We start from the raw sequence: 113,957 nt of genomic DNA, 5'->3' as shown, positions 1-113,957 counted from the left end.
TCGCGACGCACCGGGACACCGGGCACACTCCCGCGCTGGACGCGGCCCTGCCGGATCTCCTCCGCCGTCCTGGCGCGCGGAGCATCACGCTGCCGCCCTTGGCCGAGTCCGACGCGCGGGCGCTGCTCACCGGACTGACCGAAGAGGACGTACGCGAGGCCTATCGCCGCTCCGGCGGGAATCCGCTCTATCTCGGCGCGATCGCGCGTTCGGCCGGTGGAGCGGAACTCGGCCACCTCGTGCGGACCGCGGTGGCCTCCCTCGAGCCGGAAGTACGGCGGCTGCTCGCCATCGCGGCGGTGCTCGGCGAGGACGTCGACGCCGCCTTGCTCGCGGAGGTGTCCGGCCTGTCGGCCGGCGAGGTCGCCGATGGGCTCGATCAGGCCGAAAAGGCCGGGGTGCTGGGTTCCGGCCGGTTCGCGCACGCCGTCGTCCGCGACGGGATCTACGCGGATCTCGGCCAAGCCGAACGGGAAACGTCGCACGGTCGCGCCGCGGCCGCGCTCGAAGGACACGCCCGGCATGAACCCTCGCTCGCCGGGACGGTCGCCGGGCATTGGCTGCGTTCGGCGACCGCGCCGGCGAAGACGGCGGAGTGGGCGGCGCTCGCGGCCGCGGAAGCGAACCGGGCACTGGCCTTCGACGAAGCGGCGCGTTTCCTCGCGATGGCGCTCGACGCCCGCGCGAAGGCCGGACTGTCCGAAGTGGACCGTGCCGGGCTGCTGCTCGACCTCGCCGTCGCCGAATACCGGACGGGCAGGTTCGCGCGAAGTCTCGACCATGCCCGGCTCGCCGCCGACGCCGGGCTGATCGCCCGCGCGGCGCTGGTGGTCCGCGACGTCGCGGCGCCGGATCTTCTGCCCGGTATTCGCGACCTCGCCGTCCGCGCGCTCGCGGCCGAAGGGGTCGACCGGACGACGCGGGCACGCCTGCTGGCGCACAGCGCCTCGGTGGAAGCCGATTACGGCCGGTTCGCCGATGCGGAAAAGCTCGCCGACGAAGCCTTCGCGCTCGCCGACGAAGCGGGCGATCCGGAGGCGCTGGTCGACGCCGTCCGAGCCCGGATGAAGGTCGCTCCGGACAAGCTGCCGCTGTCCGAACGGCTGCGGCTCGGCGCGCTGGCGGCCGACCTGGGCTCGCGTACCCGGCAGCCTCTGGTTTCCTTGTGGGGCCACAAATGGCGGATCGACGCGGCCTTGGCGGACGGGCGGATGGCGCTCGTCGACGACGAACTCGTCGCGGTGACCACGCTGGCGCGGCTGACGAGGCTGCCGCTGGTGCGCTGGCACGACCTGCGGCTGCGCAGTTCGGTGCTGGCGTTGCGCGGAGACCTGGCCGAGGCGCGCGAGCTCGATCTCGCGGCGGAGGAACTGGCGGACACCGAACTCGCGGACGACTTCTCCGCGAAAGGGATGTCCTACGCGTTCCGCACCCAGCTCGTGCTGCTCACAGGTGATCCCGGTGACCTGCGAAAGGGCTACGCGGGTCTGCTGGACCGGGCGCCGCATCTGCCGGTCACCTTGGTCTCACGCCCGTTGCTGAGCCTGCTCGCGGGCGACCTCGACGAGGCGAGGGTCCGGTACGAACAGCTGGTCCCGCTGGTGCGGAGTCCGGAGTTCGCGCTGCACGCCACCGGCGCGCTGCCCAATCTCGTGCCGCTGGTCGAGGCCTTTCGAGACGTCGAGATGGCGGAATACCTGTTGGGGCGCCTCGAAGAGGTGCGGCCGACCGTGTCCGGTGGCGCGGGTGTGTTCTGTACCGGATCGAGCCTGGAGCACCCCGCCCGGCTCAACGCCTTACTGGGCCGCCACGACGAGGCGGCGAGGCTGTTCGAGCAGGTCATCGCGATCAACGAAGGCATCGGCGCGCGGCCCGGTGTTGCTCAGGCACGGTTGCTGCTCGCCGAAGTCCTCGTCGCCAGGGGCGATTTCGTTCGTGCGCAAGGGATCGCGCGCGACGCCCTCGACGAGTTCCGGCGGCTGGCCATGCCGGGACCGCTCACGCGGGCCGCGGCATTGCTCGAGCGGGTCCGCGCCGAACGCCGCGCCGCGGACCCGCTCACCGGGCGGGAACGCGAGATCGTCGCCCTGCTCGCCGACGCGCTGAGCAACCGCCGGATCGCCGAGAAACTGGTGCTTTCCGAACGTACGGTGGAAAGCCACGTCCGGAGCATCCTGGCGAAACTGGGTCTGGCGAACCGGACCGAGGTCGTCGCGTGGGCGAGCAGGGAAGGTCTCAGGGACTGACGGTCAGCTTGCCGAGAATGCGCGCGGCGACGGCGTCCAGGTTGTCGTCGAGGAAGAAATGCCCGCCCGGGAACACTTCCAGCTCGAAGGAGCCGCTGGTGTGTTCGGCCCAGTTCTCGGTGTCCGGCACTTCCAGGACCGGGTCGGCGTCGCCCGCGAGCGCCACGATCGGGCAGCTCACGTCGGGGCCGGGCCGGTACCGATAGGTCTCGACGGCCTTGTAGTCGCCGCGCAGCGCGGGCAACGCGAGCGCGCGGATGTCCGGGTCGTCGAAGATCGTGGGGTCCGTGCCACCGAGACGGCTGACCTCGTTGAGGAAGGTGTCGTCGTCGGCGAGGTGGTGCGCGTTCTCCTTCTGGATGTCCGGGCCGCGGCGGGCCGAGACGAACAACGCCGCCGGCACGATGCCGCGCGCTTCGAGCCGCCGCGCGACCTCGAACGCGGCGATGGCGCCCATGCTGTGGCCGAAGAGGGCGAAGGGTTTCGGGAACGCGGCGACGACGTCCACCAGTTGCTCGGCGAGGACATGCAGGTCGTCGACGACCGGCTCGCCCATCCGGTCCTGCCGTCCGGGGTACTGGGCGGTGTGCACCTCGACGGTGGGTGACAGAGCGGCCGAAAACGAGCGGTACGCGCTGGCGGACCCACCGGCGTGCGGGAAGGCGATGAGCCGCATCCCGGCCGTCGGCGCCGGATGGAAGCAGCGCGTCCAACTGCTCAGAACCTGTCCTGCCATTCGAAAATCCCCCAATCCGCGCGGGAACGACCCGCACGACACTGGAATGTACGGGGGAATCGCGGAATGAGTCCATGCTTGTGCGGGGTTGTTCACGCTGGGAACACTGGACACCGGGGCTCGGCGGATGGGAGCGGATGTGGCGGAGGACCTGAAGATCAGGGTCGGTGCGGGGCTGGGGACCGGGACGGCGCCCGAGGAGTTCGGCGCCGCGGTCGATCTGCTGGAGCGGGCGGGTGTCGACTCGCTCTGGCTGCCCGAGGCGGTGTACTCGCCCAGGATCGATCCGGTCGTCGGGTTGACGCACGCGCTCGCCCGCACCACGAAACTGAAGGTCGGCACCGGGGTGATGGTGCTGCCCGGCCGCGATCCGGTGCTGGTCGCCAAACAACTCGCCTCCCTCGCCGCGCTCGCGCCGAAAAGGGTGCTTCCGGTCTTCGGCCTCAAGCCCGCGCGCGACGCGGAACTGCCCTTGTTCCCGGTGCCGCAAGGCCGCCGCGCCGCGGTGTTCGACGAGTCGTTGCGGCTGATCAGGGCCTTGCTGGAACAGGAGGAAGTGACCTTCGATGGCGAGTTCTTCCGCGTCGAGGGGAAGGGGCTCGGCCTCACCCCGCTCAAACGGCTCGACCTCTGGCTCGGCGGGAAGGCGCCCGGCGCGCTGCGGCGGGTCGGCAGGCTCGCCGACGGCTGGCTGGCCAGTTTTCTCACTCCGGAAGAGGCCCGGGCAGGCCGCGAGGCGATCCAGGAGGCCGCCGCCGAGGCGGACCGGGAAGTCGAGGCCGACCACTTCGGGATCAGTCTCCTCGTCGCCGAGGACGGGATCCCGGACGCGCTCGCCGCTTTGGTCGCGGCACGGTCCGGCGCGGATCCGGCGCGGCTGATCGCGGACGGCTGGAGCGCCGCCCGCGACCTGATCGCCGAGCACATCGATGCCGGGCTGAGCAAGTTCGTGCTGTACCCGGCCGGGCCGGAGCCGATCGAGCGGTTCGTGGAGAACTTCGTCGAGCACGCGGTCCCGCTGCAGAACTGAGTGGGTCACCGTGGTCGTGACCCCGGTCCGTGAAGGCCTCCTTGAGGGACTCGGTTTGCTTGCCCAGCTTCTCCGCGCTTGGAGTCGTTGATGAAGGATTTGGGACAGTGAACGTCCCAAATCCTTCATAGACAACGCTCGACCGGTCTGGAACGGAGCGAATCCCGCTCACGCACAGGTCAGACGTAGCTCGATTAATACCGGTCCGTGAAGGCCTCCTTGGGGGACCCAGAGTCCCTCAAGGAGGCCTTCACGGACTGCTGCAAGAGCGGGGTGGCGTGGCACGACCCATCGGACCGACGCCCTAGTCGAACTTCAGTTCTTCGGTCCGCCGCGGCATCAGCAGCAGCGCGCCGACGCTGAGCACGGCGACCACCAGCATCGCCAGGAAGACGTGATGCGTGGCGTCCGCGAGGGCGCCCCGCACGAACGTCGTCGTCGCGGTTTCCGGACCGTTGCCCTCCAGGACGACACTGGTCGCGTCGACGCCGGACGGCAGGCCGGTGACCCCGGCCGGCGGGTTGGCGAAGCGGTTCGCGAGGGTCGCGTTCGCGATCGCGCCGAAGATCGCCACCCCGACCGCGCTGCCCAGCGAACGGCTGAACATGTTGGTCGCGGTGACGACGCCGCGGCGTTCCCAGCCGATGGTGGACTGCACGGCGATCAGCGTCGGGCTCGACGCCAGCCCCAATCCCAGCCCGAGGACGAACGCGGCCGCGGCCGCCAGCCAGATCGACGAACCCGCCGCGAGGAACACCGTGAGCGCCGCACCCGCGATGACCGCGCCACTGCCGATCAGCGCGGTGTCCCGGAACCCGATCCGCATGTAGATCCGGCCCGCCAGCGACGCCGAGATCGGCCACCCGACGGTCAGCGCGGCCAGCGCGAATCCGGCGACGAGCGCGCCGGTGCCGAGGACGCCCTGCGAGAAGGTCGGCAGATACGACGTCAGACCCATCAGCAGCATGCCGACGACGACGGCGACCAGGTTGCCGCCGATCAGGGTCCGTTTGGTGAAGATCCACAGTGGCAGCACGGGCTCTTCGGCCTTGCGCTCCACGAACACGAACGCCACCAGCAGCACCGCCGCGGCGGCGAAGATCCCCAGGCTCGGCGCGGACGCCCAGCCCCAGGCGACCCCGCCCTCCAGCAGGCCGAGGATCAGCAGCGAGCAGCCGAGGGTGAGCAGCGTGGCGCCGAGGTAGTCGATGCGGTGCGAGCGGCGTTCGACGCGCTCGCGGAAGTTCCGGAACAGCATCCACGCCGCCAGCGCGCCGAGCGGCAGGTTGATGAAGAAGATCCAGCGCCAGTCGAGGTATTCGGCGAACACGCCGCCCAGCGTCGGCCCGACCACCGACGAGATGGCCCACACGCTGGCGAGATAGCCCTGCACCCTGGCGCGTTCCTCGACGGTGTACATGTCGCCGACCATGGTCAGCGCGATCGGCTGGATGGCGCCCGCGCCGATGCCCTGCACCGCGCGGGCGGCGATCAGCACCGGCATGCTCCAGGCCGCGCCGCAGAGGACCGAGCCCAGCAGGAACGCCGCGATCCCGAAGAACATCACCGGACGCCTGCCGAGCACGTCGGCGAACTTGCCGTACAGCGGAACGGTGACCGCCTGGGTCAGCAGATAGATCGAGAACAGCCACGGGAACTGCGAGAACCCGCCCAGATCGGCGACCACCGAGGGGACCGCCGTGGCGATGATGGTCGAGTCCAGCGCGATCAGGCCGGAACACAGCATCACGGCGATCAGGACGGGACCGCGTTCGGACCGGAAACCGACCCCTTCCTTCGCGGTGACCGGGGCCGGGGTGGTCATCTGTGACGGTCTCCTCAGGCTCATGAACGACGTCAACTACTTCGCATGGGTAAGCATTCCACGGAGACACCCGGTCATGGGACCGATTTTTTCCGTGAGCTATCCCGCAAAATGGATCGGATGAGCACCTGGATCCGCCCGATCGACCGTGGCTGGGTAGTCCGCGACACCGTCCCGGGGCCCGACGTCGACGAGTTCGCCGACCCGGACCGGGTGGCCGCCGCGCTCGCCGGGGCCCGCGGCGACAGCCTGCTGGCGGTCCAGCATCCGGCGAGAACACCGGCCGCGCTGGCGGGCGGGCTTGCGATCGAGGCGGCGTTGCCGCAGGCCAGGGCGACGTTCGAGCGGATCCGGGAGCGGCACTATCGCCCGGTCTCCGCCGTGGTGGCGCCGTATCGCATCGACGGGCCGGACGGCGTCGCGCTCGGCGTGCTCTGCCTCGTCGATCCCGCCGCGGTCCGCGACGACGGCGTGACCCGGGTCCGGCACACTGAGGACGTCTATCCGGACGTCGTCGAGGAACGGGCCGCGATGCTCGCCGGGCTCGGTGTCGCGACGAGCGCCGCGATGCTGGTCCCCGCGACCGGCGGCCGCGAGCTGACCGCGCTGATCGAACGGATCTGCCGCGGCCGGGTCCCCAGCCTGTCCACAGTGGACGGCGCGGGCCGCAAGCACGAACTGTGGCTCACCGGCCCCGGCGAAGACCAGGACGAACTGCTGGCGACCCTGGACGGTCTGGATCTCCTGGTCGCGGACGGAAACCACCGCGTCGCGGCAGCGGCGGCCTCCGGGCGCGGCGCGTTGCTGGCGCTGGTCACCGGCGGGCCGGGGCTGCGGATCGGGCCCATCCACCGGGTGCTCGCCGGCACCGGTCTCGACGTGGACACCCTGGTCCGGCGCTGGACGGAGGCGGGGTACGACGTCCGCCCCGGCCCGGCGGATCCGCCGTCCGAGGCGGGCGAGGTGACCGTCGTGGCGGGGACGGCAGCCTTCCGGGTGTCGCTCGGCAAGGCGGGCGGCGACCACGCGGTGGTCGAACTGGAGCTGCTCCGCGGGGCGCTCGGCGTCGATCCGGAAGGTCCGAACGTGCGCCCGTTGCTGCCCGGCGTGCCGGTGCCCGAGGACGCGGACGCGGTGCTGCTGCTGGCCCCGGTCCCGTACGCGGAGGTGCTCGCCGTGCACGCGGCCGGGGCGCGGATGCCGAGGAAGGCCACCTATTTCACGCCGAAACCACGCAGCGGGCTCCTCCTGGCCGAGCTCTGACGTCGCGCTTTTGTCGGTGGCGCGGCTTAGGATCGCCTCGTGGAACTGCCCGTGATGCCGCCCGTCAAGCCGATGCTGGCCAAGGCCGTGCACCAACTGCCGCGCACGCCTGGGCTGCTGTACGAGCCGAAGTGGGACGGCTTCCGCTGCGTGGTCTTCCGCGACGGTGACGAGGTCGTGCTGGGCTCCCGTAACGACAGGCCGCTGACGAGGTACTTCCCCGAGCTGGTCGAGCTGCTCAAGGAAGCGCTGCCCGAGCGCTGCGTCGTCGACGGCGAGATCGTGCTGGTCACCGAGGGCGGGCTCGATTTCGAGGCGCTCCAGCTGCGCCTGCATCCGGCGGCGTCCCGGGTGAAGATGCTGGCCGAGGAGACGCCGTCCAGTTTCGTCGTGTTCGACCTGCTCGCCCTGGACGAGCGGGATCTCACACCGGAACCGTTCGGGCAGCGGCGGAAGCTGCTCGAAAGCGTGGTCGACACGCAGTTCGCCCGGGTGCACCTCACCCCGCTGTCCGAGGATCCCGACGTCGCGCAGGACTGGTTCACCCGCTTCGAGGGCGCGGGCTTCGACGGCGTGATGGCCAAGCCCGCCGACGCGCCGTACGAGCAGGACAAGCGGGTGATGTGGAAGGTCAAGCACCAGCGCACCGCGGACTGCGTCGTCGCCGGATTCCGGTGGCACAAGGACGGGGTGGGGATCGGGTCGCTGCTGCTCGGGCTCTACGACGACGACGGCGTCCTGAACCATGTGGGCGTGGCCAGCAGTTTCACCGCCGCGAGGCGCCGCGAGCTGGTGGACGAGCTCGCGCCGCTGCGGGAAAACGCGCTGGAGGACCATCCGTGGCGCGAGTGGGCCGCGGCTCATGAGGAAGCGGGCGGCCGGATGCCGGGGGCGGGCAGCCGGTGGGCGCCGAACAAGGACCTGAGCTGGGAGCCGGTCCGCATAGAATGGGTCGCCGAGGTCCGCTACGAACACGTCGAGGGCACCCGGTTCCGTCATGGCGGGAGGCTCGTGCGCTTCCGTCCCGACCGCGAGCCCGCTTCGTGCACGTACGCGCAGCTCGAAGAGGTCCCGCCCGCGGAGCTGGCCACCTTGTTCACGGAGTTGGGGGAAACATGAAAGCGGAGCCGGTCACGCTGGATCTCGACGGCGTCGAGTTCACGGTGTCCAATCCGGGCAAGGTCTACTTCCCGGAGCGCGGCGAGACCAAATTGGACCTCGTCGAGTACTACCGCGCGGTCTCGGTCCCGCTGCTGGCGCAGCTCGGCGGCAGGCCCCTGTTGCTGGAGCGCTATCCCGACGGGGCCGGCGGGAAATCGTGGTACCAGAAGCGCGTCCCGAAGAACGCTCCCGGCTGGCTGACCACGACGGTGGTGTCCACTCCGAACGGGACCACCGCGGACGCGCTCGTGGCGAAGGACCTCGCGCACCTCATCTGGGCGGTCAACCAAGGTTGCCTCGGTTTCCACGTCTGGCCGAACCGGGCCGACACGCCGGACATCAGCGACCAGTTGCGCATCGACCTCGACCCGTCGCCGGGGATCGGGTTCCCCGAGTTACGGCACGGTGCCGTCCTCACGAAGGCGTTGCTCGAAGAGCTGGGCATCACGGCGCAGCTGAAGACCTCGGGTTCGCGCGGTCTCCATCTCTACGTGCCGCTGGAACCGAAATGGGACGGCTACGAGGTCCGCGCGGCCGCCGTCGCGCTCGCCCGCGAACTCGAACGCCGCCACCCGGACGAGATGACGGCGCAGTGGTGGAAGGAAGAACGCGGTTCCCGCGTGTTCGTCGACTTCAACCAGAACGCGCCGCACAAGACGGTGTTCGGCGCCTGGTGTGTGCGGCCGCGGGTCGGCGGGCAGGTCTCGACGCCGATCGGCTGGGACGAACTGGAGACCATCGAGCCGGACAAGCTCACTCTGTCCACTGTGCCCGCCCGTCTCGCCGAACGCGGAGACCCTTGGGCGGCAACGGAACCGCAGTCGATCGAGCCGCTGCTGGAAATGTCCAGGAAGGACATGGCGAACGGGCTCATGGACGCGCCTTGGCCACCCGTCTACCCGAAGATGCCGAACGAGCCGCCCCGGGTCGCGCCGAGCAGGGCGAAGAAAGAAGGCATTTAGTCCTCTGAATGCGATCCTTGCGCGCGCAACCATCGCATTCAGAGGACGAAACGCGGGTCAGAGTGGCAGGTCGAAAGCGAGTTGCGTGTTCACGGCGGGTTCGGCCTTCCGGCCGGACCGGTGACCGGGCAGGGTCGCGGCGCAGCGCGGGCACGGGGCAACGTCGGTGGTGGTGAGATCCACCGGCGTCCACAGGCGGGATTCCTTGTCCCCGCAGGCGGAACGCCGGTACCGGAGGTCTTCGGAGCGGGTCATCAGATGCGCGGCGGGGGAGTCCTCCGGCAGCGCGCCGACCAGGTACCAGCGTCCGGCGGTGTTCGTCATGGAACTGTCCTCCCGATACAGGTGGTCCAGCTCGAGATTCCTTCCGCAAAACAGTGTCAAGGAGACGCGCCGCGATTCCCGGTATTTCGGCCTTCGGCGTGTCTCGACCCGATTCAGTCCTGAATGAACCGCAGCACGCGCAGCATGCCGCGTTCGTCGACGACCTCGGGATCGTCCGCGACACAGGCTTCGAGGCGCGCGGTGACGGCCTCGGTGTCGATCCCCGATCCGATGAGCACCAGTTCGCTCCGACGCGGGAGGCCGGATGGCCACGCCGACCGGTCCAGCTGGATGAACGAGCCCACCGTGTGCAGGCCGAAGCGGGACCGCGCGCCGTTCGGGCCGAAGTCGAGGAAACCCTTGATCCGGTAGAGCCCGCCAGGACGCTGTTCGAGGAAATCCATCAGCCGTCGCGGGTCCAGCGGGCGTTCGGTGGTGAAGGCGACGCTGTCGTAGGCGGTGTGGAAGTGGTGCTCGTGGTCGTGCTCCTCCTCGCGGAGGTCGTCGAACGACATCTGGCCTGCCCGTTCGCGCGGCCGGGCGTCGAAGAACAGGGTGGGGTCGATCCGGCCGTGGGAGGTCGCGATCACCGGCGTGCCGGGCGCGATCTCGTCGATCGTGCCGCGCAGTTTGGCCAGGGTCTCCTCGTCGGCCCGGTCGGTCTTGTTGAGGACGACCAGGTCGGCGAACCCGAGGTGCTCGTCCAGTTCCGGGTGCCGCTTCCTGGTCGACTCGAACTCGGCGGCGTCGACGAGCTCGACCAGTCCGCCGTAGGCGATGACGGGGTTCTCGCTGGCGATCATCAGGCGGATGAGGTCACGCGGTTCGGCGAGCCCGCTGGCCTCGATCACGATGACGTCGATCCCCGCCTCGGCCTCGGAAAGCTTCGCGAGCATGGCGTCGAGGCCGCTCGCGTCGACGGCGCAGCACAGGCAGCCGTTGCCGAACGACATCATGGTGTCGACCTGGCCGGAGACGGCCATCGCGTCGACCGCGATGCTGCCGAAGTCGTTGACCACTACCCCGATCCGCGCACCCTGCCGGTTGGCCAGCAGGTGGTTGAGCAGGGTGGTCTTGCCGGAGCCGAGGAAGCCCGCGACCAGGATGACCGGAATCCGCCTGTCGACCACGATTTTCCTTTCTCCTCGGAGCTCCCCGCACTCTAGCGACGGTGGAGGCGGGTCAATACACCGGCAGGGGGAAAGAGTAGAAGAGTCAGGGAGCGAATACGCTCGAAAGAGTGATAAATGACGATCATAAAGTGATCTTGGATGCATGTGATCGTTTCGTTCGAGGAAATTTGGTGAATATCCCGCGAAGTCTTACTCAATTCCAAATATTGTCGTCGGCAAGCTTTCTACCTGCCGAAATGTCATCGTGGTCGAAGCTTCTGCCATTTGGTGGATCGTGGCCGTCTTTCTGTGGGGTATCGTCTTTCGTCTGGTCCGGACCCGGCCAGCTCGCCGATCAGGCATGAGCCTCCGGGCATTTCCGAGTGCAGGAGGAATGGTGATCGTTCCCGCCGCCGGTGCCGGCGTCGAATTCGGAGAGTGGGAGGCCGAGGTGGCGACGGCGTCCATGCGGGTGACGGATATCCCTCGCTTGCCTCCGGAGGTGCGGCCGCGGGAACGGAGCGTGGACGTGGCGGAGGCCGAAGAGTTCCTCCGGCTCTTCCATGCCGAAACGGACGGCGGGCAGGCGCGGCTTCACGCCCGGCTCGACCGGGTCCGTGCCGAGATCGACGCGACCGGCACCTACCGGCACACGACGGCCGAGCTCGAATTCGGCGCCCGGGTGGCCTGGCGGAACTCCGCCCGGTGCATCGGCAGGCTGTACTGGCAGGGGCTGAAGGTGCGAGACCGCCGCGACGTCGAGGGCGCCGCCGCCATCGCCGACGAGTGTGCCACCCATTTGCGAGAGGCTACCCGGGGCGGCCGGATCCGCTCGACCATCACCGTGTTCGCGCCGGACGGCCCGGCGGGGCCCGGTCCGAAGATCCACAACGATCAGCTCGTCCGGTACGCGGGCTACCGCCTCGGCGACGGCTCGGTGCTGGGCGACCCGCGCCACGCCGACTTCACCGAGACCGTCCGGGAGCACGGCTGGCGGCCGCCCGAACGGAAGGGTTCCTTCGACGTCCTCCCGCTCCTGATCGAGACCGAGCAGGGGGAGCGGAGCCTGTTCCGGCTGCCGCCGGACTCGGTACTTGAGGTCCCGTTGTCGCATCCCGACCACCGGTGGTTCGCCGGGCTCGGCCTGCGCTGGCACGCGGTACCGGCGATCAGCAACATGCGGCTGGTCATCGGCGGGCTCACCTACCCTGCGGCGCCGTTCAACGGCTGGTACCTCGCCACCGAGGTCGGCGCGCGCAACCTCGCCGACGCCGACCGCTACGACCTGCTGCCGGTGATCGCCGATCTGATGGGCCTGTCGACGAAGTCGGAACGCACCCTGTGGCGTGACCGCGCGCTGGTGGAACTGACGCTGGCCGTGCAGCACTCCTTCGACGCGGCGGGCGTGACCGTCGCCGACCACCACACCGAATCGCGGCGGTTCCTCACGCATATCGCCAAGGAGGAACGCGCGGGACGCCGTTGCCAGGCCGAGTGGAGCTGGATCGTCCCTCCGCTGTCCGGCGGCCAGACCGCCGTGTTCCACCGCTACTACGACGAACCCGATCCGGCCGCGAGGCCGGCGTTCCTGCCTCCCGGGTAGGGCCCCGACGGGTGAAGAGGTGAGCCGAATGCGGCGTGTCGATGGGCTGAACGGTGGCACGGGTTGCGGCCGCGCGGACAATGGGGACATGACCGCAGTGCTCGTCGTCCACGCCGGCCGATCCGGCGGGACCAGGGAGATCGCCGAGGTGATCGCCGCCGAGCTGCGGGAAGGCGGGCTGACGGCCGATCTGCTGGACGCGGCCGAAGTCGAGGACGTCGAGCCGTACGGCGCGGTGATCGTGGGAAGCGCGCTGTATCACCGGCGCTGGCGCCCGGAGGCGGTCCGCCTGCTCACCGAGCACGAGGAGGCGCTGCGGAACCGCCCCGTCTGGTTGTTCCACAGCGGGCCGTGCGGGCCGCTCGCCGCGGGCAAACGGGTGAGCCTGCCCGCCGGGGTCGCCCTGCTGGCCGCGAGGATCGACGCCGAACGCACGGCCACCTTCGGCGGAAGGCTCACCCCGGACACCGCGAGCGGGCTGTGCTGGAAGATCATGGCGGCGGGCCCGTGGGCGGGCGATTTCCGCGACTGGCCGTCGATCCGGGCCTGGGCCCGCGACGTCGGCCGCCGCGTGCGCATCCGGGTCACCCTCTGAATGTCTGTTTTCGTCGGTGCCCTGTCGTAGGGTTGATCCATGGAGGAAACACAGTTCACCGCGAAGCTGCTCAAGAGCCCGGAGAAGGGCGGCTGGACGTACGTGACCATGCCCGGCTCCGCCGAGTTCTTCGGCACCAGGGGACTGGTCAAGGTACGCGGGACGATCGACGGGCATCCGTTCCGGAGTTCGTTCATGGCGCTGGGGGACGGCACCCACAAGCTGCCGGTGAAGGCCGACCTGCGCAAGGCGATCGGCAAGGAAGAGGGCGACACGGTCGACGTCGTCCTGCTCGAAAGGCTCGAGGACTGAATTGGCCACCGCATGGAAGCCGTCCCCGGTCATCAAGATCTACGAGGCGCTCGGCGCGGTGGCCGACGGGCGGGTCGAGATCGACGGTGACACGGCACGCGTCGCGTCGTCGGACAAGGCCAAGACCTACGACGTCCGCCACGATCCGGCCGCGGGATCGATCACGGCCAACGACAACGGGTCCTACTGGCAGGGATATCTCGGCTACCCGGGCATCGCGTACCTGATGGAGCGCGGCGTGCTCGCCTACGACGGCGGCCTCACCGCCGGGCTGGCCGGTGTGCCGTGGAAGGAACTCGCCACCCGGTACCGCAACGATTGGGCGAAGGTGGAGAAACACGTTCGCGAAGACCTGTCCGAGAAGGGGGTGGATCTGGACCGGTTCGACGCCGGGCTCGCGGAGATCTCGAGCCGGCTGGAGGAATTGGCGCTCACCAAGCTTTCCCCGCGGCTGCGTCCGCCGAAGTGATCGAGGTGCTCTTCGCTTGACCTTGACTTAAGTCGAGGTCTTAGCGTGAGCCGGGTCAAGATCCCCGGGCACGTGAGGAGAACATCCCGATGGCTGTTTCGCTGGAACGGCGGGCGGACACCGCCCCGCCGCAGGACAAGGTTCCGGCCGAGGCCTGGCGGATGGCCTGGGTGATCGTGCTCGGCGCGTTCATGACCATGCTGGACACCACGGTCCTCGCGGTCGGGGCCGAGACACTCACCCGTGAGCTGGGCGCCGGAATCGCTTCCGTGCAATGGGTTTTCACCGCGTACCTGGTCGCGCTGGCGGTCGCGTTGCCGTTGTGCGGCTGGCTCAGCCGCCGCTTCGGCGCGGGCCGGGTCTGGCTGGTGTCGCTGGCGGCGTTCACCGTGGCTTCGGTGCTGTGCGCGCTCGCCGGGAACGTCGGCTGGTTGATCGGGCTGCGGGTCCTGCAGGGCCTCGCCGCCGGTCTGCTCCTGCCCGCCGGGCAGACGGTGCTCGGCCAGGCGGTCGGTCCCGCCCGGCTCGGGCGTGTCATGGGGACGCTGGGCATCGTGATGAGCGTCGGCCCGACGTTCGGCCCGGTTCTCGGCGGGGTCCTGCTGCGCGGTCTCTCCTGGCAATGGCTGTTCCTGATCAACATCCCGGTCGGCGTGATCGCGCTGGTACTCGGGCTGCGTTTGGTGCCTCGCGGTACGAAGGGCGCGGCGACCCGGCCCGACTGGCTCGGCTTCGTCCTGGTGAGCGCGGGAATCCCGGCGCTGCTGTACGGGCTCACCACCTGGGGTGAAGGTGGTGAGGAGTTCGGCGCGGGAGTGCTGGTGCCGCTCGTCGCCGGGGTCGTGCTGCTGGCGTTGTTCGTCCGGCGGTCGTGGGGCCGGGAGAACCCGGTGATGGACCTGACGTTGTTCCGGGGCCGCGTCTACACCGCGGCGGTCGCGTTGTCCTTCTTCGCCGCGCCCGCGTTGTTCGGCGCGCTTTTCCTGCTGCCGCTGTACTTCCAGGTGCTGGGCGGGAACGGGGTCGTCGAGACGGGGCTGCTGCTGATGGGGCTCGGGCTCGGTTCGGCGATCGCGTTGCCGATCTCCGGCAAGCTCACCGACCGCTACGGCGCGGGCCTGGTCGCCGCCTGGGGGAGTGTCGCGACGCTCGCCACCACCGTGCCCTTCGCCATCGGCGGTTTCCCGCCGGACGGTGTCGTCGTGCAGATCCTGTTGCTGGCCAGGGGAATCGCCGTGGCCTTCCTGCTGATGCCCGCGACGACGGCCGGATACGCGGCCGTCACCAAGGACCAGTTGCCCGACGCCGCCGCACAGATCAACATCGTCAGCCGGGTCGGCGGTGCCGCCGGGACGGCCTTGTTCGCCGTCGTACTGGCGAATCTGTTGCCCGCGGGCGCGGACGCGGCCTTCCGCGCGACGTTCTGGTGGCTCACCGCCGCGGCCGCGGTCGCCGCGCTGCTGGGCGCGAGGCTCTGGTGGGTGACGCGCCGCGCGTGACCTCGGTCCGTGAAGGCCTCCTTGAGGGACCCAGAGTCCCTCAAGGAGGCCTTCACGGACGCCCTGCTCAGCCGCAGTGTTCGGACGGGCTGTCGTACTTGATCCCGCCCGCGGAACCGCCCCATTTCACGCATTTGCCCGCCGCGGCCGCCCGTACCGGACCGGCGAACCACGAGAACGAGCCCGAGTCGGTGATCCGGGCCGACCCCGACACCTCGAGATAGGCCGACGTCGCGGTCGCGGTGCCCGCCGCTTCACCCTTCATCGTGCTGACACAGTTCTGTCCGTTGGAAGCGTTGTAGGACAGGTAAACCGTGCCGGCCGTCCCGAGCGGCGCCGAGTCGATCACGCCGTATCCGCCGCCGCAGACCGGGGCGCCGAGGGTCGTCTCGGTGACGGTCGAGAAGCGGATGGTCTCGTTGGCGTTGCCCGCCGGGCCCGCCTCGTACAGCACGCCGACCGAGCCCGACGAAAGCTGGACCATGTCGGAGTACGCGGCGTCACCGCTCCACACCAGGGTTCCGGCGGAGTTGCCCTGCCAGTTCGCGCCCTCGTCGAACGACGACCGCACGACGAGTTCCTTGCGGCGGTCGCAGACCGACGGCGCGGCGAACAGGATCCGGTTGTACTTGCCCGCCTTGTCGGTCGCGGTCATCCGCACGGTCGAGGCCTGCACCACCGGCGTGATCAAGTCCTCCTCGAAGGTGAACTTGGTGGAGAAGCTCGCCCCGCCGTCGGAACTGATGGCGTAGGCACGGTTCTTCGCGCCGCCACTCAGGCATTTGTTGTCGTTGTTGGCCTGGTTGCGCGCCGCGGCGTAGACGCGCCCGTCGAGCAGTTCGGTGACGCTGATCTCCTGCGGGTTGAGCCCGGCCGTCGTCGCCGGGGTGTCCGTGGCGCCGCGCTTCCACGTGACACCCTGGTCGTCGCTGTAGACGAGCGCGCCGCTGTTCTTGCCGTCGATGGTGTAACTCATCCCGGCGACGATCCGGCCGGCGTGCGCGCCGCGCGTCAGCACGATGCCGTGCGACGGGCCGGTCGCGAGCCAGCCCGGCGCGGTGTCGAACCCGAGTTGTGTGGTGAGCACCTTCGGCGCGGTCCACGTCTTGCCGTGGTCGTCGCTGATCGAGACGCGCGGAATCCGGTTGCAGTCCGGGTTCTTGACGCATTCCATCACCGACAGCAGCACGATCCGCCCGGTGGACGGGATCACGATCGGGGTCGGGTTTCCTTTGGTGTCACCGAAACCTTCGATGACGATCTTCGGGGCGCTCCAGGTCTTGCCGTTGTCGGCGGAGCGTTTCACGACGAGATCGATGTCGCCACTGTCGTTGCAGAAGCTGGCGCCGCCGTTGCGTCCTTCGGCGAACGCGAGCAGCTCGCCGTTGTTCGCCTTGACGATCGCGGGGATTCTGAAGCAGTCGTAACCTTCTGTTTTCTGTTTGTACACCAACGTGTTCCCGACGGCGGCGGCCGAAATCCGGTCGCCGGTGGCCGGTGTGGCGAGGGAGGTGGCCGGGGTTGCGCCGACCGCCGCGGTGGCGACGAGGGCCGCGAACAGACCCTGTGCGACGCGGGAGATCTTCACGGGAGTGACTCCGTCCTGGATTCGGTTCCGGGTGACGGGTCGTCAGAGTCCTTCCGGCTCGTACAGCCGTCGTACAAGAGACGTACAACCGGTTTCGCCGTTTGTGTCAGGTGACGCAGAACGGCGGCGTCGTTCCTGCCAAACTCGTTCTCGTCGGACACGGCGCGAGATCGGCGGGGGAGGCCGATGAAGGTGATCGATCCGGAGAGGGTGAGGGACGGTCGATCGCCGGTTCGCGTCGTGGCGCCGGTGGGTCCGGTGTTCGGGACCCGCCGGCGGTCCCCGGCTCAGTGGTCGTCGGGGGCCAGTTGCCTGAGGTCGTTCAGGCTCCGGACGACCAGCCGCTGGCGGCCGGTGCTGAGCAGGCCGTCGGTGCGCAAGGTCCGCAGGGTCCGCGCGACGGCTTCCCGTGACGCGGATGCGAGTCCAGCCAGGTCGCGTTGGTTGATCTTCAGCGCGATCAGGGTGCCTTCGGCGACGGGCACGCCGTAGCGCTCGGCGAGGTCGACGAGGATGGCGGCGATGCGCTCGGCGGCGGTGCTGTCCCCGAATTCGGTCCGGCGCGAGTTGGCGTAGCGCAGACGTGAGGTGATGATCCGGAGCAGGACCACGGAGATGCCGGGATGTTCGCGGAGCACGGAGTTGAACGCCCGCGCGGACAGCCACAGTCCGGTGACCGGTTCGACGGCGATCGCCGTGGCCGAGCGCAGGCTGCCGTCCATCGACGCCATCTCGCCGATGATGTCGCCCGGATCCCGCACGGCGAGCACGGCGTCGTAACCGCCGGTGGACACCGACGTGATCTTGACCCGTCCGGTCATCAGGATCAGCACCCAGTCCGAGCGGTCGCCCTCGCGGATGATCACCGTTCCCGCCGGGTACCGGCGCAGTTCGGCCTCGGCCCGCAGCGCCTTGCGCTGGCCGTCGTCGAGCAGCTCCCAGAGCCTGCCGGGTGCATCGTGCGGCTCCGCCGCCGGCTGAGTCATGCCTTCTCGTCGCCTCCGTGGCCGATCGTACGAGACGTCAACCGGGGAGCTCCTGGTACGCCTGGGAAAGGCGTTGGATCCCGTCGCGCAGCTGCGCGCCCGTCGCGGCGCTGACGTAGCTCAGGCGCAGATAGGGCCCCGGCGCCTCGGCCGCGAAGTACATCCTGCCCGGGGTGACCGCTACTCCCGCGCGGAAAGCGGCACTCGTCAGCGCTACTTCGTCGACGAAGCCGGGGAGCGGCTGCCACAGGTGGTAACCCCCGGTCGGGACCGGGACGGCCTGCCAGGACGGCAGGAACTCCCGCAACGCCGAGACGGCCACGTCGCGGCGTTCCCGCAACGACGCCGCGAGAGTCCGCAGGTGCCGGGACCAAGCCGGGGAGCTCACCAGTTCGAGCGCGGTTTCCTGCAGCGGCCGCGGCACGAAGAAGCTCTCGACGGCGTGGAGACCGCGCAGCCGTTCCAATGCGGGGCCGCGGGCGGCGAGCGCGCTGATCCGCAGGCTCGGCGACGCAGGTTTCGTGAGCGAGCGGATGTGCACCACGACCCCGTCGGGATCGTCGGCCACGAGCGGCGGCGGGGGAGCCGGGCTGCCGGGATGCGCCATCAGCCGGGCGAAATCGTCCTCGATCACGAAAGCACCCGCGGCACGGGCGATCCGCAGCACCTCGGCGCGGCGTTCGGCGCACAGCACCGCGCCGGTCGGGTTCTGGAACGCGGGCTGGCAGACGAACAACCGGGCGCCGGTCTCGCGGAAGGCGTCCGCGAGCAGTCCGGGCCGGACGCCGTCGCGGTCGATCGGCACCGGGACCGGCCGCAGCCCGGACGCCCGCGCGATCGCCAGCATCCCCGGGTACGTCGGGGATTCCACCAGCACCGGCGCGCCGGGAGCGCCGAGCGCGCGCAACGCCGTGGTCAGCGCGCTCTGCCCGCCCGAGGTGACCAGCACGTTCTCGACGTTCACCGGGCTGCCGATGTCGCGGGCGAACCAGGCCCGCAGTTCGGGCAGGCCGCAGATCGGCGGCCGCGTCCACGCGCCGGGACGGCGGCCGGCGCGGGCCGACGCCGCCGCGAGTTCGCGTTCCGGCTGGAGACTCGGATGCGTGTACCCGCCGTTGAGGTCGATGACGCCCGAAGGCGGGTCGCTCAGCGCGGTGAGCACGCCGCTCGCGTCGATCGCGCGGGTGCCGGACTGCGAGCTCAGCGCCACCTCCTGCCACGACACGTCGCCGGACACCGCCGCTTCACGAGGCGGCGGCGCGCGGAACACGCCGGCGCCGGGGCGGGTGATCACCAGTCCTTCGGCGGCCAGCGCCGCGATGGCGCGCGACACCGTCACCGGGCTCACCTTCAGCTCCCGGACCAGCTCCCGGCTGGACGGCAGCTTTCCATCGATCGGATAGCGATCCAAAGTGGACCGCAGCTGTATGACCAGGCTGGTGACGCTGCTACCATCGGACATGAGACTGGATGATAGCGCTATCGCGGACCGGGCAGTAGCGGTCCGCTCCGGGACCGCGCTGGCGGCGCTGGGTGTCCTCGCCTTCTCGTTCACGTTCCCCGCCACCGTGTGGGCGCTCAAGGGCTTCGACCCGTGGACCGCCACCGGGCTGCGCAGTGTCCTGGCCGCACTGGTCGCCGGTACCTGTCTCCGGGTCTTCCGGGTGCCGCTGCCGAGGCGCGACCAGTGGCGGGGCCTGGCCGTGGTCTCCCTCGGCTGTGTCCTCGCCTTCCCGATCCTGACCACGCTCGCGCTCAAGACGTCGTCGACGGCGCATTCCGCGGTGGTGATCGGCCTGCTGCCGCTGGCCACCGCCGTCATCTCCTCGAAGCTGACCGGGAACCGGCCGTCCCGCCGGTTCTGGCTCGCCGCCGCCGTCGGCGCGAGCGCGGTCGTGGTGTTCACCGTCGCGCAGAGCGGCGGCGGACTGTCCACAGCGGACCTGTTCCTGTTCGGCGCGCTCGTGCTGTGCGCGTTCGGGTACGCCGAGGGCGGCAGGCTGGCCAGGGAAATGCCCGGCTGGCAGGTGATCGCGTGGGGGCTGGTCCTCGCGCTCCCGGTCACCGTTTCGTTCGCCGTCTTCGGGCTCGCGACCGAGCCGCTGCACGTCACCGGCGAGGGGATCGCCGGTCTGCTCTACATCGCGCTCGTCTCGCAGTTCGGCGGATTCCTGGCCTGGTACCGGGGAATGGCCGAGATCGGCGTCGCGCGGGCGAGCCAGTTGCAGCTCGCGCAGCCGCTGCTGACGCTGGTCTGGGCGGTCCTGCTGCTCGGTGAGCATCTCCCGGCCGCCGCTCCGGTCACCGCGCTGATCGTCGTCGCCTGCATCGTCGTGACCCAGCGGTCCCGTACCTAGATCAACGTCGCGAATCCGCCAGACCGCGGTGCCCGCGCGGTGATGGGCTGGAGCACATGACCGCTTCGACCCTCGACACCTCCGCGCGGACCCCGCTGAAGGGATGGCTCGCCGTCCTCGCGGTGACACTCGGGATCTTCTCCCTTGTCACCACGGAGATCCTGCCGATCGGCCTCCTGACCCCGATCGGCGAGGACTTCCGGATCACGCCGGGGACGGCGGGCCTGACCATGACCCTGCCGGGGTTCCTCGCCGCGCTCGCGGCCCCGGCCGTCACCGTCGCCGCCGGACGGCTCGACCGCCGGATCCTGCTGTGCGCGCTGATGGTGGTGCTGGCGCTGTCCGACGTCCTCGCGGCGACGGCGCACGCGTACTGGGCCGTGCTGGTCTCGCGAGTTCTCGTCGGGCTGGTGATCGGCGCCTTCTGGGCGATCGGGTCCGGGCTCGCCGCCCGGCTCGTCGGCCCGGAACGCGCGGGCACGGCGACCGCGGTGATCTTCTCCGCCGTCCCGCTCGGCTCGGTGCTGGGCGTGCCCGCGGGCACCTTCCTCGGCGAACTTTTCGGCTGGCGGGCCGCTTTCGCCGTGATGGCCGTGTTCACGGCCGGTGTCCTCGCGGCGCTGGCGTTGGCCTTGCCCCCACTGCCGTCGGCGGGTGCGACCCGGCTCGGCGTCCTGCGCGAGATGACCCGTCAGCGGGCGACCCGGCTCGGGCTGCTCGTCACGGTGCTGGTCGTGCTCGCCCATTTCGGGACCTACACCTACGTCACGCCGCTCCTGCGCCAGGTGACGCAGGTGAGCCCGGAGCTGATCACCGTCTTCCTGTTCATCTACGGCACCGCCGGGATCGCCGGCAACTTCGCCGCCGGGGCGGCGATCGCGCGCGACCTCCGGCTGACCTTCCTCGCCGCGGCGGGCCTGATCGGCATGGTGACCTGCGCGTTGCCGTTCCTCGGCGACACGGAACCTGGCGCGCTCGCGCTGCTGGTGGTCTGGGGTTTCGCCTACGGTGCCGTCCCGGTCTGTTCGGGAACGTGGTTCGCGAGGGCGGCTCCGCAGGCGCCCGAGGCGGCGTCGGTGCTGTTCACCTCGTCGTTCCAAGCGACCCTCTCGGCGGGCGCGTTGCTCGGCGGACTGGTCGTCGACGCGGTGTCCGTCCCGGCCGTGATGGTCACCGGCGGCGTGGTCGCGCTGCTCGCGGTGGCGGTCCTCAGCCGAGCACGGTCAGCGTGACCAGCGCGGTGGTCCCGACCAGCAGGGTGGAGAGCAGCCCGAGCACCAGGGCACGGCCGCCGGTGCGGACGAGCGTGCCGATCCGGACCGCGCAGCCCAGCCCGAACAGCGCTCCGGCCAACAGCAGCGTGCAGGCGATCTTGGCGACGTCGAGCGCGAGACCCGGCACGATCCCGGTGCTGCGCAGCGCGGCCATCGCCAGGAAGCCGATAACGAACAGCGGGACGAGCGGCGGCCGCTTGCCGTCGACGGGACGGTTCCGTTCGTGCACGCCGACCGCGGCGACCATGGGGGCGAGCAGGACCACCCGGCTGAGCTTGATCACGATGGCGACCGCGATGGCGGCACTGCCCGCGGGGGTGGCCGCGGCGACGACCTGCGCGACCTCGTGCACGCTGAGCCCGGCCCATTCACCGATGCGGGCCGCGTCGAGCCGCAGCCAGCCGCCGATCAACGGGACCGCGGCGATGGCGAGCCCGCCGTAGAAGGTGACCAGCGCGACGGCGGTCGCGACGTCCGAGTCCTCGCGTTTCACCACGCCTTCCATGGCGGCGATGGCGGACGCGCCGCAGATCGAGAATCCGGTCGCGACCAGCATCGCCAGGCCGCGTGGCACGCCGAGGAGCCTGCCGAGGCCGATGGTGCCGAGGAAGGTGATGCCGACCGTGAGCACGACGGCGAGCAGGGTGCCGGGGCCGAGCGCGAGGACGGCCGGGAGCGAGAGCTGGAGACCGAGCAGTACGACGCCGGCGCGAAGCAGCTTCTTGGTGATCCCGGCGATGGCCTTCCGGGTCTCCTCCGACACCGACGACAGCGAACCGGTGAGGATGCCGAGCACGACGGCGATGGTGAGCGCGCTGACGACCGGGAAAGCGGTGCCGACCAGGTACGCGGCGGCCACTCCGGCGCCGGTGACGGCCAAGGCCGTGAGGTAGGGCTTCGTCGGTCTCGCGTGCGTGGTGCTCATGGTTCGAGCTTCGCCCGGCCGGCGTGGCCTCGGTAGCCGGGAATACCGGGGGTAGGTCATACACTTGGGCTATGACCACACCCGATCTGGACTCCCTGCGCCTGCTCGTGCTCGTGGACGAGCTCGGCAGTATCGGACAGGCCGCGGCCAGCCTCGGGATCGCGCAGCCGTCCGCGAGCAAACGACTGTCCACAGTCGAGCGACGGCTGGGGCTGGTGCTGGTCGACCGTACGCGGCGCGGCTCCGCGCTCACCCCCGACGGCCGGGTCATCGCGGGCTGGGCGCATCGCGTGCTGTCCGAAATCGACGGTCTGCTCGACGGCGCCGAGGCGCTGCGCACCCAGCACGAGGCGCATCTGCGGGTCGCCGCGAGCATGACGCTGGCCGAGTACCTGGTGCCGGGCTGGATCGGCGAGCTCAAACGCGGTGACCCCGGGCTGTACCTCGGGCTGGAGGTCACCAACTCCGACCAGGCCGCCGAAATGGCGCGCGAGGGCAAGGTCGATCTCGGCTTCGTCGAATCGCCCGGTTCGCTGCCCGGCCTCTCGTCGCGGCGGGTGGCGACCGACCGTCTCGTCCTCGTCGTGCCCGCGAGCCATCCGTGGGCGCGCAAACGCCGCCCGGTGACCGCGGCCGAGCTGGCGATCACGCCGCTCGTGGTGCGTGAACTCGGTTCCGGGACCAGGGAGACGGTGGACGCCGCACTGCGCAAGGCCGGGGTCGGTCCGGCGAAACCGTTGCTGGAACTGGGTTCCGCCTCCGCCGTCCGCAACGCGGTGATCGCGGGCGCCGGACCGGCGGTGATCAGCGAGCTCGCCATCGCCCGGGACGTCGCCGATCGACGGCTCGTCGCGGTCGCGGTGGACGGCGTCGACTTCGGCCGGGAGCTGCGCGCGGTGTGGCCCGCCGGGCGGCGGCTCGCCGGTCCGGCCGCGGAACTGCTGGGCATCGCCGTCCGAAATGCGAAATCCCGCTGATTCCCTTCATGTTTTTCGCGCGTGATACCGAAACTCCCGGCGCCGGGCTACCGACGATAGGGCGAAAGGGAGTCGATTTCCGGAAATGGGTACGGACCACTGAATCCGGTGGTCCGACGAAAGCGGAATGGTGAACTCCGGGTAACACGCCGGATGGCGTATCGGACGTTGGGACACCTGGTCGTTGACTGTCCTTTCCTGTAGGGGCAGGAAAAACCCGGCCTCTTGGATGTCCCGTGTGTATCCGGGACGCTAAATTCCCGCGACGGACTTCGCGTTTCACAAGGTCGGCGTACCGCCATCCGGTTCCTGTGAGCGGAAACCCTACTGTCGAGTATTGACGTGAAGCCTCGCCTGCGTTTAAGTACGCCCGGTAACCAAGTCACTCTTCCGTGTGCCGGAGGCTTCCCGTGGGTAAGTCGATTCGTGGCGCCGATGCCTCAACGTTGACCGGTACGGCGGATCTGCTCATCGCGATGCACCCTCATCGTGTTCCGTCCGCGCGGTTCACCGCCGCGGCGGCGCGGGCCGGTGCGCTCGGCGTCCTGGATCTGACCAGCGGAAACCGGACGGCCCGCGAAGAACTCGACCTGGCGGAGGACTTGCTCGCGACCGGCTTCGGCGTCCGTGTCGCGGGACCGGTCGACCTTCCTTCCGCGGCGCACACGGTTCTGCTCGCCGCGGGCACACCGCTGTCCACTGTGGACTTCGCGAGCCGTCGGACGCTCGTCGAAGTCACGAGCCGGGACGAAGCCGTGCGAGCCGTCGTCGCCGGTGCGGACGGGCTCGTCGCCCGCGGCCACGAGGCGGGCGGCAGCGTCGGCGAACTCGGCACCTTCGTGTTCCTGCAGCAGTTGCTGGCCGATCCGGCGATCGGCGTCCCGGTCTGGGCGTACGGCGGGATCGGCGCGCACACCGCGGCCGCCGCCGTGGCCGGAGGCGCCGCCGGTGTCGTCCTCGACACGGCGTTCGCGCTGCTCCCCGAAGCGGAACTCCCGTCGGACGTCACGAGGGCACTGGAAGGCCTCGACGGTTCCGAGACCATTGTGGACGGTGGTGTCCGGCGCCTCCGCCGACGGCCGGTCGAAGCCGGTCAGGACGCCTTCCTGCCCGAGCGGTTCCGCGACCGCTGGGGAACCCTCCCGGCCGCGATCCACGGTGTTCGCGCGTCGATCGCCGAGGGTCTCGCCGCTTCCGGTGACCCGTTGCCGCTCGCGCAGGGACCGATGACCCGGGTCAGCGACCAGCCCGAATTCGCGCGGGCCGTCGCCGCCGGGGGAGCGCTGCCGTTCCTGGCGCTGGCGTTGTCCGGGGCCGCGCGGACCCGCGAGATGCTCGAAGCGACCAAGTCGGCGTTGGGTGACGCGCCCTGGGGCGTCGGCGTGCTCGGGTTCGCGGCCGAGGACGTCCGTGCCGCGCAGCTCGAGGTGATCCGCGAGATCCGGCCGAGCCACGCCATCATCGCCGGCGGCCGTCCGGCGCAGGCGAAGGCGCTGGAAGAGGCAGGCATCTCGACGTTCCTGCACGTCCCGTCGCCGGGTTTGCTGCGCCAGTTCCTCGAAGCGGGCGCGCGCAAATTCGTCTTCGAAGGTGCCGAATGTGGTGGGCATGTCGGGCCGAGGGCGAGTTTTCCCTTGTGGGAAGCCCAGATCGACGTGCTCCGTGAGTACGCGGCAGAGGTCGAGGTGTACTTCGCCGGTGGCATCCACGACGAACGCTCGGCCGCGATGGTCACCGCCGCCGCGGCCCCGCTGACCCGGCTCGGCGCGACGGTCGGCCTGCTGATGGGCACCGCGTACCTGTTCACCGAGGAGGCCGTCCGGGCGGGCGCCGTCCTGCCGTTGTTCCAGCGCCAGGTCGTCGAAGCCACGCGCACCGACCTGCTGGAGACCGCGCCGGGACACGCGACACGGTGCGTGCGTTCGGCGTTCACCACCGAATACGCGGAACTCAAACGCGCGCTGAAGGACGTGCCCGATCGCGAAGCCTGGGAACGGCTGGAGAAGCTCAACGTCGGACGGCTTCGCCTGGCGAGCAAGGGAATCGAGCGGGTCGGGGACGCGCTCAACCCGGTCGGTGAGGATCGGCAGCTCGCCGAAGGCATGTTCATGGCGGGCGATGTCGCCGTGCTGCGGTCCGAGGTCACGACGATCGCCCGGTTGCACGAGGCCGTCGGCCCCGGGGCCCAGGCGTTCCTCGCCGCCCGCGCCGCCGAACTGCTGAGCGTCCCGGCCGACGAGCCCGTGCCGGCACCGCTCGACATCGCCATCGTGGGGATGGCCGGGGTCTTCCCGCAGGCCGGAGATCTCGCCGCGTTCTGGGCGAACATCCTGTCCGGAGCGGACTCCGTCACCGAGGTCCCGGCCCGGCGCTGGGATCCGGCGCTCTACTACGCGCCCGGCGGCGATGGCGAGAAGACGCCGTCACGCTGGGGCGGTTTCCTGCCGGAGATCCCGTTCGACCCGCTCGACCACGGCATCCCGCCCGCGTCGCTCGCGAGTATCGAACCCGTCCAGCTGCTGGCGCTGGAAGTGTCGCGGCGGGCGCTCGCCGACGCCGGATACGCCGAACGCGATTTCGACCGGTCCCGCACGTCGGTGGTCTTCGGCGCCGAAGCCGGGAGCGACCTGTCCAACGCGATGACCCTGCGGACCGTGCTGCCGTCCTACCTCGGCGAACTCCCGGCCGACCTCGACCGCCAGTTGCCGCGCCTGACCGAGGACTCGTTCCCCGGCGTGCTCGCGAACGTCATCGCGGGCCGGGTCGCGAACCGGCTCGACCTCGGCGGCGCGAACTACACGGTCGACGCGGCGTGCGCCTCGTCGCTGACCGCCGTCGACGTCGCCTGCAAGGAACTTGTCAGCGGCACCAGCGATCTCGTCCTGTGCGGCGGCGCCGACCTGCACAACGGCATCAACGACTACCTGCTGTTCTCCTCGGTGCACGCGCTCTCGCCGTCCGGCCGCTCGGCCACCTTCGACAGCGACGCGGACGGGATCGCGCTGGGCGAGGGCGTCGCGTGCGTCGTCCTGAAACGGCTGGCGGATGCCGAACGCGACGGCGACCGCGTGTACGCCGTCATCAAGGGCGTCGGCAGTGCCAGCGACGGACGGGCACTCGGGCTCACCGCGCCTCGGCCGGAAGGGCAGCACAACGCGCTGACCAGGGCGTACCGCAACGCCGGGATCTCACCGTCGCGGGTCGGGCTCGTCGAAGCGCACGGCACCGGCACCGTCGTCGGCGACCGCACCGAACTCACCACCCTGACCGAGGTGTTCACCGAAGCGGGCGCCGAACCCGGCCGGTGCGCGCTCGGTTCGGTGAAATCCCAGATCGGGCACACGAAATGCGCCGCCGGGCTGGCCGGGTTGATCAAGGCGAGCCTCGCGCTGCACACCGGCGTCAAACCGCCGACGCTGCACCTGGCGAAGCCGAATCCGGCGTGGGACCCGGCGACCAGCCCGTTCGCGTTCCACACCGAGGCCCGGCCGTGGGCCGAGACCGAACGCGTCGCCGGAGTGAGCGCGTTCGGGTTCGGCGGCACGAACTTCCACGTCGTCCTCGCCGCGCACGAAGGCGCCGTCCCACCCGCGAAAACCCTCGATGATTGGCCTGCCGAGCTCTTCCTGTTCGCGGGTGACAAGGACGCGCAGGATCTCCTGGCCGCCACGGGACAGGGTTGGCGGCTGCGTGATCTGGCGTTCGCCGCGTCCCGTCGGGCGGAAACCCGGGACGGGCGGCCGAGGTTCGCCATTCTGGCGTCCACTGTGGACGAACTGGCCGGGTTGCTCCGCCGCGCCATCGCGGGGGAGCGGGACGAGGACGCGGGTATCTTCGCCGCCGACGACGACGCGCCGGTGGGCGAGATCGCGTTCCTCTTCCCCGGGCAGGGCGGCCAGCGGCCGGGGATGTTCGCGGAGCTGTTCGTCGCGTTCCCCGAACTGCGGCGCTACCTCGCGCGCGGCGGGACCACGGTCGACGTCCTGTTCCCGCCCACCGCGTTCGACGAGGCCGGACGCGAGGCCCAACGTGCCCGGCTGACCGACACCCGGGCCGCGCAACCCGCGCTCGGCATCGTGGGGCTCGCCGCGCACCACCTGCTGGGTACGGCCGGTGTCCGGCCCTCGATGGTGGCAGGTCACAGCTACGGCGAACTCGTCGCGCTGACCGTCGCCGGTGCGTTGAGTTCGGCTTCGCTGCTGGACCTCAGCCGCGCGCGGGCGGAGGCGATCCTCGGCGCGACCGGCACCGGCGACCCGGGAACGATGGCGGCCGTCGCCGCGAATCCGGCCGACGTCGAAGAGGTGCTCGCCGCCGAGGGCCTGACCGGGACCGTCGTCACCGCCAACCGGAATTCGCCGAAACAGACGGTGATCTCCGGGCCGACGGACGCCGTCGGTGTGGCGGTGGACCGGCTACGCGACCGCGGGATCGGCGCGAAATCCCTTCCGGTCGCGTGCGCGTTCCACAGCCCGTTGGTCGCCTCGGCGGAGGCGGAGTTCGCCCGCGTGCTCGGCACCGTCGCGGTCAGGGCACCGGAGATCCCGGTGTGGGCCAACCAGACCGCTGCGCCCTACCCGTCCACTCCGGACGGGATCCGTGCCGGGCTGGCCGCGCAGATCGGCGCGCCGGTGCGGTTCGCCGACCAGATCGAGGCCATGTACGCGGCGGGCGCCCGGACGTTCGTCGAAGCGGGCCCCGGCTCGGTCCTCGCCCGGCTCGTCGATGCCGTACTCGACGGCCGTCCACATCGGACGGTCACTCTCGAAGGCGGCCGCCGCACCGGGATCCCCGGCTTCCTCGCCGCCGTGGCGAGGCTGGCGGTCGCCGGCGCGGACGTCCGCACCGGCCGGTTGTTCACCGGCCGCGCGGGCACGGACGCGCTGTCCGCACGGCCGCCGAAGAAGGCGGGATGGACCGTCGACGGACACCTCGTCCGCACCGCCGACGGCGAGATCCCCGCCACCGCCCTGCACCCAGCCCAGCGAATCCCCACGGAGGCGATCGTGACTTCCCGGCCCGGCACCGACGGCGGTGAGGCGCTCATCTCGGAGTTCCTCCGCACCAGCCGCGAGATGATCGCCGCGCAACGGGACGTCCTGCTCGGCTACTTCGGTACCGATCCCGGTGTGCCGCCGCCCGCGCCCGTCGTCGTTCCTTCGGTACCCGAGCCCGTGCGCGTCGAGGTCGCGCCCGAACGCTCGATCTTCGACACCGTCGTCGAGGTGATCGGCGAGCGGACCGGCTATCCGGTGGACATGATCGAGCCGGATCTGGACCTCGAAGCCGATCTGAGCGTCGATTCGATCAAACGGGCCGAGATCGCCGGGGAACTCGCGACCCGGCTGGGCCTGACCGACGGCGACCCCGAAGTTCTCGCCAAGGCTCGGACAGCGGCCGAACTCGCCGATCTGCTCGGCGGCGTTCCCGCCGGTGACCAGCCCGCCGAAGAGAGCGGTGCCGTCGTGGTGGCGCCGAAGCGCTACCTGATGCGGGAATTCGATCTCGCCGGCGCCGCTCCCGCCGACGAGGAACTCGCCGGGCTCCGTTTCGCCGTCGTCGGCGAAGGTCAGGTCGCCGAGATGCTCACCGCCCGGCTCGCCGGGTACGGCGCCGAAACCGAACTGGTCCAAGGCGTACCGGAGCACGGCGCGGACGGCGTGTTCCACCTGTCACCGTCGTTCCCCGACGATTTCCCGCTGTACCAAGCGGTTTTGGCGCGAGGTCCGCGCTGGCTCATCGCGAACGGCCCCGCCGACGGTGCCCGCGGCTTCTTCCGTACGGTGGCCAGGGAGTATCCGGACACGGTCGCCCGCGTGGTGGAGCAGCATCCGGAATCCACCGTGGACGAACAAGTGGAGACCCTGCTCGCCGAGCTGTCCGCCGGGGACTGGGAGCCGGTCGTCGTCCGCCGCGGTGACGCGCGGCGTGGTCTGCGGATGACGGAGGAAGGCCTCGGTCTGCTCGGCAGCACGGGCGCAGGTCCGGCCGGGGACGGAACGGCCGAGGCCGACGCGCTCGGCCTGGACCGGGATTCGGTCGTCCTCCTGGTCGGCGGGGCGAAGGGCATCACCGCCCGGCTGGCCACCACGCTGGCCTCGGCGTCGCGGTGCCGCATCGAACTGTTCGGCCGCACCGCCGTGCCCATCGACGGCGAGGAACCGGAAATCGCGACCGCGACGACGACGGAAGGGCTGCGTGCCGCCCTGATCGGGAGCGGACTGACCAAACCGGCGGAGATCGAGCGGACCATCCGGCTCATCGAGTCCGAACGCGAGGTCCGCGGAACGTTGCGGCGGATCGGCGACCTCGGCAGCCCGGTGCGGTACCACTCGGTGGACATGCTCGACGCGGAGGCCGTGCACCGCGCGGTCAAGGAGATCCACGCCGAACACGGCAGGCTCGACGGCATCGTCTACGCGGCGGGCGTCATCGAGGACAAGCTGATCGCCGAGAAGGACCCGGCGTCCTTCGACCGGGTCTTCGCCACCAAGGTCGAAGGGGCGAGCACCCTGCTCGCGGCGGCCGGTGAATTGCCGGAGGCGCCGAAGTTCGCCGTCCTGTTCGGCAGTATCGCCGCGACATTGGGAAACCGTGGCCAGTCCGACTACGCGGCCGCGAACGACGCGCTGGAGACGCTCGGTCATCGCTGGTCCACTGTGTACGGACGTCGTGGGCTCACCGTCCATTGGGGACCGTGGGCGCCCACCGGGGTGAACAACGGGATGGTCACCCCGGACCTGATGCGGGACTACGCCCGGCGCGGGATCGAGCTGATCGACCCCGAGGAAGGCACCTTGAGCCTGTTGCGCGAACTGGCGTGGGGCGACGCGGGCCTCACGTCCGTCACCTACACCGCGTCGGGGTGGTGACCGGTGGCCGAAACGCCCCCGATCGCGATCGTCGGGATGTCGGTGCTGTTCCCGGGCGCCCCGGATCTCGACACCTACTGGCGCAACATCGTCGACGGCGTCGACGCGATCACCGAAGTCCCGGCCGACCGCTGGGATCCGGGGTTCTACCAGCCCGACGCCGAACCACGGGCGGACCGGATCTACTGCCATCGCGGTGGTTTCGTCGGTGAACTGGCCGAAGTGGACGTCACCGGCTTCGGCGTGATGCCGTCGTCGGTCCCCGGTACCGAACCCGACCAGCTGATCGCGCTGCGGGTGGCCGCGCAGGCCATCGCCGACGCGGGCGGGGAGCACCGGCTGCCCGCCGACCGGCAGCGGACCGGCGTCATCCTCGGCCGCGGCGGTTATCTGACGCCCGGTCTGGTGCGGCTCGATCAGCGGGTGCGCACGGCCACCCAGGTCGTCCGCACCCTCGGCGAACTGATGCCCGAACTCGGCGGCGAGCGGCTGGAGGAACTCCGCCGGGCCTTCACCGACCGGCTCGGTCCTGAGGCTCCCGACGCCGCGATCGGGCTCGTGCCCAACCTCGCCGCGTCGCGGCTGGCGAACCGGCTCGACCTGCGCGGACCCGCGTACACGGTGGACGCCGCCTGCGCCTCCTCGCTCGTCGCCGTCGACCACGCCGTCCGCGAATTGGCGAGCGGGCGGTGTGACGTCGTGCTGGCCGGTGGCGTGCACCATTGCCACGACGTCACGTTCTGGAGTGTGTTCTCCCAGCTCGGCGCGCTGTCGCGGAGCCAGCGGATCCGGCCGTTCCACGAGGACGCGGACGGGGTGCTGATCGGCGAGGGCACCGGGATCGTCGTGCTCAAACGGCTCGCGGACGCCGAACGGGACGGCGACCGGGTCTACGCCGTCGTCACCGGGACCGGCGTGGCCAGCGACGGCCGGACCGCCGGACTGTCCACTCCGGACACCGCCGGTCAGGTCCGCGCGGTGCGGCAGGCCTGGAACTCCGCGGGGATAGATCCCGCCACGATCGGCCTGCTCGAAGCGCACGGCACCGCGACGCCGGCGGGCGACGCGGCCGAACTGGCGACGATCGCGGAGGTCTTCGGGCAGGAGGACGAGCCGACGGCGGTGCTCGGCTCGGTCAAGTCGATGATCGGGCACACCATGCCCGCGGCGGGCGTCGCCGGACTCGTCAAGGCCGCTTTGGCCGTGTACCACGGAGTCCTGCCGCCGACCCTGCACTGCGAGAACCCGCATCCGGCGCTGGCGGCGACCCGGTTCGAGACGCTCGGCGCCGCGAAGACGTGGGAAACCGACGACCGGCGGCCGGTGCGGCGGGCCGGGGTCAACGCGTTCGGTTTCGGCGGTATCAATGCCCACGTGGTCCTGGAGCAGGCCGCAACCCAGCCCGTCATCGAGGTCTCCGAGCCCGAACGGGTCCTGCGGCTCTCGGCGCCGACCGTCGCCGAGATGGGCTGCCTGCTCGAGCACGACGACGTCCTGAGCGAGAGTGACACCGGTCGCGGCCGGGTCCGGCTCGGGCTCGTCGACCCGACGCCCAAGCGGCTGAACCTGGCCAGGAAAGTGGTCGCGAAGGGCAGACCCTGGCGCGGCCGCAACGACCTCTGGTTCGTTCCGGAACCGCTGCTCGGCGCGGGCGGGGGCAAGCTCGCGTTCGTCTTCCCCGGGCTGGAGAACGAATTCGAGGCCGACGCCGACGACATCGCCCGGCATTTCGGTATCCGCTGGGAAACGCCGGACGTCACCATCGGCGACGTCGGCAGGCACGGCAAGGGCGTGTTCCAGCTGGGCAGGCTCCTCGACACGGCGTTGCGCACACTGCGCGTCACCCCGGACGCGCTCGCCGGGCACAGCCTGGGGGAGTGGACCGCCATGGCCGTCGCCGGGATCCATGCCGACACCGAGGTGGATGCCTTCCTGGCCGGCTTCGATCCGGACGCGCTCAAGGTACCGGGGCTGGCCTTCGCGGTGATCGGCGCGGCCGCGGCCGTGGTCGCCGAAGTCCTCAAAGGACAGTCCGACGTGGTCCTTTCCCACGACAACGCGCCCAATCAGGCGATGATCTGCGGGCCGTCGGAGCTCGTCGACGGGTTCGTGCGCGGGTTCCGTGCGGACGGCGTGATCTCCCAGGTGCTGCCGTTCCGGTCCGGCTTCCACACGCCGATGCTCGCCCCGTATCTCGGCCCGATCCGTGAGGCCGCCGAACGCTACACACTGCATCCGGCGAAACTCCCGGTCTGGTCCGCCACGACCGGGAAGCCCTACCCGGCGGCCGCCGCGGAAGTACGGGACCTGTTCGTCCGGCACCTGCTGGAACCGGTGCGGTTCCGCGGTCTCGTGGAGAACCTGTACGCGGCCGGAGTCCGCGCGTTCGTGCAGACGGGCGCCGGACAGCTCGGGTCGCTGATCGGGAACACCTTGCACGACCGCGAACATCTCGTCGTCGCCGCGCATTCCACGCACCGGCCCGGTCTGCCGCAACTGCTGCGGACCGCGACGGCCTTGTGGGCCGACGGCGCCGATCCGGCGTTCGAACTCCTGCCGGGACAACGCGGCGCGAAACGCGGCCGGACGATCCGGCTCGACCTCGGCGGCGCGCTCGTGTCGCTCGACGAACGTGTCCGGCACGGGTTCCGCCCGTCGGGGGCCGCTACGTCCACTTTGGACAAGATCGGGCAACGGAACCCGCTGGCAGCCGAATTCTCCGGGTTGCTGGCCGACACCGCCGGTCTGGCGGCCGAACTGTTCGCCGCCAGGCCGGCGCCCCGGATCCGGCCGTCGCGCACCGAACTCCGCGTCTCCGTCGAGACGATGCCGTATCTGCTCGACCACTGCTTCTTCAAGCAGCCACCCGGTGCGGATCCCGCCGACTCGTGGCCGGTCGTCCCCGCGACGACGGTGATCGGGCACCTGATGGACTTCGCCGAGCAGGCCGCGCCGGGCCGTCGCGCGGTCGCACTGGAGGACGTCCGGCTGAACCAGTGGATCGCCGCGATCCCCGCGCTGGACGTCCCGGTGACCGTGGTGCCGCAAGGCCCTTCCCGGGCCGGGGTCTCCCTCGGCGACTACTCCAGGGCCGTCATCGATCTGGACGCCGCGTTCCCCGCCGGCCCGCCCGGGCCGTGGACGTTCCCGGCCGCGCGGGAACGCAGGCCGGACTTGCGCGCCGAGCAGCTCTACACCGAGCGCTGGATGTTCCACGGGCCGAGGTTCCAGGGCGTCGAGGAGCTGGTCGCGGTCGGGGATCGCCATGTGCGCGGAGTGCTGCGGACACCGGACGCGCCGGGGGCGCTGCTGGACAACGCAGGTCAGCTGCTCGGGTACTGGATCATGTCGCGGCTGCCCGCCAGGACCACGGTTTTCCCGGTGGGGATGCGGCGGATCCGGTTCTACGGCGAACATCCGTTGCCGGGGGACCGGGTCGACTGCGTCGTCCGCATCGTGTCGGTGACCGACGCGGAACTCGAAGCGGACGTCCAGCTGATCCACGGTGGCCGGGTCTGGGCCGAGGTCGAGGGCTGGCGTGATCGCCGGTTCGACAGCAACCCGGTGATCCGGGCGATGGACAGGCGGCCCGAGCGGGCCACGCTGTCCGAGGCACGCCCCGGCGGCTGGGCGCTGGTCCGCGAGCAGTGGCCGGATCTCGCCACGCGCGACCTGATCATGCGGAACGTGCTCGCCGGGGAGGAAAGACAGGCGTACGCAGACCAGTCGCCGCGCCGGAGACGGGCCTGGCTGCTCGGCCGGATCGCGGCGAAGGACGCCGTCCGGCGTCTCTTGTGGACAGACGGCGCGGGCGACATCTTCCCCGCCGAACTGCGGATCGGGAACGACTCGTCGGGGGCGCCGACCGTCTCGGGCGCCTACGGGAGAAGCCTGCCGGAGCTCACCGTCTCGATCGCCCACCGGGACGCGCTCGGCGTCGCCATCGCCCGCCGAGGGCCTTGCGGGATCGACATCGAAGCCGTCGAAGACCGGCCGGAGAGCACGGTCGCCGCTGCTCTCGGCCCGGCGGAACGTGCCCTGCTCGGCGAGCCGGAAGCGGTGTGGTTCACCAGATTCTGGGCCGCCAAGGAGGCCGTCGCGAAACGGCTCCGCACCGGCTTGCGCGGTGATCCGCGCGCTTTCACCGTCGTCGGCGCGGACGACGGGCGGCTCACCGTGGAGGTGGGCGGTGCCCGGTATCCGGTGTGGCACACCACGATCACCACACCGCTGACGGATTACGTCGTGGCTTGGACGGAGAACGAAGAATGACCACCGAAACCGCGGCGGCCGGGACCGTACTGGCCGACCTCACCGTGATGCTGCGCGAACTGCTCGAGGAGTACGGGCTGGACGACGCCGAGATCGGCCGGGACACGAAGTTCCACGACGACCTCGAACTGGAGAGCATCGACCTCGTGACGCTGTCCGGCCGGCTGCGCGACCACTACGGCGACAGGGTCAACTTCGCCGAGTTCATCGCGGAACGCGAACTGGACGAGATCATCGCGCTGACCGTCGGCGAACTGGTCGACCACGTGGTCGCGTCCCTGGCGGGGAAGGCCTGAGCATGGCGAAGGTCAAGGTCGGCGACCTCGAGGTCCACGTGCAGCGGCTGGGTCCGTCCGACGGCACGGCGCCGGTCGTGGTGTTCGTCCACGGCCTCCTCACCGACAGCCTGGCGAGCTATTACTTCACGCTCGGGCCCGCCTTCGCCGCGCAAGGCATCGACGTCGTCATGTACGACCTTCGCGGGCACGGCCGCACGACGCGGCCCGCCACCGGCTACCGGCTGGAGGAGTTCGTCGCCGACCTCGATGGCCTGCTGACCGCGCTCGGGATCGACCGGCCGGTGCACGTGGCCGGGAACTCCTTCGGCGGCTCGATCGCCTTCGGGCTCGCGGCTTCGCGTCCCGAACGCGTCGCCAGCGTCGTCGCCATCGAGGCGGAGCCACCGGTGCGGGCGTGGATCGGGCACATGGCCGAGGGGCTCGCCGACGCGAAGAACCGGCTCGCGCACGACGAGGTGATCGGCTGGATCGCCGAGAACCACGGGGCGCACACCGCGAGGCTGTCGAAATCCGCCTACAAGATCCTCGCGGCCACCACGCTGGCGGAGGACGTCCCGCTGAGCCGGACCATCGCCGACGACCTCGGGGCCGTCCGCTGCCCGGTGTTCGCGCTGTTCGGCGACCGGTCGGGGCTCTCGGCGCAGGTCCCGGACCTGGAGGCGAACCTCGGCCGCTGCCGCACCGTCGTCCTGCCGGACCAGGGACATTCGGTGCTCGTCGAGCGCACCGCGGAGACGTCGGAACTGATCCTGGGCTGGGTCCGCGAACACTCGTGTGAAACGGCGGCCTGAGTGGGCAGATTCCTCTTCGTCACCCCGCCGCTGACCGGGCATGTGAACCCCGCTGTCGGGGTCGCGGCGGCCCTCACCGCGCGCGGGCACGAGGTCGCCTGGGCTGGGCGGCCTGAGGTCATCCGGCGGCTCGCCGGCGACGGCGCCAAGGTGTTCCCGTGCGCCGTCCCGCGTCGCCTGCCCGAACGCGACGCGAGCCTCAAGGGACCGGCGGCGTTCCGGTTCCTGTGGGAGGAGTTCCTGATCCCGCTGGCCGAGGCGATGGCACCCGGGGTCCGCGCCGCGATCGGCCGGTTCCGGCCGCAGGTGGTGGTCGCCGACCAGCAGGCCATCGCGGGCGGTCTCGTCGCCGACGGGCTCGGCCTGCCGTGGGTCACCTCCGCGACGACGTCCGCGGAACTCGTCGATCCCCTGGCCGGGCTCCCCAAGGTGGCGGCCTGGCTCGACGACCTCCTCGACGGCCTGCGCGCGCGGATCGACGGCGGGCCCGCCGATCCCCGGATGTCGCCGCACGGCGTGCTCGCGTTCACCACCCGGGAACTGCTCGGCCCGGCCGCGTTGCCGAGCCGGGTCCGGCTGGTCGGGCCGTCCATCGGCGGGTGCGCGCCCACCGGCGGCTTCCCGTGGGACCGGCTCGACCCGGCGGTGCCCGCCGTGTTCGTCACGCTCGGCACCGCGAACGCCGACGCCGCCGGGAACTTCCTCCGCGCGGCCGCCCGGGGACTCTCCGACGTCGACGGGATCCAGACCGTCATCGCCGATCCAGGCGGTGCCGTGGGCCCGGTGGGGGACACGGTGCTCGTGGTGCCACAGGTGCCCCAGATGGCACTTCTGGCCCGCATGGACGCGGTCGTCTGCCACGGCGGGCACAACACCGTCTGCGAAAGCCTGTGGCACGGGGTGCCGCTCGTGGTCGCGCCGATCCGGGACGACCAGCCGATCATCGCCGGCCAGGTCGTCGACGCGGGCGCCGGTGTCCGGCTGCGGTTCGGCAAGGCGAAACCCGAACGGATCGCGGCCGCCGTGACGAAGGTGCTGGGCGATCCGGGGTACCGTTCGGCCGCCGAGAAGGTGGGCGCCTCGTTCCGGGAGGCGGGCGGGGCCGCGACGGCGGCGGACCATCTGGAGGAGCTGCTCGGCTAGGAGATCGCGGCCGAGACCTCGTGCAGCAACCGTCCGGCCTCCTCACCCCAGCGGGAGACGATGACGAGGTCGCGTTCGGGATCGACCCACAGCAGGTGCCTGCCGCCGTTCCCGCGGGCACACCGGCCACTCGGCGGAGCGGCCGGGAAGACCCGCCGACGGTCGTTGAGCCACCAGAGGTAGCCGTAATCCGGGTTGTGGTCGCACGGGCTCCAGGTGCGATCGATCCACTCGCGGCTGAGCAGACGGCGGTCGTGGTGCTCGCCGTCGCGAAGGTAGAGCAGGCCGAGCAGGGCGAGGTCGTGGGCGGAGATCCACAGCCCGCCTCCCCAGTGCGCTCCGCCGCTGACGACGGGAACGGCTTCACCGTCGATGTGGGTCGTCGCCCCGCGGTAGCCGTGCCACGACCAGGTGCCGGACGCGCCCATCGGCCCGAGGACGCGGTCCCGCAGCACCGAGGGCAGCGGCCGGCCGAACAGGCGGGTGAGGGCGAGGCAGAGCAGGTTCACCCGGACGTCGTTGTACGCCCACCCGGCGCCCGGCGGGGCGTCCGGCGACGCGCTGCCCGGACCGAGGCTCCCGGCGTCCGCCCACGCCGGTTTGCCCCAGAGTTCACCGTCCCATTGACTGGTCTGCTGCAGCAGGTGGTGCCAGGTGATCGCGCTCGGGCCGTCCAGCTCGGGCATGTCGAGGGTGTCGGTCACCGGCTGGTGGACGTCCGGGATCAGGCCGGCGTCGAAGGCGAGGCCCGCGACGGTCGACACGACACTTTTGGTGGCGCTGAACGCCATTTCCGGCACCTCGGGATCACCCCAGGACGCGACGCGTTCCCCGCGGAAGACGACCACCCCGCTCGCCCCGGAGCCGGGCAGCGCCGGCCCGATCACCTCGCGGTGGGAAACATCGGCCACCTGGGATTCCAGATAGCGGCCCATGTCGTCGATACCCGGCGTGACCCGTGCCCGCTGCGCCGCCGCGGCGGCACAGACGGCGGCGTGATTCATCGGAAGCCCCCTTCACTCACGGTGGCCAGGGTCCTCTACTCGACCAGCCCTTGAAAAGCCCGCGTGTAGGGACTCTCCTGGAGGGGTACCAGCCTTCAGAAGGTGTGTCCTCGTGCTGGGAGTCGCCATGACCGCCGTGAAGCCCTCTCCGCGCCCGGAGGCCGTCCGCTTCGGCGGGCGGATCCGTGCCCCCAAGGGGAGTGTGTTCCTCGGCGTCGTCCGCACCACCGACCACAAGACGATCGGCGTGCTCTACCTGAGCACCTCGTTCGCGTTCTTCCTCATCGGCGGCTTCATGGCGCTGCTGATGCGCGGCGAGTTGGGCAGGCCGGGGATGCAGTTCCTGTCGCAGGAGCAGTACAACCAGCTGTTCACCATGCACGGCCTGATCATGCTGCTGCTGTACGCGACGCCGAATCTCTTCGCCTTCGCCAACTACATTCTCCCGCTGCAGATCGGGTCGCCGGACGTCGCCTTCCCGCGGCTGAACGCGTTCTCGTACTGGCTCTACCTCTTCGGTGGGCTGATGGTGCTCAGCTCGTTCCTGACGCCGAGCGGCGCGCCCGACTTCGGGTGGACGATGTACACGCCGCTGTCCAACGCCGCGCACACGCCGGGAGTGGGCGCCGATCTGGTGATCATGGGCCTGATCGTGTCCGGGCTCGGGACGATCCTCGGCGCGGTCAACATGGTCACCACGATCCTCTGCCTGCGCGCGCCCGGGATGACCATGTGGCGGCTGCCGCTGTTCACCTGGAACATCGTGTTCACCACGATCCTGATCCTTGCCGTCTTCCCGATCCTCACCGCGGCGCTGTTCGGGCTGGAGGCGGACCGGCGGCTCGGCGCGCACGTCTTCGATCCGGCCAACGGCGGGGCGATCCTGTTCCAGCACCTGTTCTGGTTCTTCGGGCATCCCGAGGTGTACATCGTCGCGTTGCCGTATTTCGGCATCATCACCGAGATCGTGCCGGTGTTCAGCCGGAAACCGTTGTTCGGCTACAAACTCATGGTGTTCGCGACGATCGCGATCACCGCGCTGTCGTTCGCCGTGTGGGCGCACCACATGTTCGCCACCGGCGCGGTGCTGCTGCCGTTCTTCTCCATCATGACCTTCCTGATCGCGGTGCCGACCGGGATCAAGTTCTTCAACTGGATCGGCACCATGTGGAAGGGGCAGCTCACCTTCGAGTCGCCGATGCTGTGGTCGATCGGGTTCATGGTGACGTTCCTGCTCGGCGGGCTGACCGGGATCATCCTCGCCGCGCCACCGCTGGACTTCCACATCCACGACACGTATTTCGTGGTGGCGCATTTCCATTACGTGCTGTTCGGCACCATCGTGTTCGCCACCTTCGCCGGGATCTACTTCTGGTTCCCCAAGATGACCGGGCGGATGCTCGACGAGCGGCTCGCGAAGCTCCATTTCTGGACCACGTTCATCGGCTTCCACATGACGTTCCTCGTCCAGCACTGGCTCGGCAACGAAGGAATGCCGCGCCGCTACGCCGACTACCTGAGCACGGACGGTTTCACCCTGTTGCACACCATTTCCACGATCGGCGCGTTCCTGCTGGGCGCGTCGGTGCTGCCGTTCCTCTGGAACGTCGTCCGCAGTTACCGGTTCGGGGAGGTCGTCGAAGTCGACGACCCGTGGGGACACGGGAACTCCCTGGAGTGGGCGACGACCTGTCCGCCGCCCCGGCACAACTTCTTCGATCTGCCGAGGATCCGGTCGGAACGGCCGGCGTTCGAACTCCACTACCCGCACATGGTTCCCCGGCTGCGCGCCGAGGGAAAGGTGAGCCGACCCAGGGAATGAGGTACCGCGCATGATTTCGATGGACGTCGAGGGGATGGCAGTCCTGGCCCCGGAAGCGGCACCGGTGATGCTGCTGCGGGAACGGGAGGGCGAACGCCGCTGGCTGGCGATCACGATCGGCGGCCCGGAGGCCAGCGCGGTGGCGCTCGCGCAGGAACGGATCCGGCCCCGTCCCGGCACGATCGAGCTGATCGGCCAGGTGGTCGAGTCGTTCGGGCACCGGGTCACCGGAGTCCAGGTCACCGCGTTGCGGGACGGCATCTTCTTCGCCGATCTCGTACTCGATTCCGGGATCCGCGTTTCGGCCCGGCCGAGCGACGCGGTCGCGATCGGTTTGCGGGCCGGGGTCGGGATCGAGGTGGCGGACGCGGTGCTGGAGGTCGCTTCGGTGCGGGTCGAGATCGTGGGGGCCGGGCCGGACGCCGAACTGCCGTCGGTGCCGTCCGACCCCGTCGCGCAGGAACGGGAGGTCGAGGAGTTCCGGGCGGCGCTGGACAAGATCGCGCCGGAGGATTTCGGGGATCAGCCGCCCGCCGACTAGCCATCCGATGCCATGAAAGGTCCTTTCCTTGCAAAATTTGCAAGGAAAGGACCTTTCATGGCACTCGTGAAGGGGACGGCTACTGCTTCGCCAGGCCCGCTTCGATCGCTTCGATGATACGCGGCCGCATCTCGGCGGCGCTGATGATCGCGTCCACCGAACCGACCTTCACCGCGCGCTCGATACTGTGCACGCCGTCGAACTCGGACGCGACCGCGCCCAGCTTTTCGGCCCGCACCGACGACTGGACCTCGGCCAGCTCCGCGGCCAGCGCGGCACGTTCGGCACCCACCGCGCCGCTGAGCTTCTCGGTGAGCGACCGCACCCGCTGATCCGCCGCGGTCCGAGCGTTGACCTCACCGGCGAACACGACCGCCGCGGCGGGCGCCCCGCCGAGCACGGAGGCGAACGAGCCTTCCAGCGCCAGCACCGTCATGTTCGGGTTCAGCGCCTTCGAGAAGACGACGAACGCGCCGCCGTGGTACCGCGAGATCACGGTGAACACGATCGGGCCCTCGAAGTTGACGATCGCCCGGCCGATCTCCGCGCCGTACTCCAGCTGAAGCTTCCGCATCGACTCCGGCGAACCGTCGAAGCCGGACAGGTTCGCGAGCACCACCAGCGGCCGGTTGCCGCTGGCCGCGTTGATCGCCCGCGCCGCCTTCTTCGACGACCGCGGGAACAGCGTGCCCGCGGTGTAGGTGTCCGGGCCGTCGGTGGGCGGGAAGCCGCGGCGCGGCACCGAACGCGACTCGATACCGAGCAGGCACACCGGCCGTCCGCCGAGATGCACGTCCTGCACGGCCGCGGTCTCCGCGTCGGCCATACCCGGCCAGCGCTCCAGCACCGGGTGGTCCTGATCCGACAGCGCGCGCATCACGGTGCGGATGTCGAACGGCTTCTTGCGGTCCGGGTTGGCCTCCCGCGAGAAGATCTGGCCGACCGTGGTGAAGTCGCTGTCGACGGCCGCGTGCGGGAACGACGAGATGTCCCGGTCGATCGGGTCGTTCGTGACCGCCTTGCGCGGACCGGACTCGTCCGGTGCCACGTAGGTGTGGTCGTAATGCGACATCAGCACGTCGCGCGCCGCGGCGAGGTTCGGCGCCCAGTACTGCGCCTGGCCGTTCGGGCCCATGACACGGTCGTAGCCGCCGATGCCGAAGTTGTCCTCGGCCGAGACGCCACCGGAGAAGTCGAGGGACTGCTTACCGGTCAGCACCATCGCGGAATCCGGCGTCATCACCAGGATTCCCTTGGTGTGCATGAGCATCGTCGCTTCGGCGTTCCAGTACGGCTGGGCGCCGACGTTGATCCCGGCGACCACGATGTTGATCTCGCCGCCGTCCTGGGTGAAGTGCACGATCCGCTTGAGCGCGGCCGCGACCCAGTCCATGTTCTCGGTACCGGACTCCATCGAGATCCGGGCGCCAGCCGAGAGCGCGTACCACTCCAGCGGGACCCGCAGCCGCTCGGCGAGGTCCAGCGCCGCGATCACCCGCGAGCACTCCGGCTCCGACAGCGCGCCGAGCGCCTTCGTCGGGTCGCCCAGCAGCACCACGCGTTTGACGCCCTCGGGGTGGCGCTCGGTCGGCGTGGTGACCACACCGGCGACGATCGCCGCCTTGTTGCGGCCCTTCTTCCGGTCGACCGGGACGAGGGTGTTCGTGTCGTCCATGTCGTACTCGGTGAACGAACCGAGCATCTCGGTCAGCTCGTACGGGTACACGGTGTCGCGGCGACGGGCGCGCAGCACGTTCTGGCGGTAGTCGTCGAGCGGGAGGATCGGCTCGGTGGTGGGCTCGGACAGCGACATCTGCACGCCGCCGCTCACGTCGTAGCCGATGCGCACGGCGACCTCTTTGACCTCGCCGGTCGCGCGATCGCGCTGCCTGCCGAGGAACTGGACCTCTTCGAGACCCGCGCCCGCCGTCGACGGCTGCACGCGCTGGGCGACCGTGTCGAGCTCTTCGCCGGTGAGCTCACTGGTCGGCCAGACGTACAGCATGATCCGGTTGGTGTCGAAGCGCTTCTTCGGCGGAAGCTTCGCCTGCACCTCGCGGATCGCGTCGAGGCAGCCCGCCAGCGTGCCTTCGACCGCGGGCAGGGCCAGCAGCTTGCCGTCGTTGTCCCGCAACGGGGTCAGGTCGCGGACCTGGGCGAGCGCGACCAGCCGCTGATCCGACGGGTTCATCGGTGAGACGCATTTGAACAGGTAGACGTCCTCGTCACCCGACGGTAGTCGCGTGAGGTCGAAGTTCGCCAGCCGCTGCAACTGCATCCGCTGGGCGATCAGCGGGTGCAGACCGCGGATCAGCCGCTCCTCGCTGAACCCGGTCGAGGACGGGCGGAAGGTGAAGTGGTGGTGCATCACCGCGCCGCCGTGCCCGGCGACCGTGGTGGTGATGCGCCGGATCCGGCTCGGCAACGCCCCGGAGGTGAGGACCTCGCGCAGCCCCGCGGCCATCGCGTCGTCGTCGGCCGACTCGTCGTCCCACGTCAGGTAGAGGTCCGCCTCGACGTCGGTGTCGGCGGGCAGCTGGGCGGCGAGATCGGCGACCGCCTTGATCGCCCCGGGCAGCCCGGCGCGGTCGACGGCGGTGGTGACCATGTGGAACCGCTCGTTGGCGTCGGCGTAGTCACCGGTGACGAAGGTGCATCCGCCGACGGTCACCTGCTGGACGTCGGAGAGTGCGCGGTTGCCGTAGTAGCGGCGGCTCAGCACCTCCAGCAGCGGGCTGTGATCGGTGCCGGGGCGGCCGATCCGCTGCCCGAGCAGGCGGACCAGCGGCTGGGCGCTGGCCAGCATGCTCGCGATCCGCTCGGCGCGGTCCGGCGAATCCGGGTTCAGGTCGAGGTGCCGCAGGTGTTTGCGGACCTCGCTGTACGCCTCGGCGCGGGTGCGGCGCAGCAGCGGCTGGGCGAACCAGCGGAACACGACGCTGCGGGCCAGGTCGCCGACGACCGGGAAGCGGAGCTGGGTGGCGGCGATGAGCTGCTCCAGCGCCTTGCCCGCCGGCTCGCGCATCGACTCGAACGGCTGCGGCTCGGTGAGCCACTGCCGCAGCAGCGCGGTGACGATCGCGACGTCGGACGAGGTGCGCTGCTGGGCGAGGAAGATGCGGAAGACCGCTTCCTCCAGCTCCGGCGTGCGCTCCAGATCCTTGATGCCGTAATGCGCCAGCACCTTCTTGAGCTTGTTCTGGAACGACTCCGACAGCCCGGCGCGTTCGACGTCGAGGCTCTGCAGGTAGGTGTGGAAGAACTCGCGGGCGCTGTGCACCCGGGTGTCCGCCTTGGCATCCTCGCGCATCGGCTTGTTGCGCATCAGCTCGGACAGGTCGGCGAACACGGTCAGCAGTTCGACCTCGCCCTCCAACGGGCGGTCGCCGTTGCCCTCGAGTTCGGCGCGAGCGGCCAGGTACGCGCTGAGCGTGCGGCGCTCGTCGTGCGGGTCGACGTCGAAACCGAGCAGGAGACTGCGCAGATCCTGTTGTCCCCGCGTGATCCGCTGGACCGCAGACGTGCCGTCCGGCTCCGCGGGGAGCTCGATCTCGACGCTGCCGGTGTCCTCGGCGACCTCTTCGCCTTCCTCCGCCACCGGTTCGAGCCGCAGCAGGGGAGCGCCGGTCTCGACCTGGCTGCCGACCGAGACGACGCACTCACGCAGCTTCGCGCGGAACGGCGCGCGGAGCACCGTCTCCATCTTCATGCTTTCCAGCACCAGCACGGGTGCGCCTGCCTCGACCTCGGCGCCGACCTCCAGCGGGGTCGCGACGACGAGCGCGGGCGCGGGGGAGCGGACGACGCCGCCCTCGTCCCGGCTGATGCGGTGGGTGATGCCGTCGACCTCGACCAGGTGGATCGGGCCGTGGGTGCCGGTGACCAGGCGGAACCGGGTGCCGTTGACGGTGATCTGGCCGGTGTGCTCGTCGAACCGGTCTACCTCGACGTCGGCGGGGTGGATGTCGCCGCCGCCCGCCGACACACCGACGCGGAACCGGCGGTGGCCGATCCTGGCGACGCTCACGCGGTACGCGGCGCCGCGCAGCTTCAGGTCGAGCGGTCGGCCGCTCTCGTGCTGGACCTGCGGACGGCCGCCGTGCGCGGTGGACAGGAGCCGCTGACGCTCGACGGCTTCCTCGTCCTCGTAGGCCTCGATCGCGGCGGCCGCGAGCGCGATCGCCGAATGGCGGTGGGTGACCAGCTTGCCTTCACCGCGGACGCGGTCGATCCAGCCGGTGTCGGCGCTGCCGTCGATCACCTCGGGCTGGTCGAGCAGGTCGAGGACGAAGCTCTTGTTGGTCGCGCCGCCCTCGATGATGACCGTGGTCTGCGCCATCGCGCGGCGCAGACGGCCGAGCGCCTCGTCACGGTCGCGGCCGTAGGCGATGATCTTCGCGATCATCGAGTCGAAGTCTGCCGGGATGGTGTCGCCTTCGCTGACCCCGGTGTCGACGCGGATACCGGGGCCGGCGGGCAGGTCCAGACGGGCGATGCGGCCCGGGGACGGCGCGAAGTCGCGGTCCGGGTCCTCGGCGTTGAGCCGCGCCTCGACGGCGTGACCGAACTCGGCGGGCTGGACGCCGTCGAGCTTGCCGCCGGAAGCGACGTGCAGCTGGGCCTTGACCAGGTCCATGCCGGTGGTCAGCTCGGTGATCGGGTGCTCGACCTGCAGGCGGGTGTTCACCTCGAGGAACGCGAACAGCTTGTCGCCGGGGTGGTAGAGGAACTCGACCGTTCCGGCGCCGCGGTACTCGACCGCGAGCGCGAGCCGCTCGGCGGACCGCTTGAGTTCGTCGGCCTGCTCGGGGCTCAGGACCGGGGAGGCGGACTCCTCGATGATCTTCTGGTTGCGGCGCTGCACCGAACAGTCGCGGACGCCGAGCGCCCACGCGGTGCCCTGGCCGTCGGCGATGACCTGGACCTCGACGTGCCGGGCGCCGGTGACCAGGCGCTCCAGGAAGACGACGCCGCTGCCGAAGGCGCGCTCGGCCTCCAGGCTGGTGCGCTCGTAGGCGTCCTTGAGCTCGTCGGCGGAGGTGATGACGCGGATACCGCGACCGCCGCCGCCGGCGGTCGCCTTGAGCATCAGCGGATAACCGATCTCGGCGGCGGCCTTGATGGCGGCGTCGAGATCCGCGACCGCGCCGCGGCTCCAGGGAGCGACGGGCACGCCGACCTCTTCGGCGATCAGCTTCGCGCCGATCTTGTCGCCGAGTTTGCGCATCGCGTCCGCGCTCGGACCGATGAAGGTGACGCCCAGCCGCTCACACAGCTCCGCGAAGGCCGGATCCTCGGCCACGAAACCCCAGCCGACCCAGGCCGCGTCGGCCCCGGTCTCGGTCAGGGCCCGCTCCAGCACGGCGAAATCGAGATAGGGGCGCGCCGACGCGGGCCCGAGGTTGTAGCTGATGTCGGCTTCCCGCACGAACGTCGCCGACCGGTCCGCGTCCGTGAAGAGCGCGACGGTCTCGATCCGCCGTCCGGTCTCCGCCGAAAGCTCGCGGACGGCGTGGATGAGCCGCATCGCGGCTTCTCCGCGGTTGACGATGGCGACACGACTGAACACCGACTGAGCCTCCCAAGTGAGCGGCGCCGTCCCGCTGGATCACGCGCGGGACAGTCTCCTGATACCTGTCTAACAGCCTGCCTCTTACCGGCCGGTACGAGAATGTCGCCGGTGGCGCATGCCGGGGGCCGGGGATTGTAGGAACCCGCCAAAAAGTGTCGTGGAACACCTAGGGGTGGGGCCGGATGACGTCATGAAGTGGACAACTGGCGGCTGGGGTCGCCGATAGGGGTCGGGAGGTGTCACCGGGTGTTCACGCCGGTTTCACCGGGGCGGGCGGGGGTGCTTGGGGTTGGTGTGGCGTTGATGCCGGGTGTTGGGGTGGTCTGGCGGGGGAGTGGCCGTTGTTCGGCGACGGCTGGGGCTCGCTCCGCTTGGGCGGCTTTTGGTGATGTGGGTGCGGCGGTGAGGGGACTTCGGGTCAGGCTGTTGCCGTATTTCGGCAACTTGGCCGCACTCGGTGCTGTGGTCGTTTTTCGGCGAATGCGTGGAGGGAGGTGTGGTCCCGTGCCGTGGCCACTATCGGCAACCCGATGAGTGCAGGTCGCGCACTTGGGGCTGTCGTTTTTCGGCGACGGATGGTTGCCGGGGTGGCGCCGTTGCGTTGTGCGGGGCGCTCCCAGGGGTGGCTCGGGAAGAGGACGCATCCGGGTTCGCGGCGCCGTGGCCATTTTCGGCGACTTGGCCGGTGTCGGTCGCGCGCTCGGTGCTGTCGTCGCTATTCGGCGACGGGGCCGATGGGGCTCGGTGGGGAGGCGGCCGGGTTCGCGACGCCGTGCCGTTGCCGTTTTCCGGCGACGGCTCAGAACGGTGGTGGTTCCTCGCCGCGGGGTTCGTGCAGTGGCGGAGGCGAGCTGTCGTAGCTCTGCCCGGTGGGCGTGGTGATCGTGAGAGTCCCATCAGAACCCAACCGGTAGTTCCAGCCAGGTTCGTCCTTCAACCGATGATCACGGCGGCACAGGTCAATCAGCTCGGTATCGGCGGTGTGGCCGCCGTGTTGCCATGGCAGGGAGTGGTCGAGGTCGCAGGCTTGGGCGACGCGGTGGCAGCCGGGTCTTCGGCACTCGCGATCCCGGACTCGAACGAACTCGTCGAGACCGGCAGTGGGCCGGTAGCGGTCGCGGCCAAGATCGAGAACCTGCCCCGAGAGCGGGTCGGTGATGATCCGCCGCAACACCGTATTCGACCCGCCGGCGATCTCACGGGCCAACGAGGCGGGGATATGGCCATGCCCGGCCATCTCGGCGGGATCATCGTTCAGCCCGAGGTAGGTGTTCAGGTCCATGTAGAGGAACACTTCGGCCCGTTCGCTCTTCCCGCCCTGGCCACCCAGCAAGAGATCAAGGGCGACGTCAGCACGTAGCTGGTCCAGGGTGCGGGTCTCCCCGTCGGCCCGCAGGGCGCGGGCTTCGCGGTCGATCCGCGTATAGGCGGCGGCGACCTTCTCGACGGGCCCGTCTTCGACTTCGATGGAGGCCACGCCGGTGTCGCTCTGCCGGATCGATAGGCGACGCCCGCTCCGATTCCGCTCGGCACGGCGAGAGGCGCCGTCACGGTCGGCCATCATCGCCGCGTGGTTGGCCGCCTTCCGGATCTGATCCGAGTTCCGGTCCGGTATCCGATCTTCCAGGACCGCGTCCACCGCGCGAGCATCGACGTCCGAGAGCCAGGCAGTGGCCGCGGCGACCTTCATCGCCCCGTACCCGCCGACCTTCCCGGCATCCAACAAACCCAACGTACGCGGCAGACGAGTCGTCAACGCCTCAGCCGTAGAGACCAGACCAGCGGCATGACCGTCCACAACGGACAGAGCGAACGCGACCTCCTGCACCACACTGCCAGCACCACCACGATGTCGACTCAACCGATCCAAAGCACGGAACCGAACAGCCTCCAGCCGCGCGATGCCTTCCGAAGCAGCGACGGCGGCATCCACGGCATCGTTGTCCCCCAACGTATCCAGCGAAGCATTAACCTCCCGCAAAACTTCCGACGACGTGATTTCCTTCAAACGCGCCACAGTGGCGTTGAGAGTGTCCACACCCAGAACGTACAACCGACCACCGACAGTTCCGGCTCAGTAGTAGTGCCGCAACTCGCCCCAAAGTACATCCCAAGGCCGAGAAGTCCCATCGCACAAGGAAATCCGCACTCCTTGCTCGTCGTTCTCCACCCCGAGCCCGTTGTCGTGCACCGCGGCCTCGCGACACCCTACGAACCACGTCGGAAGATACGGCCCCACCACGAGCACGGGTCCCGAAGCCGTACCAGGAGGCGGCCCCCAGTCCGCATAGGACATATGCCCCGAGTACACCCCGGGAAGCCCGTAGTACTCCAGAGCTCCCGCCTGTCCGTAGTTCCGCGTGAAGATCACCGCGGTCGACCGCCGCTCAGCCGGGATCTGCTCCCAGACCCGGGTGACCGAAGAAGCCAGCTCGGGCCAGCCCGCCTGCTCACCTTGTTCCTTGTTCACCACCAAAACCGGCGCCAGTGCGGACACCGGCAGCAGAGGCAGTCCGACGATAAGTGAGACCGCGGCACCGAGCACGGCCGACACCGTCGCCCATACGCGACGCGATACCCGGTCCAGTGATCGCAGACAAGGCTCGGCACCGGCCGCCGTGAGCAGCAACAGAAACGGCGCCGAGTAGTACGGCTTTCCACCCGATATCAGCAAAAGAACGCACAGCACCGGATAAGCCGGCGCCAGGGAACGGGCCCAACGCAGCTCCGGATCACGCCAGAGTCGAAGGCCGCCCGCGATCCAGATCGGCACGACCACGGGCGACAGATAGAGGAACTGCATCGGCACGAACAGGATCCGGTTCTCCGCGCCGTCGTCCTCGCTGATCCCGGAAGCCACGGTCAGCAAAGGGAAATCGTGCGCGGCCTGCCAGATCAGGCCTGGGGCGGCCAGCGCGAGCGCGAGCAGGATCCCGGCGGCGAGCCAGCCGCTGCGGAACACGGTCCGCGGGCCGACGGCGAGTACCGAAAGGCCGATCGACGCGACCATCAGCAGGACAAGCCACTTGGCCTCCAGGCCGATGCCGACGACGGCGCCGATCGCGAGCCACCACCGTCCGTCGCCGGTGCGGAACAGGCGCAGGACCACCAGGCCCAGCGCGCTCCAGATCAGCAGATCGACGGTGGCCGTCGACAGCATGTGCCCGTCCACCACGACGAACGCCGCCAGCGCGGTCGTCGCGGCGGTCAGGACCTGCGCGCCACGGCCGCCACCGAACTCGCGGGTGACCAAGGCCAGCAGGACCACCGTCACGGCGGCGCAGAGTGTCGCGGCCACGCGCAGGCCGGCGGGCGTGGCGCCGAAGAGGTCGGTGGAGATCCTCGCGAGCAAGGGCGTCAGGGATGGCTGGTCGACATATCCCCACGCGAGCCGTTTCCCCGCGGCGAGGAAGTAGAGCTCGTCTCGGTGGAAGCCGTATCGCCCCGAAACCAGTGTCAGCACCAAGACCTGGATCGCGACCACCAGACCGACCGGACCCCGGGCGAATCGCTCCATCGCGCCTCCCCAGACGCGGCGAATCCTACTGCGCGGGCGGTGCCAGTTCGACCCTGTTGCGGCCACCCTGCTTAGCCCGGTAGAGCGCGGTGTCGGTGGCGACGAGGAGGTCGTCGACGCTGGTGATGTTGGCCGCCGGGTACAACGCGCCGCCGATCGACACCGTCAGGTCGGTCAGCACGGTGTCGCGATCGGGCAGGGCGACCGAGACCACCGCCACCTGGTGCCGGATCCGTTCGGCCACCTGGCGCAGCGTCTCCTCGCCGTGGATGTCCGGGATGACGATCGCGAACTCCTCGCCGCCCCACCGCCCGCAGATGTCCTGTTCGCGGACCTCGGCGAGCAGGGCGTCGCCGACCGCGCGCAGGACGAGGTCGCCGTTGGGATGGCCGTAGGTGTCGTTGATCGTCTTGAAGTTGTCGAGGTCGAGGAACAGCACGCCGAGTTTGCGGCCGGCGCGGGTGCGGCCCAGCTGTTCCTCCGCCAGCTGACGCCAGCGGCGTTTCGTGACGAGACCGGTGGTGGCGTCGGTGTGCGCGTCACGCCGGTACTGCGTCAGCAGCAGCCCGCGGTGCAGCGCGACCAGCGCGATGACGACGCCGACCAGCACCAGCGGGTTGGCCTGGACGAGGACGACGGCCGTCACGAGGCCGAGGCCGAGCGCGCCCGCCTCGAGGATCTGGTCGCCGAACCCGGAGAACAGTTCGCCGATCGACTTCGGCGGCGACGAGAGCGCGATCGCGACCATCACCAGCACGGTGTTGATCGCCCAGCGCAGGGCCGCGGCCACGATGATGACGGCGAGGTCGCCCAGCCCGGCGAGCAGACCGGAGTCGGGCGCGCCTGGGTAATGACGCATGCCGAGGCTGAGGACGACGACGGCGGCCTGCGTGCCGCAGAGCACCGTCGCGGCGGAGAAGATCCACCGATGGGGGAGGACCGGCCGTTGGTGTGGCCAGATCCGCAGCCATGCGATGGTGTAGGTCACCACGACCATCGCGGCGGCGAGCACCGGAGGCAGCGCGATGACGGCGGCGACGCTCCAGACCGCCTTGGTGTCGACGTAGGCGACTGACGGGGCTCTGTCGTACTCCCGTTGGCGTTCGATCTGCCGGGTGCCCTCGATCGCGATGGCCGCGCACAGCGTCAAGACGCCGAACCGGACGAGATCGGTACCGGTCACCGGGACCAGCCGGGCCGTGGCGGCGGTCGAGAGGACTGCGATGAGATTCACGACCAGGACGTAGGAACGCACAGGTCGCGGCAGGCTCCACAGGTGCCAGGCCTTGAGCCGCCGCCGCGCGCCGCCGAGTCGTCCGTCCACGCACCCTCTTCCGTCGGTGATCTACACCGTAATCGAACCGGGACTGCGACGACCGTCGTTGTCCGGACGATGAGAGTCGTGGCCCCGAATTCCCCCGGACAGCCCAACCGAAACGAGGGAGGTGCACCGATGCAGGACAACAACTGGTGAGTGTTTTGCCGGATAGATCGCTATTTCGAGGGAGGTGAACGACATGCGGGACAACAACTGGACCACTCGGCGTGACAACAACTGGACGTGAGTGATCTCGCCCACGAGCGCGCGGCTTTCGCGAAGGGAGGTGAACGTAGTGCGTGACAACAACTGGACGACCCGTCGGGACAACAACTGGACGTGATGTGTCAGGAACCGTGTTCGCCAACGGGTGTCGTCCCGCCGACCGGCCCCATGGGATCTTCGGATTCCTCAGGGCCGCGGCGGGACGACACCGCCCGTGACCAGCCCACCCCGGCGACGAAGGCGACCACCACACCGGCGATCGCCGCGACGGTGACCACGGTGGTCGGCGCGACGATCTGGGCCAGCAGCCCGGCCGCCGCGATCCCCGCCGCCTGAGCAGCCCGCAGCGCCGCGATCGCGACCCCGATCACCTGGCCGCGATGGGCGGGCGGCGCCGCGAGGCTGTACTGCGTCTGCGTGATCATGTCGTGCGCGGAGAACACCCCCGAGATCGTCCACAGCACGACGATCGTGACCAGTCCCGGAGCCCAGCCGGTCGGGATCAGCACCAGGCTGCTCGCCACCGTCAGCGCGCCCAGCACCCGGATCTGCCGCTCACGCGGGATCCGGCTCAGCAGGATCCCGCCGAGCACCGAGCCGACCGGGTTCGCGGCCAGCAGCCACGGCAACGCGCCCGCGCCGCCCAGTTCGGCGGCGACCGGGACGGCGAGGCCCTCGGGCACGACGTAGAAACCGCAGCAGCAGGCGATGAGCAGCAGCCAGCGCAGCTTGCGGTCGCGCGCCACCAGACGGCAGCCCTCGAGCAGCGACGGGCGTTCGTGATGGGCGGGTGCCGAGGGCGGGAAGCGTTCGAGCCCGAAGCGCAGCATGAGCGCCGAAAGCGCGAACGTTCCCGCGTCGATCAGCAGTGCCCCGGGAACACCGAGGCCGGTGACGACGGCGGCGCCCGCGCCGAAGCCCACCACGAGCCCGGCCTGATACGTGGACGAGATGACCGCCTGGCCGACGACCAGCCGGTCCGGATCGAGCAGATCCGGCAGCATCGCCTGGCGGGCCGCGTGGAACGGCCCGGCCATGAGCTGGACGAGGAACAACAGCGCGGCCGCGGCGGGCAACGGGAGGCCGGGCACCGCCATCAGCGCGATCAGGACCGCGCGGCCGACGTCGGTCACCACCATCACGGTGCGTCGCGAGAACCGGTCCGCGACCCCGCCCAGCGCGCCGCCGAGGAGGTCGGGCACGAAGGTCAGCGCGTACGCCGCCGAAGCCCAGCCCGCCGACGAGGTCCGGTCGAACACCAGCACCGTGAGCGCGACCCTGGCCAGCTGGTCGCCGGCGACCGAGAGCAGATGCGCGAGCCAGATCCGGCGGAATCCGGCGACCGCGAAGACACTGCGGAACGACGCCGCTCGGGCTGGCATGCGCTTCAGGCTGTCGTGAAGCGGCCACTTTGCGCAACCCTCGGAAAAAATCAGTCCGCCATGTCGAACCGCGGTGGGCCCGTTCGACGTGTCTGTAGAGAAGGAACGGAGAATCCGATGTCGCATTCACTGGGCCCGCTGGCGAACAACCTCGCCGCCTACGCCATCTACTCGACCGCGCAGACCGAGATGCGCCACGCCTACAAGCTCATCGAGGCGGGCGACTACCTCGGCGCCGCCGCGGAGATCGAGTCCGCCGCGCACGCCGCCGAGGTGCTCGCCCGAGCCACCTCCGATCTGGACGCCGAACGTTCCGAACGATGGCTCAGAGTCGTCGTCGCGCGGAGGCGGTTCGCCGACCAAGCCCGGGCGCGGGCTTCGGACACCGTTCTGACCCTCGCCGCTTAACGGAAAGCGCGTCGATAGGTGCCCGGGCTGACGCCGGTCGTGCGCTTGAACCGGTCGCGGAACGAGGTGGGCGAACCGAAACCGACTTCGGCGCCGATCCGCTCGACGGCGTATTCGGTGGTCTCCAGCAGATGCTGCGCCTGCCGGACGCGGGTCCGGTGCAGCCACTGCAACGGCGTCGTCCCGGTCTGCTCGCGAAAGTGCCGGATCAGCGTGCGCGTGCTCATCCCGGCGCGCGTGGCGATATCGGCCAGTGTGAGCTCGCGCGCGAGATTTTCCTGCATCCACAACAGAGTCGGCTCCAGCGTCGCGCCACGGGGAGCGGGTGGATGCCGCAACGCGATGAACTGCGCCTGGCCGCCCTCGCGTTCGAGCGCCATGACCGAGAGACGGGCGGCGTCGGCCGCGATCGCGGAGCCGTGGTCCCGCCGGATCAGGTGCAGGCACAGATCCAGGCCCGCGGCGGCGCCCGCGGACGTCAGGATCTGCCCGTTGTCGACATAGAGGACGTCCGGGTCGACGTCGACTTCCGGGTACGCCGCGGCCAGTGCCTCGGCGGCGACCCAATGCGTCGTGGCGCGAAGGCCGTCGAGCAGGCCCGCGGCGGCGAGGATGAACGTGCCGGAACAGATCGAGGCGATCCGCGTGCCCCTCGCGGCGGCCGAGTTCAGCGCGGCGTGGACGGATTCCGGCAACGGCCGGGTCGGCTCGGCGGTGCCGGGGACGATGATCGTGTCCGCCTCGCGCAGCGCGTCCAGCCCCCGCGGCGCGCGCAGGGTGAAGTGCCCGGCGTCGACCTCTGGGTGTTCCGCGCAGACGACCACGCGATAGCCCGCGCTTCCGTCCGCGAGCCGGGTCCTGGTGAAGACCTCGATCGGCGTCGAGAGATCGAACGGGATCACCTTGTCCAGCGCGAGGACGGCGACGGTGTGCATGAACCGCAACGTACCCGCCCGATGGCGAGATCCCGTTGGAAGGCGTCGTTCGCGCCACTGGGAGCGGGCGTCGTCCGGTTCTAGCGTCGAACCATGATGATCATCGCGCCGATTCTCGTCGGCCTCGGCTATGTCGTCCTGATGTCGTTGATCCACGAGCCGCACCGCCGCCGCTTCAACGCGGTCATGATCGCCGGCGCGGGCGCGGCCTACGCCAGCGGCGGCGGGCTCGGCATCTGGGAACTCGTCTTCACCGCACTGATGGCCTATGTGGCGTACCGCGGGCTCGAATCGTGGACGTTCATCGGGATCGGCTGGCTGCTGCACACGGCTTGGGACGTCGTGCACCACCTGAAGGGCGCTCCTATCATCCCGTTCCTGGACGATTCGTCGTTCGGCTGCGCGATCTGCGACCCGGTGATCGCGATCTGGTGTTTCGCCGGCGGACGATCGGTGACGGATTTCTTCCGCGCCCGTGTCGGTTCGCGTCGTCCGCGTTCGTCGGTGGGGTGAACCGACCGGACGAAGGGAGTTCGAAATGACGGTGATCGTGGCGGGAAAGGTGTACGTCGACCCGGAGAAGCGGGACCGCTATGTCGAGGGGCACCAGGTGATCGTCGAGAAGGCGCGGGCCCATCCCGGCTGCCTCGACGTGGTGATCTCGGCGGACACGCTCGAACCGGGCCGGGTGAACATCTTCGAGTACTGGGAGTCGGAAGAGGTGCTGAACGCCTGGCGCGCGATCTCGCCCAGGCCGACGTACTCCGCCGAGATCCGGGACGGCGAGGTGTTCAAGCACCGGGTCTCGTACTCCGGACCCCCGTTCGACTGAACACGGTGGAGCGCCGGGCTTGACCTTGACATCGTGACAAGGTCTTCACTGGAGCGCAGGAGGTGATCCCCATCAACACGACACAGAGGACTTCACCGGACCTGCGCGTGCTCGACGCGCTCGGTGCCGAGAGCTCGTCGACGCGGCTCCAGGCGGCGCTGGCGGCCGGGACGCATCCGGACGTCGGGTTCGTCGGCCCGCTCGTGGCGCGGTGCGCGATCGAGCCGGATTTCTACGTCCGGGACATGCTGACCTGGGCGCTGACGCGGCTGCCCGCGGAGAACACGGTGCCGGTGCTCCTGGCCGAGCTCGGTTCGGAGGTCGCCCAGGCCCGGAGTCAGGCCCTGCACACGCTGTCCAAGATCGGGGACCGCGCCGCGTGGCCCGCGATCACGCGGTCGCTGCTGCACGACGCCGACGACGAGGTCGCCCGGAGCGCGTGGCGGGCCGCGGTCGTCCTCGTCCCCGACGGGGAGCGGGCCCGGCTGGCCCGTGACCTGGCCGACCAGTTCGGGCGGGGCGACCGGACGGTGCGGCTGAGTCTCAGCAGGGCGCTCGTCGCGCTCGGACCCGTGATCGAGCCCGTCCTGCGGGCGGGTTCGGCGAGTACCGACCTGGCGGTGCGGGCGCACGCCCACGCCACGGAGCGGCTCCTGCGCGACCCGGACGCCGGTTTCGACGAGTCGAAACGGATCGTCGCGCTGGGACCGGAGGGAGCCTGATGCTGATCGGTGAGGTGGCGCGCCGCTCGGGGGTGAGCAGCCGGATGCTCCGGCATTACGACTCCCTCGGGCTGGTGCGGCCGACCGGCCGCACCTTCGGCGGCTACCGCGAGTACTCCGACGAGGACATCCGCCGGATCTTCCACGTGGAGAGCCTGCGGTCCCTCGGCCTCTCGCTGCGCGAGATCGGACGCGCCTTGGAGGATCCGGCCTTCGAGCCGTCCGATCTCGTCCGCGATCTCATCCGGCGGACCGAGGAGCGCCTGAACCGGGAACAGGAGCTGCTCGACCGGCTCCGCGCGGTCGACGGTTCGGCACCGACGGGCTGGGAGGGGGTCCTGCGCATCGTCGAGCTGTTGCACGGGCTCAATTCGCCTCACGCGGCTCGACGGCAGCAGACCGCCCTGGCCCCGGCCGAGGTACCCGCCGAACTGCTGGCCGGGGCGGTCCTCACCGAAGCCGATCCGAACGTCGCCGGGGCTCTGCGGTGGGCTCTCGCGAGGGCGGGCGGTGACGGCGTGGCGAGCCTGGCGTCCGGCGCGCGTTCGGCGGACGTCGACGTCCGGCGGCGCGCGGTCCTCGCGATCGCCGGGATGCCCGGTGACGAGGCGACCGCGGCGTTGACGGACGTACTCGGCGACCCGGATCCGGCGGTCCGCGCCCGCGCCGCGCTGGCGCTGGGGTCGCGTGGGGAGAGCGCGGCCGTGCCGGAGCTCGTCCGCATGGTGGTCGAGGGCACGACCGACGTCGAGGCGGCCGAGGTCCTCGGCGCCTTGGCACGGGACGACGACGTCGCGGCCCGGATCATGAGCGCGTTGACCGACGAGCTCGCGACCGCGGAGCCCGCCGCGCGGATCCGCCTCACCCAGGCCCTCGTCGAGATGCCGCCCGCGCTCGCCCTGGACGTGCTGCGTGACCTGGCCGAAGACGACGATCGCACCGTCGCTCTCCTCGCTTCGGCCCTGGCGGGAGCGCTCGCCTCCCCTGGGTGAGGTGGCTTGGCCACTGGGCCGTTTGATGCGAACATATGTTCTATGACGACTGAGGGTCCCATCCTGCACGCCGACCTGGACTCGTTCTACGCGTCGGTCGAGCAGCGTGACGACCCGAAGCTCCGCGGGCGGCCGGTCATCGTCGGCGGTGGGGTCGTGCTGGCGGCCAGCTACGAGGCGAAGGCGTACGGCGTGCGCACGGCGATGGGCGGCGGCCAGGCGCGGCGGCTGTGCCCGGCCGCGATCGTGGTCCCGCCCCGGATGCGCGCGTATTCGGAGGCCAGCAAGGCGGTCTTCGAGGTCTTCGGCAACACGACGCCGCTCGTGGAAGGCATTTCGATCGACGAAGCCTTCCTCGACGTCGGCGGGCTGCTGAAGATCGCGGGCACGCCGAGCCGGATCGCCGCGAAACTGCGGAAGGACGTCCTGGAGCAGGTCGGGCTGCCGATCACGGTCGGCGTCGCCAGGACGAAGTTCCTCGCGAAGGTGGCCAGCGGGGTCGCGAAACCCGACGGCCTGCTCGTCGTGCCGCACGACAAGGAGCTGGAATTCCTGCATCCGCTCCCGGTCGAGCGGCTGTGGGGAGTGGGCAAGGTGACGGCGCAGAAGCTCCGCGAGCGCGGGGTGACGACGGTCGGGCAGATGGAGGGGTTCGGGGAGAAGGAACTCGTCCGGATGCTCGGCCGCGGCGTCGGCGCCCATCTGCACGCGTTGTCCCACAACGACGACCCGCGCCGCGTGCAGACGGGCCGGCGCCGCCGGTCGATCGGGGCGCAGCGCGCGCTCGGTAGCAGGCCGCGTTCGCCCGCCGAGCTCGACGCGACGCTGCTGACGCTCGCCGATCGGCTCGCCCGTCGCCTGCGTGCGGCGCAGCGGGTGTGCCGCACCGTCGTGCTGCGGATGCGGTTCGCCGATTTCACCAAGGCGACGCGTTCGCACACCCTCTTGGAGGCGACCGAGCAGACCGGCGCGATCGTCGCGGCGGCGCGGGGCCTGCTCGCGACGGCGAGACCGCTGATCGACGAACGCGGTCTCACGCTGATCGGGCTCGCGCTCACGAATCTGTCGAAGGACGACTCGATCCAGCTCGCCCTGCCGTTCGGGGCGAAACCGAGGGACGCGCTCGACTCGACGCTCGACACCGTCCGGGACCGGTTCGGTGCGAAGTCCATCACGCGTGCGGTGCATCTGGGCCAGGTCGAGGAGCCGTGGGTGCCGCTCCTGCCGGACTGAGCCCCGTCGCTAGGGTGTTCCGGTGGCGGAAGTCGAGATCTACACCGATGGCGCGTGCAGCGGGAATCCCGGCCCGGGAGGCTGGGGCGCGGTGCTGCGGTACGGCACCGTCGAGAAGGAGATCTACGGCGGGGATCCCGGTCCGACCACGAACAACCGGATGGAGCTGACCGCGCCGATCGAGGCGCTGGAAAGCCTGAAGCGCCGGGTCACGGTGGACATCTACACCGACAGCACCTACGTCCGGAACGGCATCACCAGCTGGGTCCGGAACTGGAAGAACAACGGCTGGATGACGTCGGCGAAGACGCCGGTCAAGAACGCCGATCTGTGGCGCCGTCTCGACGAAGCCGCTTCACGGCACGAGGTCGAGTGGCATTGGGTCAAAGGCCACGCGGGGCATCCGGAGAACGAGCGAGCGGACCGGCTCGCCGTCAAAGGCGTGGAAGAGGTCGTGGGCCGACCCGTGATCCAGCCCGGCGAGCGGTCCGCTCGGCGTCGTTGAACGAAGTCGTCAGCAGCTGACGTTCACCTTCGCGCTCTTGGCGAAGGAGACGTGGACGTGGTCCATGTGGTTGGCGGTCGCGCCGCCGCGGTCCTCCATGGTGTCCCAGCCGCTGCCGTCGTTGTAGCGCTGGCGCCAGATGACGTACGTGATACCGAAGTCCTTCTGGTTGGCCAGGAGGTACTCGGCGATGGCGTTGCCGGTGGCGGTGTCCACCATGAAGTCCAGCGCGAGGCCGGAGGGGTGGTCGCTGGCGTTCGCCCGGCCGGCGACGCCGCCGACGTTCTTCACGCCGAACTTGGCCTTCACGTGGTTGCCGACCTGGGCCACGTGCGGCTTGGTGCCGGCGAGGCTGGTCGAGCACGCCGTCGCGGCGGGAACGGTCTTCTTCACCGGGGCGGGGGCCTTGGTCGACGTCGTCGGCTTCGGGGGAGCCGAGGAGGTCGACGGGGGCGGGGTACTTGTGCTGGAGGGCGGGGTGCTGCTGGTAGACGGCGGGGGAGTCACGCTGGAGACCGGGGGAGCCTTCAACGCGAGCGCGGCGCTGGCCGCTTCGACGTCAGGGGAACCTGCGGAGGTCAGCCACATCGACGCCGGGAGCGCCGTGGCGACCGCTGCCGCGATACCCGCGGGGAGCTTCCACTGCGGAGCCTTGATCTTGCGATGTCTGCCGGCCATTTCTCTGATCACTCACCACTTCGGGGACGGGAACTCGCGTCGGGGGCCGCGAGCTCCGGGCAACATTACGAAAAGGACACGGCAATGTCACGCCCGAGTGTGTTCGCCCACAGTTACCTTGATCGTTGAACCAAAAGAGGCTCACGCCCGTACAGATACGAGAAGTGCTTTTATGTGAGCACGGTGAGTGACGAATTCAGTTCGGCTGGCAGGATTGGAAGTACACGTCCTCGTTCGGCGAGATCACGTTCACGCCCTTGGACTGTGGCGCCCGGCCGGTGGCCGCGGAGGCCGCGATCACGGTGCAGACCAGCTGATTGATGGCCTGATCGGACAATTTGCGCATCGAGTACGGCAGCGCGAGACTCGACGGGTCGCCCGGGTAGACCCGGAGCTTGCCCAGCTCCGGCGGGACGAACGTGGTGAGTCCTTGCGCGGCCTCCCGGTCCGTCGGTCCCTGCAGCAGCAGCGTGACCGCGCCCTCGGGGGAGATGAACCCTTCGGTGGGCCGGGTCACCGGGATGACCCGGCCGTCGGAGACGAAGTACAGCGTCAGACCGCCGAGGACGTTCGGCCCCGTGGTGGCGCGGATCGACGGCCCCGGCCCGGCCGGGACGACACCGGTCGGCTGGACACCGCAGGCGGCCACGAGCGTCGCGGCCGCGAAGGCGAGCAGTACGCGAGGCTTCCTCATCGCGTCCCTCCTTCGGGCAGGTGCGGCAGGCGCAGCACGAACCGGGCACCGTGCCCGGTGTCGGCCGCGGTGATGTCGCCGCCGTGCAGGCGGGCGTTCTCCAGCGCGATCGCCAGGCCCAGCCCGCTGCCCTCGGACCGGGCGCGGGCGGTGTCGGCCTTGGTGAACCGGTCGAACACATGCGGCAGGACCTGCGGATCGATCCCGGGCCCGCGGTCCTCGACCGCCAGGGTGACGCCGTCGCCGTCGGCGCGCAGCCGGACCTGGACCGGGGCCGCGCCGTGCCGGAAGGCGTTGCCGACGAGGTTGGCCACGATCAGGTCGAGCCGCCGCCGGTCCACGCGGGCGAGAACGCCCTCCGGCAGGTCGGTGACCAGGTCTTCGCCGTCGCGCCAGCCTCGGGCGTCGAGGCTGTCCCGGATCGCCGTCGCGAGATCCCATTCGTCGAGCACGAGTTCGGCGCGGCCGGCGTCGAACCGGGAGATCTCGACCAGGTCCTGCACCAGCCGCGTCAGCCTCCGGGTCTCGCCGGAGACCAGCCGCGCCGCGACGGCGGTGTCCGGCGGCAGCGCCTCCGCGTCCTCGTCGAGCACGTCGGTGACCGCGTTCATCGCCGCGAGCGGGGTGCGGAGTTCGTGCGAGACGTCGGCCACGAACCGGCGGGCGTCGGCCTCCATGGCTCTCAGCTCACCGACCGTGCGCTCCAGTTCGGCGGCGGTGTTGTTGAAGGTCGTGACCAGTTCGGCCAGTTCGTCGGACCCTTTGGCGGGCAGCCGGACGTCGAGCCTGCCTTCGCCGAGCTGGGCGGCGGCGGTGTTGAGCGCCCGGACCGGCCGGAGCACCTGCCTCGCCGCGAGCAGGGCGAGCGCCGCGGCCAGCGGGAGGACCAGCGCGGCCGTCTGCCAGGCGGATTTCGCGAGTTCGTCGATGGCCTGTTGCTGTTGCACGAGCGAGGTGAGCGAGTACACCTCGACGCCGCTGTTCCTCATCGCCCCGTCGGGCTGCCTGGCCAGCACCGGCAGCCCGACCAGCAGTTCCGGAATGCTTCCGCGGTCGACGCGCTGGAACTGGATGCGGAAGTCGTTCGCGACGGTCTGGCGCAACTCGGGGGAGAACGTGGCGAGATCCGGGCCGTTGGCCGATCGCAGGTCGCTGTAGACCGCGACGGCGTTCAACCGCAGGCTGCCGGCGAAATCGTTGAGCTGCTCCTGGGTCGGCGGCGTGGACAGCGGGCGGCCGTAGGCGGCGACCCGGTCCTTCAGCTGGTTCATCGCCGCGTCCTGCACCGCCTCGAGGATCGCGTTCCGGGCCGAGACGTAACTGGCCCCCGCCGCGGCCGCCGCCCCGATGATCGTCATCGCCGCGAACGCCAGGATGAGCCGGGGCCGCAGCCCGGAAAGCCACCTCATGAACGGCCGAACCGGTACCCGAAGCCGCGGACGGTCTGGACGTGTTCGGGTTTCGCGGGGACGTCTTCGATCTTCGCGCGCAGCCGCTGGACACAGGCGTCGACCAGCCGGGAGTCGCCGAGGTAGTCGTGATCCCAGACGGCGGAGAGGATCTGCTGGCGGCTGTAGACCTGGCCGGGCGTGCGCGACAGCTCCAGCAGCAGCTTCAGTTCGGTCGGCGTCAGCGAGACCGGCTCTCCGTTCTTCGTGACCACCAGCCCGGCCCGGTCGATGACCAGGCCGCCGTGCCGTTCCCCGGCGGCGGCTGCGTCGCTCGCGGGCTTCTCGCTCACCGCCCGCCGCAGCACCGCCCGGATCCGGGCGTCGAGCACGCGGGGCTCGATCGGCTTGGTGACGTAGTCGTCGGCACCCGCCTCCAGCCCGGCCACGATGTCGAAGTCGTCGCTGCGGGCGGTGAGCATGATGATCGGCACCTCGCCCGCCGAGCGGATGCGGCGGCAGGTCTCGAAGCCGTCGATGCCGGGGAGCATCAGGTCCAGTACGACGATGTCGGGCTGGAACACCCGCAGTTTCTCCAGCCCGAGCTCGCCGCTCTCGGCGGTGTACACGGTGTGCGCCTGCCGTCGCAGCGCGAGTTCCAGCCCCTCCCGCACGGACGCGTCGTCTTCGATCACAAGGACACTTGCCACGCCGCCATTATTCGGATGTCTCCGCGCGTGTGCGACTCGGCTCGATCTTGTAGCAGAACCATGACATTGTCCGGACCTCACGGCGAAACGGCGTGGGGACAGTGGGACCCATGGCCCTACTCATCCACGAAGCGAAGCCGACCCCCGCCCGCCGTCCGCTGCCGGGACGGCACGCCGAGACCAGGCGGACCCTGTCCAGGGCCGTGTTCCAGCTCGCCACCGGACTGGGACTGGCCGCCGCGTTCGTCGTGACCTACGTGCTGTTCGTGCACACGTCGGCCGGGCAGCTCGCGGAGAACGGCGTCGTCCGGAGCGCGCAGTCCGGTCAGTGGTCCACAATGGACTGGGCGGGACCGCTGCGCGACCAGGACATGGTGCTGGTGATCGGCGCCGCCGGGATCGGGCTCGTCGTCCTGGCGCTGCTCCGGCGCAAACCCGGTCTCCTGATCCCCGCGCTGAGCGTCCTCGTGCTCCCGCTCGTCGCCGCGCAACTGCTCAAGCTCTACGTCCTCGTCCGGCCCGAACTGCCCGACGGCGGCCGCGGGCCGGGGCACAACAGCTTCCCCAGCGGCCACGTCAGTGCCGCCATGGCCATCCTGATGGCGCTCGCTTTCGTGCTGCCCCAACGGTTCCGTCCGGCGATCATCGGGATCGGCGGCGTCGCCGTCGCCTGGGTCGCGTCGTCGACCATCGCGCTGGGCTGGCACCGGCTCAGCGACACGGCGGGCGCCTGCCTGCTCGGGGCGTCGTTCGCCTGCCTGCTCGCCGCCTGGCTGACCACCCGCCGTCGCGACCTGCGCCGCACGCCCGCCTTCCTGGTGGCGCTGGCCGCCGTCCTGCCGACCGGCATCGTCCTGATCGGCTTCGCGGTGCTGAGCACGGCGACCGACGGCGCCGCCCAGTTCGTCGCCGCGCTGGTGCTGGCCGCGCTGTCCGCGGTGGGTGTCGTGCTGGTCGCGCTGTGGCCGCTGAGCGGGTCCGCGTTCGAACGGCGGACCGGCGTGGAGACGCGGGTGGTCGACGACCTGCTCGAGACCCGCCTCGTGACCCGGCGCTGACGCTCGGGTTTTCGGAGGCGCTCCGGAATGTCACGTATGGGACCGTTCGGGTCCCGTACGTGACATCGGTGCTTCGCTACGCGTGGTGTGTTGCGAAAGCCACTTTCGCAACCTTCAACGTTGCGAAAGTGGCTTTCGCAACGTCAGGTCGCGGCCAGGACTGGTCGGCTGGCCCGGGGGGAGTGGCGTGCATGTCGCGAAAGCCACTTTCGCGACGTCTGGTGTCCCGAAAGTGGCTTTCGCGACATGCACGCGCGCCTTGAGCAAAGGACCGGCCTCGCTCGGTGAACGCATTCAGAGGACTAAACGCGTCAATCGCGGCGCGCGTCGCCGGCCCGGCTCAGGGGTGACGTCGGCGTCCGGGGCGAAGGCGGAACCGCGGAGGGTGCCACGACCACGCGGTTCCGCCCGCTCCGTTTCGCTTGGTACATGGCCGCGTCCGCGGCGCGGAAGAGCTCGCCGTAGTCCGTCGAGTGCTCCGGCGACAGCCCGACGCCGATCGACACGGTGCAGCCGTGGATCGGCCCCACCGCGCGGGGTTCGTTGGTGGCGTGCCCGCTGGCGAGTTCGGTCAAGCCGGTGATCGCGGTCTTCGCGACGGCCGCCCGGATCCGCTCGGCGATCCGCATCGCCTCCTCGCGGGTGGTGTCCGGCAGCAGCACCGAGAACTCCTCGCCGCCCCACCGCCCGACGACGTCCGTGGAGCGGGTGTTCTGCCGCAGCACGGCACTGACACAGCCGAGCACGATGTCACCGCCGGAATGCCCGTACTTGTCGTTCCACTGCTTGAAGTGGTCGAGATCCAGCATCAGGAACGCCGTCGGGCGCCGCCCGGTCTGGTCTTCGAGCAGCCGGAGCGCGGCGGGTGCGTGGAAGGAGTCTTCGGTCAGCAGTCCGGTCTTCCGGTCGCGCTGGCTGCGCGCGATCGTGTCCGCCAGTGCCTGCGACAGCCGGGTCGAGCGCAGCGCGATCCCGATCATCACCAGTGGCACCAGCGCGATGTTGACCGCGCCGAGGATGGTCGTGCACGCGGCGAGTTGCAGCGCGTAGACGAAGTCCGCGTTGTCGGCCCAGCTGCCGATCAGCTTCTGCCGCCGCCAGCCGCCCCACGCCAGACCGCGCGCGATGCTGATCAACAGCGTCTGCGACGCGAAATACCAGAGCGCGGCGCCCAGCAGCGCGACGGCGGCGACCGCGATGTCGCCGGGCCGCTGGGGAAGCGTGCCCGATTCGAGCCAGCCGTGCAGTGACGTCAGCCGGGTGATCGTGTGCACGCCCAGGATGGAGGCGGCGTGCGCGGCGGTGGTGAAGAGGAACGTCGTCATCGCCTTGTGCGCGATGGAGTAGCGCTGCACGCGCACCATCAGCAGCAGCGCGAGCGACAACGTGGGCGGCAGCAGGACGGCCGCGCCGCCCAGCCAGACGGCGGTCTGGTCGATGTGCTCACCGCGCCGGTCGTCGGCCCGGCGCTGCTCCTCCGGATGCTGCGTCTGGACGAGGTACCAGATCGTGCAGCCCGCGATCACGCCGAAGCGGACGAGATCCGTCGTCGTGAGGGAAGCACCGACTTGCGATTTCAAGGCCCAGAACGCGACCGCGATCTCGGTGCCGAGCATCCAGAAGACCGCCGCGGGCGGCAGGCGCCACAGCTCCCACCCCGCCGGATGGCGCAGGGTGTTCCAGGCGCGGCCACGCAGCCGCCAGACGCGGGCGGAGGCGAGGCCGACGGTGTCGGCGAAACCCCGGAGCGAACCGCGCGGCCGCGCCGAGACCGCGTCACGGTCGTGCTTGCCGAACTCGCTGACGAGGGTCACCTCCAACCCGTTACGCACCGCACCCGCTTCGATCTTGCTGGGTCACCACAAGGGGGTGACAGGGGGACCGCGTTGACGATCGCGTGAGACAGCCCGATACCCGCGTTCGCCGGACGCGATTCCGCCGGCGGCTGGCATGGTGGCTCGTATGCCTGACGCCGCATACGATGCCGCCGCGGTCCCCGTGATGTTCGGCCCGGACTTCGACAGGAACCCCTCGCCCGCCTACGAATGGCTTCGGAGCAACGCGCCGGCGTTCCGGCTCCCGCTCCCCGGCGACACCTGGACCTGGTTGCTGACCCGGCACGCGGACGTCGTTTCCGCGATGGCCGACCCCCGGCTGTCCAAATGCCCGTCCGTCGCCGCGGAGCACTGGCGCAAGGCCAACCTCGGGCTGCCCGCCGACCACCGGCCGACGCTCATCGGGCATATGAACAACGTCGAAGGCGAGGAACACGCGCGGCTGCGCAAGGCCTGCGCCGGGGCGTTCGGCCCGCGGCGGCTGCAGCATATGCGCGACCGCACGCATCGGCTCGCGAACGAACTGCTCGACCCGATCCTGGACCGCGGTGAAGGCGACCTCGTCGAGGATTTCGCGTACCCCTTGGGAATCCGGTCGATCTGCGAGCTGATCGGCATCCCGGAAGGCCTGCTCGACGAGGTCCGCCCGCCCGCGCTGGTGGTCGCCGCGGGCGACGTGACGGACATGGCGTCGATGCTCAAGGCGACCGACGACCTGGACGCGCTGCTCGCCGACGTCGTCGCCCGCAAACGCGCGGAACCGGGGGCGGACCTGATCAGCGATCTGCTCACCCAGGAGGCGGCCGGGAAACTGACCGACGACGAGGTCGCCGCGACGGCGTTCCTCTCCCTGATCGCCGGGCACGAGACGACGATCAGTCTCATCGCGTCCACCGCGCTGACCCTCATCACGCATCCGGAGGAGGCGGCCCGCGCCCGCGCCGACGGTGCGCATCTGACGCTCGTCATCGAAGAGGTGCTGCGCCGCGACACCCCGCTGCAGAACACGAGCTGGCGGTTCGTCACCGAACCGATGGAGCTCGCCGGGCAGCGGATGGAGGCGGGCGATCCGATCCTGTTGTCGTTGCTGGCGGCCAATCGCGATCCGGAAGTGCACCCCGAACCGCTCGCCTTCCGCCCCGGCGAGCGGCCGGTGCGGCACGTCGCCTTCGGTGTCGGACCGCATATCTGCATCGGCGCCGCGCTCGCGCGGATGCAGGCGTCCGCGGCACTGGAGACGTTGTTCGACCGCGCGCCGTCGATGACGCTGACCGTGCCGGAGGACCGGCTCGTGTGGTGGCCGAGCGCGATCACGCGCGGTCTGCACAACCTGCCGGTGAAGCTCTAGACGGCGCCTTCGAGGCGGCCCCGCAGCACGTTCGCCTTCCGGTCGTCGAGGTCCATGACGAGCTGGAGCGCGTCGCGCCAGACGGCCATGGCCTCGTCGGTGTGCCCCTGGGCGGCCAGCGCGCAGCCGCGTTCGTCGAGCGCGTCGGCCTGCCCCCAGACGTCGCCGCAGTTGCGGTAGGCGGTCAGCGCCTGCTCGCAGTAGCCGAGCGCCTGGTCCAGATCGCCGAACCGGCGGCAGGTCCTGGCGAGCGGCACCAGCGCGAAACCCATCCCGTGCTGGTCGGCGTCTTTCGCGTAGGCGTCGAAGGCACGCAGACCGTGATCGAGGGCCAGGTCCCGTTCGCCGAGGTCGCGGTAGGCGCGGCCGAGATGGACGCGCGCGGTCGCTTCGCCGAGCTGGTACCCGATCCGCGCGTTCACCTCCACGCTCTGCTCGGCGAGCCGGACTGCTTCGGCGTAGTCCTCGCGTTCGTGCGCGATGTTGCCGAGCCCGACCAGCGCCCAGCCGAGACTCGGGTTCTCGCCGATCTCCTCGGAGATCTCGACGGCCTGGCCGAACAGATCGCGCGCGCGGTCGAGGTCGCCGCGCCGCCGGTGCGCCTCGGCGAGGTTGATCGCCGACCAGGCCAGCCCGCCGAGGTCACTGCCCGCCTTCGCGGACTCGATCGCCACCTCGTGACTGGAGATCCAGGTCTGCCACGGCCGGCCGAGCAGGTGGTAGTCGAACAACTCCACCGGCAGCCGCCAGCCGACCTCGTACAGCCCGTGGTCCAGTGCCAGCCGGGCGACACCGGTGATGCTCGGCATCTCCGACGCGCACCAGATGTAGGCCTCGTCGAACGTGGCGAACCGGAGCGGCTCGACACCGTCGGGCGCGGGACCCAGATCGATGTGGTGGTCGCGCGCCGGGGTCAGCGTCCAGCTCGCGGCGTTGGCCGCGTACAGATACCAGTGGGTCAGCCGGGAGACCGCCGCCTGCCGCTCGTCCCGCCATCGCTCGGCGTTGGCCTCTTCGGCGGCGTACACGCGGAGCAGATCGTGGAACCGGTAGTACTCGGCGCCGACCTGCTGGACGAGATGCGCCTGCACGAGCCGGTCGAGCAGCTGTCGCGCGTCGTGCCCGGGCAGCCCGGCGAGCGCGGCCGCCGCACCCGCGGTGAAACGCGGGCCGGGATGGAGACCGAGCAGCCGGAACATCCGGGCGGTGTCCGCCTCCAGCGCGCGATACGACCAGCTGAAGGCGGCCCTGACCCCGACGGTGTCGTCGTCGACCGCGAGCAGTTCCAGCCGCCGTCCCTCGGCGACGAGTTCGCGGGCGAGGTCGCCGACGCTCTGATGGGGATGGGTGGCGACCCGTTCGGCGGCGATGTTCACCGCGAGCGGCAATGCCGCGCACAGCCGGACGAGCCTGCCGACGCCTTCGGGATCACCCGCCGCGCGTTCGTCGCCGATGAGGTCGGCCATGAGCCGGGTCGCTTCGAGTTCTCGCAGTGGCTCCAAGGAAACCTGGACCGCGCCGCTGCCGACGACCAGCCCGGACAGCCGTCGCCTGCTGGTGATCAGCACGGTGGTGTCCGGGGTACCGGGCAGCACCGGACGCACCTGGGGCGAGTCGAGGGCGTTGTCCAGTACGACAAGGGTGCGCTGGCCGCGCAACAGGCCGCGCAGGAGCGCGAGCCGCATGTGCTCCTCGGCGGGGACCCGGTCGGGGCGGACGCCGACGCAGCGCAAGAGGTCGTCGAGGATGTCGGCGGGTTGCGCGGGCGACCCCGCCGCATAGCCGCGCAGATCCGACCAGAGGACGCAATCGAACTCTTCTTGGCGCCGGTTCGCCCAATTCAGCACGAGCGCGGTCTTCCCGACCCCGGGCGGACCGGCGACGAAGACCACTTTCGCCGTTTCGGTGAACACTTTTTCGTCCAGCAGCGCCAACTGGTCTTCGCGGCCGACGAAATGATCAGGCGGTGGGGGAAGATGCACATACGGTTCCGCGCGGGCGGCCTCGGCGAGCACGATCAGGGTTCCGTCCGCGCCGAGCGCGCGATCGCAGGCTTCGGCGAATTCCGCGCTCGGCGGGGTGAGGCCGCGTTCGACCCGGCTGATCAGACTTTTGTCGACATAGGCGAGTTTCTGAAGCTCGCGTAACGCCAGCCCGCGGGCCTGACGGCGTTGCCGCAAGGCGCGGCCGAACGTCGACGCGGCCGTCGAAACCGGCCTCGGTTCCGCGCGTGCTTTCCCGGTCTCCCCGGATCTGGCCGAACCGGAATTCTCGGTCACCAGAAGCACCTTTCTCCCCGCTTCGCGGCAGATCGTGCCACAACCTTCCCATTGCCTGGGTCACAACACGGCCACCGGGTGTGCGCGGGTGCGAAGTCTGCCCCCAAACTGTGCGAGAACGCGCCCGTTCCCCACCGGTGCGCCGGGCGAAAGGGAGGTGGATCATGCGCGACCGCGAAATGTGAGCAGGCCCTGTTCCGCCTTGCGAACACCGGGCGAGTGCTGATCTCCTCGGAAACCGGTCGTGGCCGTCGCTTCCGGCGGCCACGACCGGGACCCTTTCGGAACATGTAGGACCGCTTAACGTCGGTGTAGATCTTTTCACTTGTCCTGACGAGTCGCCCGAGGCAGCTTGGGAGAGGTATCGAGCGGCCCGGCGAAAGGAACGAAGTGAGCATCGGCGCACCGGGAACCCTGGTCCGGATGGGCGTTCTCGCCCTGTTGTGGGGTTCGGGGTTCCTGTGGATCAAGCTCGCGCTGACCGGGCTGCCGCCCGTTCAGGTGACCGTCATCCGCTGCGCCCTCGGCGCGGCCGTCCTTCTCGTGCTGAGCCGCTGGGCCGGGCAACGACTCCCGCGCGGCCGCCGGATCTGGGGCAGGCTTCTCGTCGCCGCCTTCTTCTGCAACGCCTTGCCGTTCGCGTTGTTCAGCATCGTTGAACTGACCGTCGATTCCGGCGTCGCGGGGGTGATGAACGCGACGACCCCGCTGTGGTCGTTGCTGATCGGTATCGGGATCGGCACCGAACGACGGCTGACGGTGGTCCGTGTGGGCGGGCTGATCCTCGGTTTCGCCGGCATCCTGCTGATCTTCGCGCCTTGGCAGAAGAGCGGCCTGCTGGGCTGGGGAACGCTGGCCCTGCTCGGCGCCGGCATCAGCTACGCGATCGCTTTCGCTTACATGGGAAGGAAACTCGTCGGCGAAGGCGGTCCGATCGCGATCTCCGCCGCGCAGCTGCTGACCGCGACCGGGCTCAGCGCGCTCGCGCTGCCCTTCGACGCCGCACCGGCCGGACCGCTGAACGTGACCGCGGTGCTCGCCGTCGTCGTACTCGGGATCTTCGGCACCGGCGTCACCTTCTACCTCAACTACCGGCTCATCGCCGACGAAGGCGCGACCTCCGCGGCGACCGTCGGCTACCTGCTGCCGGTCGTCTCGGTCGTGCTGGGCGCCATCGTGCTCGGCGAGGACCTCGGCCCGCGGGTGCTCGCCGGGATGGCCGTGGTGCTGCTCGGAGTCGCGCTGACGCGCTACGTGAGGTCTTCGGCGAGCAAGTCCATCAGCAATCCGTCGTGCCAGCCGTCGCCGTCGGTGTCGCGTTCGTAGCCGCGCATCACGCCGACCTCGCGGAAGCCGACGGCCTTGTAGCAGCGGATGGCGGCGTCGTTGTCCACGGCGGGATCGATCACCAGCCGATGGTGCCCGCGATCGTGCAGGAGATGCCGCGCCATCGTGCGGACGGTGTCCGTGCCGAGTCCCCGGCCGTGCGCCGCCGGGTCGAGGAAGAGGTCGACCGACGCGTGCCGGTACATCGGGTCCTCCTCCTCGCCGTACTGGACGAAGCCTCGGACGACGCTCCCTTCGAGGACCGTGAAACAGGCTGTCGTGGGGTCGTCGAACGGCCAGGTGGGGGAGTCGTCGACCGAACCCCAGCGCGCCCCGACCTCGGCCGTGCCGCGGATGCGCCGCAGGTCCGGGACGTGGGCCTCGGTGACCGGGGTCAGGGTCACGATCTCCCCGCGCAACTCGGTGGTCAGTTCCCGCTCCGTCCGCTCGTCCGAATGGCGCCAGTCTAGGGAGAAACCGGCCGTGGCGCCGCCGGACCGCACGAACGCGGGGGCTTTCCCGGCCGGAATCCGGTATCAACGAAAGGGACGACGGAGGTGGGTCATGGGGAACCCGTTCGAGGAATTGCGTCCGGTGGAGGAATTGGTCGACGGTGGGGCGACGGCCGTGCGGGCGGCGGTGTTGCGCAAGGCGACCGAAGCCGTGGTCGCGAACGCCCGCGACGCGACGGACTGCCGGATGCTGCTGGAGATGCTGGGGCTGCATTCGGAACCCTCGGTCCGGACCGAGGATGAAGCCGCCTGAGGCACCGCAAGTACATGAAGGCCCCCTTCCTTGCGCTAGACGCAAGGAAGGGGGCCTTCATGTACTTGGGAAGGTGTGAAGGACTCCTTTCCTCGGCTGAGCCGAGGAAAGGGGGCCTTCACGCGCGGTCGCTGTGACTGCTGGTGTTCATGGGGCTCGCGTAGCGCCTCGCAAGTCCGTGAAGGCCTCCTTGAGGGACTCGTTTTGCTTACCCACCTGGTGTGGGTCGAGCCTGAGGGGTTCGGGGCGTTGAACGTCCTGGCTCCTCCGCGCTTGGAGTCGTTGATGAAGGATCTGGGACAGTGAACGTCCCAAATCCTTCATCGACAACGCTCGACCCCGCCCACGCGCAGGTCAGACGTAGATCAACAAATACCGGTCCTTCACGGACCGGGCCGGAGAACCAGACCGCAGACGGAATCCCTAAGCGGCTGAAGAGGTTCAGCGCCGCGGCAGCACGCAGAATTCGTTCTCTTCCGGATCTGCCATGACGACCCAGTCGTCCGACTCCGGGTCTTCGATGATCCTGGCGCCGAGCGACACGAGCCGGGCGACCTCTTCGCGCTGCTCGAGTTCGGTGGGCGCGAGGTCGAGGTGCAGCCGGTTCTTGCCCGACTTCCCCTCGGGGACCGGCTGGAAGAGCAGGCTCGGCACGTCGGGGCTCTTCAACTCGACATAGGTCACGCCATGACCGTCGGTCCACCGCTCGGTCTCGGGGTAGCCGAGTGCTTCCTTCCAGAACGCGGCCAGTGCTTCGGCCTCACGGCAGTCGACGGCGACGGCGAGCATCCGGGTTCGCATGGATCAACGGTGGCACGGAACGGCGAGGTTTGCCGGATGCGCGGGCGGGCACCCGGCGGGGAGCAGAGCCACTCGCCGAAGGGAGCACCATGAAGGCCGTCACTTGGCACGGCAAACGCGATGTCCGGGTCGACACCGTCCCGGATCCGAAACTGGCCGAACCGACCGACGCCGTCGTGCGGATCACCTCGACCGGTATCTGCGGGTCCGACCTGCACCTTTACGAGGTCCTCGGCGCTTTCATCGACGAGGGCGACATCCTCGGGCATGAACCCATGGGCGTCGTCGAAGAGGTCGGTTCCGGGGTGACGAACCTGAAACCCGGTGATCGCGTCGTCGTCCCCTTCAACATCTCCTGCGGCCACTGCTTCATGTGCGACCGTGGCCTGCAGTCGCAATGCGAGACCACACAGGTCACCGATCGGGGCAAGGGCGCGGCGCTGCTCGGCTACACCAAACTCTACGGGCAGGTCCCGGGCGGCCAGGCCGAATACCTGCGCGTCCCGCAGGCCCAGTACGGCCCGATCAAGGTGCCGGACGGCCCGCCGGACGAGCGTTTCGTGTACCTCTCCGACGTCGTGCCCACGGCGTGGCAGGCCGTCGACTACGCGAACATCCCCGAAGGCGGCACGGTCGTGGTCTTCGGGCTGGGCCCGATCGGGCAGTTCTGCTGCCGGATCGCGAAACACCGGGGCGCGGGGAAGGTGATCGGCATCGACCTGGTGCCGGAACGGCTCGCGAAGGCCGCCGCGGCCGGCGTCGTCACCTACGACACGCGTGAACACAAGTACCTCGGCGACCTCATCCGCGAGACGACCGGCGGCAGGGGAGCGGACTCGGTGATCGACGCCGTCGGGATGGAGGCGCACGGGGCCCCGATCGGGCGAATGGCGCAGAACCTGGTCGCCCTGCTGCCCGACCCGATCGGCGCGAAGATCACCGAGAAGGCCGCCATCGACCGGCTCAGCGTGCTGTACGCGGCCATCGACTGCGTCCGGCGCGGCGGCACGATCTCGCTGAGCGGCGTCTACGGCGGCATGGTCGACCCGCTGCCGATGATGGACCTGTTCGACAAGCAGATCACCCTGCGGATGGGGCAGGCCAACGTCCGGCGCTGGATCGACGACATCATGCCGCTGATCGCCGACTCCGCCGATCCGCTCGGCGTCGAGGGCTTCGCGACGCACAAGATGCCGCTGAAGGACGCGCCCCACGCCTACGAGATCTTCCAGAAGAAGCAGGACGGCGCCGTCAAGATCCTTCTGGAGCCGTCGGCGGCTTGAGGTGTCGGCCCGGGGATGCCGGGTATCCGGTGGATGATCCTGAAGGAAGGAGCGATGGGATGACCACGGCACGAGACATCATGACCGCGAACGCGACCTGTGTGTCCGCCTCCGAAACCGTCCTCGACGCGGCCAAGAAGATGGCGGCCGAATCGGTGGGCGCGGTACCGATCTGCGGCGAGGACGGCAAGCTCAAGGGCATGCTGACCGACCGCGACATCGTGGTGAAGGTCCTGGCCGAAGGCAAGGACCCGAGGGCGCTGCACGCTTCGGAACTGGCGCAGGGCGAGGCGGTGACGATCGGCGCCGACGACGACGCCGAGGAGATCATGCGCACCATGGCGAACCACAAGGTCCGGCGCCTGCCGGTGATCGACGGGCACAAGCTCGTGGGCATCGTGGCGCAGGCGGACGTGGCCAAGGCCCTGCCCAACCCGGACAGCGGTGAACTGGTGGAAGCCCTGTCCTACGACTGACGGCATACTCGCTCGGTGGAGTTCTTCGACATCGAGGGTTACGAACCCGTGTGGCTCTCCGGACTCCAGTCGATCCGGAGGGCACACGGGGATCGTCGAGTACACCGAGTGGCTCTCCGACGCGCCCGTCGTGGTCGACTTCGGCGACGAACGGCTGGAGATCACGCACTGGAAGTTCGACGAACTTTCCCGGAACTGTCCGCTTTGGAGGGTCAGGTGCTCCAAGACGTCGAGTTCAACGCACTCGACGAGAACGGCCTCGAATACACCGAGCCCGACTCGTCCTATCGGCGACATTCCTTGGCAGGCTGAAAACGGGATGCGGCGGTCGTCGATCTTGGCGATACTTCCCGGCATGTCCCGGATCAAGCTGGCCGAAGCGCTCGCTCTACGCGCCGACGCGACCAAGAAGGTGGAGGCGTTGCGCTCCCGGATCGTCGACAACGCGCGGCACCAGGAGGGCGAGGAACCGTCGGAAGACGCCTCCGCCCTGCTCGTCGAAGCCGAAACCGCGCTGGACGAACTGGAATCGCTGATCCAGCGGATCAACCGGACCAACGCCGCGACCCGGCTCGGGGAGGGCACGATCACCGACGCGATCGCGCGCCGCGACGTCCTCCGGCTCAGGCACGGTGTCCTCACCGCGGCCGCCGACGCCGCGGCCGGGCGCAACCAGGGCGGCTACGGCCGTCAGCTCCGTTCGGAACTCCGGTATCTCTCCGCGTTGCCGGTCGCGGAACTGCGGTCCCGCGCGGACCGGGTCGCGGGGGAGATCCGGCTGGTCGACGTCGAGATCCAGCGCACCAACTGGGAGACCGACCTCCTGGACTGAACGTGGAAAGCAGGTAGCCCACCGGGAAGCGGGCACAAGCCGAGGGCCGGCGGTATTCCGGTCCGCCTCCTGGCACGTGGCGGGCAGCGTGGGGGTTCGACTCCCCGATCACAACTCCGCCCAGCACGGCGCACAGGTGACGGCGCAAACGGCACAGTTCATCACCACGTGCCGGTCCCGGAGGGTGAGGGCGGGTACGGGGCCTTTCCACGCATTCCCGGTGTCACAGTGGTGTTCCCGACACTCTTCACCCAGCCGAGGCATGGGCGCGGCTGATCGACTCTGTGCCAAGGTGAAGAGCGGAACAACCCATGAGTCCAGGTGGTGACCCCGGATGGCACTGAAGATCGGTTACAAGGCGTCGGCCGAGCAGTTCGGCCCGCGCGACCTCGTCGAGTACTCCGTACTCGCCGAGCAGGTCGGGCTGGACAGCGTGATGGTCAGCGACCATTTCCAGCCCTGGCGGCATCAGGGCGGGCACGCGCCGTTCTCCTTCGCGTGGATGGCGGCGGTCGGCGAGCGCACCGAACGGGTGGTCCTCGGCACCAGCGTGCTGACCGCGACCTTCCGCTACAACCCGGCCGTCGTCGCGCAGGCGTTCGGCACGCTCGGCAGCCTGTACCCGGGCCGTGTGCTGCTCGGCGTCGGCAGTGGTGAGGCCCTCAACGAGGTCGCGGTCGCCCGTATCGAGTGGCCCGCGTTCAAGGAGCGGTTCGCGCGGCTGCGCGAGGCGATCGACCTGATGCGCAAACTGTGGTCCGAGGAGCGCGTCACGTTCGAGGGCGAGTACTTCCAGACCACCGACGCCACCGTGTACGACCGGCCCGAGGGCGGGGTGCCGATCTACATCGCGGCCGGTGGCCCGGTGATGGCGAAGTACGTCGGCAAGCAGGGTGACGGTTTCATCTGCACCAGCGGCAAGGGGATGGAGCTCTACACCGAGAAGCTGCTGCCCGCGGTCGCGGAAGGCGCGGAGCAGGTGGGCCGCAGCACCGGCGACATCGACAAGATGATCGAGATCAAGCTGTCCTACGACCCGGATCCGGCGCAGGCGCTGGAGAACACCCGGTTCTGGGCGCCGCTCTCGCTGACGCCGGAGCAGAAGGCGGGTATCGAAGACCCGGCCGAGATGGAGAAGGCCGCGGACGCGCTGCCGATCGAGCAGGTCGCCCGGCGCTGGATCGTGACCTCCGACCCGGCCGACGCCGTCGAGCAGATCAAGCCGTATGTCGAGGCGGGCTTCAACCACCTCGTCTTCCACGGTCCCGGCCACGACCAGGAGCGGTTCCTGCGGTCGTTCTCCGAGCAGGTCGTCCCGGGGCTGCGCGAACTCGCCTGACCCGATGTCGGCGGGGCGGCACCGCGCGAGCGGTGCCGCCACCGGGCCGTCAGGACTCGGTGACGAGCTTGCCGATCTCCTGGTCGAAGTCGAACCATTCCGGCTCGGACCCGGCGGGGACGACGTCGTAGGTGCGGTCGAGGAATTCGGCCAGCTCCTGCGCCGGGGCTTCGAGCACCGCGCAGCCGTCGGGCGCGCTGAGCGCGAAGATCACGATCGAGGTGTCGTCGGCCGGGCTGATGATCACGTCGCCCTCACCCGATGGAGTGAGCAGTCCGTCCGCGAGGAGATCACGGCCGAACATCCAGCGGACCGTCCCGCCGCCCGAGTGGTAGGCCACCACGACGGCGTAGGGGTCTTCGGGGTCGTATTCGAGATCGGCCTGGACGGGGAGCGGGTCCGCACCGAAAGTGCGCAGGCCGAAGACGATCGTCCCCCGGATGAGGTCGCTTTCCTTGTCCAACGCTTCAGCCCCTTACGTTCGGTTGCTGTTGATCTTCAGCTATTGATAACGCAATGTGAAGCCTTTTCGTGACCCGAGTTGACAAGGTTCACACGTTCGGCTGAGAGCTGCGTCTCACGTGCTCACGGACGGTTCCCGGCGGGCACGTGCGGTGAGCGGCCGGAAAAAGCGATCAGCCGTGCAAAAGAAAGAGACTCCGCACGTGCATATTCCGGTGAATGAGAATAGCCAGCCGTTCGGCGGAGTGAATCGCTATTCCCCGTGGTTAACATCATTGTGCGTCGTTCACGTATTCCAGGAGATCGGCGTGGCTCCGTCCTGGACCCCGGCGAGCACGGTCGTTGAGGACAGGGAAAGGAGCGGTAATGGGCGTACGCATCACCGTCGCCATTCCCAGGCAGGATGCCGGGCAGCGGGACGCGGTTCACGGGCCGCGCGGCCGGGTGATCCCGAGATCCGCGCCGCCTTCGCCGGGTGTGGCGACCGCGCCGGCGGTGCCTCGTGTGCGGGAGCGTCGCCGTGATTGAGCGGCTCCCGATGCGGGTCGGGGAGGCCGACGTCGACCGGCTCGAGGGTGTCATCGGAGCACTTCGGGCACGCGACTACCGGGAAGGCGGCGGATCCTGCCGGGAGCTGCTGCGCGTGCTGGAGCCATACGGTGCCGCGCTGCGGCGGGGGATGATGTCCGAGCCGCTGGCCAGACGGCTGGCGGGCGTGGTCGCCGACCTGCACAACCTCAAGGGCTGGACGGAATTCGATTCCGGCCGCCCCGTGCGGGCCGAGCGGCACTTCCGTCGTGCGCTCGAACTCGCGACGGAGGCCGGCGCCGACGATCTCCTCGCCAACATCCGTTACCGGCTCGGCCGGATGTATCTGCATCACCGCACGCCGGCGGAGGCGCTCGAGCAATTCCGTCAAGGGCAGCTCGCGGCGCGCCGCGGGGGACGGCCCCTGTCGCAGGCGATCCTGTCGGCGAACGAGGCGTGGGCCTACGCGCTGCTCGGTGACGTCCGCCGGGCGCTGGACAAGATTTCCCTTGCCCCGGAACAATTCGCAGACTCCGTCGGTGACGCCGTGCCCTCGTGGTCGGCCTTCTTCACGGCCAACGACCTGGCCGCGATGATCGGCACGGTGCGCACCGAACTCGCCAGGCTCGTCGACGTCCGCCATTGCCGGGAGGCGATTCCCGCGCTCACCCAGGCCATCGACGGCTACGGCCCGGACATGATGCGCAGCCGGTCGCTGACGATGATCTGGCTCGCCGTCGACCACGTGCTGGAGGGTGATATGGACCGGGCCGCGGAGGTCGGTCTCGCCGCGATGGAGATCGCGGACGGGATCCGTTCCGCGCGGACACGAGATCGTTTGAAGCCACTGTCGGAAAGCGTGCGGAAGCGAGTCGGCGATATTAATGCGCGAGATATTCTTGACCGGATCGCAACATTTCGAGCCAGTGCCTGAGCGCCGGGGAATAGGTGGAGGAATGACCGGATCAATTTCACCGGGCGTAGGCTCGCGGGTATGAAACGGACTTCGTTCGCGCAATGGCCGTGTTCGATCGCGCGCACCATGGACCTGCTCGGTGACTGGTGGACGCCGCTGGTCCTGCGCGAGGCGTTCTACGGGATCCGCAGGTTCGACGAGTTCCAGCAGGAGCTCGGCATCGCGCGGAACACCCTGGCCGACCGGCTGCGCCGCCTGGTCGGGGAGGGGTTGCTGGAAAAGCGCGCCTACCAGGCCGACCCGGTCCGTTACGACTACGTCCTGACCGAGAAGGGCACGGATTTCTACGGCGTGCTCGCCGCGATGTCGCGCTGGGGCGACCGCTGGCTCGCCGGGGAGGCCGGGCCGCCCGTCACCCTCCATCACGAGACCTGCGGGCAGGACACGCACGCGGAGGTCGTCTGCGCGCACTGCGCCGGGCGGTTGACCGGGGAGAACACCCGCGCGCGGCTCGGACCGGGCTACCCGCCGAAGCTCGCGGATCGTCCCGATGTGGTGCGCCGTTTCGCCGCGCAGGAGGTTTGACAACGTAAGTCCATCTACGCAACTATCGAGGTCACGAGCATGGGAGGCGGGCCACGATGGAGTGGACGGGCGCCAAGTACGCCGACAAGCCGACGGTCGAGGTCGAGGCGTGGGTCGACGCCGTCCCGGAACGGGTCTGGTCGATCGTCTCCGACGTGCGGCTGATGCCGGAGATGAGTCAGGAGCTCCAGGCCGCCGAATGGTGTGACGGCGTGGAAGGCGCGGCCGCGGTCGGCAGGCGGTTCGTCGGCCGCAGCAGGCACGACGCGCTCGGGGAATGGGAGACCACGTCGCACGTCGTCGAATGCGACGAGCCGCGCGTGTTCACCTGGGCCGTGCACGACGCCGAGACGCCCACGGCGCTGTGGCGCTTCACGCTGGAGCCCGAGAACGGCGGGACGAAACTCCGGCAATGGATGCAACTGGGGCCGGGGCGGTCGGGTCTGTCGCTGGCCATCGACCAGATGCCGGACAAAGAGGAGAAGATCGTCTTCGTCCGGCTGCGCGAGTTCGAGAAGGCGATGACCGGGACCCTCGCCGCGATCAAGGAGCGGGCCGAGGCGGGCGGCGCGTGATGCGGACGGCGACCACGGTCGAGGCTTCCCGTGGTCCGCGGGAGACGCTGGATTTCGTGCTGGAGGCGGAAAAGCTTGGCCTCGACGACTGCTGGGTCGCCGAGGCGTGGGGATCGGACGCGCCGTCCGTGCTCGGCTACCTCGCGGCGCGGACGGAGCGGATCCGGCTCGGCTCGGGCATCATCCAGCTCGGCACCCGGACCCCGGTGGCGATCGCGCAGGCCGCGCTGACGCTTTCGGAGCTTTCCGAGGGGCGGTTCGTGCTCGGGCTCGGCGCTTCGGGGCCGCAGGTGATCGAGGGGCTCCACGGCGTTCCGTTCGCCCGGCCGCTGACCCGGATGCGGGAGACGGTCGCGATCATCCGCCAGGCGTTCGCCGGGGAGAAGATCGCGTTCTCCGGCAAGGAGTTCGAGATCCCGTTGCCGGGCGAGAGCAGGCCGATGCGGCTGTCGACGACGCCGAATCCGGACATCCCGATCCATCTGGCCACGCTTTCGCCGAAGCTGCTGGAGCTGACCGGGGAGATCGCGGACGGCTGGCTGGGGACCAGTTTCGTGCCGGAAGGGGCGCAGGCCTACTTCTCGCATCTCGACGCCGGTCTCGCGAAGGCGGGCCGGACGCGGGCGGACCTCGAAGTCTGCCAAGGCGCCGAAGTCGCGTTCGCCAGGGATGAGGACGAACTGGGCGGGATGGTCGCGAGCCGCAAGGCCGAACTCGCGTTCAGTCTCGGCGGGATGGGCTCGGCGAAGACGAACTTCTACAACAACGCCTACAGCAGGCAAGGCTGGGCCGAGGCCGCCGCGGCGGTGCGGGAGCGCTGGCAGGCGGGCGACCGGGAGGGCGCGGCCGCGCTGGTGACCGACGAGATGGTGCTCGGCACGACGCTGATCGGCACCGAGCCGATGGTGGCGCGACGCCTGCGCGTCTGGCAGGACGCCGGCGTCGACACGGTCCGGCTGTACCCGGCGGGTGAGACGGTCGCCGACCGGCTCACCACCCTGGGGCGTGCGCTGGACCTGGTCCGGGCGCTGGGCTGAATGCCCGCGCCGGTTGAGGTGACCGGCCGAGCGCGGCGGTCGCCGCCTGCTCCAAGCGGGTAGAACTTGTTTCACTTTTGCCGCCGGCTGGAGAACATGACCTCGCTCGATCCCCCACGCGAGGAGGATTCATGGGTCCCGATCTCCGCCTGTCCCGCCGTCAGGTCCTGCGCGGCACCGGGCTCGCGCTCGCTTCGGGACTGCCGTTGGCGGGGACGGCTTCGGCGGGCTCGGCGGTGGTCGGCGAGTACGACGTCGTCGTGGTCGGCGCGGGTGCGGCGGGGATGACCGCCGCGCTGACGGCGGCCAAGCGGGGGCTCAGCTGCGTGGTGCTGGAGAAGGCGGCGAAATTCGGCGGTTCGGCCGCCCGGTCGGGGGCGGGGATCTGGATCCCGTGCAACCCGGTGCTGGCGCAGGCCGGCGTCCGCGACACCCCGGAACAGGCCGCACGGTATCTGTCCGCCGTGGTCGGACCGTCGATCCCCGCCTCGCGGCAGGAAGCGTTCCTCGCCAACGGCCCGGCGATGCTGTCCTTCGTGATGGCCAGCAGTCCGCTGCGGTTCCGGTGGATGGAGGGCTACAGCGACTACTACCCGGAACTGCCCGGCGGGATGCCGGACGGCCGCTCGATCGAACCCGACCAGCTGGACGGGAACATCCTCGGCGCCGAACTGGCCAACCTGAACCCGCCGTATCTCGCCACGCCCGCGGGCATGGTCGTCTTCAGCGCGGACTACAAATGGCTCGCGCTGGCCGCGGTCAACCCGAAGGGCGCCGCGGTGGCGGCCGCCTGCCTCGCCCGCGGCACGGCCGCCGCGCTCGCCGGGCAGAAACCGCTCACCATGGGGCAATCGCTGGCCGCGGGACTGCGGGCCGGGCTGCAGCGTGCCGGTGTCCCGGTCTGGCTGAACACGCCGCTGACCGATCTCGTCATCGAGAACGGGAAGGTCACCGGGGTGGCCGTCGCGGCGGGTGTGGTGAAGGCGCGGCGAGGTGTCATCGTCGGTTCAGGCGGGTTCGAGCACAACGCCGCCATGCGGGCCGAGTATCAGCGCCAGCCGATCGGTACACAATGGACTGTCGGCGCGCGGTCGAACACCGGCGACGGGATCCTGGCCGGAAAGCGCGCCGGGGCGGCACTGGACCTGATGGACGACGCCTGGTGGGGCCCGGCGATCCCGCTACCCGGCGAACCGTACTTCTGTCTCGCCGAACGGACCCTGCCCGGCGGGCTGATGGTGGACGCTGCGGGCAAGCGGTTCGTCAACGAAGCGGCGCCGTACAGCGACGTCGTGCACACGATGTACGACCGCCATCCGACGTCGCCCACCATTCCCGCGTGGCTGGTTGTCGACCAGCACTACCGCAACCGGTATCTCTTCCGCGACGTCGCGCCGCTGCTGCCACTTCCCGATGAGTGGTACTCGGCGGGCGCGGTCAAGAAGGCGTGGACCGTCGAATCACTCGGCACCGCGATCGGTGTCCCGTCGCAGGCGTTGCGCGCCACCGTCAACCGGTTCAACGGGCAGGCACTGTCCGGTGTGGACAGTGACTTCCATCGGGGCGACAGCGCTTACGACCATTACTACACCGATCCGTACGTCTTGCCGAACTCGTGCCTCGCCCCGCTCTGGGAACCGCCCTTCTACGCGTTCAAGATCGTGCCGGGAGACCTCGGCACCAAGGGTGGGATGCGCACCGACGCGCGGGCGCGGGTGCTGCGGGCGGACGGTTCGGTCATTCCCGGGCTGTACGCCGCCGGGAACGCGAGCGCGGCGGTGATGGGCAACAGTTACGCGGGCGCGGGGTCGACGATCGGGCCGGCGATGACCTTCGGGTACGTCGCGGCGAACGACCTCGCCGATCAGGCTTCGAGCTGACGCGTGCGGTCCGGGAGCTTGAGCCGTGAGACGACGATGACGAGCGCGAAAGCAGTCAGGGCCGCGACGGTCCGGATGACGTTGTAGGTCTCCCAGCGATCGAGGATCGCCGCGTGGTCGGCGGGTGCGGTGGTGACGGCCCAGACTTTGATCCGGCCGTTGATCGGGACGTTGCCGAAGCCCCCGCGAGCAGACCCGTCGACAGGAGAGCGACGCCGGTGACGAGATCCGACCTGAACTTTGACATGGCGTCAAACTTAGCTGGCGTGGGTAAATCTGACAACGTGTCGGAGTTAGCGTGGGGTGGGCGTCGGTACAGGTGGTCGTGAGTGGCGTTTCAGGTTAGAACCCGAAACGCCACTCACGACCCACGCGAGACCGCACTCACGTGATCGAAGCCGGAACTCGCGTGATCAGAGGCGGAACACTCGAGTGCGGCCTCCAATCACGCGAGTCACGTGCCTGATCACGTGAGTCACGCCTTCGCTCACGCCGCGCCTGGGTGCCCGGTCCGTGAGCGGTCACCTTCGCGTTCCCGCCAGTTGTCGCGTGAGCACCCGTTAAGGTGAGGCGTTCACGTGGCATCAAGGGCTGGGGGGGTCCGCCATGATCAACAAACGTGCCTATCACCACGGGGATCTCCGTCGTGCGCTTGTCCTCGCCGCGCGGGAGCTCCTCGTCGAACGAGGTCCGGAGGGGGTGAGTCTGCGCGCCGCGGTCGCGAAAGTGGGTGCGTCCACCGCGGCGCCGTATCGGCATTTCCGCGACAAGGACGCGCTGCTGGTGGCGGTCGCGCTGGAAGGGCATGCCGAGTTGCAGGGGTGCTTGCAGGGTTGCGGCGCCGGGACGGTGACCGCGCTTGGGCACTCGTACCTCGGCTTCGCTCTCGAGAATCCCGCGTTGTATCGCTTGATGGCGGGCGCCGGGATCGGTGACCGTGCCGCGTATCCGGAATTGGCCGAGGCACACCGGGAGACCTGTGCGCTGCTGGCCGATCGGGTGGGGGAGCGGAACGATCCGGGCGGCTTCGCCGTCACGCTCTGGTGCCTGCTGCACGGGCTCGCCACGCTCGTGATCGACGGTCACGTCGAGCGCGATTCCGCCGTGGCGGAGGCCGAGCGCAGTCTGGGGCTCCTGGTCCATTAGGCGACGCGCACTGTGTGGATTTCGGGGCGTTGGATGACCAGAAATCCACACACCCTTTACTCACGGTGACCCTCGCCGTCCATCGGTCATGTCGAGTAGTCGCAGGAGCGGCGGCGCGGTCCCTCGGCGACCGATCGTGAGTGATCCGGGCGTTCAGACGACCCGGATCACTCACGAACCCGCACTCAGCCGATCGACGGGATGTAGGTCGGCAACCGCCGGACCTTCGTGTCCTGTTCGAAGGCGTACGCGATCGCCAGCAGCGACGGTTCGCTGAACCGCCCGCCCATGATCGACAGTCCCAGCGGCAACGGCCCGGCGTACGCCATCGGAACGGTCATGTTGGCGTAGCCCGAAACGGCCGCCGGGCCGGACGAGTCGATCAGCAGCGCGCCGTCGCCGACGCCGAGTTGCGTCTTCCACGCCGCGTTGTTCGTCGGCGCGACGATCGCGTCGAGTTTCGCGCCGCGCAACGTCTCGTCGAGGCCCCGCCGGGCGGCGCTCGTCGCGGCTTCCCGCATCGCGCGGTACGCCGGATCGTTCAGATCACCGGTGGTTGCCTGCGAGCGGTCCCAGAGATTGTGGGTCCAGTACGGCATTTCGACCGCCGCGTGGTCCAGGTTGTACTGGATCAGCCCCGCCAGGTCGGCGGGATGCTTGCCGCCGGTGGAGGCGAGGTAGGCGTTGATGTCGTGTTTGAACTCGGTCCTGATCGCGGGGAATTCGTTGGCCGCGATGACGTCCAGGTACGGGATGGTGATCTCGACCGTGGTCGCGCCGAGCTTCCGCAGCCTGGTCAACGCCTGCTCGAACGCCGCCTTCGTGGTGTCGTCCGGGGTGTAGACCTCACGCCAGATACCGATCCGCTTCCCGCGCAAAGCGTTGGGGCGCAGGAACTTCGTGTAGTCGTCGAGGGACTGCCTCGCGGCGTCGACGGTGATCGGGTCGCGACGGTCGGCGCCGTTGAGGGCCGCGAGCAGGATCGCGGCGTCCACCACGTTGCGCGCCATCGGGCCGGCGGTGTCCTGCTGCTTCGACACCGGCACGATCCCGCTGCGGCTGACGAGCCCGAGGCTCGGCTTGACGCCCACGATGCCGTTGGCGCCGGACGGGCAGCTGATCGAACCGTCCGTTTCGGTCCCGACGGCGACGGTCGCCAGGTGCGCCGCGACGGCGACCCCCGGGCCGGACGACGAACCGCACGGGTTGCGGTCGAGGACGTAGGGGTTCGCGGTCTGGCCGGCGAGCGGGCTCCAGCCGTTCGACGAGCTGGTGGAGCGGTAGCTCGACCACTCCGAAAGGTTGGCCTTGCCGAGGATGACCGCCCCGGCCTCGCGCAGGTTCTCGACCACGCCGGCGTCACGGTAGGGGCGCGACTCCAGCAGCGCGGTCGAGCCCGCGGTGGTCGGCTGCCGGTCCGCGGTGTCGATGTTGTCCTTGAGCAGCACCGGGATGCCGTCCATGGGGCCCTTCGACCGGTGCCGGTGCCGTCGCACGTCACTCTCCGCGGCGAGCCGCAGCGCGTCCGGGTTCGTGGAGAGCACGGCGTGCAGCGTCGGGTTCAGCTTGCGGATCCGCTGCAGGTAGAAGGCGGTCAGCTCGACCGAGGACAGCCGTCCGGAGCGCATCGCCCGCTGCAGGTCGGGGATCGTCGCCCGTTCCAGGTCGATCCCCGCCACGACGGGGCGGCCGGACCGTTCCGCGGCCCACGCCGGGACGGCCGTGGTGACGGACGCAACGGACACCATGACGAGGAACGCCGCCACGGCCGCGCCACGTCTTTTCAAGGAATGTCTTGTCAAGGAATTCCCTCCTTGGTCGAAAGAATTCCTGAACAGTACGTGCGCCGCTCCGTTTCGGAAGTGCCCGGAAAAAGCCGCGGATGGTGATTTAATCGCCGCGTGAACGCCTCGTCCGGTAGGCGACCGGTCACGCAAACGGCCTGTGGCAGGCGGGTTTACTCGATTTCTGTACGGGGCGGCACCGGTCGCGGACACACGGTGAGGCGATTTCCGGGATTTCGTCGGAAATATTCCGCCCGCATTCAGGTGGCCGCCCGCTTGCCGTGTTGGTCGGGGATTGTTCGGGGTTCGCCGATCATCCGGCGCGGTTTCGCCCGGTGCTTTCGGCGAGCGCGGTACCGAAGGAGCGGGCGCTGCTCGCCAGCGCGGTGACCGCGGAAACCGGGTCGCGGCGGACGGGGAGGACCGCGGCGAGTGCCGCGCCGACCCGGCCGTCCGGGGTCCGGACGGCGACGGCGGCGCAACCGAGTCCCTCGGCGATCGTCTCCGACTCCGCCGCGAACCCGTTCGCGCGGATCTCCAGCGCGTCGGTGTCCGGTTCGGCGAGCGCCGGGTGATGGGCGGCGAGGAGCCGCCCGGCGGCGGTCCCGGGCGGAAGCGGGCTGCCCGGCCACACGGGAACGTCGTCGGCGGGGAGGACCGCCCCGGCCGCGACGAGCGCGCGCCCTTCCCTCGGCACCACGAGCACCAGGCTCGCGCGCATCCGCGCCGAAAGCACCGGCAGCCATTCCTTGGCCAGGTCCCGGAGTTCGGGCTGCCAGCGCCGACCGAGCCGGAACACCCGCGAACCGATCCGGTAGCCACGGCCCGCCCGTTCCACCGCGCCCAAGTCGGCCAGCTGGTCCAGGAGCCGGTGCACGGTGGTCTTCGGGAGCCCGGTGGTCCGCACGAGCTGGGTCAGCCCGGCCTGCCCGCCGTGCTCGTCGAGTGCTTCCAGCAACGTGAACGCGCCTTCGAGCACGCCGCGTCCGCCAATGGTCTCCCGCATCGCCGCCCTTTCCCGGAAACAGGCCACACCGGAGAAGTAAAGTGCGCCTCCGGCCTGCCGGGATACGAACTTCCGGGCAGCCGATGGGGCGGGGTTCCGCTGAACGGCCCATTCGCCGACGTGACCGACACCGCGCCGCGAACCACCCTGCCGGGTCCGGCGTCCCGGCGCGTTCCTGGCATGCTGGCAAGGTTCGCGCGAACACCACAGCTCCAGGGGGACGTCGATAATGGAGGAGATCCGCCGCCTCGCCGATCGGTTCGATCTCATCGAGCCCGTCGGCGGTGGCTCCATGGGCACCGTGTGGCGGGCGCGCGACGAGAACCTGGAGCGCACGGTCGCGGTCAAGGAACTCCTTCTGCCGCACGGCGCAGGGGAGGAGAAGGCCGACGAGGCCAAGAACCGCGCGCTGCGCGAGGCCAGGATCGCCGCCCGGCTGGTGCATCCGCACGCCATCACCGTCTTCGGCGTGATCGACGAGCAGGACCGTCCATGGATCATCATGGAGTACCTGCCCTCCACCAGCCTCGCGGAGAAGCTGCGTGAGGGGCCGATGGAGGTCGACGACGTCATCCGTCTCGGCATCCAGCTCTGCTCGGCGCTGGCGGCCGCGCACCGGGCGGGCATCGTCCACCGCGACATCAAGCCCGGCAACGTCCTGCTGGGCGACGACGACACCGTCAAGATCACCGACTTCGGGATCTCGCGGGCGATGGGCGACGTCCAGCTCACCGCGACCGGCGAGATCTCCGGGACACCGGCCTTCCTGGCGCCCGAGGTGGCCCGCGGCGAGGACGCCACGTCCGCTTCCGACGTCTTCTCGCTCGGCGCGACGCTGTACACCGCGCTCGAAGGCGGCACGCCGTACGGCACGGCCGAGAACCCGATCGCCTTGCTGTACCGCGCGTCGAGCGGTGAGATCACCCCGCCGACCAGGTCCGGGATCCTCACACCGCTGCTGAACCGGCTGCTCGACGTCCGGCCGGACAGCAGGCCGACGATGTCCGAGACCGAGCGGGAGCTGCGCGCGCTCGCGGCGGGGGAGCCGACGACGCTCGTCGCGGAGGAGCCGCCGCCGAAGGCGCGCAAGGGAATGCTGATCGGCGTGCTCGCGGTGTTCCTCGTGCTCGCGGCGGCCGCCGCCGCGGCCGTGGTCGCGGTGCTCAACCGCGACGACGACGCCTCGACGGGGCAGGCCCCGCCGCCGGCTTCCCAGTCGCAGTCCGCGGCGCCGACGACCTCGGAGCCGGTCGCGCCGCCGCCTTCGCCGTCCTCAGTGCCGCCGTCGACGCCGCCTCCGTCCTCGTCCTCCTCGGCCGCGCCGCCGCCCGCGCAGACACCGGGGCAGGCGCTCGCGGCCTACTACTCCCTCATCCCGGGGAATCTTCAGGCGGGCTTCGCGACGCTCAGCGACAACTTCAAGCAGACCAGGAACCAGAGCTTCGAGCGGTACTCGAACTACTGGCGGCAGTACAGCTCGGTGACCGTGTCGAACGTGACCGAATCCGGCACCACGGTGACGGCGACGCTCACTTACGTGAAGGCGTCGGGCGGGACCACGACGGGGCGGGAGACCTTCGTCCTGGTCCAGAAGGACGGCCGCTACCTCATCGACTCCCAGCACTGAGGCCGAGTTTCCCGGCGAGGCGCTGAAGCCAGGCCTCGACCTCCTCGGGTGAGCGGTCCGGCAGACCGAAGATCGTCTCGGTGACCCCGGCCGCTTCCAGTTCGGCCAGCTTTTCCGGATCCGGGCGGACGCCGAGCGCGGAGATCTCCGGCTCCCCGGCACGGCCCTCTTCGTGCCAGATTTCGCGCAGCCGCCGCGCTTTGGCCTCGATGTCCGTGTCGCCGGGCGTGGTGAGCCACCCGTCGGCGGATTTCGCGATCCAGCGGAACGTCTTCTCCGTCGCGCCGGCGCCGACGATCACCGGGATATGCGCTTGGGCCGGTTTCGGCCACGCCCAGCTGGCGCCGAACGAGACGAACTCGCCCGCGTACGAGGCTTCGTCCTGCGTCCAGAGCGCGCGCATCGCTTCCAGGTACTCACGCAGCACCGTCCGGCGTTTGCCGCCGGGGACGCCGTGATCGGCCAGTTCGTCGACGTTCCAGCCGAAGCCGACGCCGAGCGTGACCCGCCCGGCCGAGAGGTGATCGAGGCTGGCGATGGTCTTCGCCAGCGTGATCGGATCGCTCTCGACCGGGAGGGCCACCGCCGTCGCGAGCCGGATCCGCGTGGTCACCGAGGCCGCCGTGGCCAGGGCGACCCACGGGTCCAGCGTGCGCAGGTAGCGGTCGTCGGGGAGCGACGAGTCGCCGGTGCGCGGATGCGGAGCCTCCCGTTTGACCGGGATATGCGTGTGTTCGGGCACGTGGAAGGCGTCGAAGCCCGCCGCTTCGGCCGCCCGCGCGGCCGCCGCCGGACTGATGCCCCGGTCACTGGTGAACAGCACGATCCCGTATCTCACGGGCGGTCACGCTATTAGAACGTGTTTCAGTTTGCAACCGTGGCGTGCAGCGTGACCGGCAGGGCGTTCAGCCGCCAGGTGCCCGGGTCCGGGATCCGCAGGAGGCCGTCGGCGAGGGCGAGATCGGGGAATCTGCGCAGCAGGCCGGTGAGCGCGACTTCGACCTGAACTCTGGCCAGTGAGGCACCGAGGCAGAAGTGCGGCCCGTGGGCGAAGGCGAGATGCCATGCCGGTCCCGCCGCGCGCCGGATGTCGAAGACGTCCGGGTCGGGGAACGCCCTGGGGTCCCGGTTCGCCGCAGCGATCGCGACGGTAACAGGTTCTCCTTCGGGGATGAGGACGTCGCCGATCCGGACGTCCGTGGTGGCGAACCGGGGGAGGGTCAGCAGCTGCGGGCTCTGCCAGCGCATCACCTCCTCGACCGCGCCGGGCATGAGCGTCGGGTCTTCACGGAGTTCGGCCAGCTGCTCGGGATGGGAAAGCAGGGTTTCGACCGCGTTGGCGATGAGATTGCCGGGCACCTGGCCGCCCAGTACGAGTTGCCAGACCAGCGCGACCAGCTCGGTTTCGCTCAGCCTGTCGCCGTCTTCGGCCTGGATCCTGAGCAGTTGCGAGAGGACGTCCTCGGCCGGTTCGAGCTTCCGTTTCGCGATGGCCGCGAGTGCGCCCTCGACGATCCCGGGGACCGCTTTCGCGAGCCCCGCCCCGTCGCCGGCCGAGACCAGGGCGCCGTACTCACGCCACCGCGGGCGGTCGGCTTCGGGGATGCCGACCAGAGCGCAGATCACGTCCACCGGCAGCGGGCGCGCGAACGCGGTGACCAGGTCGATCCGGTCTTCTCCGGCGAGTTGGTCGAGGAGGGTGTCCACGAGCCGCCCCATCCCCTCGCGGAGCGCCGCGGCCTTGCGTGGGGTGAACGCGGGGGCGACCAGCCGTCGGAGCCGGAGGTGTTCCGGGCCCTCGACCTCCTGCATCGTCCGCATGTACGGGCGGCAGTGGTCGGGGATGTCCATGCGCTGATAGCTGTTCGGGCTCAGGGCGAAACGCGGGTCACTCAGCATCTTCCGTGCTTCTTCGTGGCGCAGGACCGCCCACATCGAGAACCCCGGCGCGGAGAGTTTGGCGATCGGGGAGCGCTCGCGGACGGGGCCGTAGGCGGTGAACGGGTCGCGCAGGACCTCGGGGTCGGTCAGCAGGATCTCGGGAACTTCGGACAAGGCGGCTCTCCCAGTTCGGATGTTCAAATCAGATGTTCTCATCATCTGAATGGTCAAGGTATCTTGATCCGGGTTCGAGAGCAATCGTGCTGGCTGACGGGAGGCCGATGGTCCGGCTGAGCAGGGCGGAGACGCAGGAGCGCAATCGCGCGAAGGTGCTGGCCGCCGCGCGCGACGAGTTCGCGGAGCAAGGCTTCCGCGACGCCAAGATCGACGTCATCGCCGAACGGGCGGAACTCACCCGGGGGGCGGTCTACTCGAACTTCCCGGGGAAACGCGCGCTGTACTTCGCCGTCCTCGCCGAGCTGGCCGAACGATCCGCCGGCGCGCCGCACTCCGTGCCCGGCGAGACGCTCGAAGGTGCGCTGGGCGCGCTGGCCAGGGCTCGGGTGGCGGCGCTTCCCCTGGACGACGATCAGGCGGGTCTGGCCCGCGACCTTATGCCCGAGGTCCTCGCGGACGAGCACGTCCGGCGCCCCTTCGCCCAGCTGGTGAAGCTCAACGGGCTCCTGCTCGGGCTCGCGCTGGAGCGCCTCGACCCGCCGGAGCGGACAGCGGGATCGCCGATCCCGCGCCGGGTCCGGCTCGCGGAGACCGTGCTGACCACGCTGCACGGCGCCGGCCAGCTGGCGGCCACCGCGCCGGGGCTCGTCGAGCCCTTCGACGTCGTGAGCGCGTGCGAACGGCTGGCGGGGCTGGCCTTCAACGACTGGTGGGCGCCGCCGGTGATCGCGCCCACGGCGCAGGCCGCCGACCGGCCGTGGTCACCGCCCGGGGCCGTCGACCTCGTACGCGCCGAATCCTTCGTGCCCGGCGACGGCGTCGTCGTCGTACTGGGCACCCATCGGCTGGCCGCCGCGGAAGAAGCCGTCCGCGCCTCGGGTCGCGACGTCACCGTCGTCGCCGTGACGAGTGATCCCGACGAGCTGGTGCCGCTGACCCGGCTGATCGTCGCGGAACTGTGCGGCGGCCTGCGGCAGGCCTTCCCGGAATCGTCGTGGCCGGGCGTGCGCGTGGTGTGCGACGCGACCGGGACACTGGCGGCCGCGGCGGGGGTGCTCGCGGTCAGCGACGAGACCGAGGCCGCGATCCGGGTCGAACGGGGCAGGATCGTCGCCACCGCGGACGGCCGCGGCGCGGGGCACGCCGTCTCGGGCGAAGTGTCCCGTGTGGACAGTGCCTAGATCGTGTCCGTGTGGCGGATCCGGTACACCTGCAGGCGCAGCCCGTAGTACTTGTCGGTTTCCCCGACCCACACCATGCCGAGCCGTTTCGCGGTCGCGATGGCACGCGTGTTGTTCGGGCGGGCGACGGCGAAGAGTTCGTCCGTGTCCTGGGTGAACGCCCAGCCGATCAGCGCACGGGCGGCCTCGGAGGCGTAACCCTCGCCCCACGCGTCCGGATGCAGCTGCCAGCTGATCTCCAGGTCCTCTTCGTACGGTGGCAGCAGATGGATGCCGAGCCCGCCGACGACCATGCCGTCTTCCTTGCGCTGCACCGCCCATCTCCCGCGCGGCGGCACGAGATTCGGCTGCGCCTGCTGCCAGGCCTGCAGAACCGAACGCATGGCCGCCGCGTCGGTCACCCGGTCCATCGCCGGGGTGAGCCAACGGGTCACGTCGGTGGTGCCGTAGATCGCCAGCGCGGCTTCGGCGTCGTCCTCGGACCAATCACGGACGACGAGCCTTTCGGTGGTCAAGTCCATAACAGAACGTTACGCGCACAGGTGGGGTCATGGGGTGTCCGGATCATGACAACTCGGCAACCCGCGTACCTTGGCCTCATGCGCGCCGACGCCTCGACCACACCCGACCAGGCCTGCCCGATCGCCCCGGTGGTCGACCTCGTCTTCAGCCGCTGGACAACGCCGATCCTGTGGGCGCTCAACGAATTCGGCAGGCAGCGGTTCGTCGAACTCGAGCGGCGCATCGGCACGATCACGCCGAAGGTGCTGACGCAACGGCTGCGGCAACTGGAACGCGACGGTCTGATCACCCGGACCTATCACGCCGAAGTGCCGCCCCGGGTCGAGTACGAGATCAGCGACCTCGGGCGGAGCCTGGCGCCGCTGTTCGCGACCCTCGCGGACTGGTCGACGGAGAACCTGCCGAAGGTGGAAGAGGCGCGGTCGGCTTACGACGCCGGTAGTTGAGCGGCTTCCGCTGCGTCTCCGGGCGGTTTCGCGTGACCGCGGGGACGACACACGTGATCAGACGGACGACTCGTAGCCAACCCGCTTATTTGACCGATCGGTCCAGATGCGGTTAAGCTCCTGTCATGTCCCGGGTGAAGGAATTCGACGTCGACGCGGCCTGTGAAGCCGCACTGGAGCTGTTCTGGCGGCAGGGCTACGAGGCCACCTCGGTCAGTGACCTGGTCGCCGAGCTCGGCATCGGCAAGGCGAGCCTGTACGCGACCTTCGGCACCAAGCACGAGCTGTACCTGACGGCCTTGAATCGCTACATCGCCCGGGGCAACGAGCGGTTCGTCGAGGACTTCGCCGGGCCGGGGCCGGCGCTCGCGGGAGTGCGACGGCTCATCGACCGCTATCTCGCCGAAATCCTGGGCGAATCGGGTCGCAAAGGCTGTTTCGTGGTCAACGCCGCCATGGAGATGATGCCGAAGGATCCCGAGGTCGTGCGGGTGATCGAGCGCAGCTGGGACGCGCTCGAACTGGCGGTGCGGATGGCGTTGAGCCGCGCGAAGGCGCAGGGCGAACTCGACGCCTCCGCCGACCCGGAAGAGCTGGCCGGCTTCCTGCTCACCGTCCTGCAGGGCATGCGGGTGCTGAGCAAGGGGCCGGATCCAGCGGCGCGGGCCAAGGCGACGGCGAGGCAGGCCATCGCGGTTCTCGAAGCCGCTCGCAAACACTGATAATGGAACGATCGGACCAGAAAGTGGTAACCACTGTGGGGAAGCGATTCAACGGCAAGGTCGTCCTGGTCACCGGCGGAGGATCCGGGATCGGGCGCGCCACGGCGGCGGCCTTCGCGCGCGAAGGCGCTCAGGTGGTCGTTTCGGGGCGAGACGGCGAGAAGCTGCGTCAGACCGTGAAGGAGATCGAGGCGGACGGCGGAACGGCCGACGCGGTGACCGCGGACGTGAGTGTCGGCTCCGAAGTCGAGCGTCTCGTCGCCGAGACGGTGCGCAGGTACGGCAAACTCGACGTCGCGTTCAACAACGCCGGCGTCCTCGGCAGCCCCGCGCCGACGGCGGATCTCGACGAAGACGGCTTCGACGCCGTCGTGCGGACGAACCTCACGGGCACCTGGCTGTCCATGAAGCACGAGATCGCCCAGATGCGGAAGGGCGGTGGGGGAGCCATCGTCAACATGTCGTCCAACGTCGGCTCGCACCACCGCCTGCCGGGAATGGCCGCGTACGCCGCCTCGAAGGCCGCCGTGGACGTGCTGACCCGGACCGCCGCCCGTGACCACATCGCCGAGGGCATCCGGATCAACGCGGTCAGCCCCGGCGCCACCGACACCGGTATGTCGTTCCGGCCCGGCGAGTCCGAGGCCGACCGCGCCGCCCGGCTCGGCGCGGTCATCCCGCTCGGCCGGATCGGCGCGGTCGAGGAGATCGCCGCGGCGGTCCTCTGGCTGGCTTCCGACGAGTCCGCGTACGTCGTGGGGCACGACATCGTCCTCGACGGCGGCGCCAGTGCGTGAACCTCAGCGGCGCGAGGGCAACAGCTCCTGCATCTTCGTCTTGATGCCCTGAGTCAGCAGGTGCCAGGCATCGGGTTCGCCCTTGAGGACGGCTTCGGTCATCGACTTCACCTGCTCGAAGGTGGCGTGCGGCGGAATCGGCGGCACCTCGGGATCGCAGCGGACGTCGAGCACGGTCGGCACGTCGGTCGACAGCGCGACGTCCCACGCCTCGCCGAGCCGGGCGGGATCGTCGACGGCGATCCCGCCCAGGCCGATCTCCAGCGCGAAGTCCGAATAGGACACTTCCGGCAAGGTCTGCGACGGCTCGAACTTCGGCGCGCCGCCCATGGCGCGCAGTTCCCAGGTGACCTGGTTCAGATCACCGTTGTGGAACACGCAGATGACGCACCGCGGATCCGTCCACAGTTCGCGGTACCGGGCGATGGTCAGCAGTTCCGCCATCCCGTTCATCTGCATCGCGCCGTCGCCGACCAGCGCGATCACCGGCCGGTCGGGATGGGCGAACTTCGCGCCGATCGCGTAGGGGACACCGGAACCCATCGTCGCGAGGGTGCCGGACAGCGTGCCCCGCATGCGGCCGCGCATCCGGAGGTTCCTGGCGTACCAGTTGGTGGCCGAACCGGAGTCCGCGGTGACGATGGCGTCCTCGGGAATCCGCTCGGACAGTTCGTGCACGATCCGCATCGGGTTGACCGGTTCCGCCTCCAGCATCGCCTGCCGGGTCAGCGTCTCCTGCCATTCGCCGACGTTCTTCTCGATCCGCTCGCGCCAGCCGCGCTCGGATTTCCCTTGCAGCAACGGGATCAGTTGCTGCAAGGTGCCCTTCGCGTCGCCGAGGAGATTGACCTCGGTCGGATAGCGCAGCCCGAGGAAGCGGGGATCGATGTCGATCTGGACCGCCCGCGCCTGGCCGAATTCCGGCAGGAACTGCGCGTACGGCATGTTCGAGCCGACGATCAGGAGCGTGTCGCAGTCCCGCATCATCTCGTACGTCGGCCGCGTGCCGAGCAGTCCGATGGAGCCGGTGACGTACGGCAGGTCGTCGGGCAGGACATCCTTGCCCAGCAACGCTTTCGCCACTCCGGCGCCGGTCAGCTCGGCCACCTCGCGTACCTCGGTGACGGCGTTGCGCGCGCCCTGCCCGACCAGGATCGCGACCTTCTCGCCCGCGTTCAGCACCTCGGCCGCGCGGGCGACCTCGTCCGACGGCGGGATGACGCTGGCCCGCGGGTGATCGGGCGGGGAGGACGGCACGTGCTTGAACTCGTGCTGCGGCGGCTGATAGGTCTCCTCCTGCAGATCCGCCGGGATGATCAGCGCCGTGGGCGCGCGCTGGGCAATGGCCGTGCGGAGGGCGCGGTCGAGGGCGTTCGGCAGTTGTTCGGGGACGTTCACCTCGACGAGGTATTCGCTCGCGACGTCCTTGAACAGCGCCTGCAGGTCCACCTCCTGCTGGTAGCTGCCGCCCATCGCGCTGCGCGCGGTCTGCCCGACGATCGCCACCACCGGCACGTGGTCGAGTTTGGCGTCGTAGAGGCCGTTGAGCAGGTGGATCGCCCCCGGGCCGGACGTCGCCATGCAGACACCGGGCCGCCCGCTCAGCTTCGCGTATCCGACGGCCGCGAACGCCGCCATCTCCTCGTGGCGCGTCTGCACGAAACGGGGCTTGTTCTCCGCCGCGCCGAACGCGGTCACCAGCCCGTTGATGCCGTCGCCGGGATAGGCGAAGACCTGCTCCACGTCCCATTCGCGCAGCCTGGTCAGAACATGGTCCGCAACGGTTTCGCTCATGGGCGCCGGATACCGCCCCGTCCCGGCGGCTAAACGTCCTCGAGGATCTTGGTGACCCCCGCGACGACGTCGGGATGCCCGAGCGGCAGCGGCGGCGGGATCCGGTTGTACGGCTCGCCGGTGCTGTGGGGCAGCACGTCCACCGCGGTCCCGCCGGAGCGCACCCGTTCGGCCAGTTCGGAGGATTCGTCCGGTACCGGGTCGACCAGCAGGACGTGGGACGCCGCGCCGGGATGGCGTTCGGCCAGCCGCAGCGCCTCCGCGGCCGAGTCGCCGGCGGCCACCATGTCGATCGGCGGGCCGCCGGGTTCCGCGTCGCCGAGGACGTCTTCGGCCTGGCTGAGCGCGCCATCGACGGGCAGCCTGCACCAGATGACCTGACGCCGGGCCGCGAGCGGCCGCCACGTGGCCGGGAGTTCACCGTGCTTCCCCTCGCCCGCGGGGTCGAGGACCAGCAGTTTGGCCGCTTCGTCACCGCCCTCGGTGACCACTGAGGGCCCTTCGGCGCGGACGGGATCGGATTCGGCGGTCATGGGCGTCTCCTCTAGCAGTTCGTGCGGGGGAGTTCGGGGGAATCCGTGTCCAGCGGCACCGAACCCGATCGGACGAGTCCTAATTGGACGGTCTGCCGTTTCGTCACCGCGTCCAAGGCCCAGTCGGTGGCGGTCCGCAGCCGGTTGCCCGGCATGGCCAGCAAGTGGTAGCCGCGGGTGACCGCCTTCGCGGCGAGCCCGGAAAGCGGGACGTGCAAGGGATTCGCGGCCGCCTGGTGGGCGCCGAGGTCGACGACGAAGCCGAGGTCGTGGTGCCGGTACGTGCCGTGCGACCCGTGTCCGAGTGACGCCGCCACGTTCTTGCCGGCGAGCTTGCCCTGGCGTTCGGCGTGCTGGGCCGTCATCGGCGTGTACTCGCCGGGCCTGGTCAGATCCGGCACGGCCGCCGCGTCTCCGCACGCGTAGACGTCGCGCCGCCCGGGGACGTTCAGCTGCGCCGTCACGACCAGCCTGCCCTTGGCGGTCTTCAGCCCCAGGTCCTCGATGAGCGGATCCGGCCGGACGCCGACGCACCACACCAGGGTGTGGGTCGGCACGGATTCACCGGTGGTCAGGGTGACCCCCTCCTGACCGGCGTCCTCGATCGACGTCTTCATCAGCACCTCGACACCGCGTGCGCGCAACACCTCGTCCGCGGTGGTGCCGAGCCGCCGGTCGAGTTCCGGCAGGACCCGGTCGGCCAGATCCAGCAGCAGCCACCGGATCTTCTGATCCTTCAGTTCGGGGTGCCGGGCGGCGAGCGCGGCGGTGAACGCCGGCCCCTGCGCGGCGACCTCCGTGCCGGTGTACCCGGCGCCGACCACGACGAACGTGCAGCGCGCGTCGCGCTCGGCCGGGTCCTTCGCGGAGGCGGCGAGCTCGATCTGTCGCGTGACGTGGTCCCGCAGGTACAGGGCTTCGGGCAGGCCACGGAAACCGTGGGCGTATTCCGGCACGCCGGGGATCGGTAGCAGTTTGTTGACACTGCCCGCGGCGAGCACCAGGCGGTCGTAGCCGAGGTGGTGCTCGCGGTCTTCCGGGTCGGTGTAGGCCACGCTGCGGCCGTCGAAGTCGACGGAGGTCGTCGTGCCGAGCACGAGGCGCACCCCGCGCAGCGTGCCCGGAATGGACACCGAGATCCGCCGCGGTTCCAAGATCCCGGCGGCGACTTCGGGGAGCAAGGGAAGATAGAGGAAATAGTCGGTCGGGTTCAGCACCACGATCTCGGTGTCGTCGCCGACCGATTTGAGCAGGGTCTTCGCCGCGTTGTACCCGGCGAAGCCGCCTCCGATGATCACGACGCGCATCGTCAGTCCTCCGTGGGCCAGTCGCCGGTCGCCTTGCGGTAGCCGACCGCGCCCGCCCGTTCGGTGGCGGCCTTCACCGCACCGAAGATCGCGCCCTGCGCGGCGGCCGCGACGATCACCTGGGTCCAGGTGAAATCGCGGTCGGTGGCGTTCGGCGCGTCTTCTTCACCGCTCACGCGTTTCCAGATCTGTTTGAACGCGATCCCGGCGAGGACACCGCCCGCGGCGCTCACGACCATGTTCAGCGGTTTGTAGAGAACCTTGTTCACGACGAAGACCTCTTTCGCAGGATCAGCCGGATCGTGACGAGCAGCGCGAGCACGCCGGCGAAGATCGGCAGGGGATTGGCACGGACGATTTCGGTGCCCTGGCGGAACTTGTCGGCCGCGGGCTCGGAAACCTTGTCGGAAATCTTCGCGCTGGCTTGATCGACCTTCGCGTCGAGGTTGTCGTTCACCCTCGCCTTGACGTCCATCTTCTTGCCCAGCGCGTCGAGGGTCTCGGTGAGTTCTTCGCGCGTCACGTCACGATCGGCGCGGGCTTCTTCGGCGTTCTTGGGGAAATCGCTCATGAGCGCACTCCTTGCTTGACGGTGTCGACATCGTCGCGGACACCCTCGATGGCTTCTTCCGGCACCGGCGGGGTCGCGCTCGTGACCTCCTTCTTGCCGACGAGCGCGGAAAGACCGCCGATCAGCAGGAGCGCCGCGCCCGTCACCACGGCCGCCAGCCACGCGGGCATGACCAAGGCGAGGGCCAGCACCACCGCGGTGATCAGCGTCGCCAGGCCGAAGAGCGCGAAAATGCCCGCCGCGCCGAACAATCCGGCGCCGACCCCCATTTTCTTGCCCTTGCCCTGCAACTCGAACACGGCGAGCCGCATCTCGTCGCGGACCAGGTGTTTGACCTCGTCACCGAGATCGGAAACCAGTTCGCCGACCGACCTTTCCTCGGGCGGCTTCCGGTGGGTCTCTTCGATCATGGGGCACCTCCTCGGAGCGTTCTGCCCGCCGGGTACCCGGCCGTCCGGCGGGTCAATCACAGCGTGTTTCGCTCCACTGAGCGCCGGGTAGCCGGGGAGTGCCGGCTCGAAAAGCACCCAACCGACAGGAGGATGCATGAGCACGATCACCGAAATGGTGGACGTCGAAGTCCCGGTGAAGACCGCGTACAACCAGTGGACTCAGTTCGAGAGCTTCCCGCAGTTCATGGAAGGTGTCGAAGAGATCCGTCAGATCGACGCGACCCACACCCACTGGGTGACCAAATTCGGTGGGGTGAGCCGGGAATTCGACGCGACGATCACCGAACAACATCCCGACGAACGTGTCGCGTGGACCTCGGACTCCGGTCCCGACCACGCGGGCGTCATCACCTTCCATCGCCTGGACGACAACAAGACCCGTGTCACGGCGCAGATGGAGATCGACCCGGAAGGCTTCGCCGAGAACGTCGCCGACAAACTCGGCGTACTCGACCGCCGCATCAAGGGCGACATGAAGCGGTTCAAGGACTTCATCGAAAGCCGCGGCCGCGAGTCGGGCGCGTGGCGCGGTGACGTGGACCGCCCCGGCAGCTGACCATCACCCGGGACCTCCCCCTGGAAGACGGCGTTTTCCAGGGGGAGGTCCCGGGTATCTCATGGGGTGAGGTCCATTACGAAGGGAGCGTTCCGGCATGACTACCAACGCATACGTGGCCTTCCTCGTCATCGGGGTGGCGCTGGTCATGCTCGACGGTCTGATCATCTACCAGAGCGGTAAGCGCTACCTGCGGGGTTCCCACGGGGATCCGGCCGCGGGCGCGTCCATGACCTGGCTCGTGACGGTGTTGTTCCACCTCGCGACGTTGGGTGTCTTGGCGCTGCTGTCGACCATCGACATCGGGGGCAGCGACCTGCCCGGTGTGGTGGGCAGGCTCGGTGTCCTGCTGCTGGTACTGGCCATCGCCCACGCGATCACGCTCAGCGTGCTTTCGCGGATCCGTGGTGAGCAGGAGGCCGAAGCGGTCATCAACCGTCCCCGGCAGCGCGTCGAGCCCGAACAGCAGGGCACGACCGTGACGCCGGTACCCGGGCAGGACGGCCGTTACCCGGCGGCGAGCCCGTCGATCGAACACCAGGCGCCGTACACGACGCCGTAGAAGTCGAGTGCTGGCAGGAGGTTTCGCCGTGCACGAGATCGATGACGAACTGTGGGAAGAATTCCATCGCGTGGTCAATATGACCTCGCGGGAACTGGCCGACTGGCTGCGTACGCGGTCGGCCGACGACGAAGATGAAGTACTGCCGGACCAGGCGGGGACGCCGACCGGGCGGCATGTGCTGGGCATCCTCGGCAAGCGCCGGACCGACCTCACCGCCGAGGACGAGCGGGTGATGCGCTCGGTCGTCCGCCGGGTGACGGACGAACGGCGCGACGACCTGGAACCGGTCGCGGGCCAGGCGCACTGGCGGCACAAGCTGATGTCGGTGGGGCACGATCCGCTGAAACCCGCGTAGGTCTTTGTCTCGTGAAGGCCCCCTTCACTGCGCTGGACGCAGTGAAGGGGGCCTTCAAAGTCGCATAAGCGCTGGCCGGTACCACTCTCGGCGTACGGCGGATGACAGGAGGTTCACCCGGCTTCCGTCCACAAAGGACGCCACCAGGCGGATAAATGTTCGTTTGATTCTTATTTGCACGGTTTCTGAGTGGGTCGTGAGTGGCGATTGTCGTTAGAACGACCAAAAACACTCACGACCCCCCGGAAAACGCCCAAACCGGGCATGGCCACCTTGGCGGGTGTCCCCTGTGGACGGTCGAGCGATGTGTGGGGGATCAGGGTGACGAGCTTCCCTTGGTCGCCGCTTGACCAGCGCTTATGCGACTTTGCCGGGGCCCTGGCGCTGAACGCAGTGAAGGGGGCCTTCACGTTGTGCTTGGAGCCGGAACACGCGTGATCAGAGCCGGAACACGCGTGATCGGGGGCGGATCAGAGAGTTACGCCCCCGATCACGCGTGTTCGGTCTCCAATCACGCGTGATCGCCGTTCGGTGCTACTCCGAGAGCTTCCCGCGCAGCTGTTCCAGCGTCTGCGACAGGAGCCGCGAAACGTGCATCTGCGAGATGCCGATGCGTTCCGCGATCTGCGTCTGGGTGTAGCCGCCGAAGAACCGCATGACGAGGATCGCGCGTTCGCGCTTCGGGAGTTCCCGCAGCAGCGGTTGCAGCGCCTCGTGGGTCTCCACCAACGCCATCTCGTGATCCTCCTCGCCGATCGTGTCGGCGAGAGAGAGGGCCTCGGTGGCGTTGTCGTGGACCGGTTTGTCGACCGACAACGTCTGGTACGCCTGGCCGGCCAGCAGCCCTTCGCGGACGTCGTTGACCTCGAGCCCCAGGTATTCGGCGAGTTCGGTCGGCGTCGGCGCGCGGCCGAGCCGCTGCGACAGCGCCGCCGTGCCCTGGCTGAGCGAGACGTGGAGTTCCTTGAGCCGCCGCGGTACCCGGACCGACCAGCCGGTGTCCCGGAAGTGACGCCGGACCTCACCCATCACCGTGGGCACGGCGAACGAGAGGAAGTCGTGCCCACGGCCGGGATCGAACCGGTCGACCGCGTTGATCAGGCCTATCCGCGCCACCTGCACCAGGTCCTCGCGGGGTTCGCCCCGGCCGGAGAACCTGGTGGCGATGTGCTCGGCGAGCGGCAGGAGCTCGGTGACGAGCCGGGCACGCAGCTCTTGGCGGCGCGGAGAGTCCTCTGGCAGCGACGACAACTCCTCGAAGAGGGGTTCGCAGTGGGCGTAGTCGTCAGCCTGCCGGGTGAGTGTCTTGCGCTCGCCACTCACCCGTCGCTCGTTCCCGGGGCCAGGACGAGCTCGATCGTCGTCGTGCCCCCCGGTTCGCCGGGGATCGGTTCGCAGCGTGCGGTCACCGACCCGGTCAAGGTCGTCAAGACGTGCCAGCCGAAGGTCGTCTCGCTCGGCAGATAGGGCCTGCTCGTCCGCGTCGAGATCGAGACGGCGATTCCTTCCGGTATCTCGTGGAAGACACAGCAAAGAACGGCTCCCAGTTCCGCGGGCTGGACAAGTTGGGAACAGGCTTCGTCGACGGCCATCTTCGCGTCTGAAATGGCGTCCAAGCCGAAGTCCGCGCGGGCCACCACACCGTGGGTGAGCGTGCGGACGAGAGGGATCTGCTCCGCCTCGGCGGGCAGACGAAGTTCGACCCGGTCGGACAGACCGTCCGACTGGGACCTGGTCTGCGGGGTCAGGCCGCCCCGCCCGTATGCGTCCATTACGAAATCCATCCGTCCTTGGCCGTGGGATGACCGCGACGGGGATCCGCCGCGTGACGCGTGCTCAACGGCCCAGAGCTCGTTGAAGCTCCTTTTTGGACATCTTCGACCTGCCCTCGACGTTGCGCTGCTTCGCCTCGTTGTAGAGCTGGTCCTTCGTCGGCCCGTTCGGGACCAGCCGGTTCCCGGACCGCTTGCCACCACGCCGCTGCGGTGACATGTCCTCCAGGGACGTCCGGCTGGCCTCGCGTGCCTCGCCCGCCTGCGCGCGGTTCTTGTTGACCGTCCGCGCGGCGATCTCCTCGGCCCGGTCGGTGCTCGCGCCCCGGTCCTTCGCCGAATCCTTGATGTGCTCGTACTGACGTTCTCGTTTGTCGCTCCAAGCCTGCTGCGGCATCGCGGCTCCTCTCCTTCTTCGGATCAGGTACCCCGTTCGATTCGCCGGATAAACGTCCGGTTGATCCCGGGAACGGACGGGTACGCGGAGGTCGACGCGAAGGAGGCTTCGATGCGCATCGGCTACACACTCATGACCGAACAGGCCGGACCGAAGGACCTGGTGGGATACGCCGCCGGAGGCGAGAAGGCGGGGTTCGACTTCGAGGTGATGAGCGACCACTATTCGCCGTGGCTCGACGAGCAGGGCATTCGCCGTACGCGTGGAGCGTGCTGGGAGCGGTCACTCAGAGCACCGAACGGGTCGAACTGATGACCTTCGTGACGTGCCCGACCATGCGCTATCACCCGGCGGTGGTGGCGCAGAAGGCGGCGACCGTCCAGGCGTTGTCGGACGGCCGGTTCACCCTCGGGCTCGGCGCGGGGGAGAACCTCAACGAGCACGTCGTCGGCCGCGGCTGGCCGCCGGCGAACGTCCGCCACGAGATGCTGGCCGAAGCGGTCCAGATCATCGGCGGGCTCTTCGACGGCGGCTACTTCAACTACAAGGGTGACCACTTCCGGGTGGACTCGGCGAAACTCTGGGACCTGCCGGAGCAGCGCGTGCCGCTCGCGGTCGCGGTGTCCGGGTCGCAGTCGGTGACCCGGTTCGCGCCGATCGCCGACGCGATGATCGCGGTGGAGCCGGACGAATCCCTGAGCCGGGAGTGGGACGCCACCAAACTCGGCCCGCCCACCAGGAAGATCGCGCAGCTTCCGGTGTCCTGGGGCGAGGATCGCGACGCCGCGATCCGGCGGGCGCACGAGCAGTTCCGCTGGTTCGGCGGTGGGTGGAAGGTCAACGCCGAACTGCCGGGGCCCGCCGGTTTCGCCGGTGCCACCCAGTTCGTCACGCCGGACGACGTCGCCGCGGCGATCCCGTGCGGGCCCGACGTGGACGGGATCGTGAAGCGGGCGGGTGAATTCGAGGCGGCCGGGTTCACCGATCTGGCGTTGATCCAGATCGGCGGCGACCAGCAGGAAGGCTTCCTGCGCTTCGCCGAAGACACCCTGCTCCCGGCGCTGCGGAGCTGATTCACACGGACGGAGCAGTCGCTCTGTGTCTCTGCGCACCCGAACGGGGACACCTGTGTTCAAACCCGCGAACGCGGGTACCAAGCAGTCACGTCATCCTTCAGCCAAGGGGGAACCGATGCACAACGATCTCGGACTTCATCCGGTGCCGGACCTGCTGCCGGAAGGCCAGGACACACCGGAGCAGGAGGCCATCCGCCGGAGGGCGGCCCTCGCCGTGGCTTCGCGGGCCAAGAGCCCCGAAGACTGTGCGACCCTGCTGGACATGCTGGGCCTGCACGACAGTGGCAGCAGCTCCGAAGTGGCTTGATTCAGCGGCCGCCGCGCGCCGCCACGAGATCCGCGACGAAGGCCTGGTAGGCCTCGTCGCGATCCGGCGCGCGCAGGACCGCGGACGGATGCACCGTGGCGACCGCGGTGGTGGCGAACTCGGCGAGATCGATCCGCTCGCCGCGGCTGCGCGTGATGCGGAAGTCGTCGCCCAGCAGCGCCTTCGCCGCCGTCGCGCCGAGGAAGATCAGCAGCTCCGGTCGGACCGCCGCCAGTTCGGCGTGCAGCCACGGACGGCAGGCGACGATCTCGGTCTTCGACGGAGTCTTGTGAATCCGCCGCTTGCCGCGTTCGTCGCGGTTGAACTTGAAATGCTTGACCGCGTTGGTGACGTAGATCTTCCGGCGGTCGAAGCCCGCTTCGTCGAGCGCCCGGTCGAGCAGCCGCCCCGCGGGCCCCACGAACGGGGCGCCCTGCCGATCCTCCTGGTCACCCGGTTGTTCGCCGACCACCATGATCTCCGCCGCGCGGGGGCCCTCGCCGAAGACGGTCTGGGTGGCGTCGCGGTAGAGGTCGCAGCCGCGGCAGCCGGACGCCGCCGAACGCAGCTCGCCCAGGTCGGCGGTCTCGGGCGGATCCGCCCCGGGTGCCTTGGTCGCCATGGAGGCCGGATGCCCCGCCCGGCCGTGGGACAAACCGATTACGCGCGCGCAGGGCCGGGTAGCCCTTCGCCATGGCGACTACGACCGAACCGGCCATCGCTTCCGTCCAGGACACCGTGCGTGTCGCGCTGCGGGTCGTGCTGCCCACGCTCGCCGGCGGGGTGATCAAACGGCGGCCGCTGGGGCTCGCCGCGGCGCAGAAACTTCAACTGGACCGTCCTGCGGTGCGGCTCTTGTGCCGGCTCCGGTCCCAGTACGGTCCGGGGCCGCTGCGGCTGCGGGTGCCCGGCCGGACGATCGATCTGGCGCTGTCGGGGGACGACGTCGGTGACGTGCTCGCCGCCGCGCCGGTCCCGTTCAGCCCGTCGACCAAGGAGAAGCGGGCGGCGCTCGGACATTTCCAGCCCCACGGCGTCCTAGTCTCGGGCGCGGTGGAGCGGGCTCCGCGCCGCGAGTTCAACGAGGAAGTCCTCGAACCGGGCAAGCCGTTGCACGACTTGGCGGGCCCTTTCGCCGCGGCGATCGGCGAGGAGGCGGCGTCGCTCTGGGACGGCGGCACGCTGGACTGGGACACTTTCACCGTGGCCTGGTGGCGGATCGTCCGCCGGGTCACGCTCGGCGAGTCCGCGGCGGGCGACGACGGTCTCACCGACATGCTCGCCCGGCTGCGGAAGGACGGGAACTGGGCGTACGCGCACCTGCGGCGCGACCGGCTCCACGATCAGTTCCGCACGCGGCTCATCGGCCATCTGGAACGGGCGGAGCCGGGGAGCCTCGCCGAGGCCATCGCGGCGGCGGGCCCGGCGGGCGAGCGGACGATGGAGGTCGTCGCGGACCAGGTCGCCCACTGGCTCTTCGCCTTCGACGCCGCCGGGATCGTCACCTTCCGCGCGCTCGCGCTGCTGGCCACCCACCCGGCCGCCCGGGAACGCGCCGACGAGGAGGTCGCGGACGCCGACCTGACCGTGCCCGGCCAGTTCCCGTACCTGCGCGCCTGCGCCCTCGAATCGGTCCGGCTGTGGCCGACCACTCCCGCGCTGCTGCGCGAGAGCACGGCCGATACCGCGTGGGGACCCGCCGGGACCACGGTGCTGATCTTCACCCCGTTCTTCCACCGCGATCCCGAATCGCTGCCCTACGCCGACCGGTTCGAACCCGGGATCTGGCTGGACGGCAGCGCGGCGGCGAATCCCGCGCTGGTCCCGTTCAGTGCCGGTCCTGCCATCTGCCCCGGCCGGGATCTCGTGCTGTTCTGCGCGAGCACGATGCTGGCGTGGCTGATCAAGGACCGCCGCTTCGAACTGGCTTCCGGTGCCGTCCTCGGGCCGGAGCGGCCGTTGCCGGCGACGCTGGACAACTTCCATCTGAAGTTCTCGACGGCTTAAGGCTCGTCCGGGACCCACTCGAGCAGGTCTCCCGGCTGGCATTCGAGCACCCGGCACATCGCTTCGAGCGTGCTGAACCGGACGGCCTTGGCGCGGCCGTTCTTCAGCACCGCGACGTTCGCCGGGGTGAGCCCGACGAGTTCGGCGAACTCGCCGACGCTCAGCTTGCGCTTGGCCAGTTCGACGTCGATGCGGACGACGATCGGCATCAGATCACCTGTTCGAGGTCGGAGCGCAGGGTGGTGGCCTGCCGCAGCAGCGTACGCATCACGATCATGAGCAGGCCCAGCACGGCGACGCCGATCAACGCCAGGAACAACAGCAGCGGCAGGCCGGGGTCGTCGGCGTTGAAGCCGACGTAGAGGAACACGCCCGCCAGCACGACCCAGCCCGCGAGGATCGCCCAGACGATGGCGTCCACCCAGCTCAAGGACGCTTCGGTGAATATGCGGTCCTTCTTGACCAGGGAGAGCAGTTGCCAGGTGGCGACGACCACGACCTGGACGCACAGCACCCAGAAGACGGAGACCGCCGTCGCGGGCCAGCGCAGGTACGCCATTTCCGGATCCTGCCGTGCCATATGCGCGAACTGGCCGGGCAGGGACATGGTCTGGAGGAGGACCAGGATCCCGAAGAGCAGCACGAGGAACACCCGGAGGGGCGCGACCGCCCGTTGACCTGTGATCATGTATCGAGTTTCGCGCGTTATCTATCGAAAGTCAATCGTTAGCTATCGAGGAGCGGTCGGGGCGGGGTTCCCAATGTCGCATTTGAGACGCTGAGCGTCCCTGATGCGACATTGGGGACACCTGAACCGGGTTGCTGCGGCGGGATGGGCCTTCGAACCGAGGCTGCCGCCGCAGGCGTCCAGTGCGGCAGGCGGTGGCGATCGGCTTACGGTGAGGGGCGGACTCCCGGCGCGTTCTCGCAGGTGGCGGTGTCGCGAAAGCCACTTTCGGGACATCAGACGTCGCGAAAGTGGCTTTCGCGACACCGCTGGCCGGTCACGAGCCGTCGCGCAGGTCCAGCCGCATGAGCCAGCGCGGCTTCCGGTCCGACCGCGCCTTGGTCTCTTCGACGAGCTCGAACCCCGCGGCCGCGAACAGTCCGATGGTCCCCACGTGCGCCGCGGAGGAGTTGATCCGCCCTTCGCCGGGATCGACGGGATAGCCCTCGATGACCGGGGCGCTGTGCGAACGCGCGTAGGAGACGGCACCGTCCAGCAGCGCGTGCGCCACGCCCTTCCGGCGATGGCCGGAGCGGACGACGAAACAGACGACCGTCCACGTCGGGACGTCGTCGATCGGCGGCATCGTGCGGGAACGCGTCATCCGGTGCAGATGCGCGCGCGGGCCGACGCCGCACCAGCCGACCGGGGTGGCGCCGTCGTAGGCGAGCACGCCCGGCGCCGGGTCCGCCGCGCACAGGGCGCGGACGTGTTCGGCGCGTTCGTCACCGCGCAACCGGCTGTAGTCCGCGGGTTTCGCGCGGTAGGCGAGACACCAGCAGGCGCGGTCGTTCCCGTTCGGATTGAGGATGGTCGCGACGTCGCCGAACCGGTCGGCCGTCGCGGGGTGGATCCTGAACGCGGGCATGTGCCGACATTAAAGCGGCATTCGGGAAATCGCTCACGAATTCGGTGAACGGCGTTGAATTTTCGTTGCGCGAAGGATTCACCCGGCCGTAGTCCAGCCGTTGTCGCGTCGGGAGGCGTCTGCCAGGATGCTCGTGACCCGACCAGAAGGAGCGTTCCAGTGGCTTCTCGTCTCAATCCCTACATCAGCTTCGCCGGCGACGCCCGGCAGGCCATGGAGTTCTACAAGTCGGTGTTCGGCGGCGAACTGACGCTGAATACGTTCGGTGAGTCCGGTATGGCGGGAACGCCGGCGGAGGATCAGATCATGCACAGCCAGCTCGATTCCCCGAGCGGCTACACGATCATGGCGTCGGACACGCCGCCGGGAATGGAGCACAAACCGGGCACCAACCTGTCGGTCAGCCTCAGCGGCGACGACGGTGAGGAATTGCGCGGATACTGGGAGAAACTCTCCGCCGAAGGTACCGTTTCGGTTCCTTTCGAAAAGCAGATGTGGGGCGACGAATTCGGTGCCTGCACCGACAAGTTCGGCATCTCGTGGATGGTGAACGTCATTCAATCCTAGGGTCTTCCGGCCCTGTCCGGTCCGTGCCGAAGCTCCCGACTTCCGGGGACTTGCGGCTCCGATCGCGCGAAACCCGTTATGTCACCGGTGAAACCGCCGTTCTCCCTCGCGTGAGGATTCGGCGGTTCCATCGGGAGGCAAGAGGATGAACAGGATGGTCGCGGCACTGCTGGTATCGGCGGGTGCCGTCGCGGCATTGGGCGGGTGCGGGACGACGACGGCCGGGACACCGGTCACCGTGGTGCGGGAGATCGTTCCGCCGCCCGCCACGACCACCGCCGTCGTCGCGCCGCCCGCCACCTCGGTGGTCGTGGTCGAGCCGCCGGTGACGGTCACCCGGGCGCCTTCGCTCACGTCGTGCCAGCGCCTGTTCGCCGAAGGGTTCTCCTACACGTACGCGTACAACGCCTGGGTGAACGCGGGGCGCCCGCTGAGCTGGGACGCCGACCGTGACGGGTACCCGTGCGAGCAGTCGTACGGGAACCGGAACTAAGCCGGCCGGAACCGCACGTCGATCGCCCCACTGGGATCTCCCGTACCGAGCCCGTGCAGCCGGATCGGCGCGCCGCCGGGGTTGTCGTACAGGCGGACGCCGTCGCCGAGCAGCACCGGTGCGATGTGCAGGTCGATCTCGTCGATCAATCCCAAGGCGAGCATCTGGCGGCCGATGTCCGGCGAGAACACTTCGAGATTCTTCCCGTTCGCCGCTTCCAGGCCGATCCGGACGGCTTCGTCCACACCGCAGTTCAGGAACGTGACCCCGGGGGTGGGGGTGGCGTCCTCGGGGTGGTGGGTGAGGACGAACAGCGGGCCCTTCCAGGCGCCGCCGTAGATCCCGCCGGGATCGGGGTAGGCGTCCCAGCCGTCGCGGCCGCCGAGGACGGCGCCGGTGGTCGCGGCGTATTCACCGACCAGTCCCGGCCGGAAGGTGGTGCCGGTCATCCAGTCCATGCCGTGGCCTGGGCCCGCGACGAAGCCGTCGAGCGACATCGTGAAGTGCCAGAGCACCTTCCCGTCCGCGGTCCTGGGTTCGAGCATCACGGCCTCCTGACGGTTCATTCCTCGTATCATCCGCGCCTTCACCACGCATCTCGTTGATTGTTCTTCCCGAATCAAGGGTTCCGGTCAACCCGCCCCCGGGATGTAGTAGCCCGCGACGAAGTGACGGGCTGGTGGGGAGAGGGAATGAGCTCAGCGGAGGGTGTTGTCCTGGTGATCGGCTGCGGGATGCGGCCGTACCGGGAGTACCTGTTGGCGTCGGCCGGGCACCGGCATCCCTTGTGGTTGTTCAACGGGACCGAACCGACCTGGCAGGAGCGCTACATCACCGGCGCGACCGTGCTGGACACGCAGGACCAGGACGCCGTGCTGGCCGCGGCCCGCGCGCTCCACGCCACCACGCCGGTGCTCGGCGTGGTGTGCTGGGACGAGGCGCTGATCGTGGCGGCGGCGCATGTCGCGGACGAACTCGGCGTCCCGGGCGCGGGGGTCTCCGCGATCGAAGGCTGCCGTGACAAGTGGTTCAGCCGGCGGACGCTCACCGCGGCCGGTGTCGCGCAGCCCGATTTCGGGTTCGTGCACGACGACGAGCAGGCGGTCCGCGTGGCGGAGCGGATCGGGTATCCGGTCGTCGTCAAACCGCGCGGCGGCGGGGCCAGCATCGGCGTCAGTCTCGCGGAAGACGCCGAGGCGGTGCGGAAGGCGTTCCGGACCGCGGAGGACGCCAGCTTCAACGGCTCTCCCGCCTACAAGGGCGGGGCGCTGGTCGAGGAGTACCTGAGCGGCCCGGAGATCAGTGTGGACGGCGCCGTCGTCGACGGCGAGTACACGCCGATGTTCGTCGCGCGCAAGACGGTCGGGATGCATCCGTACTTCGAGGAGCTCGGCCATCTGGTCAGTTCCGCGGACGAACTGCTCGCCGACCCGGCCCTGCGCTCGACGCTGGCCCGCGCGCACGGCGCGATCGACTTCCGGTACGGCATCACCCACACCGAGCTCAAGCTCACCGAACGCGGGCCGGTGATCGTGGAGATCAACGGCAGGCTCGGCGGCGACCTGATCCCGTTGCTCGCCAAGTTCGCGACCGGGATCGACCCCGGCGCGGCCGCGGTCGACGTCGCCCTCGGCATGCGCCCCCACATCCCGCACGAGGCCGAGCCCCGGTGGGTCGGCGTCCGGTTCGGCTACCCGAAACAGGACTGTGTCGTCGAGTCGGTGTCCGTGCCGGATTCCTTGCGGAACAACGGGATCCTCGCCTCGGACAGCCTCGTCGAGCCGGGTTCGCGCCTGCGGCTGCCGCCGGCGGAGTTCATCTCGCGCCACGCGTACGTGATCTGCGCCGGCGTCGATCCCGACGACTGCGAAGCGGTGCTGGACAAGGCCATGGCCCAGGTCCGGCTGACCGCGCACCCCCTGCTGCCCTCGGTGGCCGCCGGTGGCTGACCGCGCACCGGAACCACAGAACACCTTCCCAGCACTCACAAAGATGGCGGAGCGAACAAATGGCGAACCGTGATGTCGAGCTGCTCGCAGTCGGAGCAGGACCGTCGAACCTGGCCTTGGCCGTGGCGCTGGAAGAGCTCGCGCCCGGACTGGCCCGCGAATCGGTCCTGCTCGAACGCGACGAAGAGGTCTCCTGGCAGCGGGGGATGCTCCTGCCCGAGGCCCTCTCGCAGGTCTCGTTCCTCAAGGATCTGGTGACCCTGCGCAATCCGCGCAGCCGCTTCTCGTTCCTCAACTACCTGCACGCCACCGATCGGCTCAACGAGTTCGTGAACATGGGCAGCTTCGTCCCGTACCGGGTGGAGCTCGCCGACTATCTCAAGTGGACGGCCGACTCGCTTTCCCTGGTGGACCTGCAGCGCGGCCGCGAGTGCCTCGAAATCACTCCCGTGTGGACGGACGGCACGCTCACCGGCTGGGACACCCACGTCGCCGACGGCGAGACCATCCGCAGCCGATACCTGGTGGTCGGCGCCGGCCGCGACGCGCGGATCCCCGACCGGCTCCGGACGGTGAACCAGGACCGCGTCATCCACAGCACGCAGTACCTGCCGAGGATCGCCAAGCTGCGCAAGGACCTCCCGTACCGCGTCGCGGTGATCGGCGCCGGGCAGAGCGCGGCGGAACTGTTCAGCGCGGTGCAGAAGGACCTGCCCGAATGCAAGCCGACCATGGTGATGCGGTCGATCGGCCTGAACTACTACGAGAGCAGCAAGTTCAACAACGAGCTGTTCTTCCCGTCCCATGTGGACAAGTTCTTCGAGGCGCGGCCCGAAGCGCGCGAGCAGATGCTCAAGGAGATGCACCACACGAACTACTCCGGGCTCGCCCCGGGCACGATGGACGCGCTCTACCGCTCGATCTACCTGGACCGCCTCTCCGGCCGTTCGCGGCTGACGATGATCACGATGAGCGACATCACCGACGCCCGCGACGAGGGTGACGAGATCGTGCTGGAACTGACGGACCGGCGTACCGGCGAGGTCCAGGAACTGCGTACCGATCTCGTGCTGCTCGGCACCGGCTTCTCCCCGGAGATGCCGAGGATGGTCCAGGAGATCGCGAAGTCGATCGGGCTGTCGGAGATCAAGGTGACCCGCGACTACCGGCTGGAGATCGAGCAGCCCGCCACCGCGGCCGTCTACCTCCAGGGCGTCAACGAGGCGACGCACGGGATCGCGGACTCGCTGCTGAGCGTCCTCGCCCCGCGCGCCAACGACATCCTGCAGGACATCCTCGCCCATCGCGGCGAGAACCCCTCGGTGCCGCCGCAGCCGACGTCGGAAACCGCCCCCATCGTCGCCACCCGCTGACCCACGAAGGAAGAGGAAGTCATGGAGATCCGTCCGCTCGAGCGGGAAAAGATGGTCTTCGAAAACGGTGCCTACGGCCAGCGGCTGCTGCCGTGGGCGGCGCTGAACGCCCCGTTCGAAGGCGCCTGGGTCACGGTGCCCGCGCACGGCGCGACGGGTGCGCATTCCCACCACGAGTACGAGATCTTCATCGCCGTCAGTGGCGAGGCGGTCGTCGAGTCCGGCGGAGAGCGCCGCGCCTTCCGGCCCGGCGACATCGAGTTCCACAAGCCCGGCACCGAGCACCGCATCCTCAACGACGGTGCCGAGGACTTCGAGATGTACGCGATCTGGTGGGACTCCGACATGACGGTGAAGTTCGCCGCCCGGCACGAGGCGGAGGCGTGAGTATGACCGACAAGCGACCCGTCGTGATCATCGGCGGCCCGCCGACCTCCAACGGCGACCTGCACATCGGGCATATCGCCGGCCCGTACCTCGGTGCCGACGTGCACCGCCGGTACCTGCGCGCGGCCGGCCGCGAGGCCGTGTTCGCCTCCTGCACCGACGACAGCCAGACCTACCTCGTCACCAGCGCGGCCAGGGTCGGGCTGACGCCCCCCGAACTGGTGGAGCAGTCGACCGAGAACATCCAGCGCACGTTCAAGGCGATGGGTGTGGAGGTCGACGGCTTCTCGCCGACCGACGACGGCTACAAGGCGCTCGTCCACGACTACGTCAAGCGCTTGTACGACAAGGGAAAGCTGCGTCTGCGCAAGGTGCGGCTGCCCTACAGCGAGAGCAAGGGCGAGTTCCTGGTCGAGGGTTTCGTCGGCGGTGGCTGCCCGACCTGCCTCGCCGACAGCCGCGGCGGATTCTGCGAGGGCTGCGGGCATCCGATCGACTTCGACGCGCTCATCGAGCCGTACTCGGTGCTCGACCCGGCCGACGAGGTGACCTACCGCGAGACCGAGATCATGGTCTTCCCGGTCTCGGAGTACCGCGAGCAGCTGCTGGCCTACTACGAGGAGCGCGGTCCGGCGTGGCGGCCGCACGTGCTCGGGCTGATGCGGGAACTGCTGTCCGGGCCGTTGCCCGACTTCGCGATCACGTACCCGGTGAAATGGGGCCTGCCGGCGCCGTTCCTCCAGACGCCGGGGCAACGGCTCAACGCGTGGGTCGAGGGGATGCCCGCCTCGATGTACTGCACCGAGTACGCGTTGCGGCGCAACGGGAAACCGAAGGTCGCCGACGACGACGCCTGGCTCGCGGAGAACGACGCGCGGGTCGTGGTGTTCATGGGATTCGACCCCCTGTTCACCTGGGGCGTCGTCCACGTCGCCGAGCTGATCGCCCTCGAAGGACGCTACGTCCTCCCGGACACCTTGCTGGTCAACGAGTTCTACGAGCTGGAGAACGAGAAGTTCTCCACCAGCAAGGGACACGTGGTCTGGGCCCGTGAACTGGCGGCCGAGGTGCCCCGCGACATCGCGCGGTTCCACCTCAACCTCACCGCCCCCGAGTTCGCGCGGACCAACTTCTCCCGCGCCGCGCTGGAAAAGGTCGCGGGGGAGCGGCTCGTCACGCCCTGGAACGAGCTCGCCGAGACCTTGGCCAAGCTCACCGCCGAGGTCGGCGGCGAGAACGGCTCGCTCCCGGTGTCGACCGAAGCCACGGAACGGGCCGCCGCGATGGTCTCCCGGTTCGCTCTGAACTACGAGCTGGAGGACTTCAGCCTCAGCCGGGCCGCCGATCTGATCGTGCAGCACGTCGAACGCCTGCGGGCGGCGACGGAACGCACCCTGAAGGGCAACCTCGACCAGGAGATGCTCCGCGCGCGGCTCGGTGACCTCTTCCTCGAACTGCGGGCGTTGATCGGCTGTGCCTCACCGATCCTGATCGACCTCGCCGAACGTGCCGCCGCGGCGGGCGGGTTCGCCCTCCGGATCACCGCGGCCGCCTTCGACGTCACGCACACCACGGCCTTCCCCGTGCCCTCACTGGAATTCCCCCCGACGAGCGAGGTCTGACCCACCATGTCACTCGACAGCACCCCATCCACCGACGCGGTCCGGAGTTCCCGGCTCGCCGAACGCCTGCTGGTCCCGGCGGGATTCGTCACCACGGCGGGCAACGCGTTCCAGATCACCGCCGCCGCGATCCTGGTCTTCCACGCCGAGCAGACCACCCTCGCGGTCGGCTGGCTGTTCATCGCGGTGTCCATCCCGCAGGTCGCGCTCGCGGTCCTGTTCGGGAAGCTGGTCGACAAGGTCGACCGCCGGATGCTGTGCGTGGCGGCGGACCTCGTGAGCGCGATGACCGCGTTCGCGCTGCCGGTGTGGCTGTGGCTCGGCGGCCCGGCGAACCTCGGTTCCTATATAGCGAACTTCATGCTCGCCTGCACCGCGGCGTTGTTCATGCCCGCCAGCAACGGCCTCATCAAGGAACGGATCCGCGACGAGCGGCTCGGGAAGTTCAACTCGCATTTCGAGATGGCGAGCAACGCCGGCATGCTGCTGGCGTCTTCGCTGGCGGGCTTCCTGGTGATCTGGTTCGGTGCCACGCCGTTGTTCGTGTTCAACTCGCTGAGCTTCATCCTCTCGGCCGTGCTGGTCTACGCGATCGGCCGCAAGCCCGCCAAGGCACCCGTGGCCGAGGAGGCCGCGGCGACCGACCCGTCGGCGCCGGTCGAAGCCCCGGTGCGCCAGCCGATCAAGCGGCTCGCGCTGCTGTACGCCAACGGCAACATCGGCCTGATGGTCGCCAACGTCATCCTGACGACGCTGATCCTGCAGACCTTCAACCAGGGCGCGTGGATGATCGGCGTGGTCGACGCGCTGGCGGGTGTCGGGTTCATCGTCGGCGCGGCGGCGTACGGCAAGGTCAGCAAACGGTTCAAGGGCATCCATCTGGCCGTGTTCGGCACTCTCGGCAACCTGATCTGCCTGGCGATCCAGCCACTGCACTACATCGCGCTGATGGCGGCGATCCCGTTCGCCGGCTTCTGTTTCGCGCAGGGCCGGATCGCGGCGCGCACGCTGCTGATGCGGGCCAGCCCGGAGGAGCGGGTCGGCCGGATCTTCGGCAGCACCCAGGCACTCGGGCTCGGGCTCGGTGTCGGGGCGACGGTCGGGCTGTCCGCGCTGGCGGACGCGACCACCGTGCCCTACGCGTTCTGGGGGCTGGCGATCCTGCAGGGCGCGATCGTGATCGGCACCTACTTCAGTCTGGCGAAACCGTTGTCGGCGCAGGAGAAGCAGCGACCGGCCGAGGTTCTCGAGGCGACCGCCGCGTAAGCGCGGCCGAACTGCGGAGGAAGCGAAAGTCATGACGGACAAGCCGATCAAGGGCGGCGTGGCGACCTGGGCCTGCCTGCCCGGGTTCCCGCCCGCGGTGATCTTCCCCTTCACCCCGGGCGAGCGCTTCGGCGTGCGGAGCCTCTACGAGTTCCAGATGCTGATGTACCGGCCGCTGTACTGGCTGGGCCGGGACGGCGCGCCGGAGATCGACTGGGACCTCAGCGTCGGTGAAGAGCCGGTGTGGGACGAGACCGGCCGCACCTGCGTAGTCCGGATCAAACCGTGGAAGTGGTCCAACGGCGAGACGGTCTGCGCGGACAACGTCATCTTCTGGATGAACATGCTGAAGGTGAAGGGGCCGAGGTTCGGCGCCTACTCAGAGGGCTACTTCCCGGACAACCTGGTGTCGTTCGAGAAGGTGGCCGATGACAAGGTGAGCTTCACCTTCGACAAGGCGTACTCGAAGAACTGGGTGCTGCTGAACCAGCTCACCATGATCACGCCGATGCCGAAGGCGTGGGACCGCACCGCGGAGGGCCCGGCCGACGCGACGCACGACATCGAGCAGGCCGAAGCGGTTTACGAGTTCCTCATGGCGGAGAACGGCGACGTCGTCGAGGAGGACAACTCGCATCGCACACGCTGGGCCGACAGTCCGGTGTGGAGTGTCGTGAACGGACCGTGGCGACTCAAGAGCTACACCGAGGAAGGTGTCGTCACCTTCGTCCCGAACGAGCACTACAGCGGGCCCAATCCGGCGCATCTCGACGAGCTGCGCCAGGTCTCGACGACGTCGGACGAGCAGCAGTACGAGCTGCTGCGGTCCGGCGACGTCCAGGTCGGTTTCCTGCCGCCGGGGATGGGCGTCCAGCCCGACGGCGACCCGACGAAGGGCGGGCCGAACCCGCTGGGCGACGGGTTCCAGCTGGAGCCGCAGATCCTGTTCAACATCAACTTCATGGCGGTCAACTTCAGCAACCCGACCGTCGCGGGGAACATGATCAGGCAGCCCTATGTCCGGCAGGCGCTGCAGAGCTGCTTCGACCAGGAGTACGGCGCCCGCGAGGTCTACCAGGGTTACGGCTGGAGCCAGACGGGATCGATCCCGGTGCTGCCCAAGAGCGACCTGGTCTCCCCGAAGATCGCCGAACGCGGCGGATTCTGGCCGTTCGACCTGGAGAAGGCGCGGCAGCTACTCGCCGACAACGGCTGGGACGTCACCACTTCACCCGCGGTGTGCGTCCGGCCCGGCACCGGCCCCGGCGAGGCGGGCGAGGGCATCCCGGCCGGCACCGAA

The 113,957-nt window shown here is 69.6% G+C and carries 102 protein-coding genes and 2 pseudogenes (2 of these 104 running past the window's edge); 60 read left to right on the top strand and 44 right to left on the bottom strand.

What is annotated here, in order from left to right:
• Positions 1–2,246, top strand: the 3' portion of a protein-coding gene (locus AJAP_RS23800) for a helix-turn-helix transcriptional regulator (protein WP_038515325.1). It extends 466 nt beyond the left edge of the window; only the last 2,246 of its 2,712 coding nucleotides appear in the window; the start codon falls outside the window, past its left edge; its stop codon occupies positions 2,244–2,246.
• Here AJAP_RS23800 and AJAP_RS23795 read toward each other — a convergent pair.
• Entirely contained in the window at positions 2,236–2,982 is a 747-nt protein-coding gene (locus AJAP_RS23795) for a thioesterase II family protein (protein WP_193786320.1), read from the bottom strand. The genes AJAP_RS23800 and AJAP_RS23795 overlap by 11 nt on opposite strands.
• A 139-nt stretch (positions 2,983–3,121) precedes the next feature.
• On the opposite strand from AJAP_RS23795, the gene AJAP_RS23790 reads away from it, so the two are divergent.
• On the top strand, positions 3,122–4,012 hold the full coding sequence (locus AJAP_RS23790; RefSeq protein WP_084098315.1) for a TIGR03854 family LLM class F420-dependent oxidoreductase: 891 nt from the start codon (positions 3,122–3,124) through the stop codon (positions 4,010–4,012).
• A gap of 304 nt (positions 4,013–4,316) precedes the next feature.
• Here AJAP_RS23790 and AJAP_RS23785 read toward each other — a convergent pair whose 3' ends face one another.
• Positions 4,317–5,837 (bottom strand): MDR family MFS transporter, encoded by a 1,521-nt coding sequence (locus tag AJAP_RS23785; RefSeq protein ID WP_038515321.1) that lies wholly within the window; start codon positions 5,835–5,837, stop codon positions 4,317–4,319.
• A 111-nt stretch (positions 5,838–5,948) separates the two neighbouring features.
• Between AJAP_RS23785 and AJAP_RS23780 the strand changes: the two genes are divergently transcribed.
• From AJAP_RS23780 to ligD, 3 genes are read left to right on the top strand one after another with little or no spacing between them, the layout of a single operon-like run.
• Positions 5,949–7,100 carry a DUF1015 family protein gene (locus AJAP_RS23780; RefSeq protein WP_084098313.1) on the top strand — a complete coding sequence of 384 codons (1,152 nt, stop codon included), beginning with the start codon at positions 5,949–5,951 and terminating at the stop codon, positions 7,098–7,100.
• 39 nt (positions 7,101–7,139) lie between these two features.
• Positions 7,140–8,219 (top strand): ATP-dependent DNA ligase, encoded by a 1,080-nt coding sequence (locus AJAP_RS23775; protein WP_179948469.1) that lies wholly within the window; start codon positions 7,140–7,142, stop codon positions 8,217–8,219.
• Positions 8,216–9,223 carry a non-homologous end-joining DNA ligase gene (gene ligD, locus AJAP_RS23770; protein WP_038515320.1) on the top strand — a complete coding sequence of 336 codons (1,008 nt, stop codon included), beginning with the start codon at positions 8,216–8,218 and terminating at the stop codon, positions 9,221–9,223. The genes AJAP_RS23775 and ligD overlap by 4 nt, the downstream gene beginning before the upstream one ends.
• A gap of 57 nt (positions 9,224–9,280) precedes the next feature.
• Here the strand turns inward: ligD and AJAP_RS23765 are convergent, their stop codons facing one another.
• Positions 9,281–9,547: a hypothetical protein gene (locus AJAP_RS23765; RefSeq protein ID WP_038515319.1), complete on the bottom strand. Its 267-nt coding sequence runs from the start codon at positions 9,545–9,547 to the stop codon at positions 9,281–9,283.
• Positions 9,548–9,660: 113 nt separating this feature from the next.
• Positions 9,661–10,677, bottom strand: coding sequence for a CobW family GTP-binding protein (locus tag AJAP_RS23760; protein ID WP_038515318.1), 1,017 nt, complete (start codon positions 10,675–10,677; stop codon positions 9,661–9,663).
• Between the two features lie 376 nt (positions 10,678–11,053).
• Here AJAP_RS23760 and AJAP_RS23755 point away from each other — a divergent pair, with 376 nt between their 5' ends.
• From AJAP_RS23755 to AJAP_RS23735, 5 genes are all read left to right on the top strand, one after another.
• A complete protein-coding gene (locus AJAP_RS23755) occupies positions 11,054–12,262 on the top strand; it encodes a nitric oxide synthase oxygenase (RefSeq protein ID WP_038515317.1) in 1,209 nt (402 codons plus the stop codon).
• A gap of 88 nt (positions 12,263–12,350) precedes the next feature.
• Complete coding sequence (locus AJAP_RS23750; RefSeq protein ID WP_038515316.1) at positions 12,351–12,857, top strand: flavodoxin domain-containing protein; 507 nt, start codon at positions 12,351–12,353, stop codon at positions 12,855–12,857.
• 39 nt (positions 12,858–12,896) lie between these two features.
• Positions 12,897–13,169, top strand: a complete 273-nt coding sequence (locus tag AJAP_RS23745) for a DUF1905 domain-containing protein (protein ID WP_038515315.1) — start codon at positions 12,897–12,899, stop codon at positions 13,167–13,169.
• Position 13,170: 1 nt separating this feature from the next.
• On the top strand, positions 13,171–13,638 hold the full coding sequence (locus tag AJAP_RS23740; RefSeq protein ID WP_038515314.1) for a hypothetical protein: 468 nt from the start codon (positions 13,171–13,173) through the stop codon (positions 13,636–13,638).
• Positions 13,639–13,727: 89 nt separating this feature from the next.
• Positions 13,728–15,137 carry a DHA2 family efflux MFS transporter permease subunit gene (locus AJAP_RS23735; protein WP_084098310.1) on the top strand — a complete coding sequence of 470 codons (1,410 nt, stop codon included), beginning with the start codon at positions 13,728–13,730 and terminating at the stop codon, positions 15,135–15,137.
• A 67-nt stretch (positions 15,138–15,204) separates the two neighbouring features.
• Here AJAP_RS23735 and AJAP_RS23730 read toward each other — a convergent pair whose 3' ends face one another.
• The 3 genes from AJAP_RS23730 to AJAP_RS23720 all read right to left on the bottom strand — a co-directional run bounded on the left by AJAP_RS23730 (position 15,205) and on the right by AJAP_RS23720 (position 19,173).
• Entirely contained in the window at positions 15,205–16,725 is a 1,521-nt protein-coding gene (locus AJAP_RS23730) for a sialidase family protein (RefSeq protein WP_038515313.1), read from the bottom strand.
• Positions 16,726–17,012: 287 nt separating this feature from the next.
• The gene (locus AJAP_RS23725) at positions 17,013–17,711 is read right to left on the bottom strand and encodes a Crp/Fnr family transcriptional regulator (protein ID WP_051972572.1); all 699 of its coding nucleotides are present in this window, start codon (positions 17,709–17,711) and stop codon (positions 17,013–17,015) included.
• Positions 17,712–17,748: 37 nt separating this feature from the next.
• Positions 17,749–19,173: an aminotransferase-like domain-containing protein gene (locus AJAP_RS23720; RefSeq protein WP_038515312.1), complete on the bottom strand. Its 1,425-nt coding sequence runs from the start codon at positions 19,171–19,173 to the stop codon at positions 17,749–17,751.
• On the opposite strand from AJAP_RS23720, the gene AJAP_RS23715 reads away from it, so the two are divergent.
• Together AJAP_RS23715 and AJAP_RS23710 are read left to right on the top strand one after the other, a co-directional pair.
• A complete protein-coding gene (locus tag AJAP_RS23715; protein WP_038515311.1) occupies positions 19,172–20,068 on the top strand; it encodes a DMT family transporter in 897 nt (298 codons plus the stop codon). The two genes, AJAP_RS23720 and AJAP_RS23715, sit on opposite strands and share 2 nt — an antisense overlap.
• 56 nt (positions 20,069–20,124) lie before the next feature.
• Positions 20,125–21,300 carry an MFS transporter gene (locus AJAP_RS23710; RefSeq protein ID WP_084098308.1) on the top strand — a complete coding sequence of 392 codons (1,176 nt, stop codon included), beginning with the start codon at positions 20,125–20,127 and terminating at the stop codon, positions 21,298–21,300.
• On the opposite strand, the gene AJAP_RS23705 is transcribed toward AJAP_RS23710, so the two are convergent.
• On the bottom strand, positions 21,278–22,267 hold the full coding sequence (locus tag AJAP_RS23705) for a YeiH family protein (protein WP_038515310.1): 990 nt from the start codon (positions 22,265–22,267) through the stop codon (positions 21,278–21,280). The genes AJAP_RS23710 and AJAP_RS23705 overlap by 23 nt on opposite strands.
• 71 nt (positions 22,268–22,338) lie before the next feature.
• Here AJAP_RS23705 and AJAP_RS23700 point away from each other — a divergent pair, with 71 nt between their 5' ends.
• From AJAP_RS23700 to AJAP_RS23675, 6 genes are all read left to right on the top strand, one after another.
• Positions 22,339–23,244: a LysR family transcriptional regulator gene (locus AJAP_RS23700; protein WP_038515309.1), complete on the top strand. Its 906-nt coding sequence runs from the start codon at positions 22,339–22,341 to the stop codon at positions 23,242–23,244.
• Between the two features lie 476 nt (positions 23,245–23,720).
• Positions 23,721–30,116 carry a type I polyketide synthase gene (locus AJAP_RS23695; protein ID WP_038523741.1) on the top strand — a complete coding sequence of 2,132 codons (6,396 nt, stop codon included), beginning with the start codon at positions 23,721–23,723 and terminating at the stop codon, positions 30,114–30,116.
• Between the two features lie 36 nt (positions 30,117–30,152).
• On the top strand, positions 30,153–34,388 hold the full coding sequence (locus AJAP_RS23690; protein WP_038523739.1) for a type I polyketide synthase: 4,236 nt from the start codon (positions 30,153–30,155) through the stop codon (positions 34,386–34,388).
• Positions 34,385–34,684, top strand: a complete 300-nt coding sequence (locus AJAP_RS23685) for an acyl carrier protein (RefSeq protein ID WP_038515308.1) — start codon at positions 34,385–34,387, stop codon at positions 34,682–34,684. Before AJAP_RS23690 ends, AJAP_RS23685 begins: the two co-directional genes overlap by 4 nt.
• Before the next feature lie 2 nt (positions 34,685–34,686).
• The gene (locus AJAP_RS23680; RefSeq protein WP_038515306.1) at positions 34,687–35,478 is read left to right on the top strand and encodes an alpha/beta fold hydrolase; all 792 of its coding nucleotides are present in this window, start codon (positions 34,687–34,689) and stop codon (positions 35,476–35,478) included.
• A complete protein-coding gene (locus AJAP_RS23675; protein WP_038515305.1) occupies positions 35,479–36,621 on the top strand; it encodes a glycosyltransferase in 1,143 nt (380 codons plus the stop codon).
• On the opposite strand, the gene AJAP_RS23670 is transcribed toward AJAP_RS23675, so the two are convergent.
• The gene (locus AJAP_RS23670; RefSeq protein ID WP_228694572.1) at positions 36,618–37,625 is read right to left on the bottom strand and encodes a serine hydrolase domain-containing protein; all 1,008 of its coding nucleotides are present in this window, start codon (positions 37,623–37,625) and stop codon (positions 36,618–36,620) included. The genes AJAP_RS23675 and AJAP_RS23670 overlap by 4 nt on opposite strands.
• A 127-nt stretch (positions 37,626–37,752) precedes the next feature.
• On the opposite strand from AJAP_RS23670, the gene ctaD reads away from it, so the two are divergent.
• Positions 37,753–39,447, top strand: coding sequence for an aa3-type cytochrome oxidase subunit I (gene ctaD, locus AJAP_RS23665; protein WP_084098712.1), 1,695 nt, complete (start codon positions 37,753–37,755; stop codon positions 39,445–39,447).
• Positions 39,448–39,457: 10 nt separating this feature from the next.
• A complete protein-coding gene (locus AJAP_RS23660) occupies positions 39,458–39,988 on the top strand; it encodes a bifunctional nuclease family protein (RefSeq protein WP_038515303.1) in 531 nt (176 codons plus the stop codon).
• Between the two features lie 79 nt (positions 39,989–40,067).
• On the opposite strand, the gene AJAP_RS23655 is transcribed toward AJAP_RS23660, so the two are convergent.
• From AJAP_RS23655 to AJAP_RS23635, 5 genes are all read right to left on the bottom strand, one after another.
• Positions 40,068–45,557: an ATP-binding protein gene (locus tag AJAP_RS23655; protein ID WP_038515302.1), complete on the bottom strand. Its 5,490-nt coding sequence runs from the start codon at positions 45,555–45,557 to the stop codon at positions 40,068–40,070.
• Between the two features lie 802 nt (positions 45,558–46,359).
• On the bottom strand, positions 46,360–47,598 hold the full coding sequence (locus tag AJAP_RS23650) for an HNH endonuclease signature motif containing protein (RefSeq protein WP_228694571.1): 1,239 nt from the start codon (positions 47,596–47,598) through the stop codon (positions 46,360–46,362).
• A gap of 36 nt (positions 47,599–47,634) precedes the next feature.
• Positions 47,635–49,077 (bottom strand): ArnT family glycosyltransferase, encoded by a 1,443-nt coding sequence (locus AJAP_RS23645; protein WP_038515301.1) that lies wholly within the window; start codon positions 49,075–49,077, stop codon positions 47,635–47,637.
• A 25-nt stretch (positions 49,078–49,102) separates the two neighbouring features.
• Complete coding sequence (locus AJAP_RS23640; RefSeq protein WP_378414624.1) at positions 49,103–50,401, bottom strand: GGDEF domain-containing protein; 1,299 nt, start codon at positions 50,399–50,401, stop codon at positions 49,103–49,105.
• Positions 50,402–50,742: 341 nt separating this feature from the next.
• Positions 50,743–52,002: an MFS transporter gene (locus AJAP_RS23635; protein WP_038515300.1), complete on the bottom strand. Its 1,260-nt coding sequence runs from the start codon at positions 52,000–52,002 to the stop codon at positions 50,743–50,745.
• Between the two features lie 117 nt (positions 52,003–52,119).
• On the opposite strand from AJAP_RS23635, the gene AJAP_RS23630 reads away from it, so the two are divergent.
• On the top strand, positions 52,120–52,410 hold the full coding sequence (locus tag AJAP_RS23630) for a hypothetical protein (protein WP_038515299.1): 291 nt from the start codon (positions 52,120–52,122) through the stop codon (positions 52,408–52,410).
• Here the strand turns inward: AJAP_RS23630 and AJAP_RS23625 are convergent.
• Positions 52,407–53,345: a GlxA family transcriptional regulator gene (locus tag AJAP_RS23625; protein WP_038515298.1), complete on the bottom strand. Its 939-nt coding sequence runs from the start codon at positions 53,343–53,345 to the stop codon at positions 52,407–52,409. The genes AJAP_RS23630 and AJAP_RS23625 overlap by 4 nt on opposite strands.
• Before the next feature lie 93 nt (positions 53,346–53,438).
• Between AJAP_RS23625 and AJAP_RS23620 the strand changes: the two genes are divergently transcribed.
• The 6 genes from AJAP_RS23620 (at position 53,439) to rnhA (ending at position 57,629) form a co-directional block, all read left to right on the top strand.
• Positions 53,439–53,858: a DUF6010 family protein gene (locus AJAP_RS23620; protein ID WP_037344213.1), complete on the top strand. Its 420-nt coding sequence runs from the start codon at positions 53,439–53,441 to the stop codon at positions 53,856–53,858.
• Positions 53,859–53,883: 25 nt separating this feature from the next.
• A complete protein-coding gene (locus tag AJAP_RS23615; protein ID WP_038515297.1) occupies positions 53,884–54,177 on the top strand; it encodes a putative quinol monooxygenase in 294 nt (97 codons plus the stop codon).
• A 62-nt stretch (positions 54,178–54,239) separates the two neighbouring features.
• On the top strand, positions 54,240–54,899 hold the full coding sequence (locus AJAP_RS23610; protein WP_038515296.1) for a HEAT repeat domain-containing protein: 660 nt from the start codon (positions 54,240–54,242) through the stop codon (positions 54,897–54,899).
• Entirely contained in the window at positions 54,899–55,891 is a 993-nt protein-coding gene (locus AJAP_RS23605) for a HEAT repeat domain-containing protein (protein ID WP_038515295.1), read from the top strand. The genes AJAP_RS23610 and AJAP_RS23605 overlap by 1 nt, the downstream gene beginning before the upstream one ends.
• Before the next feature lie 42 nt (positions 55,892–55,933).
• Positions 55,934–57,124 carry a DNA polymerase IV gene (dinB, locus tag AJAP_RS23600; protein WP_038515294.1) on the top strand — a complete coding sequence of 397 codons (1,191 nt, stop codon included), beginning with the start codon at positions 55,934–55,936 and terminating at the stop codon, positions 57,122–57,124.
• A 22-nt stretch (positions 57,125–57,146) separates the two neighbouring features.
• Complete coding sequence (rnhA, locus tag AJAP_RS23595; RefSeq protein ID WP_038515293.1) at positions 57,147–57,629, top strand: ribonuclease HI; 483 nt, start codon at positions 57,147–57,149, stop codon at positions 57,627–57,629.
• Positions 57,630–57,638: 9 nt separating this feature from the next.
• Here the strand turns inward: rnhA and AJAP_RS23590 are convergent, their stop codons facing one another.
• The 4 genes from AJAP_RS23590 to AJAP_RS23575 form a co-directional block, all read right to left on the bottom strand.
• Positions 57,639–58,307 (bottom strand): hypothetical protein, encoded by a 669-nt coding sequence (locus tag AJAP_RS23590; protein ID WP_038515292.1) that lies wholly within the window; start codon positions 58,305–58,307, stop codon positions 57,639–57,641.
• Between the two features lie 196 nt (positions 58,308–58,503).
• Positions 58,504–59,001, bottom strand: coding sequence for a hypothetical protein (locus AJAP_RS23585; RefSeq protein WP_038515291.1), 498 nt, complete (start codon positions 58,999–59,001; stop codon positions 58,504–58,506).
• Positions 58,998–60,410 carry a sensor histidine kinase gene (locus AJAP_RS23580; protein WP_038515290.1) on the bottom strand — a complete coding sequence of 471 codons (1,413 nt, stop codon included), beginning with the start codon at positions 60,408–60,410 and terminating at the stop codon, positions 58,998–59,000. The genes AJAP_RS23585 and AJAP_RS23580 overlap by 4 nt, the downstream gene beginning before the upstream one ends.
• Complete coding sequence (locus AJAP_RS23575; RefSeq protein WP_038515289.1) at positions 60,407–61,099, bottom strand: response regulator transcription factor; 693 nt, start codon at positions 61,097–61,099, stop codon at positions 60,407–60,409. Before AJAP_RS23575 ends, AJAP_RS23580 begins: the two co-directional genes overlap by 4 nt.
• 110 nt (positions 61,100–61,209) lie before the next feature.
• On the opposite strand from AJAP_RS23575, the gene AJAP_RS23570 reads away from it, so the two are divergent.
• On the top strand, positions 61,210–62,157 hold the full coding sequence (locus AJAP_RS23570) for a phosphatase PAP2 family protein (protein WP_038515288.1): 948 nt from the start codon (positions 61,210–61,212) through the stop codon (positions 62,155–62,157).
• A gap of 311 nt (positions 62,158–62,468) precedes the next feature.
• Here AJAP_RS23570 and AJAP_RS23565 read toward each other — a convergent pair whose 3' ends face one another.
• The gene (locus AJAP_RS23565; protein ID WP_228694570.1) at positions 62,469–63,989 is read right to left on the bottom strand and encodes a GGDEF domain-containing protein; all 1,521 of its coding nucleotides are present in this window, start codon (positions 63,987–63,989) and stop codon (positions 62,469–62,471) included.
• Between the two features lie 130 nt (positions 63,990–64,119).
• Between AJAP_RS23565 and AJAP_RS23560 the strand changes: the two genes are divergently transcribed.
• Complete coding sequence (locus AJAP_RS23560; RefSeq protein ID WP_038515286.1) at positions 64,120–65,340, top strand: cytochrome P450 family protein; 1,221 nt, start codon at positions 64,120–64,122, stop codon at positions 65,338–65,340.
• On the opposite strand, the gene AJAP_RS23555 is transcribed toward AJAP_RS23560, so the two are convergent.
• A complete protein-coding gene (locus AJAP_RS23555) occupies positions 65,337–67,619 on the bottom strand; it encodes a helix-turn-helix domain-containing protein (RefSeq protein WP_228694569.1) in 2,283 nt (760 codons plus the stop codon). The genes AJAP_RS23560 and AJAP_RS23555 overlap by 4 nt on opposite strands.
• Positions 67,620–68,009: 390 nt before the next feature.
• On the opposite strand from AJAP_RS23555, the gene AJAP_RS23550 reads away from it, so the two are divergent.
• Positions 68,010–68,945: a DMT family transporter gene (locus tag AJAP_RS23550; RefSeq protein WP_038515284.1), complete on the top strand. Its 936-nt coding sequence runs from the start codon at positions 68,010–68,012 to the stop codon at positions 68,943–68,945.
• On the opposite strand, the gene AJAP_RS23545 is transcribed toward AJAP_RS23550, so the two are convergent.
• Positions 68,870–69,376 (bottom strand): GNAT family N-acetyltransferase, encoded by a 507-nt coding sequence (locus tag AJAP_RS23545; protein ID WP_073847202.1) that lies wholly within the window; start codon positions 69,374–69,376, stop codon positions 68,870–68,872. The two genes, AJAP_RS23550 and AJAP_RS23545, sit on opposite strands and share 76 nt — an antisense overlap.
• 133 nt (positions 69,377–69,509) lie before the next feature.
• Between AJAP_RS23545 and AJAP_RS23540 the strand changes: the two genes are divergently transcribed.
• Positions 69,510–69,710, top strand: a complete 201-nt coding sequence (locus AJAP_RS23540) for a hypothetical protein (RefSeq protein WP_038515283.1) — start codon at positions 69,510–69,512, stop codon at positions 69,708–69,710.
• Between the two features lie 441 nt (positions 69,711–70,151).
• Here the strand turns inward: AJAP_RS23540 and AJAP_RS23535 are convergent, their stop codons facing one another.
• Positions 70,152–70,511 (bottom strand): VOC family protein, encoded by a 360-nt coding sequence (locus AJAP_RS23535; RefSeq protein WP_038515282.1) that lies wholly within the window; start codon positions 70,509–70,511, stop codon positions 70,152–70,154.
• A gap of 89 nt (positions 70,512–70,600) precedes the next feature.
• On the opposite strand from AJAP_RS23535, the gene AJAP_RS23530 reads away from it, so the two are divergent.
• The 4 genes from AJAP_RS23530 (at position 70,601) to fgd (ending at position 74,441) form a co-directional block, all read left to right on the top strand.
• Positions 70,601–71,794 (top strand): zinc-dependent alcohol dehydrogenase, encoded by a 1,194-nt coding sequence (locus tag AJAP_RS23530; protein ID WP_038515281.1) that lies wholly within the window; start codon positions 70,601–70,603, stop codon positions 71,792–71,794.
• Between the two features lie 59 nt (positions 71,795–71,853).
• Complete coding sequence (locus tag AJAP_RS23525; protein ID WP_016333456.1) at positions 71,854–72,270, top strand: CBS domain-containing protein; 417 nt, start codon at positions 71,854–71,856, stop codon at positions 72,268–72,270.
• A gap of 355 nt (positions 72,271–72,625) precedes the next feature.
• Positions 72,626–73,102, top strand: coding sequence for a DIP1984 family protein (locus AJAP_RS23515; protein ID WP_228694568.1), 477 nt, complete (start codon positions 72,626–72,628; stop codon positions 73,100–73,102).
• Between the two features lie 334 nt (positions 73,103–73,436).
• Positions 73,437–74,441: a glucose-6-phosphate dehydrogenase (coenzyme-F420) gene (gene fgd, locus AJAP_RS23510; RefSeq protein ID WP_037344247.1), complete on the top strand. Its 1,005-nt coding sequence runs from the start codon at positions 73,437–73,439 to the stop codon at positions 74,439–74,441.
• Between the two features lie 49 nt (positions 74,442–74,490).
• Here the strand turns inward: fgd and AJAP_RS23505 are convergent, their stop codons facing one another.
• Positions 74,491–74,904 carry an SsgA family sporulation/cell division regulator gene (locus AJAP_RS23505; protein ID WP_038515280.1) on the bottom strand — a complete coding sequence of 138 codons (414 nt, stop codon included), beginning with the start codon at positions 74,902–74,904 and terminating at the stop codon, positions 74,491–74,493.
• Positions 74,905–75,441: 537 nt separating this feature from the next.
• On the opposite strand from AJAP_RS23505, the gene AJAP_RS23500 reads away from it, so the two are divergent.
• The 5 genes from AJAP_RS23500 (at position 75,442) to kstD (ending at position 80,424) form a co-directional block, all read left to right on the top strand.
• On the top strand, positions 75,442–76,365 hold the full coding sequence (locus AJAP_RS23500; protein ID WP_051972571.1) for a tetratricopeptide repeat protein: 924 nt from the start codon (positions 75,442–75,444) through the stop codon (positions 76,363–76,365).
• 60 nt (positions 76,366–76,425) lie between these two features.
• Complete coding sequence (locus AJAP_RS23495; RefSeq protein WP_038515278.1) at positions 76,426–76,932, top strand: winged helix-turn-helix transcriptional regulator; 507 nt, start codon at positions 76,426–76,428, stop codon at positions 76,930–76,932.
• Between the two features lie 56 nt (positions 76,933–76,988).
• Positions 76,989–77,507, top strand: coding sequence for an SRPBCC family protein (locus AJAP_RS23490; protein ID WP_038515277.1), 519 nt, complete (start codon positions 76,989–76,991; stop codon positions 77,505–77,507).
• Positions 77,507–78,544 carry an LLM class flavin-dependent oxidoreductase gene (locus AJAP_RS23485; protein ID WP_038515276.1) on the top strand — a complete coding sequence of 346 codons (1,038 nt, stop codon included), beginning with the start codon at positions 77,507–77,509 and terminating at the stop codon, positions 78,542–78,544. Before AJAP_RS23490 ends, AJAP_RS23485 begins: the two co-directional genes overlap by 1 nt.
• 131 nt (positions 78,545–78,675) lie before the next feature.
• Positions 78,676–80,424, top strand: coding sequence for a 3-oxosteroid 1-dehydrogenase (gene kstD, locus AJAP_RS23480; RefSeq protein WP_038515275.1), 1,749 nt, complete (start codon positions 78,676–78,678; stop codon positions 80,422–80,424).
• Here kstD and AJAP_RS45360 read toward each other — a convergent pair.
• Positions 80,409–80,591: pseudogene (locus AJAP_RS45360) on the bottom strand (DUF1772 domain-containing protein); the annotation flags it as partial. The gene kstD and the pseudogene AJAP_RS45360 sit on opposite strands and share 16 nt — an antisense overlap.
• Before the next feature lie 439 nt (positions 80,592–81,030).
• Here AJAP_RS45360 and AJAP_RS23475 point away from each other — a divergent pair.
• A complete protein-coding gene (locus tag AJAP_RS23475) occupies positions 81,031–81,570 on the top strand; it encodes a TetR/AcrR family transcriptional regulator (protein WP_038515274.1) in 540 nt (179 codons plus the stop codon).
• 185 nt (positions 81,571–81,755) lie between these two features.
• On the opposite strand, the gene AJAP_RS23470 is transcribed toward AJAP_RS23475, so the two are convergent.
• Both AJAP_RS23470 and AJAP_RS23465 read right to left on the bottom strand, forming a co-directional pair.
• Positions 81,756–83,318 carry an amidase gene (locus tag AJAP_RS23470; protein ID WP_051972839.1) on the bottom strand — a complete coding sequence of 521 codons (1,563 nt, stop codon included), beginning with the start codon at positions 83,316–83,318 and terminating at the stop codon, positions 81,756–81,758.
• Positions 83,319–83,667: 349 nt separating this feature from the next.
• A complete protein-coding gene (locus AJAP_RS23465) occupies positions 83,668–84,360 on the bottom strand; it encodes an IclR family transcriptional regulator (RefSeq protein WP_038515271.1) in 693 nt (230 codons plus the stop codon).
• Positions 84,361–84,589: 229 nt separating this feature from the next.
• Here AJAP_RS23465 and AJAP_RS23460 point away from each other — a divergent pair, with 229 nt between their 5' ends.
• On the top strand, positions 84,590–85,987 hold the full coding sequence (locus AJAP_RS23460; protein WP_051972570.1) for a serine/threonine-protein kinase: 1,398 nt from the start codon (positions 84,590–84,592) through the stop codon (positions 85,985–85,987).
• On the opposite strand, the gene AJAP_RS23455 is transcribed toward AJAP_RS23460, so the two are convergent.
• Together AJAP_RS23455 and AJAP_RS23450 are read right to left on the bottom strand one after the other, a co-directional pair.
• Positions 85,968–86,825, bottom strand: coding sequence for an LLM class F420-dependent oxidoreductase (locus tag AJAP_RS23455; protein WP_038515269.1), 858 nt, complete (start codon positions 86,823–86,825; stop codon positions 85,968–85,970). The genes AJAP_RS23460 and AJAP_RS23455 overlap by 20 nt on opposite strands.
• A 26-nt stretch (positions 86,826–86,851) precedes the next feature.
• Complete coding sequence (locus AJAP_RS23450) at positions 86,852–88,042, bottom strand: cytochrome P450 family protein (RefSeq protein WP_038515268.1); 1,191 nt, start codon at positions 88,040–88,042, stop codon at positions 86,852–86,854.
• A gap of 107 nt (positions 88,043–88,149) precedes the next feature.
• Between AJAP_RS23450 and AJAP_RS23445 the strand changes: the two genes are divergently transcribed.
• Entirely contained in the window at positions 88,150–89,226 is a 1,077-nt protein-coding gene (locus AJAP_RS23445; RefSeq protein WP_038515267.1) for a TetR/AcrR family transcriptional regulator, read from the top strand.
• On the opposite strand, the gene AJAP_RS23440 is transcribed toward AJAP_RS23445, so the two are convergent.
• Positions 89,223–89,747, bottom strand: coding sequence for a GNAT family N-acetyltransferase (locus AJAP_RS23440; RefSeq protein ID WP_038515266.1), 525 nt, complete (start codon positions 89,745–89,747; stop codon positions 89,223–89,225). The genes AJAP_RS23445 and AJAP_RS23440 overlap by 4 nt on opposite strands.
• A 78-nt stretch (positions 89,748–89,825) precedes the next feature.
• On the opposite strand from AJAP_RS23440, the gene AJAP_RS23435 reads away from it, so the two are divergent.
• From AJAP_RS23435 to AJAP_RS23425, 3 genes are all read left to right on the top strand, one after another.
• Positions 89,826–90,194, top strand: coding sequence for a winged helix-turn-helix transcriptional regulator (locus tag AJAP_RS23435; protein WP_037344271.1), 369 nt, complete (start codon positions 89,826–89,828; stop codon positions 90,192–90,194).
• A gap of 125 nt (positions 90,195–90,319) precedes the next feature.
• Positions 90,320–90,916 carry a TetR/AcrR family transcriptional regulator gene (locus AJAP_RS23430; protein ID WP_038515265.1) on the top strand — a complete coding sequence of 199 codons (597 nt, stop codon included), beginning with the start codon at positions 90,320–90,322 and terminating at the stop codon, positions 90,914–90,916.
• Positions 90,917–90,951: 35 nt separating this feature from the next.
• The gene (locus AJAP_RS23425; RefSeq protein WP_038515264.1) at positions 90,952–91,713 is read left to right on the top strand and encodes a glucose 1-dehydrogenase; all 762 of its coding nucleotides are present in this window, start codon (positions 90,952–90,954) and stop codon (positions 91,711–91,713) included.
• Positions 91,714–91,716: 3 nt separating this feature from the next.
• Here the strand turns inward: AJAP_RS23425 and AJAP_RS23420 are convergent, their stop codons facing one another.
• Genes AJAP_RS23420 through AJAP_RS23395 form a run of 6 tightly spaced genes read right to left on the bottom strand, consistent with a single transcriptional unit; the run spans position 91,717 to position 96,328 of the window.
• Positions 91,717–93,507: a thiamine pyrophosphate-requiring protein gene (locus AJAP_RS23420; protein ID WP_038515263.1), complete on the bottom strand. Its 1,791-nt coding sequence runs from the start codon at positions 93,505–93,507 to the stop codon at positions 91,717–91,719.
• Positions 93,508–93,536: 29 nt separating this feature from the next.
• Positions 93,537–94,040: a hypothetical protein gene (locus AJAP_RS23415; RefSeq protein WP_038515262.1), complete on the bottom strand. Its 504-nt coding sequence runs from the start codon at positions 94,038–94,040 to the stop codon at positions 93,537–93,539.
• Between the two features lie 11 nt (positions 94,041–94,051).
• Positions 94,052–95,347, bottom strand: a complete 1,296-nt coding sequence (locus tag AJAP_RS23410; protein ID WP_038515261.1) for an NAD(P)/FAD-dependent oxidoreductase — start codon at positions 95,345–95,347, stop codon at positions 94,052–94,054.
• A 2-nt stretch (positions 95,348–95,349) separates the two neighbouring features.
• On the bottom strand, positions 95,350–95,616 hold the full coding sequence (locus AJAP_RS23405; protein WP_007030245.1) for a DUF4235 domain-containing protein: 267 nt from the start codon (positions 95,614–95,616) through the stop codon (positions 95,350–95,352).
• Positions 95,613–95,918 carry a DUF3618 domain-containing protein gene (locus AJAP_RS23400; protein ID WP_038515260.1) on the bottom strand — a complete coding sequence of 102 codons (306 nt, stop codon included), beginning with the start codon at positions 95,916–95,918 and terminating at the stop codon, positions 95,613–95,615. Before AJAP_RS23400 ends, AJAP_RS23405 begins: the two co-directional genes overlap by 4 nt.
• Positions 95,915–96,328, bottom strand: a complete 414-nt coding sequence (locus AJAP_RS23395; RefSeq protein WP_038515259.1) for a phage holin family protein — start codon at positions 96,326–96,328, stop codon at positions 95,915–95,917. Before AJAP_RS23395 ends, AJAP_RS23400 begins: the two co-directional genes overlap by 4 nt.
• A gap of 136 nt (positions 96,329–96,464) precedes the next feature.
• On the opposite strand from AJAP_RS23395, the gene AJAP_RS23390 reads away from it, so the two are divergent.
• The 3 genes from AJAP_RS23390 to AJAP_RS23380 all read left to right on the top strand — a co-directional run bounded on the left by AJAP_RS23390 (position 96,465) and on the right by AJAP_RS23380 (position 97,846).
• Positions 96,465–96,926, top strand: coding sequence for an SRPBCC family protein (locus AJAP_RS23390; RefSeq protein WP_038515258.1), 462 nt, complete (start codon positions 96,465–96,467; stop codon positions 96,924–96,926).
• A 97-nt stretch (positions 96,927–97,023) separates the two neighbouring features.
• Positions 97,024–97,488: a hypothetical protein gene (locus AJAP_RS23385; protein WP_037344284.1), complete on the top strand. Its 465-nt coding sequence runs from the start codon at positions 97,024–97,026 to the stop codon at positions 97,486–97,488.
• Between the two features lie 28 nt (positions 97,489–97,516).
• Positions 97,517–97,846 (top strand): DUF3140 domain-containing protein, encoded by a 330-nt coding sequence (locus AJAP_RS23380; RefSeq protein WP_038523725.1) that lies wholly within the window; start codon positions 97,517–97,519, stop codon positions 97,844–97,846.
• Between the two features lie 534 nt (positions 97,847–98,380).
• Here AJAP_RS23380 and AJAP_RS23375 read toward each other — a convergent pair.
• The 3 genes from AJAP_RS23375 to AJAP_RS23365 form a co-directional block, all read right to left on the bottom strand.
• Entirely contained in the window at positions 98,381–99,169 is a 789-nt protein-coding gene (locus tag AJAP_RS23375) for a SigB/SigF/SigG family RNA polymerase sigma factor (protein ID WP_038515256.1), read from the bottom strand.
• Positions 99,166–99,618, bottom strand: a complete 453-nt coding sequence (locus AJAP_RS23370; protein ID WP_038515254.1) for an ATP-binding protein — start codon at positions 99,616–99,618, stop codon at positions 99,166–99,168. The genes AJAP_RS23375 and AJAP_RS23370 overlap by 4 nt, the downstream gene beginning before the upstream one ends.
• 64 nt (positions 99,619–99,682) lie before the next feature.
• Positions 99,683–100,015, bottom strand: a complete 333-nt coding sequence (locus AJAP_RS23365; RefSeq protein ID WP_038515252.1) for a hypothetical protein — start codon at positions 100,013–100,015, stop codon at positions 99,683–99,685.
• 111 nt (positions 100,016–100,126) lie between these two features.
• On the opposite strand from AJAP_RS23365, the pseudogene AJAP_RS23360 reads away from it, so the two are divergent.
• Positions 100,127–101,088: pseudogene (locus AJAP_RS23360) on the top strand (TIGR03557 family F420-dependent LLM class oxidoreductase).
• A 118-nt stretch (positions 101,089–101,206) separates the two neighbouring features.
• Positions 101,207–101,398 (top strand): hypothetical protein, encoded by a 192-nt coding sequence (locus AJAP_RS23355; RefSeq protein WP_038523722.1) that lies wholly within the window; start codon positions 101,207–101,209, stop codon positions 101,396–101,398.
• A gap of 1 nt (position 101,399) precedes the next feature.
• On the opposite strand, the gene AJAP_RS23350 is transcribed toward AJAP_RS23355, so the two are convergent.
• The gene (locus AJAP_RS23350) at positions 101,400–102,020 is read right to left on the bottom strand and encodes a UdgX family uracil-DNA binding protein (protein ID WP_038515250.1); all 621 of its coding nucleotides are present in this window, start codon (positions 102,018–102,020) and stop codon (positions 101,400–101,402) included.
• A 71-nt stretch (positions 102,021–102,091) separates the two neighbouring features.
• Between AJAP_RS23350 and AJAP_RS23345 the strand changes: the two genes are divergently transcribed.
• Complete coding sequence (locus AJAP_RS23345; RefSeq protein ID WP_038515248.1) at positions 102,092–103,405, top strand: cytochrome P450; 1,314 nt, start codon at positions 102,092–102,094, stop codon at positions 103,403–103,405.
• On the opposite strand, the gene AJAP_RS23340 is transcribed toward AJAP_RS23345, so the two are convergent.
• The 3 genes from AJAP_RS23340 to AJAP_RS23330 form a co-directional block, all read right to left on the bottom strand.
• Positions 103,402–103,614, bottom strand: a complete 213-nt coding sequence (locus AJAP_RS23340) for a helix-turn-helix domain-containing protein (RefSeq protein WP_016333493.1) — start codon at positions 103,612–103,614, stop codon at positions 103,402–103,404. The genes AJAP_RS23345 and AJAP_RS23340 overlap by 4 nt on opposite strands.
• The gene (locus AJAP_RS23335; protein ID WP_038515246.1) at positions 103,614–104,093 is read right to left on the bottom strand and encodes a DUF2975 domain-containing protein; all 480 of its coding nucleotides are present in this window, start codon (positions 104,091–104,093) and stop codon (positions 103,614–103,616) included. The genes AJAP_RS23340 and AJAP_RS23335 overlap by 1 nt, the downstream gene beginning before the upstream one ends.
• 316 nt (positions 104,094–104,409) lie before the next feature.
• On the bottom strand, positions 104,410–105,000 hold the full coding sequence (locus AJAP_RS23330) for a GNAT family N-acetyltransferase (protein WP_038515244.1): 591 nt from the start codon (positions 104,998–105,000) through the stop codon (positions 104,410–104,412).
• Between the two features lie 159 nt (positions 105,001–105,159).
• On the opposite strand from AJAP_RS23330, the gene AJAP_RS23325 reads away from it, so the two are divergent.
• Positions 105,160–105,567, top strand: coding sequence for a VOC family protein (locus tag AJAP_RS23325; RefSeq protein WP_038515242.1), 408 nt, complete (start codon positions 105,160–105,162; stop codon positions 105,565–105,567).
• A 145-nt stretch (positions 105,568–105,712) separates the two neighbouring features.
• Entirely contained in the window at positions 105,713–106,060 is a 348-nt protein-coding gene (locus tag AJAP_RS23320) for a hypothetical protein (protein ID WP_228694567.1), read from the top strand.
• Here AJAP_RS23320 and AJAP_RS23315 read toward each other — a convergent pair.
• Positions 106,057–106,605, bottom strand: coding sequence for a dihydrofolate reductase family protein (locus AJAP_RS23315; protein WP_038523720.1), 549 nt, complete (start codon positions 106,603–106,605; stop codon positions 106,057–106,059). The two genes, AJAP_RS23320 and AJAP_RS23315, sit on opposite strands and share 4 nt — an antisense overlap.
• Before the next feature lie 147 nt (positions 106,606–106,752).
• Here AJAP_RS23315 and AJAP_RS23310 point away from each other — a divergent pair, with 147 nt between their 5' ends.
• The 6 genes in view from AJAP_RS23310 to AJAP_RS23285 are tightly spaced (at most 59 nt apart) and all read left to right on the top strand, a layout consistent with a single transcriptional unit that may run on beyond the window.
• The gene (locus AJAP_RS23310; RefSeq protein WP_038515237.1) at positions 106,753–108,009 is read left to right on the top strand and encodes an ATP-grasp domain-containing protein; all 1,257 of its coding nucleotides are present in this window, start codon (positions 106,753–106,755) and stop codon (positions 108,007–108,009) included.
• Between the two features lie 59 nt (positions 108,010–108,068).
• Positions 108,069–109,382, top strand: a complete 1,314-nt coding sequence (locus AJAP_RS23305; protein ID WP_038515235.1) for a lysine N(6)-hydroxylase/L-ornithine N(5)-oxygenase family protein — start codon at positions 108,069–108,071, stop codon at positions 109,380–109,382.
• A 21-nt stretch (positions 109,383–109,403) separates the two neighbouring features.
• Positions 109,404–109,769, top strand: coding sequence for a cupin domain-containing protein (locus AJAP_RS23300; RefSeq protein WP_037344297.1), 366 nt, complete (start codon positions 109,404–109,406; stop codon positions 109,767–109,769).
• Positions 109,770–109,771: 2 nt separating this feature from the next.
• On the top strand, positions 109,772–111,391 hold the full coding sequence (locus AJAP_RS23295; RefSeq protein WP_038515233.1) for a class I tRNA ligase family protein: 1,620 nt from the start codon (positions 109,772–109,774) through the stop codon (positions 111,389–111,391).
• 6 nt (positions 111,392–111,397) lie between these two features.
• Entirely contained in the window at positions 111,398–112,657 is a 1,260-nt protein-coding gene (locus AJAP_RS23290) for an MFS transporter (protein WP_038515231.1), read from the top strand.
• A 31-nt stretch (positions 112,658–112,688) separates the two neighbouring features.
• Positions 112,689–113,957 carry the 5' portion of an ABC transporter substrate-binding protein gene (locus tag AJAP_RS23285; protein WP_038515229.1) on the top strand. Its footprint extends 483 nt past the window's final position, so 1,269 of the gene's 1,752 nt are visible here — the first part of the coding sequence; it begins with the start codon at positions 112,689–112,691; its stop codon lies off the right edge, out of view.

The sequence above is a fragment of the Amycolatopsis japonica genome, assembly GCF_000732925.1.
Taxonomy (GTDB): Bacteria; Actinomycetota; Actinomycetes; order Mycobacteriales; family Pseudonocardiaceae; genus Amycolatopsis; species Amycolatopsis japonica.
The sequence above is the reverse complement of the archived record's forward strand: the minus strand, read 5'-3'. Positions and strand labels throughout refer to the sequence as shown.

Coding starts and splice junctions, on each gene's coding strand:
- AJAP_RS23795 (WP_193786320.1), bottom strand. CDS start 2,982: ATGGCAGGACAGGTTCTGAGCAGTTGGACGCGCTGCTTCCATCCGGCG.
- AJAP_RS23785 (WP_038515321.1), bottom strand. CDS start 5,837: ATGACCACCCCGGCCCCGGTCACCGCGAAGGAAGGGGTCGGTTTCCGG.
- AJAP_RS23780 (WP_084098313.1), top strand. CDS start 5,949: ATGGATCGGATGAGCACCTGGATCCGCCCGATCGACCGTGGCTGGGTA.
- ligD (WP_038515320.1), top strand. CDS start 8,216: ATGAAAGCGGAGCCGGTCACGCTGGATCTCGACGGCGTCGAGTTCACG.
- AJAP_RS23765 (WP_038515319.1), bottom strand. CDS start 9,547: ATGACGAACACCGCCGGACGCTGGTACCTGGTCGGCGCGCTGCCGGAG.
- AJAP_RS23755 (WP_038515317.1), top strand. CDS start 11,054: ATGGTGATCGTTCCCGCCGCCGGTGCCGGCGTCGAATTCGGAGAGTGG.
- AJAP_RS23750 (WP_038515316.1), top strand. CDS start 12,351: ATGACCGCAGTGCTCGTCGTCCACGCCGGCCGATCCGGCGGGACCAGG.
- AJAP_RS23745 (WP_038515315.1), top strand. CDS start 12,897: ATGGAGGAAACACAGTTCACCGCGAAGCTGCTCAAGAGCCCGGAGAAG.
- AJAP_RS23735 (WP_084098310.1), top strand. CDS start 13,728: ATGGCTGTTTCGCTGGAACGGCGGGCGGACACCGCCCCGCCGCAGGAC.
- AJAP_RS23725 (WP_051972572.1), bottom strand. CDS start 17,711: ATGACTCAGCCGGCGGCGGAGCCGCACGATGCACCCGGCAGGCTCTGG.
- AJAP_RS23715 (WP_038515311.1), top strand. CDS start 19,172: ATGAGACTGGATGATAGCGCTATCGCGGACCGGGCAGTAGCGGTCCGC.
- AJAP_RS23720 (WP_038515312.1), bottom strand. CDS start 19,173: ATGTCCGATGGTAGCAGCGTCACCAGCCTGGTCATACAGCTGCGGTCC.
- AJAP_RS23710 (WP_084098308.1), top strand. CDS start 20,125: ATGACCGCTTCGACCCTCGACACCTCCGCGCGGACCCCGCTGAAGGGA.
- AJAP_RS23705 (WP_038515310.1), bottom strand. CDS start 22,267: ATGAGCACCACGCACGCGAGACCGACGAAGCCCTACCTCACGGCCTTG.
- AJAP_RS23700 (WP_038515309.1), top strand. CDS start 22,339: ATGACCACACCCGATCTGGACTCCCTGCGCCTGCTCGTGCTCGTGGAC.
- AJAP_RS23695 (WP_038523741.1), top strand. CDS start 23,721: ATGCACCCTCATCGTGTTCCGTCCGCGCGGTTCACCGCCGCGGCGGCG.
- AJAP_RS23690 (WP_038523739.1), top strand. CDS start 30,153: ATGTCGGTGCTGTTCCCGGGCGCCCCGGATCTCGACACCTACTGGCGC.
- AJAP_RS23685 (WP_038515308.1), top strand. CDS start 34,385: ATGACCACCGAAACCGCGGCGGCCGGGACCGTACTGGCCGACCTCACC.
- AJAP_RS23680 (WP_038515306.1), top strand. CDS start 34,687: ATGGCGAAGGTCAAGGTCGGCGACCTCGAGGTCCACGTGCAGCGGCTG.
- AJAP_RS23670 (WP_228694572.1), bottom strand. CDS start 37,625: ATGAATCACGCCGCCGTCTGTGCCGCCGCGGCGGCGCAGCGGGCACGG.
- ctaD (WP_084098712.1), top strand. CDS start 37,753: ATGACCGCCGTGAAGCCCTCTCCGCGCCCGGAGGCCGTCCGCTTCGGC.
- AJAP_RS23660 (WP_038515303.1), top strand. CDS start 39,458: ATGATTTCGATGGACGTCGAGGGGATGGCAGTCCTGGCCCCGGAAGCG.
- AJAP_RS23645 (WP_038515301.1), bottom strand. CDS start 49,077: ATGGAGCGATTCGCCCGGGGTCCGGTCGGTCTGGTGGTCGCGATCCAG.
- AJAP_RS23635 (WP_038515300.1), bottom strand. CDS start 52,002: ATGCCAGCCCGAGCGGCGTCGTTCCGCAGTGTCTTCGCGGTCGCCGGA.
- AJAP_RS23630 (WP_038515299.1), top strand. CDS start 52,120: ATGTCGCATTCACTGGGCCCGCTGGCGAACAACCTCGCCGCCTACGCC.
- AJAP_RS23625 (WP_038515298.1), bottom strand. CDS start 53,345: ATGCACACCGTCGCCGTCCTCGCGCTGGACAAGGTGATCCCGTTCGAT.
- AJAP_RS23620 (WP_037344213.1), top strand. CDS start 53,439: ATGATGATCATCGCGCCGATTCTCGTCGGCCTCGGCTATGTCGTCCTG.
- AJAP_RS23615 (WP_038515297.1), top strand. CDS start 53,884: ATGACGGTGATCGTGGCGGGAAAGGTGTACGTCGACCCGGAGAAGCGG.
- AJAP_RS23605 (WP_038515295.1), top strand. CDS start 54,899: ATGCTGATCGGTGAGGTGGCGCGCCGCTCGGGGGTGAGCAGCCGGATG.
- dinB (WP_038515294.1), top strand. CDS start 55,934: ATGACGACTGAGGGTCCCATCCTGCACGCCGACCTGGACTCGTTCTAC.
- AJAP_RS23590 (WP_038515292.1), bottom strand. CDS start 58,307: ATGGCCGGCAGACATCGCAAGATCAAGGCTCCGCAGTGGAAGCTCCCC.
- AJAP_RS23585 (WP_038515291.1), bottom strand. CDS start 59,001: ATGAGGAAGCCTCGCGTACTGCTCGCCTTCGCGGCCGCGACGCTCGTG.
- AJAP_RS23580 (WP_038515290.1), bottom strand. CDS start 60,410: ATGAGGTGGCTTTCCGGGCTGCGGCCCCGGCTCATCCTGGCGTTCGCG.
- AJAP_RS23570 (WP_038515288.1), top strand. CDS start 61,210: ATGGCCCTACTCATCCACGAAGCGAAGCCGACCCCCGCCCGCCGTCCG.
- AJAP_RS23560 (WP_038515286.1), top strand. CDS start 64,120: ATGCCTGACGCCGCATACGATGCCGCCGCGGTCCCCGTGATGTTCGGC.
- AJAP_RS23540 (WP_038515283.1), top strand. CDS start 69,510: ATGGGGAACCCGTTCGAGGAATTGCGTCCGGTGGAGGAATTGGTCGAC.
- AJAP_RS23535 (WP_038515282.1), bottom strand. CDS start 70,511: ATGCGAACCCGGATGCTCGCCGTCGCCGTCGACTGCCGTGAGGCCGAA.
- AJAP_RS23530 (WP_038515281.1), top strand. CDS start 70,601: ATGAAGGCCGTCACTTGGCACGGCAAACGCGATGTCCGGGTCGACACC.
- AJAP_RS23525 (WP_016333456.1), top strand. CDS start 71,854: ATGACCACGGCACGAGACATCATGACCGCGAACGCGACCTGTGTGTCC.
- AJAP_RS23515 (WP_228694568.1), top strand. CDS start 72,626: ATGTCCCGGATCAAGCTGGCCGAAGCGCTCGCTCTACGCGCCGACGCG.
- fgd (WP_037344247.1), top strand. CDS start 73,437: ATGGCACTGAAGATCGGTTACAAGGCGTCGGCCGAGCAGTTCGGCCCG.
- AJAP_RS23500 (WP_051972571.1), top strand. CDS start 75,442: ATGCGGGTCGGGGAGGCCGACGTCGACCGGCTCGAGGGTGTCATCGGA.
- AJAP_RS23495 (WP_038515278.1), top strand. CDS start 76,426: ATGAAACGGACTTCGTTCGCGCAATGGCCGTGTTCGATCGCGCGCACC.
- AJAP_RS23490 (WP_038515277.1), top strand. CDS start 76,989: ATGGAGTGGACGGGCGCCAAGTACGCCGACAAGCCGACGGTCGAGGTC.
- AJAP_RS23485 (WP_038515276.1), top strand. CDS start 77,507: ATGCGGACGGCGACCACGGTCGAGGCTTCCCGTGGTCCGCGGGAGACG.
- kstD (WP_038515275.1), top strand. CDS start 78,676: ATGGGTCCCGATCTCCGCCTGTCCCGCCGTCAGGTCCTGCGCGGCACC.
- AJAP_RS23475 (WP_038515274.1), top strand. CDS start 81,031: ATGATCAACAAACGTGCCTATCACCACGGGGATCTCCGTCGTGCGCTT.
- AJAP_RS23470 (WP_051972839.1), bottom strand. CDS start 83,318: ATGGTGTCCGTTGCGTCCGTCACCACGGCCGTCCCGGCGTGGGCCGCG.
- AJAP_RS23465 (WP_038515271.1), bottom strand. CDS start 84,360: ATGCGGGAGACCATTGGCGGACGCGGCGTGCTCGAAGGCGCGTTCACG.
- AJAP_RS23460 (WP_051972570.1), top strand. CDS start 84,590: ATGGAGGAGATCCGCCGCCTCGCCGATCGGTTCGATCTCATCGAGCCC.
- AJAP_RS23445 (WP_038515267.1), top strand. CDS start 88,150: ATGGTCCGGCTGAGCAGGGCGGAGACGCAGGAGCGCAATCGCGCGAAG.
- AJAP_RS23440 (WP_038515266.1), bottom strand. CDS start 89,747: ATGGACTTGACCACCGAAAGGCTCGTCGTCCGTGATTGGTCCGAGGAC.
- AJAP_RS23435 (WP_037344271.1), top strand. CDS start 89,826: ATGCGCGCCGACGCCTCGACCACACCCGACCAGGCCTGCCCGATCGCC.
- AJAP_RS23430 (WP_038515265.1), top strand. CDS start 90,320: ATGTCCCGGGTGAAGGAATTCGACGTCGACGCGGCCTGTGAAGCCGCA.
- AJAP_RS23420 (WP_038515263.1), bottom strand. CDS start 93,507: ATGAGCGAAACCGTTGCGGACCATGTTCTGACCAGGCTGCGCGAATGG.
- AJAP_RS23415 (WP_038515262.1), bottom strand. CDS start 94,040: ATGACCGCCGAATCCGATCCCGTCCGCGCCGAAGGGCCCTCAGTGGTC.
- AJAP_RS23410 (WP_038515261.1), bottom strand. CDS start 95,347: ATGCGCGTCGTGATCATCGGAGGCGGCTTCGCCGGGTACAACGCGGCG.
- AJAP_RS23400 (WP_038515260.1), bottom strand. CDS start 95,918: ATGAGCGATTTCCCCAAGAACGCCGAAGAAGCCCGCGCCGATCGTGAC.
- AJAP_RS23395 (WP_038515259.1), bottom strand. CDS start 96,328: ATGATCGAAGAGACCCACCGGAAGCCGCCCGAGGAAAGGTCGGTCGGC.
- AJAP_RS23390 (WP_038515258.1), top strand. CDS start 96,465: ATGAGCACGATCACCGAAATGGTGGACGTCGAAGTCCCGGTGAAGACC.
- AJAP_RS23385 (WP_037344284.1), top strand. CDS start 97,024: ATGACTACCAACGCATACGTGGCCTTCCTCGTCATCGGGGTGGCGCTG.
- AJAP_RS23370 (WP_038515254.1), bottom strand. CDS start 99,618: ATGGACGCATACGGGCGGGGCGGCCTGACCCCGCAGACCAGGTCCCAG.
- AJAP_RS23365 (WP_038515252.1), bottom strand. CDS start 100,015: ATGCCGCAGCAGGCTTGGAGCGACAAACGAGAACGTCAGTACGAGCAC.
- AJAP_RS23355 (WP_038523722.1), top strand. CDS start 101,207: ATGCACAACGATCTCGGACTTCATCCGGTGCCGGACCTGCTGCCGGAA.
- AJAP_RS23350 (WP_038515250.1), bottom strand. CDS start 102,020: ATGGCGACCAAGGCACCCGGGGCGGATCCGCCCGAGACCGCCGACCTG.
- AJAP_RS23345 (WP_038515248.1), top strand. CDS start 102,092: ATGGCGACTACGACCGAACCGGCCATCGCTTCCGTCCAGGACACCGTG.
- AJAP_RS23340 (WP_016333493.1), bottom strand. CDS start 103,614: ATGCCGATCGTCGTCCGCATCGACGTCGAACTGGCCAAGCGCAAGCTG.
- AJAP_RS23335 (WP_038515246.1), bottom strand. CDS start 104,093: ATGATCACAGGTCAACGGGCGGTCGCGCCCCTCCGGGTGTTCCTCGTG.
- AJAP_RS23330 (WP_038515244.1), bottom strand. CDS start 105,000: ATGCCCGCGTTCAGGATCCACCCCGCGACGGCCGACCGGTTCGGCGAC.
- AJAP_RS23320 (WP_228694567.1), top strand. CDS start 105,713: ATGAACAGGATGGTCGCGGCACTGCTGGTATCGGCGGGTGCCGTCGCG.
- AJAP_RS23315 (WP_038523720.1), bottom strand. CDS start 106,605: ATGCTCGAACCCAGGACCGCGGACGGGAAGGTGCTCTGGCACTTCACG.
- AJAP_RS23310 (WP_038515237.1), top strand. CDS start 106,753: ATGAGCTCAGCGGAGGGTGTTGTCCTGGTGATCGGCTGCGGGATGCGG.
- AJAP_RS23305 (WP_038515235.1), top strand. CDS start 108,069: ATGGCGAACCGTGATGTCGAGCTGCTCGCAGTCGGAGCAGGACCGTCG.
- AJAP_RS23300 (WP_037344297.1), top strand. CDS start 109,404: ATGGAGATCCGTCCGCTCGAGCGGGAAAAGATGGTCTTCGAAAACGGT.
- AJAP_RS23295 (WP_038515233.1), top strand. CDS start 109,772: ATGACCGACAAGCGACCCGTCGTGATCATCGGCGGCCCGCCGACCTCC.
- AJAP_RS23290 (WP_038515231.1), top strand. CDS start 111,398: ATGTCACTCGACAGCACCCCATCCACCGACGCGGTCCGGAGTTCCCGG.